The sequence below is a fragment of the Streptomyces sp. GLSS-08 genome (genome assembly GCF_056387915.1).
This window is the reverse complement of sequence record NZ_JBWJAQ010000020.1, coordinates 1-113192: the sequence shown is the minus strand read 5'-3', so window position 1 is coordinate 113192 and position 113192 is coordinate 1. Positions and strand designations below refer to the sequence as shown.

The window sequence follows — 113192 nt, the reverse complement described above, 5'->3', positions numbered from 1 at the left end:
GCCGGGCTTGCATCGGTGTGCTGCCCTGGCCGAGCGCGTCGGTGACGGACTCCTCGGTGGCGCCGCGCAGGGTGTCCACGCGTGTGTACAGGCCGTCGATGAATTCCTGCTCGTGCCGCAATTCATCGTCTGGAAATTCGGTGTTTGACAATTCCGCTCCCGGCCGGATATACTGTGCCCGTTGAACTGATTCGCGATCCGCATTACCGAAGTCGCGAATCATCGAATATACGCAAGGAAATCCCCCGAGCGCAATTGCTCGAGGGATTTTTTTCGTTCCCCGGGTCGTTCTTCGGGTCGTTCCCCGGGCGCCACTCCGGGTACTCCGGTGCGTGCCCCGGGGTCAGAGCACGTCGGACAGCTCCTCCCGCAGCCGCCGCTTGGCCCGGGCGCCGACCATGGAACGCACCGGCTCACCGCCCCGGAAGACGATGAAGGTGGGCATCGAGAGCACCCCGTAGGCGAGGGCGGTCCGCGGGTTGGTGTCCACGTCGAGCTGGACGACCTTGAGCCGGCCGTCCTCCTCCGCGGCCAGGGCGCTCAGCACCGGCCCCATCTGCCGGCACGGCGGGCACCAGTCGGCGGTGAACTCCACCAGCACGGGCAGCTCCGCCCCGATCACCTCCGCCTCGAAGTCCGCGTCCGTCACTTCCGCCACTCCTGCCGCCTTGATCACTGCGTCCGTCCTCCCAGTTCGCACACGGGTTCCGGGCCGCCCGGAACCTCCGCGTCGGCGGCCAGCTCGTCGCGCGCCCGCTCGGCCTTCGCCAGCTGGACGCCCACGTGTTCGCGCACCGCCCGCAACTCGCCGATCAGCGCATCGAGTTCGCCGAGCTTGCGGCGGTACACCGCGAGCGAGGCCGGGCAGGAGTCGCCCTCGGGATGTCCGGCCCGCAGACACTCCACGAAGGGCCGGGTCTCCTCCAGGCCGAACCCGAAGTCCTGCAACGTCCTGATCTGCCGCAGCAGCCGCAGGTCGTCCTCGTCGTAGGTCCGGTATCCGTTCTCGCCCCGCCGCGCGGGCAGCAGCCCGCGTGTCTCGTAGTAGCGCAGGGTCCGCGTACTCGTCCCGGCCCGCGCCGCCAGCTCGCCGATTCGCATGACCCCGACGGTACGGCTTGACGCCGACGTCAAGGCAAGCGGTTCACCGGGAGCCGGGCCGGGGCGGGAGCAGCGGTCTGCGTTCCACCGGGGACGACAGGACGATGGACGTCGTCGTGCGGCCGAGGGCGGAGGTCTGCTCCAGGATCTCCTCCAGGTGGATGGTGTCCTCCACCGCCACCTTGAGGATCCAGCAGTCCTCGCCGACGACGTGGTGCACCTCCACGACCTCCGGGCGGCCGAGGAGTTCCAGCGTCCTCGGGTGCTTGAGGGTGTAGCCGCCGTGCGGGTTCACGCGGACGAAGGCCTGGATGCCGTAGCCGAGGCGGGCGGGGGCGACGTGGGCGCCGTAGCCGGTGACGGCGCCGGCGGACTCCAGCCGGCGGACGCGTTCGGCGACGGCCGCCGGGCTCAGGCTGACCCGGCGGCCCAGCTCACTGAGCCTGATCCGGCCGTCGGTCTGCAGCAGCTCCAGGATCCGGCGGTCCACCTCGTCGAAGGCCGCCGACGTTTCGTGGGCGGCGGCCCGCTGGTGCCGTGGTTCCTTCGGTGCGACGGCCTGATCTCCCATGACTCCCCCTTCAGTCCCGCGCTTGTCGCCGGGAGAATTATGACCGCACGCCAGGCAGCGGCCGGGTGCGGAAACGGAATGCGGGAGGGCGTCGTGCGCGACGTGTGTGTCATCGGCGGAAACCGCTATTTCGGAAAGCGGCTCATGGCCCGGCTGCTCGCCGCCGGCGACCGGGTCACGGTCGTCAATCGCGGCTCCTCGCCGCCGCCCGCCGGAGCGGTCCACCTGGTCGCCGACCGTGACGACGAGAAGGCGCTGCGCGCGGCACTCGGTTCGCGCACCTTCGACGTCGTCGTCGACCAGGTCTGCTATTCGCCCCGGCAGGCGGCCGTCGCCCGGCGCGTCTTCACCGGCCGCACCCGGCGGTACGTCATGACCTCCACCGTCGAGGTGTACGAGGACGAGGACTCGGCGTCGCCGGTGCGCGAGGAGGCGGTCGACCCGCGGACGGTCGCCGTGGACCTGGGCCTGCCCTGGGAGGACCCCGGGTTCCTCGACGCCCACTACGGCGAGGGCAAGCGGCAGGCGGAGGCGGTGTTCGCGCGGGATCCCGCCTTTCCGTACGTCGCCGTGCGCGTCGCCCATGTGCTGGGCGGGGACGACGACTTCACCGGACGGCTCGACCACTATGTCCGGCGGATCGCGGCGGGCGAGCCGATCGCGGTGCCTGCGGTGAACCGTCCGGCGACCTACATCCACGTCGAGGAGGTCGCCGACTTCCTGGTGTGGGTGACCGGCCAGGACTGCACAGGCCCGGTGAACGCGGCCTCCCACGGGACGCTGACCACCGAGGAGTTGTGCCGGGCGGTGGCCGAGCGCGTCCCCGGCGGACGGACGGTCTTCCGGACCGTGGAGGCCGGTGAGGTCTCGCCGTTCGCGTTCACCCGCTCGTACGGAATGGACAACTCCCGTGCCTCCGGGCTGGGTTTCCGCTTCGGGCAGGCACGGGAGTGGCTGCCGCGCGCGGTCGCGGAGACCCTCGGAGCGGGGACTCGGGGTGGCGTGGCCCTCGGGGCCGGGGTTCCCGGTGCGGTGCCTGTGCCTGTGCCTGGGCAGGTGCCCGTGCCTGGGCAGGTGCCTGTGCCTGGGCAGGTGCCCGTGCCTGGGCAGGTGCCCTTGCCGGTCGCGCCGCTCGGGGAGGTCGACTGACGTGCGGCAGCGCACCCTTGGCGGTCTCCGGGTCGGGGCGGTCGGGCTCGGCGCGATGCCGCTGTCCGTCGAGGGCCGTCCCGACGAGGCCCGCGCCGTGGCCACCGTGCACGCCGCCCTCGACGCGGGTGTCACCCTCCTGGACACCGCCGACTCGTATCACCTGCCCGGGGAGGAACCGGGCCACAACGAACGGCTCGTCGCCCGCGCCCTCGCCACGTACGGCGGCGGCACGGCGGACGTGCTGGTCGCCACGAAGGGCGGCCGGGGCCGGCCGGCCGACGGCAGCTGGACGGTCACCGGCAGGCCGGCCCATCTGAAGGCGGCCGCCGAGGCCTCGCTGAAGCGGCTCGGCGTCGAGGCCATCGGCCTCTACCAGTTGCACAAACCCGACCCCGCGGTGCCCTTCGAGGAGTCCGTCGGCGCCCTGCGCGACCTGCTCGACGAGGGCAGCATCCGCCTGGCCGGCCTCAGCAACACGGATCCGGAACAAATACGCCGGGCCCACGCGATTCTCGGCGACCGCCTCGTCTCGGTCCAGAACCGGTACTCGCCCGCCGTGCGGGACAGCACCGCCGAGCTGCGGCTCTGCGCCGAGCTGGGCCTCGCGTTCCTTCCCTGGAGTCCCCTCGGCGGCATCTCCCGCAGCTCCCTGGACGGGCCGTCGCGGACGGCGTCCGGCGGTTTCGGCGCGTTCCACGAGGTGGCACGCGAGCGCGGGGTCAGCCCTCAGCGGGTCTGCCTCGCCTGGCTGCTGTCCCTGTCGCCCACCGTGATCCCGATACCGGGGGCGAGCCGCCCGGCGTCGGTCCGGGACTCCGCTGGGGCGGCGGACCTGGTCCTTCAGGCGGAGGAACTGGCCCGCCTGAACGCGGCGACGGCAGGGCGGCCCCCGGCCGACCCGGCGCGGGCCTGACCCGGAGGACACGAAAGGCCCGGGGCCCGGGGAGCGCCCCGGCTCCCCGGACCTCCGGGCCCGCCCTCGGTGAGGTCAGCGCGTCCCGCTCGGCCCGCCGGACGGGCCGGCCACGGACGCGGACTCCTCCTCGGGGGACGCGGCTGTGGCCTCGACCGCGACTTCGGCACCGGCGCCGGCGTCGGAGTCGGAGTCGGCGTCGGAGTCGGCGTCGGCGTCGGCGTCGGCGGCCGTGCCCTCCGTGGACCCGCCCTTCGTGGACTTGGCCTTCGTGGACTTGGCCTTCATGGCCCCGATCGCCGGAGTCCCGGCCTTCGTGGTCCCGCTCTCCGGGGTCCCGGTTTCCGGGTCGGTCGTGCGCGCCCTGCGCGGCAGCAGGAACGCCACCAGAACCGTGCCGACGCCGAGGACCACCGCACCGACGAGACTGGTGTGCGCGACCGCGTCCGAGAAGGACGAGCCGACCGCGTCCGCCATGTGGCGTGCGCCCTCGGCGAGCTGGTCGGCCTGGGCCTTCAACTGGGAGGCCTGCTCGGCGTTCTGCGCCTGGGCGGCCTGCTCGCCGGCCTGCCGGGCCTTCTCGCCGATGCCCTGGGCGACCGCGTAGCCCGCGCCCACCGAGTCCTGCGCCGTGGACAGGGCACCCGCGGGAAGTCCGCTGCCCGCGGTCGCGTCGGACAGCTGCGAGGAGTACGAACTCGCCAGTACGGAACCGAGGATGGCGATGCCCAGCGAGCCGCCGAGCTCCAGCGAGGTGTCGTTCACCGCGCCGCCGACGCCCAGTTCGGACTCGGGGAACGCGCCCATGATGGCGTCCGTGCAGGGCGACAGGGCGAGCCCGATGGCGAGGCCCAGGATGACCAGGGGCAGGACGAAGTCGCCGTACGACGACGTGGCGTCGATCCGGGTGAGCAGCGCGAGGGCTGCCGTGCCGGCCACCATGCCCGCGGTGACCGTGATCCTCATGCCGACGCGCGGGGTGAGGTAGCCGGTGAGGGCCGAGCCGACGAAGACGGCCCCGGCGAGCGGCAGCATGCGCACCCCGGTGTCCAGGGCGTCGTAGCCGAGGACGAACTGGAGGTGCTGGGTGAGGAAGTAGAAGGCGCCGAAGACGGCCAGGAAGAAGAGCGCGACGGCGAGGTTGGAACCGGCGAATCCGCGGTGTGCGAAGCGGCGTACGTCGACGACCGGGCGCGGGTGGCGCAGCTCCCACAGGACGAAGGCGAGCAGGCCGAGGCCGGCGACGACCGCGGCGGTGACGGCCTTCACGCCCCAGCCGAAGTGCGGCCCTTCGATGATCATGTAGACGAGGGCGCCGATCCACAGCACGGACAGCAGGCCGCCGACGTAGTCGATGCGGTCGTGGTGGGCGGCCGCGGAGGGCGGCACGAGGACGAGGGCGCCGGCGATGGCCAGGGCGGCGACGGGCACGTTGATCAGGAAGGTGGAGGACCAGCCGTGGTGCTCCAGGAGGGCACCAGCGACCAGCGGCCCGGCCGCGATGGCGAGTCCGGCGGTGGCGGTCCACAGGGTGATCGCCTTGGCTCGCTCGGCACGCGGGAAGGTCGCGGCGAGGAGGGAGAGCGTGGCGGGCATGATCAGCGCGGCGCCCACACCCATCACGGCGCGGGCCGCGATGACGCCCGCGGAGCTGTCGACGAGCGAGCCGGCGACGGCGCCCCCGCCGAAGACGACGAGTCCGAGGACCAGTGCGCCGCGGCGGCTGTACTTGTCGCCGATCGCGCCGAGCAGCAGCATCAGCGCGGCGTACGGGACGGTGTAGCCGTCGATGACCCACTGCAGGTCGGCACTGGACAGGCCGAGGTCCTGGGTCATGTCCGGGGCCGCGACCGTCAGGGCGGTGTTCGCCATCACGATGATCAGCAGGCTCAGGCAGAGCACCAGCAGGGCCCACCATCGCCGGGCGTAGGGCCGGTCCATCCTCTCGACCGGTTCGTTCATGACGAGACGCATGGGTTCGCTTCGCCCTTCCTCTGTCGGCTCGCACGGTGCCGGACGATCGGCCCGCACCGCGGGGTGGTCTGTACGGCGGCCGTCTCACCCGGCCACTTGCACAGCGACGTGCAATTGCACGACACTGTGCAACGTACGTCATTGCACAGAGCTGTGCAAATGGAGGAGGTGGAGGCCTGTGGACGCAGCGCCGGCCGCCAGGGCCTGCCCGGCCGTTCCCGCCTGCCCCGCGAGCCCGCCCAGCGGGCGACGGCGGCAGTGGCCGGACGGGCACAGGGAAAGGACGTGCAGAATGTCAGCCATGACCACGGGTAACGCCAGCCGCGCCGATGCGAACCGCCGCCGGATCCTCGATGTCGCGCTCGCCGAGCTGCTGCGCGACCCCGACGCCTCCATGGACCAGATCGCGCGCGCCGCGGGGGTCGTCCGGCGCACGGTGTACGGGCACTTCCCGAGCCGCGAGGCACTGATCGGCACGCTGTTCGAGGGCGCGGCGCAGGCGGTGGAGGCGGCGCACGCCGCGGGCCGTGAGGGCGTCGAGGATCCCGCGGAGTCGCTGGTCCGCTCGACGCTGGCGGTCTGGGAGATCGCCGACCGCTACCGGCTGCTGGTTGCGCTCGCCCAGCGCAGCGTCACGGTCCAGGGCATACGCGACCGCCTCACGCCCGTCCGGGAGTCCTGCGCACGGCTGCTCCGGCGCGGCCTTGAGGCGGGCGTGTTCACGTCCCCGCTGCCGCCGGACGCGCTGGCCTACGTGCACGAGCAGATGCTCTTCGCCCTGATGGAAGCGGTGAACGACGGCCTGCTGGCAGCGGAGGAGGCGGGCCGCTCCGCCGCGGTCACCATGCTGACCGCGGCGGGCGTACCCGCCTCGCGTGCCACCGCCCTGGTGGCGAGAATCGAGCGCCTGAGCGCCTGAGCGCCTGACGGCGGCGCGGCGGCGACTGACCGACGTCGGCGCACCGAGCGGCCGGGCCTACGGGGGGCGACCCGGCCGCTCGGCGTTCTGCCGGGCCCCTGTGTATGTCCGGCGCCTCACGGCGCCCCGGGGCCCGGCTCCGCCGGGCCCCATCAGGGCGGGGCCCGGCGAAGCGCTATGCCTTGACCAGCTGCTTCTCGCCGCCCTGCTCCGGGAGGCCGGCCGCCGGTGTGTCCTCGTCGTGGTCCAGCAGCGTCTCCTCGTCGAAGGGCAGCTGTCCCGCGAGCACCTGGTCGACCCGGCCCCGGTCGATCTCCTTGGTCCAGGTGCCGATCAGCACGGTGGCGACCGCGTTGCCCGCGAAGTTCGTGAGGGCGCGGGCCTCGCTCATGAAGCGGTCGATGCCGACGATCAGGCCGACGCCGTCGACCAGTGCGGGCTTGTGCGACTGGAGACCGCCGGCCAGCGTGGCGAGGCCGGCCCCGCTGACGCCCGCCGCGCCCTTCGAGGCGACCAGCAGGAAGAGCAGGAGCGGGATCTGCTCCCCGACCGACATCGGCTTGCCGAGCGCGTCGGCGATGTAGAGCGACGCCATCGTCATGTAGATCATGGTGCCGTCGAGGTTGAAGGAGTAGCCGGTCGGGACGGTGATGCCGACCACCGGCTTGCTCACGCCCAGGTGTTCCATCTTCGCGATGAGCCGCGGCAGCGCGGACTCGGAGGAGGAGGTGGAGAGGATCAGCAGGAACTCCCGGCCGAGGTACTTGAAGAGCGTCAGGATGTTGAGGCCCGCGACGATCCGCAGCAGCGCGCCGAGCACGACGAAGACGAAGAGGAAGCAGGTGACGTAGAAGCCCAGCATCAGCACCGCGAGGCTCTTGAGGGCGTCCAGTCCGGCGGAACCGGTGACCGCGGCGATCGCGCCGAAGGCACCGAGGGGCGCGGCCCACATCACCATGGCGAGGATGCGGAAGACGAGCCGCTGGATGTGCTCGATGCCGCGGAGCACCGGCCGGCCGGCCGGGCCCATGGCCTGCAGCGCGAACCCGGCGAGCAGGGCGACGAGGAGGGTCTGCAGGACCTGGCCCTCGGTGAACGCGGAGACCATCGTGGTCGGGATGATGGAGAGGACGAACTCGACCGGCGGCAGCGCTTCCGCGGACACCTGTCCCTGGCCGGCCTCCTTCACCGACTGGGTCACCGCGAGACCCGTGCCCGGCTCCAGGATGTTGCCGACCACCAGGCCGATGGCGAGGGCGACCAGCGACATGACCAGGAAGTAGCCGAGCGCGATACCGCCGACGGCGCCGACCTTGGCGGCCTTGCGCACCGAGCCGATGCCCAGCACGATCGTGCAGAAGATGATCGGCGAGATCATCATCTTGATCAGGTTCACGAAGCCGGTGCCGATGGGCTTCAGCTCGACCGCGAAGTCGGGGGCGAGCAGGCCCACGGCGATGCCGAGGATCACCGCCGCGATCACGGCGATGTACAGGTAGTGCGTGCGGTCCCGCTTGGCGGCGGGTGCGGCAGGTGCCGGTGCGGGTGTGCTGGTCACGGCTGCCCTCCTTGACGACGTCGTCGGCATCATCCGGCGTGCGGCTCACGTCCGGGCGGAACCGGGAGCGGGGGCTCCCGGACGGTGCCGGGAGCGGGGGCTCCCGGACGAGTGCCAGGAGCGGGGACTCCCGAGCGGTTGCCGGAAGCGGGGACTCCCGGACGAGTGCCAGGAGCGGGGACTCCCGGACGGTTGCCGGAAGCGGAGACTCCCGGACGGTTGCCGGAAGCGGGGGCTTCCGGACAGGCGCCGGGAACGCCGTCCCGGGCGGGCCGGGAAACCGCCCCGGCGCCGCCGGGGAACTGGCTCCCCGGATGCGGTGACTATCTCCCGGCCTGTGAGGGCGGTCACCCTTCCGTTCATTTAGTTCACGCTTACCGGGCGAGGCAGACTGACGGCATGCGCCTCCCCCGCGTCCCGACCCCCCGCAGCCTGGCCGGCCAGCTCTTCGCCATGCAGGCCGTGCTGATCGCGGTCCTGGTCGCCGGATACGCGCTCTTCACGTACATCAGCGACCGCAGCCAGGCCGAGGAGGCCGCGGGCCGCCACGCCATGGCGGTCGCCCGCTCGGTCGCGGACGCCCCGTCGGTCCGCTCGGCCATCCGCAGCCCGGACCCGACCCGGACCCTCCAGCCGTACGCGACCCGGGTGCAGCGGCACACCGGCGTGGACTTCGTGACGATCATGGATCCGCGGGGCATCCGCTGGACCCACCCGGACCGGAGGCTGATAGGCAAGCACTTCCTCGGCCACACGGCCCGCGCCCTGGGGGGCGAGTCGTTCACGGAGACGTACACCGGCACCCTCGGCCCGTCCGTCCGCGCGGTCACGCCGGTCACCGACGGGGGCCGCGTCGTCGGCCTGGTCAGCGCCGGCATCAAGGTCGAGGCCATCACGGCCCGGGTCCAGGACCAGGTCACGGCGCTGCTCGGGACCGCGGCCGGGGCACTCGCCCTCGGCGCCGTCGGCACGTACGTGATCAACGCCCGGCTGCGCCGCCACACCCACGGCATGAACGCCGCCGAGCTCAGCCGCATGCACGACTACCACCAGGCCGCCCTGCACGCCGTACGCGAGGGTCTGCTGATGCTGGACGGGCAGTACCGGGTGGCGCTGATCAACGACGGGGGCCGGGAACTGCTGGGGGTCACCGGCGAGGTCGTCGGCCAGTCGGTCGCCCGCCTCGGCCTGCCGGCGCCGCTGACCGGCGCCCTGCTGTCCTCCGAGCCCCGGATGGACGAGGTGCACCTGACAGCCACCCGGGTGCTGGTGCTGAACACCTCGCCGGTGTCGGGCGGCGAGCGCCGGGGCACCGTGGTGACCCTGCGCGACGTCACGGAACTGCAGTCCCTGATGGGCGAGCTGGACTCCGAGCGCGGGTTCACCCAGGCGCTGCGCTCCCAGGCGCACGAGGCGGCGAACCGGCTGCACACGGTGGTGTCCCTGATCGAGCTGGGACGTGCCGGGGAGGCCGTCGGCTTCGCCACGGCGGAGCTGGAACTGGCGCAGGCGTTGACGGACCGGGTGGTGGCCGCGGTCAGCGAGCCGGTGCTGGCGGCGCTGCTCCTGGGCAAGGCGGCGCAGGCCAACGAGCGGGGCGTCGAGCTGGTGGTGTCCGAGGAGAGTGGCCTCGACGACGGACTCCTGCCGCCCTCGCTCCCGGCCCGGGACCTGGTGACGATCCTGGGGAACCTGATCGACAACGCGGTGGACGCGGCCCAGGGGACGGTGGGCGCCCGGGTGACGGTGACGGCCCGCACGGACGAGGACGGCCTGGTCCTGCGGGTCGCGGACACCGGGGAGGGAGTGGCTCCCGCGCACGCGGAGGCCGTCTTCCAGCGGGGCTGGTCGACGAAACCGGCGGGGCCCGGCGGGCGGGGGCTGGGGCTGGCCCTCGTACGCCAGGCGGTGAGCCGTCACGGGGGTGCGCTCGGCGTGACGGAGGCGGCCGGGGGCGGGGCGGAGTTCGAGGTGCGGATGCCGTTGCCTACGGTGGGCTCCACCGCGAACCCCTCGATCCCCGCGAACCCTTCCACGCCGGACCCCACGAACCCGACCGGGAACGGGCCCGCCGGCCCACCCACGCCGGACCTCGCGGCCCCACCCACGCCGGCCCCCGCGCCCCCGCCCGCCCCGGACCCCGCCGGCCCACCCACGGAGGGGTCCGCCACCCCCGTCCGCCCCGGTGTCCGCGTGCCCGGGGCCGCCGGCACCGCCCTGCCTGGAGGCGACGCATGACCGAGCCGATCCGTGTACTCGTCGTGGAGGACGATCCGGTCGCCGCCGACGCGCACGTCATGTACGTCGGCCGCGTGCCCGGCTTCACGGCGGTCGGCAAGGCCCACACCGGCGCGGAGGCACGGCGCGCGCTGGACCGTACGCCGGTGGACCTGCTGTTGCTCGACCTGCACCTGCCGGACGGGCACGGGCTGCAGCTCGCCCGCTCGCTCAGGGCCGCCGGCTATCACGCGGACGTGATAGCCGTGACGTCCGCGCGGGATCTGGCCGTGGTGCGGGAGGGGGTCTCCCTCGGGGTGGTCCAGTACGTGCTGAAGCCGTTCACCTTCGGGACCCTGCGGGACCGGCTCGTGCGGTACGCGGAGTTCCGCGCGGCGGCGGGCGAGGCCAGCGGGCAGGACGAGGTGGACCGGGCGCTGGCGGCCCTGCGCGCTCCGGGTCCCGCGGCGCTGCCGAAGGGACTCAGCGCCCCCACGCTGGAGCGGGTGACGCGCACGCTGCGGGATTCCGGCGAGGGCCTGACCGCGGCGGGCGCCGCCGAGGCCGTGGGCATCTCCCGGATCACGGCACGCCGTTACCTGGAGCACCTGGTCGACGCGGGCTGGGCGGTGCGCAGTCCGCTGTACGGACAGGTCGGACGGCCGGAGCTGGTGTACCGGTGGGTGGAGGACCGGCCGAAGCAGCGACGCACGGACGCGTGACGACCACGCCCGCCCCATGCACGGACGCGATGAGCCGCCCGCCTCCCATCGCGCGGGCCCGGTGGTCCCCCTCCCCGCGCCGTCGCCAACCATCCGGCTGTGCAAGGTCATTGACCTGACTAGACCATTCCTCTTACGTTCACGGGGCAGACAGACTCGGCCGACGAAGGCCCGTAGGAGGTCGTGCCCGTGCGCCCCACCGCCGCCCGCCCCCGTAGCACCGCCCCGCCGCTCCTCGCCGCTCTGCTCACGCTCCCCGCCGCCCTGGCCCTGACCGCCTGCGGCGGCGGGTCCGGCAGCGACCCGGACACGGTGAAGGTGTCCTTCAAGCAGTCCACGGACAACTCGGTCAAGGTGATGGACACCTACCTGGCGGACATCAAGAGGCAGTTCGAGAAGGCGAACCCGGGCAAGAAGGTCGAGCTCGTCCCGATCAAGGCCCCGGACTCCGAGTACTACACGAAGCTCCAGCAGATGCTGCGGTCGCCGAAGACCGCTCCCGACCTGGTCTACGAGGACACCTTCCTCATCAACTCCGACATCACCAGCGGGTACTTGAAGCCGCTCGACGGCTACCTCGCCAAGTGGGACGACTGGGACCGCTTCGTCGGCACGGCCAAGGCGGCGGCGAAGGCGCAGGACGGAAAGACGTACGGCGTCCCGGACGGCACGGACACCCGCGGGCTCTGGTTCGACAAGGGGATCTTCGCGAAGGCGGGACTGCCCGCCCACTGGCGGCCGAAGACGTGGGACGACGTCCTCACCGCCGCGCGCACGATCAAGAGGAAGGTTCCCGGCGTCACCCCGCTCAACATCTACACGGGCAAGCCCGCGGGCGAGGCCGCCACCATGCAGGGCTTCGAGATGCTGCTGTACGGGACGGGCGACGGGACGTCGGACCCCCTGTACGACGAGGCGTCCAAGAAGTGGATCACCGGGAGCCGGGGGTTCAGGGACGCACTCAGCTTCGTGGAGACGGTCTACCGGGAGAAGCTCGGCCCGGAGGTCTCCGACGCCCTCGACCCGAACTTCGGCACCAGGGTCCGCGGCGAACTCCTCCCGGAGGGGAAGCTGGGCATCGACCTGGACGGCAGCTGGCTGCCGCAGGACTGGGGCAGGGGCGCCGGACACGAGTGGCCCGAGTGGTCGCGCGAGCTGGGTCTCGCCCCGATGCCGACGCAGGCCGGCCAGGCTCCCGGCAAGGTGAGCATGTCCGGCGGCTGGACGTGGTCGATCCCGGCGAAGTCGGCCAACCCCGACCTGGCGTTCGAGTTCATCGAGACGATGCAGACCAAGGCGAACGCCCAGAAGTGGTACATCGCCAACTCCGGCATCGCGGTGCGCGAGGACGTCGCCTCCGACCCCGCGTACGTGAAGGCGCAGCCCGGCATCGAGTTCTTCACGGACCTGGTCGCGAGCACGCACTACCGGCCCGCGTACCCGGCGTACCCGAAGGTCTCCACCGCGATCCAGGAGGCCATGGAGGGAGTGACGACGGGCGACAGGTCGGTCGAGGAGGCGGCGAGCGGCTACGACGAGGAACTGAAGTCCGCCACCGACGGACAAGTGACGTCGAAGTGAGCGCCGGCACCCGGGCGGACCGGCACCCGGGTCCGGGCGGGCAAGGCGCCCCGGTCCCGCCGGCCGGCCCGGGGACCGCGCCCCCGCGGCGGGGCGGTCCGGACCGCTCCCTGGTGCGGGTGCTCCCCCTCGCCCCCGCCGTCGTCCTCCTGCTCCTGTTCCTCGCCGGACCGATCGGCTACTGCGGCTACATCGCCTTCACCGATCTCCAGCTCACCGGCCAGGCCCACTCGTCCTTCACCGGCCTCGACAACTTCCGTACGGCCTTCCGGGACGAGGCGTTCCTGAACGCGGTCCGGCTCACCCTCGTCTTCACGGTGCTCTCCTCGCTCGTCGGCCAGAACACCCTGGGCCTGGCCCTCGCCGCGCTGATGCGGCGCGCGTCGAAGCCGGTGCGCACGCTGGTCGGCGGCATCGTCATCACGGCGTGGGTGCTGCCGGAGGTGGTGGCGGGTTTCCTGCTCTACGCCTTCTTCCGCCGCGAGGGCACGCTGAACGCGCTCCTGGACCGGCTCGGCCTGCCGTCCCAGAACTGGCTGTTCACGCTGCCGATCCTCGCGGTGTCCTTCGCGAACGTGTGGCGGGGCACGGCGTTCTCGATGCTGGTGTACTCGGCGGCGCTGAACGAGATCCCGAAGGAGATCACGGAGGCCGCGGAGGTGGACGGCGCGGGCGGCTGGCGCCGCATGTGGCACATCACGCTCCCGCTGATCCGCCGCTCCATCGGCACGAACCTGATGCTGAACACGCTGCAGACGCTGTCGGTGTTCGGGCTGATCTGGGTCATGACGCGGGGCGGCCCCGGCGGCAGGAGCCAGACGCTCCCCCTGTTCATGTACGAACAGGCCTTCCAGAAAAGCATGATCGGTTACGGGACGGCGGTGGCCCTGCTGCTCCTGGTGGTCGGCTCCCTGTTCTCCCTCGTGTACCTGCGCCTGCTGCGGACGGAGGTCTGAGATGGCGGCACCGGCCCGGGTCGCCAAGCGCGGCGCCAGGTCCCGTCGCGCGGGCCGGCGGCTGGCGGCGGACGCCGGCCTGCTCGCCGTGGCGGCCGCGTTCGGGCTGCCGCTGGCCTGGGTGGTCCTGTCCTCGCTGGACGCGCACGCGGACCTGCGGGTGAAGGCACCGGACGGGGTCACCCTCGCCAACTTCGACGCGGTCCTGACGCGGGACATCGTCTTCACCCCCCTGCTCAACAGTCTGATCCTGTGCGGCGGCGGCACGCTGCTGACGGTGGTGTGCGCGGCGCTGGCCGCCTATCCGCTGTCGCGGTTCCGCTCCCGCCTCAACCGCCCGTTCCTGCTGACCATCCTGTTCGCGACGAGCCTGCCGATCACGGCGATCATGGTCCCGGTCTACGCGCTGTTCGTCCGGGTGAACCTCATCGACACGGCGCAGGGCACGATCTTCTTCTTCGCCGCCTCCCAACTCCCCTTCGCCATCTGGCTGATGAAGAACTTCATGGACGGCGTGCCGAAGGAGCTGGAGGAGGCGGCCTGGACGGACGGGGCGTCCTCGTTCCAGTCGCTGCTCAGGATCGTGCTCCCGCTGATGGGGCCGGGCGTCGCGGTGGTGACGGTCTTCTCGTTCGTGATGATGTGGGGGAACTTCTTCGTCCCCTTCATGCTGCTGCTCACCCCGGACCAGATGCCCGCCTCCGTGAGCATCAACGAGTTCTTCGGGAACCGCGGAATGGTGGTGTACGGGCAGCTGGCGGCGTTCTCCGTGATCTACTCGACGCCCGTGCTCCTGCTGTACGTGCTGGTCGCGCGACGACTGGGCGGCGGGTTCGCGCTGGGCGGAGCCGTGAAGGGGTGAGCCTCTCCCGCCCCGGGCCACCGTGCGCGGCCACCCGTCCCCCGCTCCCACGAGCACCCGGAGCACTCGGAGCACCCGACGATCTCCGGCAACGGCACACCGGCGGCTGAAACCGTATGTTCCTACAATGCGTGTTTGTGGCCGAACAGCCCGTAGTCATCACAGCCACGCGCCCATAGCTTGTGCCCGTGCACCAACCGCCGGCCCCCCAGCCCACCCCGCCCTTCAACGCCCTCGCCGCCCGCCGACTGCGCGCCGGGCTCGGCAAGGGACCCGAACACGTCGCGTACGGACTGCGCGCCTCGTACGGGCTGCCCTATGTCACGCCCGATCTCGTCGTCGCCTGGGAGCGGGGCATCGCCGCACCGAGCAGTCCCGAACTCACCGCCCTCGCCGCCGTGCTGTGGTGTTCACCGGGTGAACTCATCGGCAGACCGCGGACCTTGCGCGAGCACCGCATCGCGCGCGGCCTCGCCCCGGAGGACGTCGCCCGCACCGTAGGCCTGGAACTCCTCGCGTACCAGCGGATGGAGGAGACCGACGAGTGGCGGGGCAGCGAGCGGCAGTCGACCGCGCTCGCCGAGCTGCTCGACCTCTCGCTGCCCGACTTCGTCACGGTGACCGGGCGAGACGGGAAGCTCGGGGAGCTGCTGCGCAGCGCGGTGACGACGCGCTGGCAGGCGTACGTGCGCCCGGTGGGCAAGACGGTGCCCCTGGACCGGCGGCTGCTGGAGGACGCGCTCCAGGAGCTGCACACGGAGTACCAGGGGCAGATGGCGGCCACCCTGAGCTGGGCCGGCGGCTCGGCGGCGGGCGACTCCAGCGACGCCGGCCAGGACTTCATGGACCGGATCGTCGACCACTTCTGGTCGACGATCCAGCGCAGCACGTACTGAGGGCGGGAAACACGCGACCGTGCTTCCCGGGCCTTCGCGAAGGCCTAGAAGACCGACTCCGCCTCGTCGATCCGGTCCTTGGGGACGGTCTTCAGCTCGACGACCGCCTCCGCGAGCGGCACCATCTCGACCTCCGTGCCGCGCAGCGCGGTCATGCGACCGAAGTCACCGCGGTGCGCGGCCTCGACCGCGTGCCAGCCGAAGCGGGTGGCCAGCACCCGGTCGTACGCGGTCGGCGTGCCGCCGCGCTGGATGTGGCCGAGGATGACCGGCTTGGCCTCCTTGCCGAGACGGCGCTCCAGCTCGTACGCGAGAGCCGTGCCGATGCCCTGGAAGCGCTCGTGGCCGAACTGGTCGATCGCGCCGTGCCCGTAGTCCATGGTGCCCTCGGCGGGGTGGGCGCCCTCGGCGACGCATATGACGGCGAACTTCTTGCCGCGCGCGAAGCGCTCCTCGACCATCGCGACGAGGTCGGAGGGGTCGAAGGGCCGCTCGGGAAGGCAGATGCCGTGGGCGCCGGCGGCCATGCCGGACTCGAGGGCGATCCAGCCGGCGTGCCGGCCCATGACCTCGACGACCATGACGCGCTGGTGCGACTCGGCGGTGGTCTTGAGGCGGTCCATCGCCTCGGTGGCGACGCCGACCGCCGTGTCGAAGCCGAAGGTGCGGTCCGTCGCCGAGATGTCGTTGTCGATCGTCTTCGGTACGCCGACGACCGGCAGGCCCGCGTCCGACAGCATCCGGGCGGCGGTCAGGGTGCCCTCGCCGCCGATCGGGATGAGCACGTCGATGCCGAACTCGCGGGCCATGTCCTGCGCGTTCTCGCAGGCCTCGCGGAGCCGGTCGCGCTGGAGCCGGGACGAGCCGAGAATGGTGCCGCCGCGGGCGAGGATGCCGCTGACCGCGTTGAGGTCGAGGGTGCGGTAGTGGCCGTCGAGCAGGCCGGCGTAGCCGTCCTCGAAGCCGATGACCTCGTCCCCGAAATTGGTGACCGCTCGGTGCACGACCGACCGGATCACTGCGTTCAGCCCCGGGCAGTCGCCGCCTGCGGTGAGAACTCCGATGCGCATCGTGCTGTGTCTCCTGCTCGCTGTTGGTACGTGTGAGCCAGACCGATTGTTTCACGCTCCCCGGGCGGCCGCCGCTCCCGTCCGCCGGGCACGCACCGCCCCCGCGCCCCGTCGCGCGGCCCCGGCGGAGCCCTTGTCCCGCCTCACCAGGACGTTCGGCCTGGCGGGCGCCTTAGCCAGCCGCGGAGGTATTGTCAAGAGGGTTCTGCTCACCATAGCGGGTATTTTTCCCGAGCCACGAGAAGCACCGAAGCCGGCCCAGTGATGAAACGGAGAGCACGCGTGACGCGCAGCGTGTACGTGACCGGGATCGACCGCGGCGACGGCCGCCAGGTCGTCGAGCTGGGAGTCATGGAACTCCTGACCCGCCAGGTGGACCGGGTGGGGGTGTTCCGTCCGCTCGTCCACGACGGTCCGGACCGGCTCTTCGAGCTGCTGCGCGCCCGCTACCGGCTCACGCAGGACCCGGCGACGGTGTACGGCATGGACTACTACGAGGCGTCCGCGCTCCAGGCCGAGCAGGGCACCGACGAACTGGTGTCGACCCTGGTGGACCGCTTCCACCTGGTCGCGCGCGCCTACGACGTGGTCCTCGTCCTCGGCACCGACTTCGCGGACACCCAGTTCCCCGACGAGCTGGCGGTCAACGCCCGGCTGGCCAACGAGTTCGGCGCCTCCGTGATACCGGTCGTGGGCGGCCGCGGGCAGCCGGCCGAGTCGGTGCTCGCCGAGACCCGCAACGCCTACCGGGCCTACGACGGGCTCGGCTGCGACGTCCTCGCGATGGTCACCAACCGGGTCGCCCCGGCCGACCGCGCGAAGATCCACGAGCGTCTCGCCGACCGGCTGCCCGTGCCCTGTTACGTGCTCCCGGACGAGCCCGCGCTGTCCGCCCCCACGGTCGCCCAGATCACCCACGCCCTCGGCGGCAAGGTGCTGCTCGGCGACGAGTCGGGGCTGGCGCGCGACGCGCTCGACTTCGTCTTCGGCGGCGCGATGCTGCCGAACTTCCTGAACGCGCTGACGCCCGGCTGCCTGGTGGTGACCCCCGGCGACCGCGCCGACCTGGTGGTGGGCTCGCTCGCCGCACACAGCGCCGGCACGCCCCCGATCGCGGGTGTCCTGCTCACCCTGAACGAGCGGCCGAGCGACGAGATCCTGACGCTGGCCGCGCGCCTCGCCCCCGGCACCCCGGTGGTCTCCGTGCCCGGCAACAGCTTCCCCACCGCCACCGAACTCTTCGGCCTGGAGGGCAAGCTGAACGCCGCCACCCCGCGCAAGGCGGAGACGGCGCTCGGTCTCTTCGAGCGGCACGTGGACACGAGCGAGCTGCTGAAGCGGGTGTCGGCGCCGAGCAGCACCCGCCTCACCCCGATGATGTTCGAGCACAAGCTCCTGGAGCAGGCCCGCTCCGACCTGCGCCGCGTCGTACTGCCCGAGGGCACCGAGGCCCGCGTCCTGCACGCCGCCGAGGTGCTGCTGCGCCGGGGCGTGTGCGACCTGACGCTGCTCGGCCCGGTCGACCAGATCCGCAAGAAGGCCGCCGACCTCGGTATCGACCTCGGCGGCGTGCAGCTCATCGACCCGCAGACCTCCGAGCTGCGGGACCGTTTCGCCGAGAAGTACGCCGGCCTGCGCGCCCACAAGGGCGTGACCGTGGAGCTGGCGTACGACGTCGTCGCGGACGTCAACTACTTCGGCACGCTGATGGTCGAGGAGGGGCTGGCCGACGGCATGGTGTCGGGGTCCGTGCACTCCACGGCGGCCACCATCCGCCCGGCCTTCGAGATCATCAAGACCAAGCCGGACGCGAAGATCGTCTCCTCCGTCTTCTTCATGTGCCTCGCCGACAAGGTCCTGGTCTACGGCGACTGCGCGGTGAACCCCGACCCGAACGCGCAGCAGCTCGCCGACATCGCCGTCCAGTCGGCCGCGACCGCCCGGCAGTTCGGCGTCGAGCCGCGGATCGCGATGCTGTCGTACTCGACCGGCACCTCCGGCTCGGGCGCGGACGTCGACAAGGTGCGCGAGGCGACCGAACTGGTCCGCACGCGCCGCCCCGACCTGAGCGTGGAGGGCCCGATCCAGTACGACGCGGCCGTGGAGCCGTCCGTCGCGGCCACCAAGCTGCCGGAGTCGGAGGTCGCGGGGCAGGCGTCCGTGCTGATCTTCCCGGACCTCAACACCGGCAACAACACCTACAAGGCCGTGCAGCGTTCGGCCGGCGCGATCGCCGTCGGCCCGGTGCTGCAGGGCCTGCGCAAGCCGGTCAACGACCTGTCCCGCGGCGCCCTCGTCCAGGACATCGTGAACACCGTCGCCATCACCGCGATCCAGTCCCAGACCCCGAGCGAGAAGGCCACCGCCCAGTGAGCTCCACCCGCGTCCTCGTCCTCAACTCCGGTTCCTCGTCGCTGAAGTACCAGCTGCTCGACATGCGCGACAGGACCCGGCTCGCCATGGGCCTGGTCGAGCGCATCGGCGAGCGCACCGGCCGGCTGAAGCACACCCCGCTCACCGGCGACGGCACCTCCCGGGAGACGACCGGTCCGATGGCCGACCACGAGGCCGCCCTGAAGGCCGTCGCGCAGGAGCTGGCGAGCGACGGACTCGGCCTGGACTCCCCCGAGCTGGCGGCGATCGGCCACCGCGTGGTGCACGGCGGCAAGCTCTTCACCCGCCCCACCCTGATCGACGACTCCGTGCTCGCGGAGATCCAGCGGCTGATCCCGGTCGCCCCGCTGCACAACCCGGCCAACCTGACCGGCATCCTCACCGCCCGGGCGCTGCGCCCGGACCTGCCCCAGGTCGCCGTCTTCGACACCGCGTTCCACACGACGATGCCGGAGGAGGCGGCGCGCTACGCGATCGACGTGCGGACCGCCGACGAGCACCGCATCCGCCGGTACGGCTTCCACGGCACCTCGCACGCCTTCGTGTCGCGCGCCACGGCGCGGCTCCTCGGCAAGGACCCGTCCGAGGTGAACGTCATCGTGCTGCACCTGGGCAACGGGGCGTCCGCGTCCGCGGTGCGGCAGGGCCGGTGCGTGGACACCTCCATGGGGCTGACGCCCTTGGAGGGCCTCGTCATGGGTACGCGCTCCGGTGACGTGGATCCGGCCGTCATCTTCCATTTGATGCGTGTTGGCGGGATGTCCACGGACGAGATCGACACTCTCCTCAACAAGAAGAGCGGTCTGGTCGGCCTGTGCGGCGACAACGACATGCGGGAGATCCGCCGCCGGGTCGACGAGGGCGACGAGCAGGCGCGGCTCGCCTTCGACATCTACATCCACCGCCTGAAGAAGTACATCGGCGCCTACTACGCGGTGCTCGGCCGGGTGGACGCGGTCGCCTTCACGGCCGGCGTCGGCGAGAACGCGGCGCCGGTGCGCGAGGCCGCGGTCGCGGGCCTGGAGGGGCTGGGCCTGGCAGTCGACGGCGAGCTGAACGCCGTACGGTCCGACGAGCCGCGGCTCATCTCCCCAGGGCACGCGCGGGTCGCGGTGGCCGTCGTACCGACCGACGAGGAACTGGAGATCGCCACGCAGACGTACGCACTCGTGGACGGGTCCGCCGACCGGTCCGACGGCCTCACCTGAGCGGCTTCCCGCCCCTTTGTATCTTCCGCCAGACGGAATATTCCGTAGCGAAACAAACCGATAGGATCGCCCTATGCGCCGTTCGAAAATCGTCTGTACCCTCGGCCCCGCGGTCGACTCCCACGAGCAGCTCGTCGCGCTGATCAAGGCCGGCATGAACGTTGCCCGTTTCAACTTCAGCCACGGCTCGCACTCCGAGCACGAGGGCCGCTACGAGCGGGTCCGGGCCGCCGCCGCCGAGACGGGCCGCGCCATCGGCGTGCTCGCCGACCTCCAGGGCCCGAAGATCCGTCTGGAGACCTTCGCCGAGGGCCCCGTCGAGCTGGTGCGCGGTGACGAGTTCACCATCACCACCGAGGACGTCCCCGGTGACAAGACGATCTGCGGCACGACCTACAAGGGTCTGCCCGGTGACGTCTCCAAGGGCGACCAGATCCTGATCAACGACGGCAACGTCGAGCTGCGGGTGGTCGAGGTCGACGGCGCCCGGGTCAAGACGGTCGTCATCGAGGGCGGTGTCATCTCCGACCACAAGGGCATCAACCTGCCCGGCACGGCGGTGAACGTGCCCGCGCTGTCCGAGAAGGACATCGACGACCTGCGCTTCGCCCTGAGGATGGGCTGCGACCTGGTCGCGCTCTCCTTCGTGCGGGACGCCCACGACGTGAACGACGTCCACAAGATCATGGACGAGGAGGGCCGCCGGGTCCCCGTCATCGCCAAGGTGGAGAAGCCGCAGGCGGTGGAGAACATGGAGGCCGTCGTGGCCGCCTTCGACGGTGTCATGGTCGCCCGCGGCGACCTGGCCGTCGAGTACCCGCTGGAGAAGGTCCCGATGGTGCAGAAGCGCCTGGTGGAGCTGTGCCGGCGCAACGCCAAGCCGGTGATCGTCGCGACCCAGATGATGGAGTCGATGATCACCAACTCCCGTCCGACGCGCGCCGAGGCCTCCGACGTCGCCAACGCGATCCTGGACGGCGCGGACGCGGTCATGCTGTCGGCCGAGTCCAGCGTCGGCGCGTATCCCCTCGAGACCGTGAAGACGATGTCGAAGATCGTCATCGCGGCCGAGCAGGAGCTGCTCTCCAAGGGCCTCCAGCCGCTCGTCCCCGGCAAGAAGCCGCGCACGCAGGGCGGTTCGGTGGCGCGCGCCGCCGCCGAGATCGCCGACTTCCTCGGCGGCAAGGGCCTGGTGGCCTTCACCGAGTCCGGCGACACGGCCCGCCGGCTGTCCCGCTACCGCGCCGCGCAGCCCATCCTGGCGTTCACCACGGAAGAGGGCACCCGCAACCAGCTGACGCTGAGCTGGGGCGTCGAGTCCCACGTCGTGCCGTTCGTGAACAGCACCGACGAGATGGTCGACCTCGTCGACTCCGAGCTGCGCAAGCTCAACGTCTTCGACGAGGGTGACGTCGTCGTGATGACCGCGGGTTCGCCCCCCGGTGTCCCCGGCACCACCAACATGGTCCGGGTGCACCACCTGGGCGGCACCGGCCGCGACTGATCCGGTCCCCGTACGCCGCCGAGGGCGCCGTCCCGTGACGGGGGGGCGCCCTCGGCGTCTGTGCGAGCTGCGGGACGGGCGCGGGGACCCGTGCGCACGGCGAAGACCGCGACCCGGCCCTCGCGTTGGCGAGGAACCGGGTCGCGGCCTGTGTGCGGCTCCCGAGCGGGTCCTTGGGCCGGCCTTCCGGCCGGCGGGTGCGGTGGTCAGCCGGTGGTGTACTGGTGCAGCCCGGGCACGGTCAGGTCCCCGCCGAACTGACCGGCCTGCACGACCTTCACCTTGGTGAAGTAGATCAGCGGGATGTTCAGCGGCGGCGGGTTGTCCGGGTCGAAGGTGACCGGGATCAGACCGAGCAGGTTGCCGGAGATGCTCTCCGTGTACATGACGGTCTTGCCGTTGCGGATGGTGGACGTCGAGCCCTTGGCCGCCTGGACGTGGTACGTCCTGCCGGTCTGCTTGTCGTCGACCGTCTGGTGCAGGTCGCCGATGTCGGTGCCGTCGGAGATCACGTACTTGAGGACCTTCTTGACGGTGCCGTTGGCGGTGCGCACCTTCACGATGCCCTGGTAGTCGGCGCCCTTGAGCAGCAGCGAGCTGGCGTTCAGGTACCACGGGTCGTCCGGCAGGGACACGGTCTTCTCGACCCCGCCCTCCTCGTCGGTGGCCGTCGGGCAGCCCTCGGCGTCCGCGCTCTCGCTCGCGGAGGGGCTCGGGGAGGCGCTCGGGGAGGCGGTGGCCTCGTCGGTGGCCTCCGCCGCCTTCTCCGTGGTGTCCTCGGCCGTCTTCGTCGCCGTGTCGGTGGTGTCCTTCACGGTGTCCTCGGCCGTCCCGGTGGCCTTGTCGGTCGTGTCCTCGGCGGGGTCGGACGCCTCCTTGCCGGGGGCGGCCGTGGCGGAGGCGGACGGCGTGGGGGTGGCGCTCGGCTTCTCGTCGGGCGTGAGGACGTCCTTGATGGCGTCGCCGATGCCCAGCGGGTCCAGCGGGTTCTTGCTGCTGCTCTCGGAGGGTGCCGCAGTCGCCTTCGGCGTGTCGTCGCCGCTCCGGGACGTCTTGCTCGGGGACGGCGTCGGCGTGGAGTCGGCCTTGTCGTCGGAACCTGAATCCGGCGAAGAGGTCTTGTCCGGGGTCGCCGTGGCCGAGGGAGCGGGCTCCGTCGCGTCGGCGCTCTCCGAGGCGGAGGCGGAAGCGGAGGCGGAAGCGGACGGCGACGGGGTGGCCGACGGCTTCTCGGACCCGTCCAGCGCCTCGACGCACTTCTGGTACTCGTCCGCCGTCAGGCTCTTGGACGACGGGTGGTCCTCGGCCTGCGCGAGCGTCGGCGTCAGTCCCATTCCCATCAGGACGGCCGTCGGCATGGCCGCCAGGGCTATCGCCTTGCCGGCCGGCACGTGGAACCTGGTGAACAGCGGCTTCCTGGGCGCCGCGTGGCGCGGCCCGGTTCTCACAGAGGACTCGTCCACGGCCGTCCCGTGGGTCAGCTCGTCAGCCGGCACTGTGCCTCCCGTTCGCCCCGTTGACCGGGTTCGTTCCTGACAGATCGTTCGGCTGGTTCGGCTGGACGGGCTTGCTCAGTCCGGGCACGGGCCCGGTGGCCACGCTGTCGGGGGCCTCGCTCGTGCGGGCCGCTTCGGCCGGCTCCCCGACCCTCGCTCCGGGCGCCCAGGAGACCGCCATCGCCCCGCCGATCAGGGCGAGCAGGAACCCGATCAGGAAGCCGCCGAGGTTCGACACCGGGATGGACACCAGAGCCAGGAGGATCGCCGCGACACCCGCGAAGGTGCGCACGTGCTTCTGGAACCAGAGGGTGAGCCCCAGCACCACGAGCAGCACGCCGATGATCAGGGACCCCGCGCCCGCGGTGGTGGCCATGGCCAGCGTCAGATGGCCGATCTGCAGATTCGCGTACGGGAAGTACGCGATGGGCAGCCCGCTGAGCAGGACGAACAGGCCGGCCCAGAACGGCCGGTCACCCCGCCAGGCACGGAATCGCAGCCTCTGCTGGGTGGACTGGCCGGGCGCGGCAGGAGTCTCGGCGCTCATGGAAAACAGCTCCCTGGAACGGCTTTGCTGTGAGAAGTACGCGTACTGCGGAAGGGACGGGGCGGACGGGGCAGCCGGCGGCTCCCCCGTCCGCCCCGGGGAGTGCCTAGTAGCACTCCTTGACGCCCTTGGACAGCGACATCTTCAGGCCGCTGAGCTTGAACGTTCCGGCGGTGGTCGCCCACGCCGTCTGCTTCACGCCGGTCAGCGTGGCCGAGTCGGCCTGCTGCGCGAAACCGTAGGGGTTCGCCTGGTCGCCCTTGGCGATACCCGGACCCTTGCTGGCGTCCTTGGCGGCAACACCGATGTCGATGTTGCGGAACGTCGCGTCGGCCTGCAGGTCCTCGACGTCGATGTACAGGTTCTCGGCCTGGACCGCGGTGTCGCCACCGCCGGCCTTCAGCATGAGACTCACGGAACCGAAGATGGGCACGTCCGGGGTGACAACGGACTGGCACATGTTCGTGATCGACGCGGACTTGAACGCCGAGACGGCGACGGGGTGTGCCGTCTTCTTGCCGTCCAGGGTGTAACCCGAGTCAATGGCTCCGTACTGCGAGAAGCCCGTACCGTCGAGCCGGTCCGCCGTCACCTTGAACGACTGACCGGAGACGCTGAACGACGCCGCGAGAGCGCCCTGCGCGAGGGCGACACCTATCACTGCCGTCGCGGCCACACTGGGCACCATCACGACGGCGAACCGCTTCCATCTGGTTCCGCCACGCACCTGGGACTCCATATTTCCTCCTTCTCGGACGTACATCTCCTGGCCCTGACTGCCCCAATGACGGCGGCTCAGCCGGGCAGGGATGGGAGAAGTGCTACGTCCTCGGGAAGGAGAGCGCCCGATCTCGACAGCGCGAACCGCGCCCGAATCACCGGCGATCACCCCCGAGCGACAACCACTGGTCGCGCCTGACGCACATCACGCACAACCTGCTGGACAGGCTCCGCCGGAGCAGAGACCCCCCTGTCCAAGAACCGGCACCACTGCTGCCGGCCCTACTCGGTGGGGACCCAGAGAACCCGGTTGCCCGATTGGCTGTCGGGGGTACGGAAATGGACCGAGCGTCGCCGATCGTGGTGCATTCTCGCCGTTGGCACAAGGGGGTTCGTTACTCGCTAGTAACGGGCGGATAACCGAACAACGACCCGTCGGTATCGGACGGCGACGCAGGGTGGCCCAGAGCGAGGGGGCAAAGTATTTGATTCACGGACGGAATCCGACAGATCAACGCCCGTGACTTACTCCAAGTAACAGCGGCCGCGATTACCAAGTTTTGGTAAAGCGCGGCCGCACGGTCACTTCGGGAGCGAACTTTTCACCCGGGCATCACACGTCCGGGCGTTTAGAGACTGGTCAGAAGAGGGCTCGCGCCAGTGCCCTGCGCGCCGCGGCCACCCGGGGGTCGTCGGCACCGACGACCTCGAACAGTTCGAGCAGCCGGAGCCGCGCCGCGTCCCGGTCGTCGCCGGCCGTACGCCGTACGGCCTCGATCAACCGCCCGAAGGCGTCCTCCACATGACCGCCCACCAGATCCAGGTCCGCGGCGGCGATCTGCGCCGGCACGTCACCCGGCTTCTCGGCCGCTTCCCTGCGCACCTGCTGCGGGTCCGCGTCCTGCACCCGCTGGAGCAGCTCCGCCTGTGCGAGCCCCAGCTTGGCCTCGCTGTTGGCCGGATCGTCGCTCAGCACGTTCTTGTACGCCTGTACGGCTCCGGCCAGGTCGCCCGCGTCCAGCGCCCGTACGGCGGCTTCGAGCAGCGCGTCGTAGGGGCCGACCGGGACCTGCGGCGCCGCCGGGGCGGCGGCCGGCCCGGCCTCCGCGTCGACGGTCAGGCCGGTGAGCCCGAAGCGCTCCTCCGCCACCTGGACGAGCTGGTCCAGCGTGCCGCGGATCTGCGTCTCGCTCGCGGCCCCCTGGAAGAGCGGGAGCGCCTGGCCGGCGACCACCGCGAAGACGGCCGGAATCCCCTGGATCCCGAACTGCTGCATCAGCATCTGGTTGGCGTCGACGTCGATCTTGGCCAGCACGAAGCGGCCGGCGTACTCGAGAGCCAGCCGCTCCAGGACCGGGCTCAGCTGCTTGCACGGCTCGCACCACTCGGCCCAGAAGTCGATGACGACCGGTACCTCGGTGGAGCGCTGCAGGACATCGCGCTCGAAACCCGCCTCGTCTACGTCGATGACGAGGCTGGCGGGGGATACGGCCCCGCCGCCGCCCTGCCTGGCCGCTTCGGCGCGCGCCTGCTCCGCCTTCGCCTTGGCCTCCTGGGCCGCCTTCACCGCGGCGAGGTCGACGACTCCGCTCATGGACATGTTCCGTGGCTGCATGAGTACATCCTCCCCCTTCCGCGCGCACGAGTGAAAAGCGTGCCCGAAGCCAGACCCGCGGCATGGTCGAAGCCCGGCCTGTTTGCGTACTGTTCGGCGCCGGGTCCCCACCTGGCGCCTGTGGTTGTCGCCCACGCGGCACGGCCGCACGGAGCTTTCGCTACGGGTCGTAGCGTAACTCCCCGGAGGCACCGCTGTCCGCCCGATCCCGGTGATCTCCCTCACGACTTCACACAACAGCCGGATATCGTCCCTGCCATGCCCGGATATGGTCGCTGACATGCACCGTCGCACTCCGGCCTCCCGTACGGGGCGCCCCCGCAGCGCCACCGCGGACGCCGCGATCCTGGACGCGACCCGCGCGGTCCTGGTCGAACTGGGCTGGTCCAAACTCACGTTGGGGGACGTCGCGACCCGCGCCGGGGTGGCCAAGACGACGCTCTACCGCCGCTGGGCGGGCAAGAACGAACTCGTCGTCGACGCCGTGGCCGTCCTCTTCGACGAACTGGAACTTCCCGACCGCGGCAGCCTCGCCGCCGACATCGAGGGCGTCGTCCTTCAGTTCGCGGCGATCCTCGGCCGCCCCGAGACGAAGACGGCCCTGATGGCCGTCGTAGCGGAGTCCACCCGCGACGAGCCCCTGCGCGAGCGCATCCGCACGTCGATCGTCGACCGCCAGAAGCGCCTCGTCGTGGAGGGCCGCTCCCGCGCCCAGGAGCGCGGCGAGCTGCCCCCCGAGGAGGACCCGGAGTCGGCCGCCCGCACTGCGGACCTGATCTTCGACGTGGTCGCGGGAGCGGTGGTGCACCGCACCCTGGTCAGCGCGGAGCCCGCGGACGAGGAGTGGGTCCGCAGCTTCACCCGTGTACTCCTCCTCGGCCTGACGGGCGCGGCGACCCAGGACTGAACCGGAGGTACGTCAGCCGTCCGGCGCTTGCGGACGAGCGCGTCAGCGCATGCGGGCGTCCGGGGGCGGCGCCCCCGGACGCCCGCCCGTCACACGGGGGCGACTCAGAATCCCGCCGGTTCCGTGTACACCCCCCACTCCTCCCGAAGCACCCCGCAGATCTCCCCGAGCGTCGCCTCGGCCCGGACCGCGTCGAGCATGGGCCCGATCATGTTCGACCCGCTCCGCGCCGCCGCGAGCATCGCGTCCAGCGCCCCCCGGACGGCCGCGTCGTCACGCCCGTCCCTGCGGGCGGCCAGCACCCGCACCTGCTCCCGTTCGACCTCGTGGCTGACCCGCAGGATCTCCAGGTCGCCGGTCACGGAACCGTGGTGCACGTTGACGCCCACCACCCGCTTGTCCCCCTTCTCCAGGGACTGCTGGTACTGGAAGGCGGACTCGGCGATCTCGCCGGTGAACCAGCCGTCCTCGATGCCCCGCAGGATGCCCGAGGTGATCGGCCCGATCGGGTGCCGCCCGTCGGGGTGCGCCCGCAGCCCCCGCTCCCTGATCTGCTCGAAGATCTTCTCGGCCTCGGCCTCGATCCGGTCGGTGAGCTGCTCGACGTACCAGGAACCACCCAGCGGGTCGGCGACGTTGGCGACGCCGGTCTCCTCCATCAGCACCTGCTGCGTGCGCAGCGCGATCTCCGCCGCCTGCTCCGAGGGCAGGGCGAGGGTCTCGTCCAGCGCGTTGGTGTGCAGCGAGTTGGTGCCGCCGAGGACCGCGGCCAGCGCCTCCACGGCCGTGCGCACCACGTTGTTGTACGGCTGCTGCGCGGTCAGCGAGACACCGGCCGTCTGCGTGTGGAAGCGCAGCCACTGCGCCTTCTCTGACGCCGCGCCGTACACGTCCCGCATCCAGCGGGCCCAGATCCGCCGCGCCGCGCGGAACTTGGCGATCTCCTCGAAGAAGTCGACGTGCGCGTCGAAGAAGAAGGACAGGCCGGGCGCGAACACGTCCACGTCCAGCCCGCGGCTCAGCCCGAGCTCGACGTACCCGAATCCGTCCGCGAGCGTGTACGCCAGCTCCTGCGCGGCCGTGGAGCCGGCCTCCCGGATGTGGTACCCGGAGACGGACAGCGGCTTGTACGCGGGGATCTTCGCCGCGCAGTGCTCCATCAGGTCACCGATGAGCCGCAGGTGCGGTTCGGGCTGGAAGAGCCACTCCTTCTGCGCGATGTACTCCTTGAAGATGTCCGTCTGGAGGGTGCCGTTCAGCACGGACGGGTCCACGCCCTGGCGCTCGGCGGCGACCAGGTACATGCAGAAGACCGGGACGGCCGGCCCGCTGATCGTCATCGACGTCGTGACGTCACCGAGCGGGATGTCCTGGAACAGGACCTCCATGTCGGCCGCCGAGTCGATGGCCACGCCGCAGTGCCCGACCTCGCCCAGCGAGCGCGGGTCGTCGGAGTCGCGGCCCATCAGTGTCGGCATGTCGAAGGCGACGGACAGGCCCCCGCCGCCGTTGGCCAGGATCTTCTTGTACCGCTCGTTCGTCTGCTCGGCGTTCCCGAACCCGGCGAACTGCCGGATGGTCCACGTCCGCCCCCGGTAGCCGGTCGCGTGGAGCCCGCGGGTGAACGGGTACTCCCCGGGCCAGCCGATCCGGTCGAAGCCCTCGTAGGTGTCTTTGGGCCGCGGCCCGTACACCGGCTCCACGGGATCGCCGGAGAGCGTGGTGAAATCGGCCTCGCGCTTGCGCGAAGCGTCGTACCGGGCCTGCCAGCGTCGGCGGCCCTCCTCGATGGCGTCAGCGTCCATGCCTTCGAATTTACTAGGACGTCCTAGTAAATGTCGATGGCTCACCGCCGTACACACCCGTACGGCAGTGGCGCGCTGCCCGGCCGGGCCCTGGTCCCGGAACCGCGGTCAGGCCTTGGCGACGGCGGGCGAGTCGTCCGCGACCCGCGTCTCGAGCTCCCGGCTGACCTTGCGCTCCACGAAGAACGCGGCCGTCGGGATCGTGCCCGCGACGAGCACCCACAGCTGCTTGCCGACCGGCCACTTCGCCTTGGAGCCCAGGTCGAAGGCGAAGACGAGATAGACGACGTAGAGCCAGCCGTGCGCGATACCGACCACCTTGGTGAAGTCCTCGGCGCCGTCGATGTGGAGCAGGTACTTGGCGATCACGCCGAGGGTCAGCAGGACCAGCAGCACACCGGTGACGTAGGCCATGACGCGGTAGCGGGTCAGCACGCTCTTTTTCATGCCTACGAGCGTAACCGCCGGTTTCGTACGGTCTTCGCGCGCCCCCGCGGCCGGCGGCGGCCCCTACTCCTCGTCGAAGTCCTGCGCCGCGAGGCGCAGCGGGCGGAGCATCGCGAAGATCTCCGCGCACTCCTCGGCGTCGTACGCCCCGAGGCCGAAGTCCATCGCCATCAGGTCGCGGGTGGCGGCGTCGACCACCTCGCGGCCCTTGTCCGTGATGGACGCGAGGGTGCCGCGCCCGTCGTTCGGGTTGGGGCGCTTGGCCACCAGTCCCGACCTGACCAGCCGGTCCACGGTGTTCGTGACGGACGTCGGGTGCACCATGAGCCGCTCGCCGATCTTCGACATGGGCAGCTCGCCCTCCTTGGAGAAGGTGAGCAGCACCAGCGCCTCGTACCGCGCGAAGGTCAGCCCGTACGGCTTGACGACCGCGTCGACCTCGGCGAGCAGGATCTGGTGTGCCCGCATGATCGAGGTGATCGCCGCCATGGACGGCACGGCACCCCAGCGCCGTTTCCACAGTTCGTCGGCGCGGGCGATGGGATCGAAGGCGAGAGCGAGGGGCTTCGGCACGGCAAGGACCCTACCGGCCGGTCATATCGTGGTCAGCCCCGTCTCGCCTTTCGGTCCCCGACCCCACGCCACCCGCGTCCTGCCGGGCCGTGGGGGCCTCTGCGCCCTCCGTGCGCCGGGCCTCGACGGCCAGCGGGGCGCAGCACCGGATGCCCAGCACCCCGGCACCGGCGACCGTGGCCGCCACCCCGGCGAACTCGGCGGCGACGCCCGCCGGCGCCACCGCGACGCCCTGGACGGTCATCAGGCCCGCCGTGTTGAGGGCCGTCGCCCGCCCGCGCAGGCCGTCCGGCAGCGCCCGCCCGAACCACTGGTCGAGGCCGAGCGTGTACGCCGACCCGGCACCGGCGAGCAGCAGCAGGAGCAGGAGCAGGAGCAGCGACCGGACGAGGCGGGGGTGCAGGGCGTAGCCGAGGCAGGACAGCGGGGAGAGGCAGACGAGCGGCAGCGTGATCCGGCCGCGGGTCGCCGGCCGCAGTCGTGGACCCGCGTACAACTCCCCGGCGACGGTGCCGACGGGCAACGCGCACATCAGCGGGCCGAGCCCCGCAGGACCGGCGCCGAGCCCTTCGGCGTGAGGGGCGGCAAGCGCCTCGGGGACGACGAGGAACAGTGGCGGCACCCCGCACAACAGGAGCAGCACCCGTACCCGCCGGTCGGCGAGGACCTGCCGGGCGCCGCGCAGGGAGTCCTTGGCCAGGGCCGCCCCGGAGCCGCCCCGGAGCCGCCCCGGAGCCGCCCCGGAGCCGCCCCGGGCGGGGCGCCCGGCGGTGCCGAGGCGCAGCAGCTCGCCGAAGGCGAATAAGGTGCCGGCGGTGATCACGAGCGCCCCGCGCGGCGGTACGGCGCTCAGCAGCAGTCCGCCGAGGCCGAACCCCGCGAGCAGCGCTCTCTGCGAGACGATACGCAGCAGGGAGCGCCCCGCGGACGCCGGGCTCGCCCGCCCACCCCGGCGCCGGCCGGGACGAAGGGTGCCGGGCGCACGTGGGACCGGGCCCGCCCGGGGGCCCCGAGGTCGCGGGACCGGGCCCGCCCGGGGCCCCGAGGTCGCGGGACTAGGCGGACAGGTGGCGTTCGATCGTCTCGACCTTGGACGTCAGACCGTCCGTCACCGACGGGCGGATGTCGGCCTTCAGGACGAGGGACACCCGGGGCGCCCGGCGCTCCACGGCGGCCACGGCGCGCCTGACGACGTCCATGACCTCGTCCCACTCCCCCTCGACGGAGGTGAACATGGCGTCGGTGCGGTGCGGCAGGCCCGACTCGCGGACCACGCGGACCGCGTCGGCGACGTACTCCCCGACGTCCTCGCCGACGCCCAGCGGCGTCACGGAGAAGGCGACGATCATGACGCCTTCACGACTCCCTCGCGGCGCGCACGGGACGCGATGACCGCGTCCTCGGCCTCGCGCCGCAGCCTGCGCTCGGCGAAGAACCCGCCGGTGGGCAGTACGGAGAGCACGAAGTAGAGCGCGGCGGTCCCCAGCGGCCACTTGGTCCGGTTCCAGGCGTCGGCCCAGAAGATCACGTACAGGATGAAGAGGACACCGTGGATCGCGCCCATGACGGGCACCGCGTTGAAGTCCGTCGTGCGCTTGAGCACCGAGCAGACGAGCAGCAGCAGGAAGGACACGGCCTCGGGGGCCGAGACCAGGCGGAGACGGCGGAGGGCGGTGGCGGTCTTCAGGTCCACGGGTCACCTTCGGGGGAGATTCGCGTCGGCGGGCAGGAGCGCTTTGTGAACGCACGCACAAGCGTCCGTTCATTGTGGCATCCGGGCCCGGATGCCACGGTCCGGGGGTGACGGCCGCCCCCGAGGGGTGCGATCAGGGACGTTCTCCACCCGTGGGACCTGTCGGCGGCCACGCCGGGCGGCTACCTTCACACCGTGGCGATGTTCCGACTCCAAGGCAGCAAGGTGCTGGCCGTAGACATGACCGGCGACGCCGTGAAGGCGAAGAACGGCTCGATGGTCGCGTACGACGGGCAGATGGCCTTCAAGAAGCTGAGCGGCGGCGGCGAGGGGATCCGGGGAATGGTGACCCGGCGCCTCACCGGCGAACAGATGATCACGATGGAGGTGAAGGGTCAGGGGACCTGCTGGTTCGCCGACCGGGCCTCCGAGATCAACCTCGTGAACCTCCAGGGGGACAAGCTGTACGTCGAGTCGAGCAACCTGCTCGCGACGGACGCCGGACTGCGGACGGGCACGTCCTTCACCGGCCTCCGCGGCGCCTCGCAGGGCAACGGCCTGTTCACGACGACGGTCGAGGGCCACGGCCAGGCGGCGATCATGTCCGACGGCCCGGCGGTGGTGCTGCGGGTCAGCTCCCAGTACCCGCTCACCGTCGACCCGGGCGCGTACATCGCGCACCAGGGCGACGTACGGCAGTCCTTCCAGTCCGGTGTGACGTTCCGCACGTTCATGGGCGAGGGCGGCGGCGAGGCCTTCCAGATCCGCTTCGAGGGTGACGGCCTGGTCTACGTACAGCCCAGTGAGCGCAACACGATCGCGGGGGATGTGTGAGATGCCCTTCCGTGAGATCAACTCGAAGATGGTCGAGGCGACCGTCCTCCCCGGCCAGCGGCTGTTCAGTCAGCGCGGCGCGATGCTCGCGTACAAGGGGGAGGTCTCCTTCACCCCGAACATGCAGGGCGGTCAGGGCGGTGTGATGTCGATGATCGGCCGCCGCCTGGCGAACGAGGCCACCCCCCTGATGACCGTCGAGGGCTCCGGCACCGTGTTCTTCGGGCACGGCGGCCATCACATCGAGGTCATCACCCTCACGGGCGACACCCTGTTCGTGGAGGCGGACCGCCTGCTCGCCTTCGACGGGACGCTGGAGCAGGGCACGATGTTCATGGGCTCGCAGGGCGGGGTCATGGGCATGGTGCGCGGCCAGGTGACGGGCCAGGGGCTGTTCACCACGACCCTGAAGGGCCACGGCTCGGTCGCGGTCATGGCGCACGGGGGCGTGATCCAGGTCCCGATCACCCCGCAGCGCCCGGTCCACGTCGACCCCCAGGCGTACGTGGCGCACCACGGCGACGTGCGCAACAAGCTGTCCACGGCGCTCGGCTGGCGCGACATGGTGGGCCGCGGCTCGGGCGAGGCGTTCCAGCTGGAGCTGAGCGGCAGTGGTGCGGTGTACGTCCAGGCCTCGGAGGAGAAGCTGTGAGCGCGTACGGAGCCTCGGGCCCGGTGGTCCTCGATCCGGCGACCCTGCCGGTCGACGACAACGTGAACAAGTACACCTTCTGCGTGGAGCTCAAGGGGAGCCAGTGGTTCCTGCAGAAGGGCAAGATGATCGCCTACTACGGATCGATGGAATTCAACGGCATCGGACACGGCCGGCTGGACCGTCTGGTGCGTACGTCGTTCCATTCGCCACTGCACGCGAGCGACTGGGTGGTGGCGGAGGGCTCGGGCAAGATGCTGCTCGCCGACCGGGCCTTCGACGTGAATTCGTACGACTTGACCGAGGGCAACCTGACCATTCGCTCGGGCAACCTCCTCGCTTTTCAGCCAACTCTCGCGCTGAAGCAGTCCATCGTCCCGGGCTTCCTGACGCTGATCGGAACGGGCAAGTTCGTGGCCGCCTCGAACGGCCCCGTGGTGTTCATGGAACCGCCGATCCGGGTGGACCCGCAGGCCCTCGTCGGATGGGCCGACTGCCCCTCCCCGTGCCACCACTACGACCACGGGTACCTGACGGGCGTCATGGGCGGTCTACGTGCGATGACGGGCATCGGCGGGGCTTCCGGGGAGGAGCACCAGTTCGAGTTCGTGGGGGCGGGCACGGTCCTGCTCCAGTCGTCCGAGGCGCTGATGGCGGAGCAGGCCACCGGAGCGGTACCGCAGCAGGCAGGGGTACCGGGCGGCGGCGGGGTACCGGGCCAGCAGGGAGGGCAAGCCGGCGCACCGCGTCTTCCCGGACAGCTGGGGGACCTCCAGCGTCGCTTCGGGCTGTGAGCGGTAGTCTGCGGAGTGTGACGTCGAACGCGTGCGCGTAGTCACACCGCCCTCACTAGTTCGCCTTTCAACCTTTTAGGTAGACTTCATTCATGGAGACCGAGACGGCCACGCGCTGGCTGACCGATGCGGAGCAGTGCGCCTGGCGCACCCACCTGGAGGTCAACATGCTGTTGACATACCAGCTCGAGAAGGACCTCCAGCCGTTCGGACTGACGATGAACGACTACGAGATCCTGGTGAATCTCTCCGAGTCGGAGGACGTACGGATGCGGATGAGCGACCTCGCGTCCGCCACCCTCCAGTCCAAGAGTCGCCTCTCTCACCAGATCACCCGCATGGAGAACGCGAACCTGGTACGTCGTGAGAACTGCGAATCCGACCGAAGAGGACTGTACGCGGTCCTCACCGACCACGGTCTGGAGACGATGCGGAAGGTCGCCCCGCACCATGTGGCGTCCGTGCGCAGGCACTTCATCGACCTGCTCTCCCCGGAGGCCCTGAACAGCCTCCACAAGTCACTGACCCCGATCGCGGAGCAGCTGCGGGGCCAGCGGGGCCGTCCCTGACCGTCACCCGATGCCGGCGCCCCGTGCCGGCCGGCCCACGGGCAGCCTGAGTTCGAAGGGCGCCCCACCTCCGGGCGCCGCGCGGACGGTGAGTGTGCCGCCGTGCCGCAGCGCGACGTCGCGGGCGATGGCGAGGCCGAGACCGGCCCCGCCGTCGTCCCGGCTGCGGGCGTCGTCGAGCCGGACGAACCGCTCGAAGATCCGCTCCCGCTCCTCCTCCGGCACGCCCGACCCGTCGTCCTCGACCCCGAGCAGGGCCCAGGCACCCTCCCGGCGCAGGATGACGGCGACCCGGTCGCGCGCATGGCGTCGCGCGCGTTGTCCAGCAGGTTGGCCAGCACCGGGCACCCGGCGCCGTGGCCGGGGCCGGGGTGGGACGGCGGACCCCGCGCCTACGGGGTGCGCCCGCGCCCGCACTCCCGTGCGGCTGCCCGAACCGCAGTCGGCACGACCCGCACCCGCCCTCCCGAAGGAGGGGCCGACCTGCCACGGGGGGCGAAGGCGCGCCCGGCCTCAGCCGGACGTCAGCCCCGCCACCAACTCGTCCGCCGCCCCGTAGGGATCCAGCTCCCCCGCCACGATCCGCTCCGCCAGCGCGCTCAGCCGCCGGTCCCCGTGCAGGTCACCGATCCGCTCCCGCAGCGCCGTGACCGCGATGGTCTCGACCTCGCGAGCGGCCCTGGACAGCCGCCGCTCGCCCAGCACCCCCCGCTCCTCCATCCACGCGCGGTGCTTCTCCAGGGCCTCGACGACCTCGTCGATCCCCTCCCCCCGCGCCGCCACCGTCTTGACGATCGGCGGCCGCCAGTCCCCCGGCCCCCGGGACTCCCCGAGCCCGAGCATGTGGTTCAGCTCGCGGGCCGTCGCGTCGGCCCCGTCCCGGTCGGCCTTGTTCACCACGTAGACGTCACCGATCTCCAGGATCCCGGCCTTCGCCGCCTGGATCCCGTCGCCCATCCCGGGCGCGAGCAGCACCACCGAGGTGTCGGCCTGCGAGGCGATCTCCACCTCGGACTGCCCGACACCGACGGTCTCGACGAGGATGACGTCGCAGCCCGCCGCGTCCAGGACGCGGATCGCCTGGGGGGCCGCCCAGGCGAGCCCGCCCAGATGCCCGCGGGTGGCCATCGAGCGGATGTACACCCCGGGGTCCGACGCGTGCTCGGACATCCGCACCCGGTCCCCGAGCAGCGCGCCCCCGGAGAACGGCGAGGACGGATCGACGGCGAGCACCCCGACCCGCCGGCCGAGTCGCCGGTAGGCGGTCACCAGCGCCGACGTGGAAGTCGACTTGCCGACACCCGGTGACCCGGTCAGCCCCACCACGTACGCGTTCCCGGCGAGCGGGGCCAGCGCCGCCATGACCTCACGGAGCTGCTCGGACGCCCCCTCCACCAGGGAGATCAGCCGGGCCACGGCCCGCGGCCGTCCTTCCCTGGCCTGGGCCACCAGTGAGGAGACGTCCTGCATCACAGCTCCGTTCAGTCGAGTCGGTCGGTAGTGGAGGAACCGCGGAGGAACCCCGCGGAGCCGTCAGGCCCTGGGCACCCGCACGATCAGCGCGTCACCCTGCCCGCCGCCACCGCACAGCGCGGCCGCGCCCACGCCACCGCCGCGCCGCCTGAGCTCAAGCGCGAGGTGCAGGACGAGCCGGGCGCCGGACATTCCGATCGGGTGACCCAGCGCGATGGCACCGCCGTTGACGTTCACCTTTTCCGAGGACACGCCGAGGTCCTTCATCGACTGCACGGCGACCGCGGCGAACGCTTCGTTGATCTCGATCAGATCAAGATCAGCGACGTCCAGGCCCTCCTTCTTCAGCGCGTGCCGGATGGCGTTGGACGGCTGCGACTGCAACGAGTTGTCCGGCCCGGCCACGTTGCCGTGCGCGCCGATCTCGGCGATCCACTCCAGGCCCAGCTCCTGCGCCTTGGCCTTGCTCATCACGACCACGGCCGCCGCACCGTCCGAGATCTGCGAGGAGGTACCGGCCGTGATCGTGCCGTCCCTGGTGAAGGCGGGGCGCAGCTTGCCGAGCGAGTCGGCGGTGGTCTCGCCGCGGATGCCCTCGTCCTGGCTGAAGACGACGGGCTCGCCCTTGCGCTGCGGGATCTCGACCGGCGTGATCTCCGCCTCGAAGATGCCGTTCTTCTGGGCGGCGGCGGCACGCTGGTGGGACAGCGCCGCGACCTCGTCCTGCTCGGGGCGGGCGATGCCGAGGCGGGCGTTGTGCTTCTCCGTCGACTCGCCCATGGCGATGTTCTCGAAGGCGTCCGTCAGACCGTCGTACGCCATGGCGTCGAGCATCTGGACGGCACCGTACTTGTAGCCCTCGCGGGACTTCGGGAGCAGGTGCGGGGCGTTCGTCATGGACTCCTGGCCGCCGGCGACCACCACGTCGAAGTCGCCGGCGCGAATGAGCTGGTCGGCGAGCGCGATGGCGTCGAGGCCCGACAGACACACCTTGTTGATGGTGAGCGCCGGCACGCTCATCGGGATGCCGGCCTTGACCGCGGCCTGCCGTGCCGGGATCTGCCCCGCCCCGGCCTGCAGAACCTGGCCCATGATGACGTACTGCACCTGGTCCCCGCCGATACCCGCACGGTCGAGGGCGGCCTTGATCGCGAATCCTCCGAGGTCGGCTCCGGAGAAGGACTTCAGCGAGCCGAGCAACCGTCCCATCGGGGTGCGGGCACCCGCGACGATCACGGAGGTCGTGCTGTTCGTTCCAGACATGAGGTGCGATCCCCTTCCAGCTTGCACAGCTGAGGAGTGAACGAGTGGGGGGTCTGGGGGGACTCCCCACAGATGAGGGTGTACTTGAATGTACTGAGCGGTAAGCCACCCGTCATCCGGCGGCGAGTGTGATCGCGCGCACGTTGCGTAACCACCCGAGGAGCGCTGCACTGACTCCATGCTGACGCGAATCGACCACATCGGGATCGCCTGTTTCGACCTGGACAGGACCGTCGAGTTCTACCGTGCGACGTACGGCTTCGAGGTCTTCCACTCCGAGGTCAACGAGGAGCAGGGCGTGCGAGAGGCCATGCTCAAGATCAACGAGACGTCCGACGGCGGCGCCTCCTACCTCCAGCTGCTCGAACCCACCCGCGAGGACTCCGCGGTCGGCAAGTGGCTGGCCAAGAACGGCGAGGGGGTGCACCACATCGCCTTCGGCACGGCGGACGTCGACGCCGACGCGGCGGACATCAGGGAGAAGGGCGTACGCGTCCTCTACGACGAGCCCCGGCGCGGCTCGATGGACTCCCGGATCACCTTCCTGCACCCCAAGGATTGTCATGGCGTGCTGACAGAACTGGTCACTTCGGCGGCTGTTGAGTCACCTGAGCACTGACCTCCGTATATCTGGGCCGGTAGGGTTGGGGACGGCCGCCGCCACATCGGGGCGGCCCGGGGCCTGCCGTTGGGTCGGCCCCGCGGTTCTGTCTGCGACAGGACCGAGGGCCGGGGTCCAGGTTTCGGGGGGCGAGCGTCGGGGCAGCAGCCCGTGCTCCGCCGTTGATCTGACACCATTCCCCGGGGGCCCCGTTCGGCGGACGGACGGAGCTCGTTCGGAAAGACTTGCGACCAGGGGACGGATGGGACCGCGCAGTGCGGGGCTACGAACGCCAGGAGCGAGAGCCGGCGGCTGACGTCGACCACCTCTCTCGGTTCGAGGCCGAGATGGAACGGCTGAAGACCGAGCGGGAGAAGGCCGTCCAGCACGCCGAGGACCTCGGCTATCAGGTCGAGGTGCTGCGCGCCAAGCTGCACGAGGCGCGCCGCAGTCTGGCGTCCCGTCCTGCCTACGACGGAGCCGACCTCGGCTATCAGGCCGAACAGCTGCTCCGCAACGCGCAGATCCAGGCCGAACAGCTGCGCGCGGACGCCGAGCGGGAGCTGAGCCAGGCCCGCGCGCAGACGCAGCGCATCCTCCAGGAGCACGCCGAACAGGCCGCCCGCCTCCAGGCGGAGTTGCACCAGGAGGCCGTCACCCGCCGCCAGCAGCTCGACCAGGAGCTGGCGGAGCGCCGGCAGACCGTCGAGTCCCATGTCAACGAGAACGTGGCCTGGGCCGAGCAGCTGCGGGCCCGCACCGAGCAGCAGGCCCGCCGGCTCCTGGAGGAGTCGCGTGCCGAGGCCGACCAGGCGCTGGCCGCGGCCCGCGCGGAGGCCGAGCGGATCGCCGCCGAGGCCCGCCAGCGGCTCACCACCGACGCCGAGACGGCCCGCGCGGAGGCCGAGCAGCTGCTGCGCCGGGCCCGTACGGACGCCGAGCGACTGCTGAACGCCGCGTCCACGCAGGCCCAGGAGGCCACCCAGCACGCCGAGCAGCTCCGCAGTTCCACCGCGACGGAGTCCGACGCCGCGCGGCGTCAGGCCACCGAGCTGAGCCGGACCGCCGAGCAGCGCATGGCGGAGGCCGAGAAGGCGCTGCGCGAGGCTCGCGCCGGGGCCGACAAGCTGGTCGCCGAGGCGAAGGAGGCCGCCGCCAAGGCCCTGTCCAGCGCGGAGTCGGCGAACGAGCAGCGCACGCGGACGGCGAAGGAGCAGGTCGCCCGGCTGGTCAGTGAGGCCACCAAGGAGGCCGAGACCACCAAGGCGGACGCCGAGCAGCTCGTCGCCGACGCCCGCGCGGCGGCCGAGAAGATCGTGGCGGAGGCCGAGGAGAACGCGCGCACCCTCACCGCCGAGGAGACCGCCTCGCAGCTCGCCGAGGCGGCGCGGACGGCCGAGGAGGTCCTCGACAAGGCGTCGGAGGACGCCAAGAAGACCACCAGGGCGGCGACCGAGGAGGCCGAGCGGATCCGCTCCGAGGCGGAGGCCGAGGCGGACCGGCTGCGGGCCCAGGCGCACGACATCGCCGAGGAGCTCAAGGGCGCGGCGAAGGACGACACCAAGGAGTACCGGGCCAAGACGGTCGAGCTGCAGGAGGAGGCGCGCCGACTGCGCGGCGAGGCCGAGCAGCTGCGGGCCGACGCGGTCTCCGAGGGCGAGCGGCTCCGCGGCGAGGCCCGGCGTGAGGCCGTCCAGCAGATCGAGGAGGCGGCGAAGACCGCCGAGGAGCTGCTGGCGAAGGCGAAGGCGGACGCGGACGCGCTGCGGACGACCGCCACCGCGGACAGCGAGCGGGTGCGCACCGAGGCCATCGAGCGCGCGACGACGCTGCGCCGGCAGGCCGAGGAGACGTTGGAGCGCACGCGCGCCGAGGCGGAGCGGCATCGTGCGGAGGCCGTCGAGCACTCCGAGGGCATCAAGGCGGACGCCGAGCGGGCGGCGCTGGAGCTGCGCGAGGAGACCGAGCGGGCGCTCACGGCCCGGCGGGCCGAGGCCGCGGAGGAACTGAACCGGCTGCGCACGGAGGCCGAGGAGCGTCTCGCCGCCGCCGAGCAGGCGCTGACGGACGCCCGTGCGGAGGCCGAGCGGATCCGCCGCGAGGCCGCCGACGAGGCGGAGCGGCTGCGCACGGAGGCCGCCGAGCGGATCCGTACGCTGCAGGGGCAGGCCGAGGCGGAGGCGGAGCGGCTGCGCACGGAGGCGGCGGCGGACGCGTCCGCGTCGCGGGCCGAGGGCGAGAACATCGCCGTACGGCTGCGTTCGGAGGCCGCGGCGGAGGCCGAGCGGCTGAAGTCGGAGGCTCAGGACACCGCGGACCGGGTGCGGGCGGAGGCGCAGGCCGCGGCGGAGCGGCTGGCGGCCGAGGGTGCCGAGACGCTGGCCGCCGCGCAGGAGGAGGCCGCCCGGCGCCGTCGCGAGGCCGAGGAGCTGCTCGGTGCGGCGCGCCAGGAGGCCGACCAGGAGCGCGAGCGGGCCCGCGAGCAGAGCGAGGAGCTGCTGGCGTCGGCGCGTACCCGCGTGGACGAGGCGCAGGCGGAGGCCGTACGGCTGGTCGAGGAGGCCGACCGGCGCGCGACGGAGATGGTCGCGAGCGCCGAGCAGACCGCTCAGCAGGTGCGCGACGCCGTGGCCGGGCTGCACGAGCAGGCGCAGGAGGAGATCACCGGGCTGCGTTCGGCCGCCGAGCACGCGGCGGACCGTACGCGGACCGAGGCGCAGGCGGAGGCGGACCGGGTCCGCGCCGACGCGTACGCCGAGCGGGAGCGCGCCGCCGAGGACGCGGCGCGGGTGCGGCGGGAGGCGTCCGAGGAGTCGGAGGCCGCCAAGTCCCTCGCGGAGCGCACGGTCGCGGACGCGATCGCCGAGTCCGAGCGGATGCGTTCGGATGCCGCGGAGCACGCCCAGCGGGCCCGTACGGAGGCGTCCGACACCATCGCGAACGCCGATCAGGACGCGTCGCGCACCCGCGCGGAGGCCAGGGAGGACGCGAACCGGATCCGTTCCGACGCGGCCACGCAGGCGGACGCCCTCATCAACGAGGCGCGGTCCGAGGCGGAGCGGCTGGCGAACGAGACGGCCGCGGAGGCCGAGCGGGTCCGTGCGGAGTCCGTCTCGAAGGCGGAGAAGCTCATCTCGGACGCGACGGGCGACGCGGAGCGGCTGCGCGCCGAGGCGGCGGAGACGGTCGGTTCCGCGCAGCAGCACGCGGAGCGGGTCCGCACGGAGGCGGAGCGGGTCGGGGCCGAGGCGGCCGCGGAGGCCGAGCGGGTCACGACAGCCGCGCGCGAGAAGGCCGAGCAGATGCTGGACGAGGCCCGCCAGGAGGCCAACAAGCGGCGTTCCGAGGCGGCCGAGCAGGTCGACACGCTCATCTCGGAGACGGCCGCCGAGGCCGACAAGCTGCTCTCCGAGGCGCAGCAGGCGGCGCAGAAGACCACGGCGGACGCCGAGGGGCAGGCCGACACGATGGTGGGCGCGGCCCGCAACGAGGCCGAGCGTCTGATGTCCGGGGCGACCGTTGAGGGCAACACGCTGGTGGAGCGGGCCCGTGCGGACGCCGACGAGCTGCTGGTCGGGGCGCGCCGGGACGCCACGGCGATAAGGGAGCGGGCGGAGGAGCTGCGGGACCGGATCACCTCGGAGATCGAGGAGCTGCACGACCGGGCCCGCCGGGAGTCCGCGGAGGCGATGAAGACGGCGGGCGAGCGCTGCGACGCGCTGGTGAAGGCCGCCGAGGACCAGCTCGCCGAGGCCGAGGCGAAGGCGAAGGATCTGGTCGCGGAGGCCAACTCCGAGGCGAGCAAGGTGCGGATCGCCGCCGTCAAGAAGGCCGAGGGGCTCCTCAAGGAGGCCGAGCAGAAGAAGTCCTCGCTCGTCGCCGAGGCCACGAGGATCAAGGCCGACGCCGAGCAGGAGGCGCGGCGCATGGTCGAGGAGGGCAGGCGCGATCTCGATGTGCTGGTGCGCCGGCGTGAGGACATCAATGCCGAGATCTCCCGTGTCCAGGACGTCCTGGAGGCGTTGGAGTCTTTCGAGGCCCCGGCTGCCGGCAAGGACGGTGGGGTCAAGGCGGGTGCTGCCGTCGGCGCGCCCCGTTCGGGTGGCAAGACGTCAGAGAGCTAGCGGACGGCGCCTGTTCCGTGCTTGGCCAGGACCTTCGGCACAGCCGCTGGCAAGCCCTGCGACAGGTAGCCACCCAAAAGGAGTGTCATTCTCCAGATCAAACACGTATCCGCTCGATGACTCACCGCTTTGGCCCCTAGGATTCCCTCTATCACCTCACCGGTCTCATTCGACAGGAACCCCATGAGCGACACTTCCCCCTACGGCTTCGAGCTTGTGCGGCGTGGGTACGACCGCGCTCAGGTGGACGAACGCATTTCGAAGCTCGTCTCCGACCGTGACAGCGCTCTGGCCCGTATCACTGCTCTTGAGAAGCGCATCGAGGAACTCCACCTCGAGACGCAGAATGCCCAGGCCCAGGTCAGCGACGCGGAGCCCTCGTACGCGGGTCTCGGCGCGCGCGTCGAGAAGATCCTCCGCCTCGCCGAGGAGGAGGCGAAGGACCTGCGCGAGGAGGCCCGCCGCGCGTCCGAGCAGCACCGTGAGCTCGCCGAGTCGGCGGCCCAGCAGGTGCGCAACGATGCAGAATCGTTCGCTGCGGACCGCAAGGCCAAGGCGGAGGACGAGGGCGTCCGGATCGTCGAGAAGGCCAAGAGCGAGGCTTCCCAGCTGCGTTCCGATGCGCAGAAGGACGCGCAGTCGAAGCGTGAGGAGGCGGACGCCCTCTTCGAGGAGACCCGCGCCAAGGCAGCCCAGGCGGCCGCGGACTTCGAGACCAACCTGGCGAAGCGCCGCGAGCAGTCGGAGCGCGACCTCGCGTCCCGTCAGGCCAAGGCGGAGAAGCGTCTCGCGGAGATCGAGCACCGCGCGGAGCAGCTGCGCCTGGAGGCCGAGAAGCTGCGTACGGACGCCGAGCGCCGGGCCCGTCAGACGGTGGAGACCGCGCAGCGCCAGGCCGAGGACATCGTGGCCGACGCGAACGCCAAGGCGGACCGGATCCGTTCGGAGTCCGAGCGCGAGCTGGCGGCGCTCACCAACCGCCGCGACTCCATCAACGCGCAGCTCACGAACGTCCGCGAGATGCTCGCGACGCTCACGGGTGCCGCGGTGGCCGCGACCGGCACTCCCGCCGAGGACGAGCCGGTCTCGCGTGGGGTTCCCGCGCAGCAGTCCCGCTAGCCGGTAGCGAGGAACAGCGACAGCACGGGCCCGCGCCTCCCCCGGAGGAGCGGGCCTTCGTCGTGCGGCCCTTTTCCTGCGGTGGCAGGCCCCCGGGGCCCGTTCTAACGTGGCCGCATGATCGAGCTCGAGGGGCTGACCAAGCGGTACGGCGAGAAGGTGGCGGTCGACAACCTCACGTTCGCCGTCCGGCCCGGCATCGTCACCGGTTTCCTCGGCCCCAACGGCGCGGGGAAGTCGACCACGATGCGGATGATGCTCGGGCTCGACCGTCCCACCTCGGGCGACGTCCGGATCGACGGCAGGCACTACGACCGGTTGAAGGATCCGCTGACGTACATCGGCGCCCTGCTGGACGCCAAGGCCATGCACGGCGGCCGCAGCGCGTTCAACCACCTGCTGTGCCTGGCCCAGAGCAACGGCATTCCGCGGGCGCGGGTGCACGAGGTCCTCGACACGGTGGGGCTCACCTCGGTCGCCCGGAAGAAGGCGAAGGGGTTCTCGCTCGGCATGGGCCAGCGGCTCGGGATCGCGGGTGCGCTGCTGGGCGATCCGCGGATCCTGATGTTCGACGAGCCGGTGAACGGCCTGGACCCCGAGGGCATCCACTGGATCCGCACGCTGATGAAGTCCCTTGCCGCGCAGGGCCGTACGGTCTTCGTCTCGTCCCACCTGATGAGCGAGATGGCGCTCACGGCCGACCACCTCGTCGTCATCGGCCAGGGCCGGCTGCTGGCGGACACGTCGATGGCGGACTTCATCGCGCAGAACTCGCGGTCGTACGTCCGGCTGCGCTCGCCCCAGCACGAGCGGCTGCTCGACGTGCTGCACCGGGCGGGGATCACGGCCCTTCAGGTGGGCGACGGCACGCTGGAAGTGGACGGCGTGCGGTCGGAGGAGATCGGTGAGCTGGCCGCGCGGCACCAGCTCGTGCTGCACGAGCTGAGCCCCCAACGCGCTTCGCTGGAGGAGGCGTTCATGCAGCTGACCGCGGAGTCGGTGGAGTACCACGCGCACACCGGGCCGTCGCTCGCCGGGGCCGGGGCGGCACCGCCCGCTCCGGCTGCCGGGCACCAGGGGTGGGGCAACGACCGGCCGGGGGGCCGGTCATGACGGCCACGCAGGTCGTCAGGTCCGAGTGGACGAAGATCCGTTCCGTGGCGTCCACGGTCTGGACGCTCGGTCTCGCGGCGGTCGTCACGGTCGCGCTCGGCATCCTGATCTCGCTGCTGTCTAAGAACGAGTTCGACAACATGAGCGAGCGGGACCGGCTGTCGTTCGACCCGACGTTCATCAGCTTCGCCGGGATGAGCCTCGGTCAGCTGGCGATGATCGTGTTCGGCGTGCTGGTCGTCTCGAACGAGTACAGCACCGGCATGATCCGCACCTCGCTCGCCGCGGTGCCGCAGCGCGGCACGTTCCTCTTCAGCAAGATCACCGTGGCGACCGCGCTCGCCCTGCTGGTCGGGCTGCTCACCAGCTTCGTCGCCTTCTTCCTCGGCCAGGCGGCGCTCGGCCCGCACCGGACGTCGATCGGCGACCCGGGCGTGCTGCGCGCCGTGATCGGCGGCGGGCTCTACATGACGCTCATCGCGGTGTTCTCGATGGGGGTCGCGACGATGCTCCGCAGCCCGATGCTCTCCCTCGGCATCCTGATGCCGTTCTTCTTCCTGATCTCCGCGATCCTCGGCAACGTCTCCGCGACCAAGAAGGTCGGCCGCTTCCTCCCCGACCAGGCGGGCAGCAGGATCATGCGGGTGGTGAACCCGCTGGACGACGACACCCCGTACGGCCCGTGGGGCGGCCTCGGCATCATGGTGCTGTGGGTGGTCGCGGCGCTGGTCGGCGGGTATGTGCTGCTCCGGAAGCGGGACGCCTAGGCGTTTTGGAGAAGGGGGCGCGCACGAGGTCGCAGCGCGGGAGTGGACGGACTGCTTCCGGATCCCTTCCCGCCAGACAGGACACGTACCTGACAAAGAAGACCACGCCCCGCTGACCGATCACGCTCGTGACCTGCGTGGTTTTACTTTCTCTTGAGTGGAACCGTCAGCGCCCGGATATCCTCCTAACCCTTACGGGGGCGTGTGCCCCGTCGTCCTGAACCTTTCGATGGGTGCGGAGCATGATCGAGGCAGTCGGCCTGACGAAGCGCTACGGCGCCAAGACGGCCGTGTACAACCTTTCCTTCCAGGTGCGGCCGGGTGCCGTCACCGGCTTCCTCGGGCCCAACGGCTCGGGCAAGTCGACGACGATGCGCATGATCCTCGGCCTGGACAACCCCACCTCGGGGCAGGTGACGATCGGCGGCTACCCGTACCGCAAGCTGCCGAACGCCCCCCGCCAGGTCGGCGCCCTCCTCGACGCCAAGGCCGTGCACGGCGGCCGGCACGCCCGCAACCACCTGCTCTGCCTCGCGCAGCTGTCGGGCATCCCGGCCCGCCGCGTCGACGAGGTCCTCGGCGTGGTCGGCCTCCAGGACGTGGCCAGGAAGCGGTCCAAGGGGTTCTCGCTCGGCATGGGCCAGCGGCTCGGCATCGCCGCCGCGCTCCTCGGCGACCCCCAGGTGCTGCTCTTCGACGAGCCGGTCAACGGCCTCGACCCCGAGGGCATCCTCTGGGTGCGCAACCTGATGAAGTCCCTCGCCGCGGAGGGCCGCACGGTCTTCGTCTCGTCCCACCTGATGAGCGAGATGGCGCTCACCGCCGACCACCTCATCGTGATCGGGCGCGGCCAGCTCCTCGCCGACTCCAGCATCCGCGACTTCATCTCCCACAACTCGGCCGACTTCGCCCGGGTCCGCACCCCGGACACCGAGCCCCAGCTGCGCGAGAAGCTGACCGCCGCGCTCACCGAGGCCGGCGGCCAGGTGCTGCCCGAGCAGGACGGCGCGCTGCGCGTCATGGGGCTGCCGCTGCCCCGCATCAGCGACCTCGCGCACTCCGCCGACGTACGTCTGTGGGAGCTGTCGCCGCACCAGGCCTCGCTGGAGGAGGCGTACATGCGGATGACGCAGGGCGCCGTCGACTACCGCTCGACCATCGACCAGAAGGCGGGGCTCCAGCAGGAGCTGCCGCCGGGTGCCGTGCCCCCGGGCGCCGTGCCGCAGATGCCGGTGCCGGGCCAGGGCCAGCCGGGCTGGTACGCCCCGCCGCCGCCCCAGCACGGCGGACAGCCGTTCGCGATGCCGCAGGGAGCGCCTCCCGCGGGCCCGTACGGCGCCCCCGCGGCCCCCGGCGCCGGCCCGGCCGGTCAGCCCAACCCTTACGCCCAGGCCGCGCCCCAGGCCCCCGGGCAGCCTTCCGCACAGCCCTCCGCGGCGCCCGCCGCGCCCTCTGCCGCTCCCGACCTGAACAAGCGCGACAGCGAGGACCCCCGATGAGCACGCCCCAGCCCCCGATGCCGCAGCAGACCGCGCCCGCCCCCGACTGGCAGGCGGGGCCGGGCGGTTCGTACACCTCGCCGATCCCGGTCACCCGCACCCACCTCGGACACGCGCTCACCTCCGAGTGGACGAAGATCAAGTCGGTGCGCTCCACGATGTGGACGCTCGGCGTGTTCCTACTCCTGGTCGTCGGGATCGGCTTCCTGGTGGCCGCGCAGACGGAGGACGTGGACTACAGCGACGTCCCGTACACGATCCCGGCCTTCTTCGGCCTGATCCTCGGCCAGATCTGCCTGATCACGCTGGGCGTCCTGGTCGTCTCCTCCGAGTACGGCACGGGCATGATCCGTACGACCTTCACGGCCTCGCCGCAGCGCCACCGGGTGCTCACCGCCAAGCTGCTGATCTTCTTCGCGGTCGCGTTCGTCGTCTCGGCCTTCGCCATCGGACTGGTCGGCCTGATCACGTCGGGTCTGCACGGCGGTTCGTCGGACACCGAATGGGGCGGCACGGTCCTCAAGGGCGCGCTGTACGTCTCGCTGCTCGGGGTGCTGGCGCTCGCCGTCGGTTCGATGCTGCGGCACTCGGCCGGTGCGATCACCACGATGCTGGGTGTCGTGCTGGTGCCCGCGATCATGCCCGCGTTCCTGATGATGTCCGAGAGCATGCGCTCCATCGGCGAGAAGATGATGGACTACAACGCGCCCAACGCCCTCGCCAAGATCTTCGAGCTGGACAGCGAGACCGGCGGTGGCAACGCGCAGCTCGGCCTGCTCGTCGGGGTGACCATCGCGGCGATCGCCGGCGCCTTCGTCCTGCTGGAACGACGCGACGTCTGAGCCGTCCGGCGCCCGCCCCGGCCGGCCCGGCGTCCGGCCGGCGGAGAGGTACGGAGCCTCAGAACCGCGGCGCGTTACGGGACCGCTGCACCCGCGAGGTGCGGCGGTCCTTCGCGTTCCAGCAGGCCTTGTGCCAGTGGCGCCGCTCGTCCACCCCGGAGTGCTCGGGCCAGGCCACCACGTGCGGGACGCCGGAGGGAATCAGCTGGTCGCAGCCGGGGCAGCGGTAGAACTTGCCCTGGGCGCCGGCACCCGCCACGTGGCGTACGCTCCATTCCTCGCCCCGCCAGCTCTCCGTGGACTGCCAGCCGCCGTAGCGGCCGGACCGCTCGTCCTGGTTCGCGGACCCGCTCGAACCGGACGAGCCGGCGCCCTTCGGACGGTTGCGACGCGGGGACACGGGACACCTCACGGAGCTGTACGGGGAGCAGGAGCCGCGTCCAGCCTACGCGGCTGCCGCCCGGGGCAGGCGTACTTCGCCGTCCCCTCCGACCCCCGCTGACCGGCCTATTCTCCAGACAATCCGCAAATCCCCCCGGCAGGCCGTGTCTTCGGCACGTGTCAGGGGGTTATGCCGGTGGGGAAGCTCCGCGTCGGTGCCAAGGAGGCAGGAGTGCGATGCGCGTAGGAAGTTTTGTACTGGCGGCCCAGTTCCCGGGTCAGGGCCCGGGAGAGGCGCTGCACCGCGCGGTGCGATCGGCCGAGGTCGCCGAGGAGGCGGGACTCGACTCGGTATGGCTGGCCGAGCACCACTTCGTGCCGTACGGGACGTGCCCCTCGGCCGTCACCCTGGCCGCGCTGCTGCTCGGCCGCACCCGGCGGATCCGGGTCGGCACGGCGGTGAGCGTGCTGCCCACCGCGCATCCCGTGGCCCTCGGCGAGCAGGCCGCGCTGCTGCACGTGACGTCCGGCGGCCGCTTCTCGCTGGGGGTGGGCCGCGGCGGTCCCTGGGTGGACCTTGAGGTCTTCGGCCCGGGCCTCGAGGCGTACGAGAAGGGGTTCCCGGAATCACTCGATCTGCTGGTGCGCTGGCTGCGTGAACCGTCCGTCGCCGGCACCGGGGAGCGCTTCAACTTCCGCGAGGTCCCCGTCGTGCCGAGGCCCTCGGAGAATCTGAGCGGCGCGGCGGGCCCCGAGGTCGTCGTCGCCTGCACCTCCCCGGCCAGTGTCCGGCTCGCCGCGGAGCGCGGACTGCCGATGCTTCTGGGGATGCATGCCGACGACGAGGAGAAGGCCGAAATGGTCGCGTTCTGGCGGCGGCAGGCGCGCGCCGCGGGGCGTCCGGCCGACGAGATCGTCACCGCCGGTCATGTCTCGGCGGGCGTCTGCCAGATCGCCGACCGCCGCGGGGACGCGGCGGAGACCCTGCTGAAGTCGATGCCGGGCTGGCTGAAGCAGGGGCTCGAGGCCCATGTGACGGTCGACGGGCGCGCCCGCAGCATGCGGGACCCGTGGGCGTACACGGAACTGCTCTGCGGGCTGCACCCGGTGGGGACGCCGAGGCTGTGCGCCGACCGGCTCGCGGCGACGTCGGAGCGCACCGGCATCTCGCGCTTCGCCCTGCTGGTCGAGGGCTCGGGAGACCTGGCGACGACCGAGGAGAACGTACGACGGCTCGGCGCCGAGGTGCTTCCTCACCTCGGCTGAGCGGACCGGTCGTGCGGGGAACTTGCCGCCCCGGTACAGATGCACCTCCCGCGTACGGAGCGGCAAGCAGTGCGGCCGGCCGCGTCAGCAGTCCCGGAACTCCGGTGACTGGTTCAGTAGCTGGCTGCGGACCGACGTGAAGCGTGCCAGCGTGTCGTCCACCGTGGCGTCCAACGGGAACACCGCGACCCGGTGGCAGTTCTGGAAGGCCAGCCGCACTCCGAAGTGCCGCTGGAGCGCGCCGCGTATCGCGTCACTCGCGAGCGCACGCAGCAGCTGGCCGCGTGCCTGCTCGTCCGGCGGCGGCGTCTGGTTGTCGGCGAAGTTGCCTCCGTCCACCTTCAGCTGGGCCACCAGGGAGCTGATCATCTCCCACGCGTAGGGCAGGGAGGTCCGGACGCAGTCGACGAAGTCAGCTTCGTCGACCTCGCCTCGCTCGGCCTTTTCGAGTAGGGCCGGTGAGACGTCGAGCGACATGGGTTCTCCTCTCGCACCCCCGGGAAAGCGGGGGTTGACGGACAGGGCGGAAGACCGCGACATCCAACACGCTGCGTACACGCATCGCGACCTCCCGTTTATACGGTAGGCAACGGAGGATGGCGGCACCAGGAGAATGCCCACACAGCGAGCAACCCGTAGGCACACAATCGGCCAGTACCGAACAGGGGAGTTCCAGGGCAAACAGGCGTGTTCGAAACGCCTCGCGGTGCGCCCGGGGACGGGGGGACGCGGGCGAATCGCGTGCAGCGGTGCCGGTCGAGTAGCGTTGCCGACCATGCGTCTCGTCATCGCCCGGTGTTCCGTCGACTATGCGGGCCGGCTCACCGCCCATCTCCCGTCCGCCCCCCGCCTCATCCTCGTGAAGGCGGACGGCAGCGTCTCCATCCACGCGGACGACCGGGCCTACAAGCCCCTCAACTGGATGTCGCCGCCCTGCACGCTGAAGGAGGGTTCCGGCGACGAGGAAGGCGTGTGGACCGTCATCAACAAGGCGGGCGAGAAGCTCATCATCACGATGGAGGAGGTCCTCCACGACTCCTCGCACGAACTGGGCGTGGATCCCGGCCTGATCAAGGACGGCGTGGAAGCGCACCTCCAGGAGCTGCTGGCGGACCGCATCGAGACGCTCGGCGAGGGTTACACGCTCATCCGCCGCGAGTACATGACGGCCATCGGCCCCGTCGACATCCTCTGCCGCGACGCCGAGGGCCGGACGGTCGCCATCGAGATCAAGCGGCGCGGCGAGATCGACGGCGTGGAGCAACTCACGCGCTATCTGGAGCTGTTGAACCGCGACCCGCATCTCGCGCCGGTGCGCGGCATCTTCGCCGCCCAGGAGATCAAGCCGCAGGCCCGTGTCCTCGCCACGGACCGCGGCATCGGCTGCACGGTGCTGGACTACAACGCGCTGCGCGGCATCGAGGACGACAAGCTGCGGCTGTTCTGAGCCCGGGCGCGACGCGGGGGGCCGGATCCTCTCCCGGATCCGGCCCCCCGCGTCGTACGGCCCGGCTCACATCACCGGGGCACCGCTCGTCCCCGCGGGCGGGCCGGCCGGCCCGCTCGCGGAACTGGTCGTCGCCGGGCCACTGGCGGAGTTCGAGGTGGCCGGCGCGGAGGGCGTTCCGCTAGTCGTCGGGGGCGTCGACGGCGACGGCGGCTGGCTCGTCGACGGCTTGCTCGTCGAAGGCTTCGGCGACGTCGACGGTTTCGGCGACGACGGCTTGGACGTGGGCGACTTCGACGGCGACTTCGAGGGACTCGGCCCCTTCGTCCCGCTCGGGTCGTCCGACGGCGTCCCGCCCGCGGTCGGTGTCGGGTCGTCCGACGTGCCGTAGGTGCCGTCCGGCCCCGGATCCGTCGGCCTGCTCGGCGCCCCCGCGTCCCCGGCGCCCGTGTCGCCCTCGTCCGCGCCGAGGCTGTCGTCGTCGGCGTCCTGGCCGGCCGAGGGGCTGACGCCGACCCTGTCGGACGGGTCCTCGTTGTTGTCGGAGGTCATGCCGAGCGTGACCACCGTGCCCAGCACCGCGGCCAGGAGCGCCCCCGAGCCCGCGGCGACCAGGTTGCGGCGCGTACCGGTCACCAGGCCCTTGATGCCGCCGGGCCGCCGTACGGAGGCGGGTACCGCGGTCGTCCGCCGGGCGACGAGCGTCGCGGGCTCGGGCGGCGCGGGCAGGGCGAACGCGGCCGGTATGCCGCCGGGAGGCGTCAGGGGTTCCGCACTGCGCATGTCGGGCGTCTCCCCGCCCGCCTCGACGCGCCCGACGGGCAGTACGGCCCCGGAGCGGTCGGCGACCAGCGCGAGGGCGCGGCGGCCGGCGACGGTGCCGCGCTTGTCGGCGAGGGCGCCGCGCAGCCCGATGGAGGCCTCCAGTTCGGCGCGGGCCCGGTCCAGCTGGCCGGCGCAGAGCGCGAGGATGCCCAACTCGTGGTGGAAGTAGGCCTGGTCCGGGACCTCGCCGGCTAGCTGGGAGGCCTCGGCGCCGGCGCGCAGCGCCCGTTCCCAGGCGCTCCAGTGCAGACCGGCGGCGAAGGCGGGCGCGGCGGTGCGGGCCAGCTGGACGCAGGCGCTCTCCTCGTCGTCGAGCGGGACCGTGGTGAGCGGCACCAGGAGGGTCAGCGCCGCGAGGACGGCGTCCGCCTCCGCGCAGACCCGCTCGGGGGTGACGGAGGGGTGTCCGGTCCACCAGGTGTAGTGCCGGGCGGCGGTGAGCGCGTGGTCCTCGATGTCGTCCGCGTACCCGGAGGCCTCCAGCTGGGCCTGTACGCCCGCCGCGAGCCGGTAGCGGGAGCCGACCGGGGTGACCAGCGCGCAGTTGGCGAGTTCGGCGAGGGCCGCGTCGGCGTGGGTGTCACCCACGAGGGCCGGCAGATGCGCCTGGTGGGGCACCTCGCCGCCGAGCGCGACCGCGAACCGCAGGGTGGCGCGGGCCGACTCGCTGAGCCGCGAGGCGAGCAGCGCGGCGGGGGCGGCGCCCTCGGCGAGTGAGGGCAGCGGGACGGCGGGGGTGTCGTCGGTGTCGTTCGGCGCGTCGGGGTGTGCGTCCTCGCGGTACTCGAAACCGTCGGCCGGCTCGGGGTGGGCGTGCAGCCGGTCACGCTGCCGCAGCAGGGCGCCGGCCTGCACGAAGCGCAGCGGGAGGCCTTCGGACTCGAACCAGAGGTCGCCCGCCCAGTTCGACTCGTCCTCGGTCAGTTCCCGGCCGACGGCGCGCTCCAGGAGCTCGATGCCGCCACTGCGGTCGAGACCGCCGAGGAACACCTCTTCGAGGAGGGAGTCGCCGGACGGCGCGGGGACGTCGGGTGTGGTGCCGATCAGGAAGGCGCACTCGGGGGTGGCGTCGAGCAGTTCGTCGAGGGCGCTGCCGCCGAACTCCAGGTCGTCGAGGACGACGACCGCGCCGATCTCACGGACGAGCCCGAGCAGCTCATCCCGTTCGGGGCGGTGCCGGGGCGCGTCGTAGACGGCGGCGAACAGGTCGTGCAGCAGGTCGCCGGCCGTGCGCCGGTAGCCGCTGAGGCGTACGACGCCGTCGGGCGCGAGGTCCGCGCAGTCGTCGGCGACGGCGTCCAGGAGGGTGGTGCGGCCCGAACCGGCGGGGCCGGTGAGGCGTACGGAGCGGCCGCGGGCCAGCAGCCGGACGAGGCGCTCGCGCTCGTCCTGGCGCTCGAGGAGGGGGAGCCGGGCCTGTGCGGGTCCCGGCGGCACGGGCGGGTGGGCCGAGCGGGCCTGTTCGGCGCGGCCGGCGGCGGTGGTCTTGGCCGGCCGGCGGGGCCGCTGCCCCGGCGGGCAGTTCTCTATCTCGCTGCCGTCGACGGGGTTGACGGTGAGCAGGAAGTCGCCCGAGAAGAGCTGGACGGTGCGGGCGAGTGCCGGCGTGGGCTGGCCGAAGTCGGAGGCGAGTGCTTCGCGCGGCGGACGCTGCCGAGGCGTCCGGCCGTCGTCGTCATGACCGTACTCCGCGGGTTCCCGGTGATTCGGGTCCATGATGTCCTGCCCCCCAAAAGCGTCGGGTGCCGAGCCCCTCCCGGCCTTGCTGCACACCGCGCTGTCGCTTCTGGTCCGGTGCCCGCTCCAGGGGTTCAGACTGCGGGCAGGCGAACCCTAAACCTTCGCTCAGTATCCGGGAACAGGCGGGGTACCGCGTCGCCCGAGACGTCACAGCTTCGTGAGGATTGCGTGCGAGGGTACGTTTCGTGCGGCGGGTCAGACCCGGGGCAGTGACTCGACCCCGAGGCCGCCCTCGATCGCCAGGATCCGGTGCAGCCGGGTGGCAACCAGCAGGCGCTGCATCTGCGTGGGTACGCGGCGCAGGACGAGCCGTCGGCCGCACCGCCCGGCCCGTCGGTGGGCTCCCATGATGACGCCGAGTCCGGTGGCGTCCCAGGAGTCCAGCTCGGACAGGTCGAGCACCAGGTCGCCGACTCCGTCGTCGACGGCCGAGTGCAGGACCGTACGGGCGTCCGCCGCGCTGCGGACGTCGAGGCGGCCCCCGACGACCAGCTCGGCGTGGTCGCCCCTGATGTACATATGCGCTCCCCGAGAGTGCGTTTCGTACTCCGCGTCTGTCTGTCTGCGTGTGACTGTGTGCACCGTCTGACTGCCCTGGGGCCGCAGAGGTTGCCGTCTGTGAGCGAACCGATACCGAATTCACCCGTGAGGGTGACGGCCGGGAGGACCGTACGGATTCGGTGCCTGGATTCAGTGCTTGTAGAAGCCCTGCCCGCTCTTGCGCCCGATGTCACCGGCGTCAACCATCCGGCGCATCAGCTCCGGCGGTGCGAACTTCTCGTCCTGGGACTCCGTGTAGATGTTGCCGGTCGCGTGAAGCAGGATGTCGACGCCCGTCAGGTCGGCCGTGGCCAGGGGGCCCATGGCGTGCCCGAAGCCCAGCTTGCAGGCGAGGTCGATGTCCTCGGCGGAGGCCACGCCCGACTCGTACAGCTTGGCCGCCTCGACGACGAGCGCCGAGATGAGACGGGTGGTCACGAAGCCGGCGACGTCGCGGTTGACGACGATGCAGGTCTTGCCGACGGACTCGGCGAACTCCCGCGTGGCGGCGAGGGTTTCGTCGCTCGTCTTGTAGCCGCGCACCAGCTCGCACAGCTGCATCATCGGGACCGGTGAGAAGAAGTGCGCACCGACCACGCGCTCCGGGCGCTCCGTCACGGCCGCGATCTTGGTGATCGGGATGGCGGAGGTGTTGGAGGCGAGGACGGTGTCGTCGCGGACGAGCCTGTCGAGCGCGCGGAAGATCTCGTGCTTGACCTCGAGCTTCTCGAACACGGCCTCGACGACGATGTCGGCGTCGGCGGCCGCGTCGAGGTCGGTGCTGGTGGTGATGCGCCCGAGCGCGGCCCCGGCGTCCTCGGCGGACAGTCTGCCCTTGCTGACGAACTTGTCGTAGGACGCCTTGATGCCGTCGGTGCCGCGGGTCAGGGCTTCGTCGGTGACGTCACGCAGAACGACGTCCCAGCCCGCTTGCGCGGAGACCTGGGCGATACCGGATCCCATGAGACCGGCTCCGATGACGGCGAGCTTCCGTGCCACTCCGACTCCCCTTAACACGCTGTTTATGTAGCCTCTCCGGCGGACCCTAGCGCTCGTGAGGGCCGCTGTGACCGGTAAGTAATGCGCGTCACGTCTCATCTGACGGACATCACACCGGCCCGGGTCATCGCGGCGCCCGGACGGCGTAGTTGAGGACCCGGTCGCTCAGCAGGTCCTCCATCTCGTCGAGGAGCACCAGCGTTTCGCGGGACACTTCGCCCGGATTGCGTCCCTGGACCATCTCGCGCCCGATGGAGCCCATGACCGTGTGGTGGATCCAGTTGACCTGACCGGCCATCAGGGCCGGGACGGGATCGCCGGCGGCGGCGCCCGTCTCCTCGCGCAGGGTCGCCTCCAGGTCGTCCTGCACCTCCTGCTGGATGCTCCACAGGCGGGAGCGCAGGGGCGGCGCCTCGTCGATCACCTTCATGAAGCGGGCGTAGCCCTCCATCAGGCCGACCCGGGGCGAGACCGCCTCGACCTCCTCGCGCAGCTCCCGCAGCACAGCCGCGGCGGCCGACTCCCCGACGGCCCGGCCGCGCACCCAGCGCGAGAGGCGGTCGACGACGCCCTTGCTGCGGTCGAGGAAGAGGTCCTCCTTGGTCGCGAAGTAGTTGTAGACGGTGTTCACGGAGACGTCGGCCGCCTCCGCGACGTCCGCGATCGTGACCGCCAGGAAGCCGCGCTCCAGGAACAATCCCGTGGCGATGTCCGAGATCCGCTGCCTGGTCTCGCGCTTCTTGCGCTCCCTGAGTCCCTCAGCCATACCCGCATCGTAGCGTCGACTGGACTCGCTGTAAGTTTGGGGGCATTGAAAAATTATAGCGACTCTGTTTTTCTGGGGTCATGGCAATCATCAGTACCGCCGGACTGGCCCGTACCTTCCGGACGAGGCACGGCCCCGTGGCGGCCGTGCGCGGCATCGACCTGACCGTCCGCGCGGGTGAGATCCTCGGCTTCCTCGGCCCGAACGGCGCCGGCAAGACGACCACCCTGCGCATGCTGACCACCCTGCTGAGCCCCACCGGCGGCGCGGCCACCGTCGCCGGTCACGACCTGGTCGCCGACCCGGCCTCAGTGCGGCGGGCCTGCGGCTACGTGGCCCAGTCCGGCGGGGTCGACCCGCAGATCAGCGTGCGGGAGGAGCTGGTCACCCAGGGCCGTCTGTACCGGCTGACGAAGACGCGGGCGGCGGCCCGTGCCGAGGAGCTCGCCGAGGACCTCGGTCTCACCGGGCTGCTCGACCGCAGGGCGGGCGCGCTCTCCGGCGGGCAGCGGCGCCGCCTGGACATCGCGATGGCGCTCACCCACCGCCCGAAGCTGCTCTTCCTGGACGAGCCGACGACGGGCCTCGACCCCGGCAGCCGGGCCGACCTGTGGAACCTGATCCGCCGCCTGCGCGACGAGCACGGCACGACCGTGTTCCTGACCACCCACTACCTCGACGAGGCCGACGCCCTGTCCGACCGGCTGGTGATCGTGGACGAGGGCGTCGTCGTGGCCGAGGGCACTCCGGGCGCACTGAAGCTGCGCTACGGAGGCGCACCCGACGCGACCCTCCAGGACACGTTCCTCGCCATCACCGGCCGCGTCCCGGCACCGGCAGACGCCGCCCCCGCCGCACTGTAGGAGTCACCCGAAGATGCTGCTCCACGACACGGCCCTCATCTACGGCCGCTACCTCCGCCAGTCCCTCCGCTCCCGGTTCGCCCTGCTCTTCGGCGTGCTGATGCCGCTGCTGTACCTCCTTTTCTTCGGCCCGCTGCTGACGAACCTTCCGCTCGGCGGGCGCGGCAGCTCCTGGCAGGTGCTGGTCCCCGGCCTGCTCATGCAACTCGGTCTGTTCGGCGCCCTGTTCGCGGGTTTCGCGATCATCATCGAGAGCGGTCAGGGCGTGGTCGAGCGGATGCGGGTGACCCCGGTGAGCCGCCTCGCCCTGCTCCTCGGCCGGGTCCTGCGCGAGGCCACGGTCTTCGTCTTCCAGGCGGTGCTGCTGGTGCTGGCCGCGCTGGCGATGGGCCTGCGCGCACCGCTCGCCGGCATCCTGATCGGCTTCGCGTTCGTGGGGCTGCTCACGGTGTCGCTGGCCTCGCTGTCGTACGCGGTGGCGCTGCGGGTCCGCACCCCGCAGCAGTTCGGCCCGCTGATCAACGCCGTGTCCATGCCGTCGATGCTGTTGTCCGGCCTGATGCTCCCGATGACCCTCGCGCCGGGCTGGCTGGACGTCCTCTCGCACTTCATGCCGTTCCGCTACCTGGTGGACGCGGTACGGGACGCGTACGTCGGCTCGTACACGACGGCGCACATGCTGTACGGCGTCCTGGTGGCCCTCGGCCTCACCGTGCTCGCCGTGACGGTGGGCACACGCGGCTTCCGCGGGGCCGAAGCATAACTACGCTGGCCGCATGGTCAATCTGACGCGCATCTACACCAGGACCGGCGACCGGGGCACCACCGCCCTCGGCGACATGAGCCGGGTCGCCAAGACCGATCTGCGGATCTCCGCCTACGCGGACGCCAACGAGGCGAACGCGGCCCTCGGCACGGCGATCGCGCTCGGCGGGCTCGACGAGGAGACCGTCAAGGTCCTCACCCGCGTCCAGAACGACCTGTTCGACGTGGGCGCGGACCTGTCGACGCCGGTCGTCGAGAACCCCGGGTTCCCGCCGCTGCGCGTCGAGCAGTTCTACATCGACCGCCTGGAGGCCGACTGCGACCGTTTCAACGAACGGCTGGAGAAGCTCCGCTCCTTCATCCTGCCCGGCGGCACGCCCGGCGCGGCGCTGCTGCACCAGGCGTGCACGGTCGTCCGCCGGGCCGAGCGGTCCACCTGGGCCGCCATGGAGGTGCACGGCGAGGTGATGAACCCACTGACGGCGACCTACCTCAACCGGCTATCGGACCTGCTGTTCATCCTCGCCCGCACGGCCAACAAGGGGGCCGGGGACGTGCTGTGGGTCCCGGGCGGGGAGCGCTGACGCCGGGCGGCGCTTCGGCCGGATCAGGTAGGTGAGCGCGATCAGGCCGTGGATCCCGGCCGCCCGCAGCGCCACTTTCTGGTAGGACCGCAGGGACTCGGTGCCGCCGCCCTCGCCGACGTAGGTGATCGCGCCCTGGAGGAGGGCGCAGGCGACGGCGGCCGCCAGCAGCGTACGGAGCCAGAGCCCGCCCTCGTGCCGGGCCCGGGCCAGGCCGTAGCGGGGCGGCGGCACAGGGGGCGGTCCGCCGGCGAGGCGGTGGGCCGCGTGACCGTCGAGCCACCGCACCGTGTGGTGCCCGTAGGCGACGGTGAACCCGATGTAGAGGGCGGCCAGGCCGTGCTCCCAGCCCGGCTCGGCGCCCCGCTCCAGGTCGAGGGCCGTCACCGCGAACAGGACGAGTTCCAGCAGCGGCTCGCACAGCAGCAGGGCCAGACCGGTACGGCGCAGCCCCAGCAGGTAGCGGGCCGTGAGACCGGCCGCCAGCAGCACCCAGAAGCCCACTTCACAGGCGATGGTCAGTCCGATGATCACGATCACTCCTCTCGCTCACCTCCTCAAGGCTCCCCGCCGCGGCCGGCCGGGGCGTCGTCGGCTGTGACGAGGCGCGACTGCATCCTTCGATGTAGCCGGGGACCGTCCGCGGGAAGCACGCGCCCCGGCCGCCCGCCGTGTTGGATGGAGCCATGGCCGCCCCGCTCCCCCGCCCGCACCGCTTCGACGTGTACATCGCGGCCGCCGGCCTGCTCAGCGGCGTACTCGTGTGGGCGTTCGGCCTGTATTCGAACCCCGCCCGGCTGCTCGCCGAACCGTGGGTGCTGGTCCCCCTCGCCGCGATGGCGGCCCTCGAGCTGCTGCGCCGGAGCAGGCCGCAGGCCGCCGTCGTGGCCGGCACGCTGGCGCTGGTCGCGGACCAGTTCACGCGGGGCAGCATCGTGACGGTCCTGATGTACACCGACCTCATGTACGCGGCCGCCCTGTACGGCAGCCCGGCCGCCGCCCGCCGTCTCCCCGTCACCACCGGGCTGGTCACCGTCGGGATGACGATCGGCTTCCTGGCCTGGTGGCGAACGCCCGACGCGCTGCTGATCGGCTTCGCGACCGGCATCGTGGCGTTCGCCCCGGCCGTCACCGGCGTGGTGGTCCGCGACCACCGGGACGCAGCCGACTCCGCCAGATTGCGGGCCGAGCAGACCGCACTGCTCGCCGAGATGGACCGGGTGCAGGCGGTCACCGCCGAGCGGGCCCGGATGGCACGCGAACTGCACGACATGGTCGCCAACCACCTGTCCGCGATCGCCATCCACTCCACGGCCGCGCTCTCCCTCGACGACCCGCGCACCACACGGGACGCCCTCACCGTCATCCGCGAGAACAGCGTCGACGGCCTCGCCGAGATGCGCCGGCTCATCGGCATCCTGCGGCACGACAGCGACGACGTGGAGCCGGCCGCGGCACCGACGCTGGAGGGGGTCGGCGCGCTCGTGGCGGCCGCCCGCACCAACGGTCTCGACGTCGTCCTGGAGTCCGCGCACGAGGACGGGCTCCCCGCGCCGCTGGAACTCGCCGCCTACCGCATCGTCCAGGAGTCCCTCACCAACGCCCTCAAGCACGCCGCCGCGGGCCGGGTCACCGTCACCCTCGCCCAGCGGGACGGGCTGCTCACCGTGCGGGTGACCAGCCCCTACGGCGACCGGGACGGGCCGCGGGCACCCGGTTCCGGGGCCGGCCTGACCGGCATGCGGGAGCGGGTCGTCCTGCTCCGCGGCACCTTCGACGCGGGCCCCGAGGAGCCGCCGGGCTCCCCCGGCGGCACGCTCTGGACCGTGCGTGCCACGCTGCCCCTGAGCCACGGAGGAACCGGATGATCCGCGTGCTCGTCGCCGAGGACCAGGCCGCGGTACGGGCCGGACTCGTCCTCATCCTGCGCAGCGCGCCCGACATCGAGGTGGTCGGCGAGGCTGCGGACGGCGAGCGGGCGGTGTCGCTCGCCCGTGAACTGCGCCCGGACCTGGTCCTGATGGACATCCAGATGCCCCTGCTCGACGGGGTCGCGGCCACCCGCCGGGTCGTCGCCGAAGAGCTGGCCGACGTGCTCGTGCTCACCACCTTCGACCTCGACGAGTACGTCTTCGGGGCGCTGCGCGCGGGTGCCGCCGGCTTCCTGCTGAAGAACACGGAAGCCCGGGATCTGCTGGTGGCCGTGCGGACGGTGGCGCGCGGCGAGGGACTGATCGCCCCGGCCGTGACCCGGCGTCTGATCGCCGAGTTCGGCGCCCGGCCCGTGCGGGAGCCGTCGGCCGATCCGGCCGTCCTCGAAGCCCTCACCCGCCGGGAACGGGAGGTGCTGTCCTGTCTCGGCCGGGGACTGTCCAACGCGGAGATCGCGGTCCGCCTCCACATGGCGGAGGCCACGGTGAAGACGCACGTCAGCCGCCTGCTCGGGAAGCTGGGGCTGCGCAGCCGGGTCCAAGCGGCCGTGCTCGCACAAGAGTTGGGCGTGTGATCCGCCCCCACCTCACTGGTCCAGACCTATTGACCGATGGTCCAGACCTTTCTATTCTCGCCGCACTGCGCTGGAACATGCCCACGTCATCCCCGCCACCGGTCAGCAGCCCCCGGAGGCGACCAGAAGAAGAGGAGAGGCATCATGCGCTTCCGGCAGAGAGCCAGAAACAGAGCGATCGCGGGGCTCACCACCCTGCTGCTCCCGTTCGCCGCGATGGTCGGGCTCGCGAGCCCCGCCTCGGCGGCCACCTCCGTCACCGCCACGTACGCCAAGACCCAGGACTGGGGCTCGGGCTTCGAGGGCAAGTGGACCGTCAAGAACACCGGCACCACCAGCATCAGTTCGTGGACGGTGGAGTGGGACTTCCCCTCCGGCACCTCCGTCACCTCGTCCTGGGACGCGGACGTCACCGGCTCCGGCACCCACTGGACCGCCAAGAACAAGTCCTGGAACGGCACCCTCGCCGCCGGCGCCACCGTCTCCTTCGGCTTCAACGGCTCCGGCTCGGGCTCGCCCGCCAACTGCAAACTCAACGGCGACAGCTGCGACGGCACCACCGTCCCCGGTGACGCGTCCCCCTCGGCCCCCGGCACCCCGACCGCGTCCGGCGTCACCGACACCTCGGTGAAGCTCTCCTGGAGCGCCGCCACGGACGACAAGGGTGTCAAGAACTACGACGTCCTTCGCGACGGCGCCAAGGTCGCCACCGTCACCACCACCTCGTACTCGGACACCGGCCTGACCGCCGGCACCGACTACTCCTACACCGTCCAGGCCCGCGACACCGCCGACCAGACCGGCCCGGTGAGCGGCGCGGTCAAGGTCCACACCACCGGCGGCGGCGGAACGGACCCGGGCACCGGCGGCAAGGTCAAGCTCGGCTACTTCACCGAGTGGGGCGTCTACGGCCGCAACTACCACGTGAAGAACCTGGTCACCTCCGGCTCCGCCGCGAAGATCACGCACATCAACTACGCCTTCGGCAACGTGCAGGGCGGCAAGTGCACGATCGGTGACGCCTACGCCGACTACGACAAGGCGTACACCGCCGACCAGTCGGTCAGCGGCGTCGCGGACACCTGGGACCAGCCGCTGCGCGGCAACTTCAACCAGCTGCGCCAGCTGAAGGCCAAGTACCCGAACATCAAGGTCCTGTGGTCCTTCGGCGGCTGGACCTGGTCCGGCGGCTTCACCGACGCCGCGAAGAACCCGGCCGCCTTCGCCCAGTCCTGCTACGACCTGATCGAGGACCCGCGCTGGGCCGACGTCTTCGACGGCATCGACATCGACTGGGAGTACCCGAACGCCTGCGGTCTGACCTGTGACACCAGCGGCCCGGCAGCGATCAAGAACCTCACCTCCGCGCTGCGTGCGAAGTTCGGGTCCAAGAACCTGGTCACCGCCGCGATCACCGCGGACGGCAGCGACGGCGGAAAGATCGACGCGGCCGACTACGGCGGCGCGGCCACCTCGCTGGACTGGTACAACGTGATGACGTACGACTACTTCGGCGCCTGGGACAAGACGGGCCCGACCGCCCCGCACTCGCCGCTAACCTCCTACTCGGGCATCCCGAAGGAGGGCTTCACCTCGGCCGCGGCGATCGCCAAGCTCAAGGCCAAGGGCGTCCCGGCGAGCAAGCTCCTGCTCGGCATCGGCTTCTACGGCCGCGGCTGGACCGGCGTCACGCAGTCCGCGCCCGGCGGCACCGCGACCGGCCCGGCGGCCGGCACCTACGAGCAGGGCATCGAGGACTACAAGGTGCTCAAGACGGCCTGCCCGGCCACCGGAACCGTCGCCGGCACGGCGTACGCGCACTGCGGCACCAACTGGTGGAGCTACGACACCCCGGCGACCATCGGCTCGAAGATGACCTGGGCCAAGAGCCAGGGCCTGGGTGGAGCGTTCTTCTGGGAGTTCAGCGGTGACACCAGCAACGGAGAGCTGGTGGGCGCGATCAACAGCGGCCTGCAGTAGACGGCACGCCGCGAGGCACCAGGCAGCAAGCACTAAGCACTAAGCACTAAGCACTAAGCGACATTGACGCGCTGACCGGGCGGGGCTGCTTCCAGCCACGCGAGAAATCCGGTCAGCGCGTCTTCGCTCATCGCCAGCTCCAGCCGCGTACCCCGGTGCAGACAGGTGAGGATGATCGCGTCGGACAGGAGCGCCAGCTCCTCCTCCCCCTCGGGGGCGCGGCGGCCGGCCACCTCGATCGCCGAGCGCTCCAGGGTGCGGCGCGGCCGGGGGGCGTAGGAGAAGACGCGGTACCACTCGATGCGGTCGCCGTTGTACCGGGCGACCCCGTAGCTCCAGCCCTTGCCGTTGGTGTCGCTCTTCTCGGGGACGTCCCAGCGCAAGCTGCAGTCGAACGTTCCGCCGGAGCGCTGGATCAGCCGGCGGCGGAGGCCGAAGACGAACAGCCCCACCACCACGAGGGCCACTACCAACCCGCACACAGTCAGAGCGAGGACCATCGACACCGACCTCCTCGTCTCCTAGGTAAAGCAGGTAATGGAACGGAAAAAAGCACCCGCATCGCCTCAGCCGCGACCCGGTCTGGATTGCTCCAGTCCCGGCCGCGGCTGAGTCACGTCATTACGTGCGTGCTGGGGTCAGCGAGCCGACACCGCACGCAGTCGGACATCCGCGCGACGCTCGGCGGACGCGTCCGCGTCCGACTTCGCGCGCTCGAGCGCCCGCTCCGCACGCTGGACATCGATCTCGTCCGACAGCTCGGCGATCTCGGCCAGCAGGGAGAGCTTGTTGTCCGCGAACGACAGGAAACCGCCGTGCACAGCGGCGACGACCGTCGCACCGTCGTTCGTACGGATGGTCACCGGGCCCGACTCCAGCACACCGAGCAGCGGCTGGTGACCGGGCATGACGCCGATGTCGCCGGACGTGGTACGCGCGACGACCAGGGTGGCCTCGCCGGACCAGACACTGCGGTCCGCGGCGACGAGCTCGACGTGCAGCTCAGCAGCCAAGGTGGGCTCCTCGGGTCACCACCCGGCGTTGCTGCCGGGTGTTGGGTCAAAGTCTAGTGGGCGTACGAGAGGGGGCGGGACGCGCCCGCCCCCTCTCGCCGTGAATGCGGGGCCGACGTCAGGAGACGCCGAGCTCCTTGGCGTTGGCCTTGAGGTCCTCGATGCCACCGCACATGAAGAACGCCTGCTCCGGGAAGTGGTCGTACTCGCCGTCGATGATCGAGTTGAAGGCCGCGATCGACTCGTCCAGCGGGACGTCCGACCCGTCGACGCCGGTGAACTGCTTGGCGACGTGGGTGTTCTGGGACAGGAAGCGCTCCACGCGACGGGCGCGGTGGACGACGAGCTTGTCCTCTTCGCCCAGCTCGTCGATACCGAGGATCGCGATGATGTCCTGGAGGTCCTTGTACTTCTGGAGGACCGTCTTGACGCGCATCGCGGCCTCGTAGTGGTCCTGCGCGATGTAGCGCGGGTCCAGGATCCGGGACGTGGAGTCCAGCGGGTCCACGGCCGGGTAGATGCCCTTCTCGGAGATCGGACGGGAGAGAACCGTCGTCGCGTCGAGGTGGGCGAAGGTGGTCGCCGGGGCCGGGTCGGTCAGGTCGTCCGCGGGGACGTAGATCGCCTGCATCGAGGTGATCGAGTGGCCACGCGTCGAGGTGATGCGCTCCTGGAGGAGGCCCATCTCGTCGGCCAGGTTCGGCTGGTAGCCCACCGCGGAGGGCATGCGGCCGAGCAGGGTCGAGACCTCGGAACCGGCCTGCGTGAAGCGGAAGATGTTGTCGATGAAGAACAGCACGTCCTGCTTCTGCACATCGCGGAAGTACTCCGCCATGGTCAGACCGGCCAGGGCCACGCGCAGACGGGTGCCCGGGGGCTCGTCCATCTGGCCGAAGACCAGCGCGGTCTTGTCGATGACGCCCGACTCGGACATCTCCTCGATGAGGTCGTTGCCCTCACGGGTGCGCTCGCCGACACCGGCGAACACGGAGACACCGTCGTGGTTGTTGGCGACGCGGTAGATCATCTCCTGGATGAGCACCGTCTTGCCGACACCGGCACCACCGAACAGACCGATCTTTCCACCCTTGACGTACGGGGTGAGAAGGTCGATGACCTTGACGCCGGTCTCGAACATCTCGGTCTTCGACTCGAGCTCGTCGAAGTTCGGCGCCTTGCGGTGGATGGACCAGCGCTCGCCGTCGTAGGTCTCGTCGACGTTCAGCACCTCACCGAGGGTGTTGAACACCTTGCCCTTGGTGAAGTCGCCGACCGGGACGGTGATGCCCGTACCGGTGTTGGTCACCGGGGCCTGGCGGACCAGACCGTCGGTGGGCTGCATCGAGATCGTGCGGACCAGGCCGTCACCCAGGTGCTGGGCGACCTCGAGGGTCAGCGTCTTGAGCGCGCCCTCCAGAGCCGGGTCGGCCACCTCGACGTGCAGAGCGTTGTAGATCTCCGGCATCGCGTCGACGGGGAACTCCACGTCGACGACCGGGCCGATGACCCGGGCGACGCGGCCCGTGGCAACGGCCGTCTCAACAGTGGTCGTCATTACTTGTCACTCCCCGCGGTCGCGTCGGCGAGGGCTGCGGAGCCACCGACGATCTCGCTGATTTCCTGGGTGATTTCGGCCTGGCGGGCCGCGTTGGCAAGTCGGGAGAGCGTGGTGATCAGGTCTCCCGCGTTGTCGGTGGCCGACTTCATCGCGCGGCGCGTGGCGGCGTGCTTGGAGGCAGCCGACTGGAGCAGTGCGTTGTAGATACGGCTTTCGACGTACCGCGGCAGCAGGGCGTCGAGGACGTCCTCAGCCGACGGCTCGAAGTCGTACAGCGGAAGGATCTCGCCCTTGGTGGACGTCTCCTCCGCGACCTCTTCGAGGCGGAGCGGAAGCAGCCGGCTGTCGATCGCCGACTGCGTCATCATCGAGACGAACTCGGTGTAGACGATGTGGATCTCGTCCACGCCGCCCTCGGCCGTCTCCGTCTCGATGGCCTCGATCAGCGGACCCGCGACCTTCTTCGCGTCCGCGTACGTGGGCTCGTCGGTGAAGCCCGACCACGACTCCGCGACCTTGCGCTCGCGGAAGTTGTAGTGGGCCAGACCGCGGCGGCCGACGATGAACGTGTCGACCTCCTTGCCCTCCGCCTCGAGACGCGCGGTGAGCTGCTCCGCCGCCTTGATGGCGTTGGAGTTGAAGGCGCCGGCCAGTCCGCGGTCGCTCGTGAGGAGCAGCACCGCGGAACGGGTCGCCGTCTCCGCCTCCGTGGTCAGCGGGTGCTTGGTGTTCGACCCGGTCCCCACCGCCGTGACCGCGCGGGTGAGCTCGGTCGCGTACGGCGCGGAGGCCGCCACCTTGCGCTGCGCCTTGACGACACGCGAGGCGGCGATCATCTCCATCGCCTTGGTGATCTTCTTGGTCGCGGTGACGGATCGGATGCGACGCTTGTAGACCCGGAGCTGGGCTCCCATGAGTCAGGTCCCTTCCTTACGTCACTTGGCGGCGGCCGGAGCGTCCTCGCCGAGAAGCTTCCCGTCCGAGGTCTCGAACTGCTTCTTGAACTCCGTGATGGCGTCCGCCACGGCGGTCAGCGTGTCGTCCGACATCTTCCCGCCCTCCTTGATGGAGGTCATGAGGCCCTGCTCCTTGCGGTGCAGGTACTCCAGGAGCTCCTTCTCGAAGCGGCGGATGTCGTTGACCGGGACGTCGTCCATCTTGCCGGTGGTACCGGCCCACACGGAGACGACCTGGTCCTCGGTCGACATCGGCTGGTACTGAGCCTGCTTGAGCAGCTCGACCATCCGCTGACCGCGCTCCAGCTGCGCCTTCGACGCGGCGTCCAGGTCGGAACCGAAGGCGGCGAACGCCTCCAGCTCACGGAACTGGGCGAGGTCCACGCGCAGTCGGCCGGAGACCTGCTTCATCGCCTTGTGCTGCGCGGAACCACCGACTCGGGAGACGGAGATACCGACGTTCAGCGCGGGGCGCTGACCGGCGTTGAACAGGTCCGACTCCAGGAAGCACTGGCCGTCGGTGATGGAGATGACGTTGGTCGGGATGAACGCCGAGACGTCGTTGGCCTTCGTCTCGACGATCGGCAGACCGGTCATCGAGCCCGCGCCCATGTCGTCGGAGAGCTTCGCGCAGCGCTCCAGCAGACGGGAGTGCAGGTAGAAGACGTCACCCGGGTAGGCCTCGCGCCCCGGCGGACGGCGGAGCAGCAGGGACACGGCGCGGTAGGCGTCGGCCTGCTTCGAGAGGTCGTCGAAGATGATGAGGACGTGCTTGCCCTCGTACATCCACTGCTGGCCGATGGCCGAGCCGGTGTACGGCGCCAGGTACTTGAAGCCGGCCGGGTCGGACGCCGGGGCGGCGACGATGGTCGTGTACTCCAGCGCGCCGGCGTCCTCGAGGGCGCCACGCACGGAGGCGATGGTCGAGCCCTTCTGGCCGATGGCGACGTAGACGCAGCGGACCTGCTTCTTCGGGTCACCGGTGCGCCAGTTGTCGCGCTGGTTGATGATCGTGTCGACGGCCAGGGCGGTCTTGCCGGTCTGGCGGTCACCGATGATCAGCTGACGCTGACCACGGCCGATCGGGGTCATCGCGTCGACGGCCTTGTAGCCCGTCTCCATCGGCTCGTGCACCGACTTGCGGGCCATGACGCCCGGGGCCTGCAGCTCGAGGGCGCGGCGACCACTGGTCTCGATCTCGCCGAGGCCGTCGATCGGGTTGCCGAGCGGGTCGACCACGCGGCCGAGGTAACCCTCGCCCACGGCGACCGACAGGACCTCGCCGGTACGGGTGACCGGCTGACCCTCCTCGATGCCGCTGAACTCGCCGAGGACGACGCAGCCGATCTCGCGCTCCTCGAGGTTGAGGGCGAGACCGAGGGTGCCGTCCTCGAACTTCAGCAGTTCGTTGGCCATGGCCGAGGGGAGGCCCTCGACCTTCGCGATGCCGTCGCCGGCAAGGCTGACCGTACCGACCTCCTCGCGCGAGGCCGCGTCCGGCTTGTACGACTGGACAAAGTTCTCCAGCGCGTCCCGGATCTCCTCCGGCCGGATCGTGAGCTCCGCCATCTGGGTTCCCTGCTCTCCTTGTTGGGCCCGAAGTTTCAACTTGGGGGTCTGGGGGCGACCCCCAGGAATCCTCTGCAACGGCCCAACCAGGGCCGTAAGTACTGCGTTCTTGTTTGTGAAGTTGCTGCTAGCTCGCCATGCGGCGGGTGGCCTCTTCGAGCCGGTCCGCGATGGAGCCGTTGATGACCTCGTCACCGACCTGCACCCGGATCCCGCCGAGGACGTCGGGGTCCACGTCGAGGTTGAGGTGCATCCGGCGCCCGTAGAGCTTGGCCAGAGCGTCGCCGAGGCGTCGCTTCTGTCCGTCGCTCAGCGGGACCGCCGAGGTGACGACGGCGACCATACGGTCCCGGCGCGCGGCGGCGAGCTTGGACAGGGACTCCAGTCCCGCCTCCAGGCTACGTCCACGCGGCACGGTCACGAGGCGCGTCACCAGTCGCTCGGTCACCGCGTTGGCCCGGCCGCCGAGCAGGCTGCCCAGCAGCTCGCCCTTGGCCGCCTTGCCGGCGGCGCGGTTGGTCAGCGCGGCACGCAGCTCGGTGTTCGAGGCGACGATCCGGCCGAAGCGGAACAGCTCGTCCTCGACGTCGTCCAGCAGACCGGCCCGCTGCGCCACGGTGAGCTCGGCGGTGTTCGCCAGCTCCTCCAGCGCGTCCACCAGGTCACGCGGCTGTGACCAGCGGGAACGCACCAGACCTGACACCAGGTCGGTGGTCGCGCCGCCCACCTGGCCGCCGAACAGGCGCTGGGCCAGCACGGCCTTCGCCTCACCGGGCTGCGCCGGGTCGGTCAGGACCCGACGCAGCGACACCTCGCGGTGGAGCAGCGCGGTGACGGCGGCCAGCTCGTCGGCGAGCTGCGCCGCGTCCACGGACGTGGAGTCCGTCAGCGCGTCGAGACGCTCACGTGCGGCTGCCAGGGCATCGCGGCTCGCTCCGTTCATCGCGCGGCCTCGGCCTTCTCCTCGAGCTCGTCGAGGAAACGGTCGATCGTGCGGCTCTGCCGGGCGTGGTCCTCGAGGGACTCGCCGACGAGCTTGCCGGCCAGGTCGGTGGCGAGCTTGCCCACGTCCTGGCGCAGCGCCTGCGAAGCGGCCTTGCGGTCTGCCTCGATCTGGGAGTGACCTGCGGCGATGATTTCCTCACGCTGCCGCTGGCCTTCCGCGCGCATCTCGGCGATGAGCGTGGCGCCCTGCTCCTGCGCCTCCTGGCGCAGACGCGCGGCCTCGTGCCGAGCCTCGGCGAGCTGAGCCTTGTACTGCTCGAGCACGCTCTGGGCTTCGACCTTCATGGCGTCGGCCTCTTCGATACCGCCTTCGATCGCCGCGCGGCGCTCTTCCAGAACCTTGTTGATGTTCGGGAGGAGCTTCTTCCAGAAGAAGAAGAACACGATGGCGAAGGCGATGGCGCCGACGAGCAGCTCGGGGCCGGGCGGGATGAGGGGATTCTGCTTCTCCTCAGCCGCCAGCTGAACCAGGTTGGCGATCACATCAGTGCCTTTCGTCGATACGTGTCGGTAAGTAGGTCTTACTGACCGAACACGAACGGCATGACGATGCCGATGAGGGCGAGCGCCTCACAGAACGCGAAGCCGAGGATCTGGTTGGCGCGGATCAGACCGGCCGCCTCGGGCTGGCGGGCCAGGGCCTGGGTGCCGTTGCCGAAGATGATGCCGATGCCGATGCCGGGGCCGATCGCAGCGAGACCGTAGCCGATGGAACCGAGGGAGCCGGAGACGCCAGCGGCGAGTTCGATGGTCGCGGACATGCCGTTACTTCCTTGTCTGTTACGAACCGGTGGGGGTTGGCCACCGGACGACTGGGGATTTGCGGGTGGGCGGATCAGTGGTGCTCGGCGAGAGCGCCCTGCACGTAGGAGCAGGCCAGCAGCACGAACACGTACGCCTGAACGGCCTGGACGAAGAGCTCGAACAGGACCATCACGATCGTCATCACGAAGGAGACGGCCGCGCCGGGGATCATGTAGCTGTTCAGCAGGTACCAGCTGGCGACGGTGAACATCACGAGCAGCAGGTGGCCGGCGAACATGTTGGCGAACAGTCGGACCGCGTGGGTGAAGGGCCGGACGAGGACGTTCGAGAAGAACTCGATGACCACGACGAGCGGCAGTACCGCGCCGAGCGACTTGTCGTAACCGGTGAGGTTCTTGAACCCGCCGACGAAGCCGTGCTTCTTGAACGTCAGCGACAGCCACACCACGTACACGATCGCCGCGAGGACGGCGGGGAACGCGATGATCGACGACACCGGGAACTGTGCCACCGGGATCACGGACCAGACGTTCATGATCCAGATGAAGAAGAAGAGCGAGACCATCAGCGGGACGTACTTCTCGCCCTCCCGCTTCCCGAGGGTCTCGTAGACGATGCCTCGGCGGACGAAGTCATAGCCGGCCTCGCCGACCATCTGCAGCTTGCCCGGCACCAGCTTGGCCTTGCCGAAGGCGGCCCAGAAGAAGCCGACGACAAGGACGGTGGTGATGAGCGAGAGCAGCATCACCTTGTTGAAGTCGAACCCTCCGACCGTGGCGATCGGCTCGAACAGGAACGAGTGCAGGCCCGGAGCCGGAAAGCCACACCCGTTGTCGGACATGATCCGACAGCTCCAGTCAAAGGCGAGCTGGGTCTGGTCAGCACTCACCACGGGCTCCTTCGGCGTGACGCATGGGTACGGCAACCTCGTTGTGTCGGCGCGGCATACAGCCGCGGGTCGGCACCGGACTGGTGTGACGGATGTGGGGGCGGCTGGGGGGCATAGAGCCTCGCGATTGAGCGGGCTCCACTTCAGATGCCCACGCCCGCGATGCCGCAGTTGGCACCGGACGATAGCAGTAGATCTCCCCTGCCTTTATCCCGGCCCTACCCCTCACGACGAGGACCCCGACTTCTCGGGTCGCTCGCTCTTCTCGGGTTCCGGGTCGACATAGAAGATCTTGGACTTCATGTGCGCACGAGCCTGGGCAGCCATCCACACGACGGTCGCCACGACCAGCGAGAGCGCGAACGCCTTCGGGTTGAAGAGAGAGGTGTCCTTGAAGATGGCCACGAAGATCATGAGCAGCAGGAGCTGTGCGACGTAGAGCATCAGGCCCATGGCCTGGAAGAGCTGCGGGAGCTTTTTCGCCGTCCACTGCAGGGCGTACAGACCGAGGCCCATGAAGAGCATGGCCAACAGCACGCCGACCGCCGCGCCGACCGCCCCCTTACCGCCTGCGACCGCGCCGCTGACGGCGACGGCGACCACGCCGGCGGCCGCTGTGGGCACAGCGATCAGCAGTAGATTCCGGGCGTCATTGGACGGCATGGCGGCAACTCCGCTTGCTAAGGGGGGCGTGTCGTCATGGACGAGCGTAGTCCCGGGACGAGTGAGGACCTCACGCCAAGAGACCGTCGCATCACGGCCCTTCGGCTCTATCCCGGGTTCTCGTGAACCGTATCACAAACTATTTGATGAGGTCTTTACCTGGTTGGTGTGCTCGCTGTCACACATGAGAGTTACTCCGCGCGTCTGTGCGGAATCAGGAGCAACTTGTCTGGTAATGGGCCGCTTTGCGAGCAGCGCTCTCGCGGGATTCCTACCTCGCGTCAGCGGGAGGACCCCGCCCCGCGGCGGTCCAGCCGGTGCTCCCGGACCCCAACTGCCGTGGCCCCGTTGACTCCTGAGACGCCTGTGACGACCGGGGTGCGGGGCTCCTCCTCACCCGGCGCGTACGCGGCGGACGGGTCTCCCTCGCCGTCCGGGACGGCGACGGCCCCCCGGCGGCGGTAGCGCGGCGGCACGAAGCGCTCCGCCCAGCGTGGGATGCGCGGAGTGAACCGCGGCAGCAGGAGCAGCACCAGCCCGACCGCGCTGAACAGCATGACACCGAGCACGATCCACATGGACGCCGAGTTGACGGAATAGGCGAGAGCGCCGAAGGCGATCACCGCCGACCAGAAGTACATGATCAGGACGGCCCGGCTGTGCGAGTGCCCGACCTCCAGCAGCCGGTGGTGCAGGTGCCCGCGGTCGGCGGCGAAGGGCGACTGACCGCGCCAGGTGCGCCGCACGATGGCGAGCACGAGGTCGGCGGCCGGTACCGCGATGATCGTCAGCGGCAGCAGCAGCGGGATGTACACGGGCACCGTCTGGTGGACGGTGTTGCGCTCCGACCCGGAGAAGAGGTTCATCGCGTCGGGGTCGATCTGCCCGGTGATGGAGATCGCTCCGGCGGCCAGCACCAGCCCGATGAGCATCGAGCCGGAGTCGCCCATGAAGATCCGCGCGGGATGCATGTTGTGCGGCAGGAAGCCGAGGCACATGCCCATCAGGATCGCCGCGAAGAGGGTCGCCGGGGCGGCGGCCTCGATGCCGTAGCTGTACCAGATGCGGTACGCGTACAGGAAGAACGCGGCGGAGGCGATGCACACCATGCCGGCGGCGAGACCGTCGAGGCCGTCCACGAAGTTGACCGCGTTGATGGTGATGACGACGAGCGCGACGGTCAGCAGGGTGCCCTGCCACTGGGTCAGCGCGACGAGGCCGACACCCGGGATGGGCAGCCACAGGATCGTCAGACCCTGCATGACCATGACGCCCGCGGCGATCATCTGGCCGCCCAGCTTGATCAGGGCGTCGATCTCGAACTTGTCGTCCAGGACACCGATCAGCCAGATCAGCGCCGCCCCGGACAGCAGCGCCCGCGGTTCGTTCGAGCTGGCGAAGACCCCGTTGAGGTTCTCCAGGTGGTCCGCGACCAGCAGACCCGCGCACAGTCCGAAGAACATCGCGATCCCGCCGAGCCGCGGAGTGGGTTCCCGGTGCACGTCGCGCGCCCGGATCTCCGGCATGGCTCCGGCCACGATCGCGAATTTCCGTACCGGCCCTGTCAGCAGATACGTCACCGCGGCCGTGATGCAGAGCGTCAGCAGGTATTCACGCACGGGCTTCCCCACAGGTCTCGCTGGCCATCACAGCCCCACACCCTAGCTTCGCGCGCATATGAGTGAGGACTTCCGGGTAGCGACGATGGTTGCACGAATGGCTGTGCACCCTGCGCCGCCCGCCCCTCCCTAGCCGGGACAGGGCGGAAATCTTCCGGTCAGCTCCCGCACTTCTTCACGTACGGCCCGGCTCGCGGTCTCGTCCCGCAGCACCCGCGCGAACAGTACGGCGATCCGCTCCATCTCCGCCTCGCCCATGCCCTGCGTGGTGGTCGCCGCCGTGCCGAACCGCAGTCCGCGCGCGTCCCCGTGCGGCAGCGCGCAGGTGTCGAGGACCATGCCCGCGGCGGCGAGGCGGCCCCGCGCGGTGCGTCCCTCGACGCCGAGCGGCGTCGGGTCCGCGACCACCAGATGCGTGTCGGTGCCCCCGGTCGTCACCGCGAGCCCCTGCGCCGCCAGCGCAGCGGCCAGCACGCGCGCGTTGGCGACCACCTGATGGGCGTACGCGCCGAAGGCCGGTGTCGCCGCCTCGCCGAACGCGACGGCCTTGGCGGCGATGGTGTGCATCTGCGCACCGCCCTGCGTGAACGGGAAGACCGCCCGGTCCACGCGCTCGGCCAGTTCGCTCCCGCACAGCAGCATCCCGCCGCGCGGACCGCGCAGCACCTTGTGGGTGGTGGCGCACACGACGTCGGCGTACGGCACCGGACTGGGCGCCGCCCGCCCGGCGACGAGACCCATGGGGTGCGCGGCGTCGGCGATCAGATACGCGCCCACCTCGTCGGCGATCTCCCGGAAGGCGGCGTAGTCGACATGCCGCGGATAGGAGATGGACCCGCACACGATCGCCTTCGGGCGGTGCGTACGGGCCAGGGCGCGCACCTGCTCGTAGTCGATGAGGCCGCTCTCCGCGTCCACGCCGTAGCCGACGAAGTCGAACCAGCGGCCGGAGAAGTTCGCGGGCGAGCCGTGGGTGAGGTGGCCGCCGAAGGGCAGGCCCATCGCCAGCACGGTGTCGCCGGGGCGCAGCAGCGCGGCGTACGCGGCGAGCACCGCGGAGGAACCGGAGTGGGACTGCACGTTGGCGTGCTCGGCGCCGAACAGGGCCTTGGCGCGTTCGACGGCGACGCGCTCGGCGACGTCGACGATCTCGCAGCCGCCGTGGTGCCGGGCGCCGGGGTAGCCCTCGGCGTACTTGTTGGCGAGCGGCGACCCGAGCGCCGCGAGCACGGCCGGGGAGGTGAAGTTCTCGGCGGCGATGAGCTGCAGGGTGGTCGACTGCCGGTCCAGCTCCCCGAGCAGGATGTCGGCGAGCTCCGGGTCCTGCCGGCGCAGGACGTCCGCTTCGAGCGTGGGTGTGACCGGCATGGTGGACTCCGGACCTCGGCGGGGCGTGGCTTGTGTCCAATGTAGAACCGGGACCGGTGGTACGCCCGGTGTCAGGTCCGCGCGGGCACGCCCGGTGTCAGGTCCGCGCGGGCACGCCCGTCAGCGCCGTGACGACCGGATCCAGCGCCTCGTTGATCTCGTCGCCGATCGAACGGAAGAACGGCAGGGGGGCGCCGTACGGGTCGTAGACCTCGTCCGCCTCCGCGGTCGGGGCGAGGAGCCATCCGCGCAGCGCCGCGGCGGCCCGCACGAGGGCGCGGGCGCGGGTGACCGCACCGTCGTCGAGGGGCGGCAGCGTCGCCGGGTCTATGGCGCGGACCAGCCGGGTGAACTCCTTGAGGGTGAAGGTGCGCAGGCCCGCCGAGTGGCCCATGGAGATGACCTGGGCGCGGTGGTCGCGGGTGGCCGTCAGCACCAGGTCCGCCCGGATGACGTGCTCGTCGAGGAGTTCCCGGCCGACGAAGCCGGAGGCGTCCGCGCCGAAGTCCGCGAGGACGGCCTCGGCGTTGGCCTCCATGGGCGCGCCCTCGTGGCCCCAGGTGCCCGCGCTCTCCACGATCAGGCCGCCCCACCGGGGGTCGCCGAGGCGGTCCGCGAGGGCATGGCGGGTCAGCCGCTCGGTGATCGGTGAGCGGCACACGTTGCCGGTGCTGACGTGGAGGATGCGGAAGGACCCCTGGGGGGACCCGTTGGCCCCCGTGATCCCCGTGCCTATGCCACGCATGGGGGTGCCCCCTGGTCGAGCGGAGTCGAGAGCTGGGGGGAGTCAGGGGCTGTCAATTCGCCACCTCGAGGTCGGGTACGACCTTGCGCAGCTCTCCGGCGGACAGTGCCCCCTCGCGCAGCAGCACGGGCACCTTGCCGGTCACGTCGACGATCGAGGAGGGGACGATGCCCGGGGTCGGGCCGCCGTCCAGGTAGACCGAGACGGAGTCGCCGAGCATCTGCTGCGCGGCGTCGCAGTCCTCGGGCGAGGGGTGGCCCGTGAGGTTCGCGGAGGAGACGGCCATCGGGCCGGCGTCGGTGAGCAGCTCGATGGCGACCGGGTGCAGCGGCATGCGCACGGCGACGGTGCCCCGGGTGTCCCCCAGGTCCCACTGGAGGGACGGCTGGTGCCGCGCGACGAGCGTGAGGGCGCCAGGCCAGAACGCGTCGACGAGCTCCCAGGCCATCTCGGAGAAGTCCGTGACGAGGCCGTGCAGCGTGTTCGGGGAGCCGATGAGGACGGGGGTGGGCATGTTGCGGCCCCGGCCCTTGGCCGCCAGGAGGTCGGCGACGGCCTCGGAGCTGAACGCGTCGGCACCGACGCCGTACACGGTGTCGGTCGGCAGCACCACGAGCTCGCCACGGCGGACTGCGGACGCGGCCTCGCGCAGCCCGGTCGCGCGGTCGGTCGCGTCGTTGGTGTCGTATCGCCGTGCCATTTAGCGGGCCTCCTCGTACACGTACTGCTGGCTTGGAGAGACGGTGGGCGCGGTCACGGCATCGCCCTGCGGGCAGTCGCGAACCGCGGCCGTTTGTTGAGGTCCGGGTGGTCGGCCGCGTCGGCCCAGCCCCGCTCCTCGGTGAAGATCCACGGCACCTGTCCGCCCTGGGTGTCGGCGTGCTCGACGACGACGACCCCGCCGGGCCGCAGCAGCCGGTGCGCGGTGCGTTCGATGCCGCGGATGAGGTCGAGTCCGTCCTCGCCGGAGAACAGGGCGAGTTCGGGATCGTGGTCGCGGGCCTCCGGAGCGACGTACTCCCATTCCGTGAGGGGGATGTACGGCGGGTTGGAGATGACCAGGTCGACCTGGCCGTCGAGGTCGGGGAAGGCCTCCAGGGCGTCTCCCTGGCGCAGGTCGACCCTGGACCCCTCGACGTTCTTGCGCGTCCACCTGAGGGCGTCCTCGGACAGCTCCACGGCGTGCACGCGCGAGCGCGGGACCTCCTGGGCGAGGGCGAGCGCGATGGCGCCGGAGCCGGTGCACAGGTCGACGATGAGCGGTTCCACCACGTCCATGGCGCGCACGGCGTCTATCGCCCAGCCGACGACCGACTCGGTCTCGGGCCGGGGCACGAAGACGCCGGGGCCGACCTGGAGCTCCAGGTAGCGGAAGTAGGCGTGGCCCGTGATGTGCTGGAGCGGCTCGCGCGCCTCGCGGCGCGCGATCATCTCCCAGTACCGGGCGTCGAAGTCGATGTCCTTGACGGAGTGCAGCTCGCCCCGCTTCACGCCGTGCACGAAGGCGGCGAGCTCCTCCGCGTCGTTGCGCGGCGAGGGCACGCCGGCGTCGGCCAGCCGCTGGGTGGCCTGGGCCACTTCAGCGAGCAGCACGCTGCGGGGGTTCGGGGGTCGCCCCCCAAAATGTTGCTGCACGCTGGTCCTCCGGGGCTGAGCTGTTGTCGTACGGTCTGGCTGGTACGTGTCCTTACGCGGCGGCGAGCTTGGCCGCCGAGTCCGCGTCGACGCACGCCTGGATCACGGCGTCGAGGTCACCGTCGAGCACCTGGTCCAAGTTGTACGCCTTGAAGCCGACGCGGTGGTCCGAGATGCGATTCTCCGGATAGTTGTACGTGCGGATCTTCTCGGAGCGGTCGACGGTGCGGACCTGGCTGCGGCGGGCGTCCGCGGCCTCCTTCTCCGCTTCCTCCTGGGCCGCCGCGAGGAGCCTGGAGCGCAGGATACGCATTGCCTGCTCCTTGTTCTGCAGCTGGCTCTTCTCGTTCTGGCAGGAGGCGACCACTCCGGTGGGAAGGTGCGTGATGCGTACCGCGGAGTCGGTGGTGTTGACGGACTGACCGCCGGGGCCGGAGGAGCGGTAGACGTCGATGCGCAGGTCGTTCGCGTGGATCTCGACGTCGACCTCCTCGGCCTCGGGCGTGACGAGCACGCCGGCGGCGGAGGTGTGGATGCGGCCCTGCGACTCGGTGGAGGGCACGCGCTGCACGCGGTGCACGCCGCCCTCGTACTTCATGCGGGCCCAGACGCCCTGGCCGGGCTCGGTCGCGCCGTTGCCGCCCTTGGTCTTCACGGCGACCTGGACGTCCTTGTAACCGCCGAGCTCGGACTCGGTGGCGTCGATGATCTCGGTCTTCCAGCCGACGCGCTCGGCGTAGCGCAGGTACATGCGCAGCAGGTCGCCGGCGAACAGGGCCGACTCGTCGCCGCCCGCGCCCGCCTTGATCTCGAGGATGACGTCCTTGTCGTCGCTGGGGTCGCGCGGGACCAGCAGCAGGCGGAGCTTCTCGGTGAGCTCCTCGCGCTGCTTCTCCAGCTCCTTGACCTCGGCGGCGAAGTCGGGGTCGTCGAGGGCGAACTCCTTCGCCGTCCCGACGTCGTCCCCGGTCTGCTTCCAGGAGCGGTAGGTCGCGACGATCGGGGTCAGCTCGGCGTAGCGCTTGTTGAGCTTGCGCGCGTTGGCCTGGTCGGCGTGGACCGACGGGTCAGCGAGCTTCTTCTCCAGATCGGCGTGCTCGCCGATGAGTTCCTCGACCGCCTCGAACATCTCCGGCTCCAATGGACTGTCCCCGGCTCCGGTACGAGCGTGAGGACGTTGGTACTACGACGAATGGGGGCTGCACCGCAAAGCGCCGGTCCCGGCGTCCCCTGCTCGGGGACACCGGAGACCGGCGCTGTGGGCTCGCTACTTCTTGGCAGCGGCAGCCTTGCCGAAGCGGGCCTCGAAGCGGGCCACACGGCCACCGGTGTCGAGGATCTTCTGCTTGCCCGTGTAGAACGGGTGGCACTCGGAGCAGACCTCGGCGCGGACGGTGCCGCTGGAGATCGTGCTGCGGGTGGTGAACGACGCGCCACAGGTGCAGCTGACCTGCGTCTCGACGTACTCGGGGTGGATGTCGCGCTTCAAGGGTGTCTCCTAGTTTCGGGAGGGCGCCGGGTCGCCGCCGCGGGATGCGGGTGCGTGAACCGGGACCGACGTACCAGTCTGCCAGGACTGGGCGCATCCCCCAAAACCGGGGTGGGGGACGATCTATTCCCCGGGGCTTCCCGGGGAGGCCCCGGGGACCGCCCCCGGCCGGTCAGCCGGAGCTGACGACGCCCTTGGCGTCACCGGTCGCCGTGCCCTCGGTGGCCGACTCCGGGATCGCGCGGTCGCCCTTCAGCGCCGTCCAGACCTGCTCGGCCTTGGTCTTCTCGACCAGGACGCGGTTGGCGTTCGCGCTGTCGTACCGGACCGGCATCGTCACCATGGTCATCTTCGAGGCGCTGATGCCCTTGAGGCCGCCGGCGAAGGAGGCGAGGGCCTTGACGGAGGCCAGCTCCGAGTCGGTGGTGACGGTCTTCGTGGCGGTGTCGGCGACGTCGTACAGCTTCTTCGGGCTGGTCAGCACGCCGAGGTCCCTGACCTGGCCGACCAGGGCCCTGATGAACGCCTGCTGGAGCTGGATGCGGCCGAGGTCGGAGCCGTCGCCGACGCCGTGCCGGGTGCGGACCAGGCCGAGCGCCTGCTCCCCGTCGAGGGTGTGGCTGCCGGCCTTCAGCTCCAGGTGGCTGTCCGGGTCGGAGATGTCCTTGGTGGTGGTGATGTCCACCCCGCCCAGGTCGTCGACGAGCTTCTGGAAGCCGCTGAAGTCGACCTCGACGTAGTGGTCCATGCGGATGCCGCTCAGCGACTCGACGGTCTTGACCGCGCAGGCGGCGCCGCCGGTGGAGTACGCGGAGTTGAACATGACGTCCCGCGCGGCGTCGTGGCCGACGCCCTCGGCGTCGGTGCAGGACGGCCGGTCGATGAGGGTGTCCCGCGGTATCGACACGACACTGGCTCTCTTGTGGCCCTTGTAGACGTGCACGACCATCGCCGTGTCCGAGCGGGCCGTGCCGTCGTCGGTGCCGCCGCCGAGCTTCTTGTTGGTGCCCGAGCGGGTGTCGGAGCCGAGGACGAGGATGTCCTGCGAGCCGTTGTCGACGTCCAGGGGGCGGTCGCCGCCGAGGGCCTGGTTGATGTCGACGCTCTTGATGTTGCCGTTGAGCTTGACGTACAGGTACCCGACGCCGGTGCCGCCCAGGACGAGGACGCCCGCCGCGGTCCAGGCCGCGACGAGCACGCCCCTGCGCCGCTTGCCGCCGGTGTCGCGGCGGCCCGGGGCACGGTGACGCGGGCCGCTCGGCTCGCGCTCCGGAGGTGTACCGGGTACCGGCGTGCTCTCGGCAGACATGTGCTCCTCAGTCCTCGTGCGCTCGGTCACCCCCTGCTTTCAGGGCTGGGCCCGGTCTGTCGTGACTCGTACCGGTCCATGGTCACTCCGTACGGTCAGACGGGGAAACCCGGGAAAGGGTTGCACAACGCACTGTGCCCACCGCGTGGAGCGGTGGGCACGGTGCGTGACCGGTGAGCCGCGGCAAATCCGCGCTCACCTGGGCTTCAGGCGAAGATGTCGTACTTCTCGTAACCGGTGCCGACCGTGATCCTTGTGGCGAAGATCTCCGACGTGGCCTTGCCGGTGCCCTTGTACAGGTAGAGCGTGCCGCCGGGGGTGCGGGCCAGGAAGTCGGCCTTGCCGTCGCCGGTCACGTCCCCCGGGGCGTCGAAGGCGTTGTAGCCGCTCCAGGTGCGCACCTTGACGCGGGCGGAGAACGCTCCGGAGCCCGCCTTGCCGGTGCCCTTGTAGAGGTAGACGTACGAGCCGCTCTTGCTGCGGGTGATCAGGTCGGCCTTGCCGTCGCCGGTGAAGTCGCCGTGTCCGCGGACCGAGTTGTACTGGTTCCAGCCCGAGCTCACCTGGACGCGGGCCGAGAAGGAGCCGTTGCCCTTGCCCGGGTAGATCCACAGGTAGCCGGCGGAGTCGACGGAGAGCAGGTCGGGCAGGGCGTCCCCGGTGACGTCGCCGGGGGCCAGGGTGCGGGTGCGGGTCTTCCAGTTGTCGAAGATCTGCTGGGTCGCCCAGGTGCCGCTGGCGGGCACGTAGTGCTGCCAGAACACGTCGCCGTCCGCGCTGCGCCGGATCACCATGTCCTGGTAGCCGTCACGGTCGAGGTCGGTCTGCAGGATGACGTTGACGCCGCTCCAGCTCCCCCAGGACTCGCGCGCGGCGAACGTGGTGCCCTTGGAGTCCTTCTCGAACCCCTCGCCGTCGGAGGCCTGGCGCAGGAACAGGTCGGCCTTGTGGTCGCCGCTGAGGTTGCTGTCCTCGACGCGCGGGTACGCGGCCCCGGCGTACGTGCTGACCTTCGAGAAGACGCTGTACGCCCCCTCCCGCACGCAGTCCTTCACGCCCCAGGAGACGACACCGACGATGCGGCCCCCGACGATGAGCGGGCCGCCGGAGTCGCCGTTGCACGCGGAGGTGGTGCCGGCGTCGCTGCCGGTCGCCTGCTCACCCGCACAGACCATGTGGCCCTTGACGAAGTCGCTGCCGTAGTAGCCGGCGCAGGTGCTGTCCGACTGGATCGGCAGCGTCGCGGTCTTCAGCGTCTCGGAGATGTCCTCGGTGGTGGAGGTGGTGCGCCCCCAGCCGAAGAGGGTGGCCTTGGTGCCGGCCGTGTACGACGCGGTGTCGTCCGACGTCGTCATGCGGATCGGCTTGGCGCTGACGGGGTGCGGCAGCGTCAGGACCGCGATGTCGTTGTCGATCGTCGACTCGCTGTACGACGGGTGGTCCCACTGGCGCCAGACGTCGGAGACGGTGCCGCCGTGCAGGTCGGTGACGTTCGACTCGCCGGTGGTCGGCAGCTGCGACGTGCCGGTGATGACGGCGCCGTTGGCGTGCCAGTCGTAGCCGTCGACGCAGTGCGCGGCGGTGAGGACCTTCGTCGGCGAGATGACGGCACCGCCGCAGAAGAAGCCGAGGTCGTCGCTCTCGTCGGAGGTGCCCTGGTCGTCGCGGTACCAGAGCTGCGCCATCCACGGAGCGGAGGTGATGGTGGTCTCTTTGCCGCCGATGATCTTCGGGTCGATCCGCGCGGCGCTCGTCCCGGCGCTGAGCGACGACTTCTTCGGCGTCTCACCCGCCGTGTCGTCAGCGGCGACGGCGCCCGCCACCCGCTCCGTCAGCTCGGCGAGCGTCGCCGAACTGGTGGCGGGCTTGACGGTCGGCTTCGGCAGCCCGGTGGCGGCGTCCGCGGACGAGATCAGGAGCGCACCGGCGACGGCGGCCGCGAGAGAGGCCGCCGCGAGCGGGACGGCTATGCGGATCCGGCGTCTGTGCCGTCCGGCTCCGGACGTGGTTGTGCCCACTCAAGTCCCCCCACAGAGTCAAGAGTTGAGAGCGAAGCGCCGTCGAACAACAATCGAAGACTTCTTCGACTCAAGATGAAGTCGCGATCGTACACCGGCCCCGAGCAGCACAAAGGGCCGCCCCCGTCACCTGCGTGACGGGGGCGGCCCTCGGCGGTTCGTGCGGTCCGACGTCAGTCGTTGCCGTTGCCGGGCGACGGCGTCGTCTTCTGGATCTGCAGCAGGAACTCGCCGTTCGACTTCGTCTGCTTCATCTTGTCGAGAAGCAGCTCGATCGCCTGCTGCTGGTCGAGTGCGTGCAGCACCCGGCGCAGCTTCCAGGTGACGGCGAGCTCGTCGCTGCCGAGCAGGATCTCTTCCTTACGGGTGCCGGACGCGTCGACGTCCACCGCCGGGAAGATGCGCTTGTCGGCGAGCTTGCGGTCGAGCTTGAGCTCGGCGTTGCCGGTGCCCTTGAACTCCTCGAAGATGACCTCGTCCATGCGGGACCCGGTGTCCACCAGCGCGGTGGCGAGGATGGTCAGCGAGCCGCCGTCCTCGATGTTGCGGGCCGCACCGAAGAAGCGCTTCGGCGGGTACAGCGCGGTCGAGTCGACACCACCGGACAGGATGCGGCCGGAGGCGGGCGCGGCGAGGTTGTACGCACGGCCCAGACGCGTGATCGAGTCGAGCAGCACGACGACGTCGTGGCCCAGCTCCACCAGGCGCTTGGCGCGCTCGATCGCCAGCTCGGCGACCGTGGTGTGGTCCTCGGCCGGACGGTCGAAGGTCGAGGAGATGACCTCGCCCTTGACCGACCGCTGCATGTCGGTGACCTCTTCCGGACGCTCGTCGACCAGGACGACCATCAGGTGGCACTCGGGGTTGTTGTGCGTGATCGCGTTGGCGATCGCCTGCATGATCATGGTCTTGCCGGTCTTCGGCGGGGCCACGATCAGACCGCGCTGGCCCTTGCCGATCGGCGCGACGAGGTCGATGATGCGGGTCGTCAGCACCCCCGGGTCCGTCTCAAGGCGGAGGCGGTCCTGCGGGTACAGCGGCGTCAGCTTGTTGAACTCCGGCCGCCCGCGGCCGTGTTCGGGCGCCATGCCGTTGACGGAGTCGAGGCGGACGAGCGCGTTGAACTTCTCGCGGCGCTCCCCCTCCTTGGGCTGGCGGACCGCACCGGTGACGTGGTCGCCCTTGCGCAGGCCGTTCTTGCGGACCTGGGCGAGGGAGACGTACACGTCGTTCGGACCGGGCAGGTAGCCGGACGTGCGGATGAACGCGTAGTTGTCGAGGATGTCGAGGATGCCCGCGACGGGGATCAGCACGTCGTCGTCGGCGACCTGCGGCTCGTTGGCGCCGAACTCCTCGCGGCCACGACGGCCACGGCGGTCGCGGTAACGCCCGCGGCGGCCGCGGCGGCCACCCTCGAAGTCGTCGTCGTCCTGGGGGCCGTTGTCGCGCTGCTGCCGGTCCTGGCGGTCCTGGCGGCCGCCGCCCTGCTGCTGGCGGTCCTGCCGGTCCTGCCGGTCCTGTCGGTCCTGGCGCTGCTGACCGCCGCCACCCTGGCCGGCCTGGCCGCCCTGCTGCTGGTCGTCGCCCTTGCCCCGGCGGTCACGGTCACGCTCACGGCCACCGCGCTCGGCACGGTCACCGCGCTCGCCACGGTCCCGGTCGCGGCGGCCCTGGCGGCCCTGTCGGCCCTCGGCGGCGCCGTCACCGGCGTCGACGGAGGCCTCGGCCTTGGGCTCGCTCTTCGCCTCGGCGACGACCGTCTCGGGGCTGCCCGCCTCGGCGGTGGCCCGGCGCCGGCGGCGCTCGCCCGCGGGGGCGTCGTCTCCCCCGTCGCGGGAGGGGCCGCCGGCCGGCTGGCCGGGGATCTCGATCTGCTGCTGGGCCACGGCCGGCTCGGCGGCCCTGCCGGCCTTCTCCGCCGGCTTGTCGGCGGACTTCGCGGCGGGCGCGGCCTCGTCACCCGTACGGGCCTTGGAGGTGGCGCGGCGCTTCGGCTTGGTCTCGGCGGCGTCGGCGGTCTTCGCCGGCGCGCCTCCCCCGGCCTGCGCCTCCTTGATGACCTCGATCAGCTGGCTCTTGCGCATGCGCGCGGTGCCCCTGATGCCGAGGCCGGATGCGACCTGCTGCAGCTCGGCCAGCACCATGCCGTCGAGGCCGGTGCCGCGGCGCCGCCGGGAGCCGGCACCGGCGGCAGGCGCGGAGGCGTCCGTGGCGGGCGCGGCAGCGGTCTCCTCGACACGCGCGCCCATCAGATCGGTGGTGTCGCTCACGAAGGGTCCTTCCCTGGAGCGGACGTCGGCCTGTCTGGCTCGGCGACCGGTTGTGCTGTCCGGATTTGGTCCTGTGTCTGTGGACCGTGCCGGGGCGGTGGTCCGCCTAAGCGGCGGAAGAGATATCTGGTGATGGCGATTCCCGGAGCCGTGGCACTCGGTGCCTGTGTCACGCGGCTCGGTCACGCCGGTTCCGGAGCGTGCTCGGCAAACCGCTCAGCATTGTCGTACGAGGTACGAAACACCGTGCGGCTTGGGAGGCTCCCGGAAGAATGGTTGTCCCGGACGGGGACACGAAGCACCTCGCCGTGGCGGGGTCGGGTGCAGACTTGAGGTTAACACTACCGGATCCAACAAACATTCCCCCTCTCGAAATCCGGCAACCGTGGCTCCTAGTGGGTGCCGGTGGGCGCCAGCGGCAGCACGCTCGCCCCCTGTGCGTCGAGGTCCAGCCGGTTGGCGGCCCAGCCCTCGCCCGCCAAGTGGGCGACCTTGTCCGCGGTCGCGTCGTCGGCCAGCGCCAGGACCGTGGGCCCCGCGCCGGAGATCACCGCGGGCACGCCGTCGGCCCGCAGCCGCTCCACCAGAGCGGCGCTCTCCGGCATGGCCGGGGCGCGGTACTCCTGGTGCAGCCGGTCCTCGGTGGCGGGCAGCAGCAGCTCGGGGCGCCTGGTCAGGGCCTCGACGAGCAGCGCGGCGCGGCCCGCGTTGGTGGCGGCGTCGACGTGCGGGACGGTGCGCGGCAGCAGTCCCCGCGCGGTCTCGGTGAGCACGGCCCTGCCGGGCACGAAGACCACCGGAACGACGGACCGGGCGGGGTCCATCCGGATCGCCCGCGCGGCGCCGCTCTCCATCCAGGAGAGCGTGAACCCGCCGAGGAGACACGCCGCGACGTTGTCGGGGTGGCCCTCGATCTCGGTGGCGAGCTCCAGCAGGGCCGTGTCGTCGAGCCGGGCGTCTCCTCCTATGGTCACGGCACGCGCGGCGACGATGCCCGCGCAGATGGCGGCCGACGAGGAGCCGAGGCCGCGGCCGTGCGGAATGCGGTTGGCGCAGACGATCTCGAGGCCGCGGGGCTGTCCGCCCAGCAGGTCGAAGGCGGTGCGCAGGGAGCGTACGAGCAGGTGGCTCTCGTCGCGCGGGAGCGTCTCGCTGCCCTCGCCGGCGATGTCGACGTGCAGCCCGGAGTCGGCCACCCGGACGACCACGTCGTCGTAGAGCCCCAGTGACAGGCCGAGGGCGTCGAAGCCGGGGCCGAGGTTGGCACTGGTGGCGGGGACGCGCACCCGGACGGCGGCGGCGCGGAAGGCTGGACCGGCCATCGCTCGATGACTCTCCTTGAGCTGCGTGATGTACGAGATGTCGATGAACTGCGATACGTGCGAAGGACCCGTGGGCCGCTGACGCGGCGCGGCTCCGCGGCATATGCGGCGGGCGGGTTCGGTACAGCCTATCGAAGGAAGGTTCTGTGGCGACATAGGGCGCACGGGAGGCGCACGATGCGTGTCGTGAGCCCCTCGTGCATCCGCCGCCGGGTACGCCCGAACCGGGGCCGCGGGCGGCCGTGTCCGTTGCCTTCGGGCGCCGTTGGCGGTGCTTGCGGGCGCGCGGGGGCAGGCGGCTCGGGCGTCCGGGGCGCAGGCGCCGCGGGTGCCCGCCGTCCGGCCCTGCGGGGAGGCGTCGGCGGTGCTCGCGGGTGTCCCGGGCGGTGCAGGCGCCGCCGGGTGTGCGCGCTGGATGCCCCCAGGTACAGCCGTCGACGGAGCCCGCCGCGTGCCGCCTGAAGCAGCCACGGTCAGCTGACCGGTCCTCCGGGAAGCCGTCGGCGGTGCCGCCCCGGAGCCCGCAGGGTTACGGGGAACCCGTCGGCGGTGCCGCCCCGAACCCGCAGGGTCGCCCTGCGTGCACCGTCGCCGAGTGTTCGCCAGGAGCCCCGCGAGGAGAGCGGCGGCCTGCGTCGGTCTCCCCGAGGGCCCGGGGCCGTGCCCCGGACCCGAGGGTCCGGGGCACGGCTCCGTCGCGCTCTACGCGAGGCCGAGCCGCTCGGCCGCGGTCACCGCGTCCACCGGGACAGTCACCGGCTGCGGCGCGCCCGCGACGGCCCAGTCCGGGTCCTTGAGCCCGTTCCCGGTCACCGTGCAGACGATCCGCTGCCCGGGGTCGACCAGGCCCTGCTCGGCGGCCTTCAGCAGACCGGCGACGGACGCGGCGGAGGCGGGCTCGACGAACACGCCCTCCTGCGCGGCCAACAGCCGGTAGGCGCGCAGGATCTCACGGTCCGTCACCTCGTCGATGAGCCCGCCCGACTCGTCCCGCGCGGCGAGCGCGAACTGCCACGAGGCCGGGTTGCCGATACGGATCGCGGTGGCGATGGTCGACGGGTCCTTGACGACCTCGCCGCGCACGATGGGCGCGGAGCCGGAGGCCTGGAAGCCCCACATACGGGGAGTCCGCGAGGCGATCGAGTCCGCGGCGTACTCGCGATAACCCTTCCAGTACGCCGTGATGTTGCCCGCGTTGCCGACCGGCAGGACGTGGATGTCGGGCGCGTCGCCGAGCATGTCGACGATCTCGAACGCCGCGGTCTTCTGGCCCTCGATCCGCACCGGGTTGACCGAATTGACCAGCGCCACCGGGTAGTTGTCGGACAGCGCGCGGGCCAGCGTCAGGCAGTCGTCGAAGTTCCCGTCGACCTGGAGGATCTTCGCCCCGTGCACGAGGGCCTGGCCCATCTTGCCGAGCGCGATCTTGCCCTGCGGCACCAGGACGGCGGAGACCATCCCGGCCCGTACGGCGTAGGCGGCCGCGGACGCCGACGTGTTGCCGGTGGAGGCGCAGATGACGGCCTTCGCGCCCTCCTCCTTGGCCCGCGTGATGGCCATGGTCATACCGCGGTCCTTGAAGGACCCGGTCGGGTTCGCGCCCTCCACCTTGAGGTGGACCTCGCAGCCCGTGCGCTCGGAGAGCACCTGCGCCGGCACGAGCGGCGTACCGCCCTCCCGGAGCGTCACGACCTCAGTGCTGTCGGAAACCGGCAGCCGGTCCCGGTACTCCTCGATGATTCCGCGCCACTGGTGGGTCATTGCTGGTTACTCTCCTTCAACCCGCATGATGCTGGCGACACCCCGCACGGTGTCGAGGCTGCGCAGCGCCTCGACGGTCCCGTTCAGGGACGCGTCGGACGCTCGGTGGGTGACCACGACGAGGGAGGCGTCGCCGCCTCCGTCCTGTCGGCCTTGCTGGCGCACGGTGTCGATGGAGACCCCGTGCTCGGCGAAGACGGTCGCGACCTGGGCGAGTACGCCCGGTTTGTCCGCCACGTCGAGACTGATGTGGTAGCGCGTGACGACCTCGCCCATCGGCGAGACCGGCAGCTGGGTGTACGCGGAGTCGCCGGGCCCGGTCGCACCGTTCAGCCGGTTGCGGCACACGGCCACCAGGTCACCGAGCACGGCGGACGCGGTCGGCGCGCCGCCGGCACCCGGCCCGTAGAACATGAGCTGGCCCGCGGCGTCCGACTCCACGAACACGGCGTTGTACGCGCCGCGCACCGAGGCCAGCGGATGGCTGAGGGGAATCATCGCGGGATGCACGCGCGCGGTGACCGACCCGCCGTCGGCAGCCCGCTCGCAGATGGCGAGCAGTTTGATGGTGCAGCCCATCCGCCGCGCCGAGGCGAAGTCGGCGGAGGTGACCTCGGTCATGCCCTCGCGGTAGACGTCGTCGAGACGCACACGCGTGTGGAAGGCGATCCCGGCGAGGATCGCGGCCTTCGCGGCGGCGTCGAAGCCCTCGACGTCGGCGGTCGGGTCGGCCTCGGCGTACCCGAGGGCGGTGGCCTCGTCGAGGGCCTCCTGGTAGCCGGCGCCCGTCGAGTCCATCTTGTCGAGGATGAAGTTGGTCGTCCCGTTGACGATGCCGAGCACGCGGTTGACCTTGTCACCGGCGAGCGACTCGCGCAGCGGCCGGATGAGCGGGATGGCACCCGCGACGGCGGCCTCGTAGTAGAGGTCCCGCCCCTGCTGCTCGGCCGCGGCGTGCAGGGCGGCGCCGTCCTGGGCGAGCAGGGCCTTGTTGGCCGAGACGACCGACGCGCCGTGCTCGAAGGCGGTGGTGATGAGCGTACGGGCCGGCTCGATACCGCCGATGACCTCGACGACGACGTCGATGTCCCCGCGTTTGACCAGCGCGGTGGCGTCCGTGGTGACCAGCGCCGGGTCGATGCCCTCGCGCACCTTGGAGGGCCGGCGCACGGCGACGCCGGCCAGTTCCACCGGGGCGCCGATCCGCGCCGCGAGGTCGTCGGCGTGCGTCGTCATGATGCGCGCCACCTCTGAGCCGACAACCCCACAGCCCAGCAGCGCCACCTTCAGCGGACGCGTACGCATCATCCGACCTCGTTTCCTCATACCGTCACGGTGGGACCAGTCTCACTCACCGGACGGGAGTTTCTATCCTTCGTCCGGATCGTGAGATGTCTATTTCATTTTCCTGAGCGGCGGACACCGGAGATCTTGCGCCCGCCCGCAGGTGTCCCCGGAGGCGCTCGCGGGCCTCCGGGCAGATGTCATCCGACGTCGAGCCGCAGGAGGTCCTCCTCGGTCTCCCGGCGGACGATCACCCGCGCCTCGCCGTCCTGGACCGCGACGACCGGCGGCCGCAGCGCGTGGTTGTAGTTGCTGGCCATCGAGCGGCAGTACGCGCCGGTGGCCGGCACGGCGATGAGGTCCCCCGGCGCGAGATCGGCGGGCAGGAACGCGTCACGGACGACGATGTCACCGCTCTCGCAGTGCTTGCCCACGACCCGGACGAGCATCGGCTCGGCGTCACTCGCGCGCGACACGAGGGAGACGCTGTACTCGGCGTCGTACAGCGCGGTCCGGATGTTGTCGGACATGCCCCCGTCGACGGAGACGTATGTGCGCAGGCCGTCCAGCTCCTTGATGGTGCCGACCTCGTACAGCGTGAAAGCGGTCGGCCCGGCGATGGCGCGCCCCGGCTCGACCGAGATGCGCGGCGTCCGCAGCCCCGCCGCGTCGCACTCGCGCGTGACGATCTCGCCCAGCGCCTTGGCGATCTCGTGCGGTTCGCGAGGGTCGTCGTCGCTGGTGTACGCGATGCCGAGACCGCCGCCGAGGTCGATCTCGGGCAGCTCGATCCCGTGCTCGTCGCGCACGGCGGCCAGCAGCGCGACCACCCGTCGGGCGGCGACCTCGAACCCGGCCATGTCGAAGATCTGCGACCCGATGTGCGAGTGGATCCCGATCAGTTCGAGCCCGTCGAGGGCCAGCGCGCGCCGTACGGCCTCGGCGGCCTGCCCGTCGGCGAGCGCGATGCCGAACTTCTGGTCCTCGTGCGCGGTGGCGATGAACTCGTGCGTGTGGGCCTCGACGCCGACCGTGACCCGGATCTGCACCCGCTGCCGCCTGCCGAGGCTGTCGGCGATGTGCGCGACCCGGACGATCTCCTGGAAGGAGTCGAGCACGATGCGCCCGACCCCGCTCTCGATGGCCTCGGTGATCTCGCGGGTCGACTTGTTGTTGCCGTGGAAGGCGATCCGGTCGGCGGGCATCCCGGCGGACAGCGCGGTGGCGAGCTCTCCACCGGAGCAGACGTCGAGGTTCAGCCCCTCCTCGTGCAGCCAGCGGACCACGGCGCGCGACAGGAAGGCCTTGCCGGCGTAGAAGACGTCGGCGTCGTGCCCGAAGGCGGAGCGCCATGCTCGCGCCCGCGACCGGAAGTCGGCCTCGTCGAGGACGTAGGCGGGGGTGCCGAACTCCTCGGCCAGCCGCTTCACGTCGATACCGCCGACGCTGACGACACCGTCCTCGGTACGCGTGACGGTCTGGGCCCACACCTTGGGGTCGAGGGCGTTCAGGTCCGTGGGAGGTGCGCTGTAGTGCCCCTCGGGCAGCACATCGGCGTGACGGGGCCCGGCGGGGTGTGCGGAACGGCTCATTCTTCTCTCACAGGTAGTCAGGGGCACTGATGCCGAGCAGGGACAGGCCGCCGGCCAGCACCGCCCCGGCGGCTTCGGCGAGCGCGAGCCGGGCACGGTGGGCGGCCGAGGGTTTCTCGTCCCCGAGCGGCAGCACGGTGTGCTGGAAGCCGAGGACCCCGTCGGCGACAACGACGAGGTGCCGGGCGAGCCGGTCGGGCGCGTACTGGGTGGCGGCGGCACGCAGGGCCGGGGGGTGGTCGGCGAGGGCGCGCAGGAGAGCGGCGGCGGCGTCCGGCGCCTGCGGATCACCCGGGACGCCGGTGAAGCCCAGGTGGGCGGCGTTACGGGTGAGCGCCCGGGTGCGGGCGTGGGCGTAGCGCACGCGGAACAGCGGATTGGCCGCGCGCTGCACGAGGTGGTCGGCGGTGACGCGGGGCCGGTCATGGGCGGCGGGGTGGAGCAGGGCCCACCGGGCGGCGTCGGGTCCGAGGGGGGTGGGGTCCTCGGGGGCGGGGACGGGCCGGAGGTCGACGGGGCGGGGACCCACGTGGTTGTCGGGGGCGGGGGCGGCCGTGCGGTGCTCGACCTCGGCACGGCTGCCCCGGGGGGCGACGGGCCCCACCGGGGCGGGGCCGCGGGCGGAGGCGAGGGCGGCTCCGGCGGTGCGGTGCTCGACCTCGGCACGACCGCCCTGGGTGGCGACGATCCGTACGAGGGTGTCGGCGACGACTTCGGCCCGGATGTCGTACGGAATACGGAACCGCAGGACCTGCCCGGCGAGGGCGTCGCTGTGACCGTACACACCGGCCTGGATCTCCCGTACGAGGGAGGCGACGGGGCCGGCGGCCGGGTCGAGGCGGATGTTCAGGAAGCCGGGCCCGGTGATCTCGACGCCGGCGACACCGTCGGCACGGGTGAGGTGGGGCCGCAGGATCTGCGCCACACGCAGGGGCGGCTGTCCGGCGGGACGCGCCAGCTGCAACGCGATGGTGGTGGCGTAATCCCCGCAGCCTCCGGCCCCGGGCACGGTCACCACGGCCCGTGCGGGCACGGCCACGGTCAGCTCCCCCTCGTCCACAGCACGACGCACCGCGCGCAGCACGGTACGGGAGAGCTCGACGGGGGTCACGGGACAAGCGTAGGGGAGGAGGGGGGTGGGGAGGCGAGTCGGTTTCCCGGGGGTCCGGGATGTGGACGGGGGTGGGGGTGGGGAGGAGGTGGAGCGAAGCAGGGCGGGGTGCGCTCAGGTGGTCGACTGACCGCATCGCAGCCATGCGCCGACCGTCGGGCTGCCTGCCTGCCAGTCCGTCCATCCCGACGTCGGTCTGCCTGACCGTGGGTCTGCCCGACCGTCGTCCGCTTGCCCGCCCGCCTGCCTGTCTGGACGCCTGTCCGTTCAATGACCGGTACGGCTGGCGCGCTCGGGGTCGCCGGGGCCGTGGGCGCTGCCGTAGGGGCGGGAGGCGGGTTCGGCCCCACTACCGGTCCCGGCCGCCCGTCCGATCAACTGCCGTACGACTCGGACGAGTTCGGCGGGCTCGAAGGGCTTGGCGAGGAAGGCGTCGATACCGACGTCGAGTCCGCTGTCGACCTCGTGCTCGGTACAGGCGCTGACGATGGCGAGGGGAAGGTCCCGGGTGCGCGGGTCGGCGCGGAGGCGCGCGGCGGTCCGCAGCCCGTCGAGGCGGGGCATGACCACGTCGAGGGTGACGACATCGGGCCGGACCTGATGAACGATGTCCAGACATTCGGCACCGTCGGCAGCGGTCACGACCTCGATGCCCTCCAGCTCGAGGTTGACCCTGATCAGCTGCCGGATGACCTTGTTGTCGTCCACGACAAGGACCCGGCCGGACGCGCCTGGCACAACTCGAGAGTAGGTCGGCACCCGGCGCCGCGTCCGGGTTTTCCCGACTTCCACCCCCTGCGGGTATGGCGCCCAGTTCAGGGCGCCGACTCCCCACGGAAACCTGTTCATGGCACCCCCTACTGAGCTGGTAGGGTTCTACCCGTCGCCGCACACCACGGCCGACACGCCCCCGTAGCTCAGGGGATAGAGCAACGGCCTCCGGAGCCGTGTGCGCAGGTTCGAATCCTGCCGGGGGCACCCCATATGAGGTGCCCAAAGACCCCGTCACCAGCGGAAACGCTGAGGCCGGGGTCTTCGCGTATGTGCAGCCAGATGCCAGCCGAAGCGGCCGTATGTCGGGGTCCGTGGACGAGGCGTGGACGGGATCTTGGAGCATTCCCGCAGGTGATGAGGCTCATTGGAGCCAAGCGGGCCCACTCCTCGTTATCGTCGTCCCCGTCTTGGACCGTGCCGCGGGTGGGGAGCCTGCGCATTGCTGGGGGCTGTCGTGCCGTCTTCAGCCGCTGCCCACGGCAGATGAATGGACGAGTTGGGGGATCTCGTGGATGTGACCACGCTTGCCGTCGCGCTCATCGGCGTCGGAGGAACGCTGGGCGGAACTCTGGGTGGGGCAGTGCTCAGCCAGCGCGTCACCCGGGAGCAGAACCAGCGGGCCGATCGTGAACGGGCGGAGGACCGCCACGACCGAGCACAGGAAGCCAGACGGGATCTCTACGCCCGTCTGAACACCACGGCTCGCGCTTACCGGGTCGCTGCCCGAGACGCAGTCCGAGCAGCGGAACGGGGTGAAAGCGTCGACCCAGCAGTCCTCGACACCGCCAGGGACGCTTGGTTGGAGCAATACTCTTCGGCGCAGATGGCACTGCCGAAGGATGTCCATCAGATTGCCTCAGCCCTCAACAGAGCCCTCGGAGTCGGGTACTCCGTCGTCAAGCAGTTGCCAAGCAGTCCTGCCCCAGGCGCGTCGTACGACCGGGCCAAAGCTTGGTTCAGCAGCCCGCTGTCCGACGGGGTGTATCTGCTGCGGGTCACTCTCCGCCATGACCTCGGCGTCGAGGTCGAGCCCGACTTCGAGCACACACGTACGCGGATGCTCACTGTGCTCTCTACGGAGCGCAGGAGTCTTGAGCGGATACTCGCCTCCGAACAGGCTCAGGCCACCAGGCCAGTTTGACTGGCCTGGCAATGACGAGGCTGCTGGGCATCACGCCACAGACCTCAGACACGAGCAAACGTCATGTCGCCGTCGGCGGGACCTGGCTCCAAGCCTGGCGATGGCGTGCGACGCCGTACACCTGCTCGACCTGCTCGGCCGTCAGCATTCCTGAGAGCGGCGCCAGTGCCGATACCTCTCGCTCCTGGTACACGCGCACGCTGAGCTGCGTGGCGACCACCTTCAAATCGGTCACGCCGACGAAGACGAGCACCGGCTCCACCGGTACGGGAAAGCCGCAATAACGCTCAAGCACTCGAGCTACTCGCTTGGCTTCCGCTCGGCTCTTGCGCGCGTAAGGCGCCGGCTTTCCGTGATCAACCTTTACGGAGTCGTTGCCGACCCATACAGCCCTTTTGTGGTGGTGCTTTGTATTGATGCTGAACACTCCACCGGGTCCAATCAGCAAGTGATCGACATCCACCTTGTCGGCCAAAGGGATGGAGTGCAGGACGCGCCAGCCGTGCCGTGCCAAGCGGTTCAGCTCGGCTCCCACCCTCTTCTCCCCCGCCAGGCCCTTCCGCCAGGAGTCCCATTCGGTGGGGCGCCGCAGAAGCTGTGAGACGACTCGCTTGATCAGGCCTGGCCCAGACTTGTCGAGCAGAGACTCGCCGGGACGGTTGGCGGACAGGTCGTCGGCCGCCGTCAGAGGCGGCAGTAGCGGGGGCGCCTCAGCCTCGGGCGTCCTGGGCGTCTTGCGTGGCGGGACCGGTTCGGGGTTGTTCTGTAAGTGGTCTGTCAGCACAGCGATCACGTCGTCGCGATACTCGGCGACCAGAACCGTGATGTCCCCCGTCTTCACATCCGCCCAGCCGACCGCCATGCCATCAGGCAGGTTCGCGTACAGGCGATCATGTCCGTACCGCTTCCAGCGCGTGACCTTCAGCTCCACGAGTCCCCCCTCGTCCGCTCTCGGCTCGAAGCGTCGCAGCAGGTAGGGCTCATGACGAGAGAGGCCCCGGACAAGTTGCCCGGGGCCTCGGTGGGGTGCAGGGTGTCTCACTCGTATTCGCGGAGCAGATCCTCGATACGTCGGTTGGCAACGTCCTGCCGTCCGTCCAGGCACTTCGCGTAGCGAGTCAGCAGGACCTCGACACTGTTGCCGGCACGCTCAGCCACCTCGGTGGGGTCGACACCCGCGTTGAGCCACGTGGACAGCGCCGAGTGCCGCAGGTCGTACGGCCGACTGGCGAGCGGTGAGGCCGCGACGGCCGTCGGCAACGCGAGGAGGCGAGCCTCCTGCCAGACCCGATAGTAGGTGGAGGACGGGACGACCGAACCCTTTTCGCTGAAGAAGAGCCGCCCGTCCTCCGCCGTGCCGAAGGTCGCCAGGTGCTCGCGAAGTGCTGCGACGAGGTGGGGCGGGATAGGCACCCGCCTGACGTCCTCGGCCGGCCGGTTCTTCAGACCGCGGTCGTCGTGGGTCTCCCCAGAGTCGGTCCACTGCTTGCCCACTGACGGACGGGTCCGGTGAAGCAGCGCCGATCCCCAGCCCTGTTCGGGAAGGTTCAGGTCCGTCTCGACGAGGCCGACCGCTTCAGCCGGCCGGAGACCGCCGAAGTACATCGAGGCGAAGAGACCCACTAGGCGCCGACCGCGGGCCCGCCTGTAGCCGCCCACGTAGGAGACGGCTGCTAGGAGGTTCCGAGCCTGCTCGGGGTTTGCGACGACGCGAGGGTCGACCTGGTTGGAGACCTTCGGTTTCTGCCAGCGGACGGCCGTGATCGGGTTTTCGCGCAGCTCCCCCAGGTCGACCGCATAGTTGGCAGCGTTGACGAGGGTCCGCCGCTTACGCCGCACGGTTTCGGCCGCCGCGGCCGTGCCGTCGAGCTTGAGCTTCAGCGAGTCCAGTACCGCACGGGCCGTAGCCGGTTCAGCGAGATCGGCCAGCGGTCGCGATGCCTTCGACACCCAGTGAAGGACGTTCCGCACGTCGTCCGGGACGTCTCGGTCATCAGGCCCTGGCAGGACGAAGGCCCAATTGCGGAGCGCCTGGCGGATGGCCTGATCGGACGACCGTCCAGCCCGCTCGTCGAGGAGCTCCACGGTCACGCTGGTGAGCGATTCGTTGATGCCGTTGCGCGTATTGGGAGCGGCATGGGGCCACTTCATGGCGAGGTACCGAAGAGCGAAGTCGTACCAGGACACAGCCGACTTCTTCGGTTCCATCGAGTCCGGAAGCCCGGATGCCTTGTCGAACTCCTCGCCGTCGCGCATCGCCCGCATCAGCTTCGAGCGGTAGTGATCAGCGAGTGCCTTCGTTCGGAACGAGTCGGAGAAGACGTTGCCCGCCACGGACCACCGCACGCCGTACGAGGGCGTCTTCGTATCGCGCTTCCGAACGGCCCAGACCTTCACGTCGAGAGACTTCACGCCGCGGCCTCCAGCTCTCGCAGCCACGTGGAGAAGTCACTCCGCCACACCCGAAGCTCCCCGTTGGGCAGCTTGAATGCGGTCGGCCCGTGCCCCAACTCACGCCAGCGGTAGAACGTCCGGCGAGAGACCCCGCCCAGCTCGTCCAATACCTGGCGCACGGTCATCAGCTCGTCGCGCTGTGGGCTCACGTCAACTCTCCTTCCATATCGGGGGCAGGTCGTCGCGATGCGGCGAGCCACGACTCAGCGTCGGTCAGGCCGGTACCAGCGAAGCGCCAGTGGGAAAGGACCAGCACGGTGTCCGGGTCGGGCAACGGGTGGCCTGCCTCGGCGGCGCGTTCGCGGGTGCGTGCTTCGTTGTGGTCCGCGCGTTCTTGGCGGATGGCGCCGAGGGTGACGGAGTAGGCGCGGGATTTGGTGGAGAAGTGGCCGCGGAAGCCGAGCATGTGGGCCCACTTGCGCAGGCGGAGTTCTTCGAGCTCGGGCAGGGCTCCGAGACGCCAGCAGGTGAGGATCATCTGCCGTGCGTGGTCGGTGACTTCGACACCGATGAGGTCGGTGATGGGGTTGCGGATGGGGCGGTCGAGTGTGCCTGTGGCGCTTTCGGCGCCTTTCGTCGCGTACTTGGCGATGTACGCGGCGACGGCACGGCTGCTCAGGTTGGTGGCGCCGGTGAAGTCGGCGGACCGGATGGGGCGTACGTCGAGCTGTTCGCCGAAGCGAAAGCTGTGGGCACAGCCGTCCAGGACCGGGCCGGGCGTCTCGGCGAGAGCCGCGGCCGAGCGGATAGCGTCGGTGAGGAGTTCGGTGGTGGCCCAGGCCGGCGGGACGTCCTCGGCTCCGTCCGGCCCGTCGAGGCGGATCACGGCGTGAAAGTGGACGGCGCCCCGTCGCTGGTACTCGGCGACCTTGGCGTACGACACCTTGAGGCAGTCGCGGAGCTCCGAACGGCCGATGCCCGCGCGGGATGCGAGCTGTTGGCGGAGGTAGGTGACGAAGCGGGCCCATAAGGCACCGGCGTGGGCGTTCCACAGGACGGCGGCGCGGTAGTCGTAGCGGTCCGGGTTCAGCGGGGTGCCGAGTTCGGCGTCTCCGTCCGCGTGTAGGCGTCCGCAGCGGCAGCGGCCGCCACCGGGTCGGTTGTGGACGGGGCCGAAGGAGGGTGCGGTGAAGGTGGCGAAGACGCGGGGGTGTTCGGCGACCGCGGGGCCGATGCCCTTGCCGCCGCTCAGGCCGGCGGTGACGAGGTGGAAGGTGTCCTTTCGGTAGACCTCGGCGCAGGCGGCACAGCGGGTTGCGCGGCGGTTGTTGCAGCGGATGAGGAGTTGCCCGGCGGGAAGGTTGCGGTCGGTGATCTCTCGGACGATTTCGCCGGTGGCGGCGAGGACGTCCAGGCGGCTGCCCTCCATCCGCACGGGCCGCTCACAGCCGCCGAGTCGTTGGATCTGGTGTGCGTAGGTGCTGAGGTCGCCGTGCTGGGCGAGGGCCGCCAGTTGGCGGACGGCTCCGGTCGGAGCCTCGGGGGGCATGTGCGGGTTCCTCCTTGAGGGAACAGTTCGAGACGGACAACTGGCTTGTCCAGGGGGCTAGACACCGTGGGCATGCCAGTGCGCGGAAGAGATGGAAGTCAGCGGCGGTCGCTCTTGAGGATCGAGCGGACGGTGACCGCGCAGACAGCCACGGAGGCGGCGGTGATCGCGACGGCGAGGAGCATGGAGACCAGGACGGCGCCCACGACCAGGACGACGGCGGAGCCGCCCACCACGAGGGACAGCGCGCTCCCCGGGGTGAGCTGCACGGCAGGACGGTTCGAAGCTCCCGCCGCTGTGGGAGCAGGCGCCGCAGCGCTCTGGAAGGGAACCGGGCCGTGGGCGGTCGAGGGCGGCGCGGCGGGTACCGGGGCGATGTCCTGGGGCGGGTACTTGGGCTTGAACATGGCGCGGATTCCCTTCCGTTCGGTTGCGCTACTTGAGGGCGGGGTCGATGGCGGGGGCGAGGAAGCTCCCGGCGGCGAGGTAGCCGCCGAGGAGGAGCACGACGACGAGCCACCACGGCGGGCGGGCGAGACGGACCCCGAGGGCCCCGACGGCAAGGAGGGCGAGCCAGAGCGGAACGTGCATGTCAGTCGTCTCCTGTCAGGCGCGGCAACGGTGGATGCGGGCGGCGAGTTCGGCGGCGGCGCGGCTGTCGTACTCGGCGGAGAAGTCGCAGCGCGGAGCGGTGCAGGCGGCGACGTGCCGGTTTCGGCCGCGGGAGAGGTACGAGGCGACCTGGACGGGGCCGATACGACGGACGTCGCGAAAGCGCGGGGTCATGGCGGGTATCTCCCTGCTCAGAGGTGCGCGGCGACAGCGGGCGTCATGGACGCGGGCAGGCCGAGCCGGGCACGGACGGTGTCGGGATCGGCGGGTTCGCCCGTACTGGAGTGGAGCTCTCGGGCGAGCGCCTGGGCACGGTCGACGAGGGCGGGCGGGAGCTGGGCGGTCGAGGCGGATACCGGTGCCGGGCTCGGGTCGGCCGCGGGCACCAGGACCGGGATGGGGTCCGGGTCGGTCGTGCCGCTTGCTGTCGGTTCGGAGAGCGCGGGAGTCGGGGCCAACGCCGCCGAGTCCCCCACCTCAGATACAGCCGACGCGTCACGGTCGACGGAATCCGAGGAGCGGGGCGTGTGGGCCAGCAGGGTGCCACCGAAGAAAGCGACGGCCGGCCAGCCCGCGACGACCACGCGAAGCGAGGCGGGGACGCGGTCCAGGTCGAGGAGTCCGGCGGTGGCGATGTTCGCGCCGAGGGACGCGGCAAGGGCGACGAGGAACCACAGCCGCGGCCCACCGGATGGAAGCCCCGAGCGCTGCTGTTCGCGCATTCGCCGCCAGGCGGCGACCAAGAGCAGGTCGACGGAAACCGGATAGGCCCACGCCTTCCAGCCGCCCTGTCCGGCCGCTTCGGCCAGGTCGTGCAGGTGGGAGAAGGACAGGGCGCCCGCGATGACGGCTTGGATGATCACGGCGTCCACACGGGCAGGGAAGGCACGCATCGGCACGGACTCCTTCCGGATCGAGACATGGGAGGGGTAGGGACACGGCGCGAGGCGGTCACGCCGACCGGGGTGGGAAGGGTTGTTACTCGGTCACCGGGCGCACGGCAGACACAGCAGCGGTCGAGGGCGACGGCTTGTCGGTGGCCAGGGCGGCGTGCGGCCGGAAGGCGGCGAGGCGGGGCAGGGCCGGGACCAGGTCGACGGTGGCGCGGCAGACGGCCGCGGCGTCATCCAGGGTGAGGTGCGGTGAGCGGGCACGGGACCAGCCGCCCGAGGAGTCCCCGACGACAGCCACACCCGGACGGTCCGCGGGAATGCCGGTCGCGGCGAGCGCGGCCTCCGGGGAGATGTCGGCAAGGGCCATGTTCGCGGAAGACTCGTCGTTGACGCGGTGGCAGACGCGGCCGGTGAGCTGGGCCCGCAGCATGGTGGCACCCTTGCCGAGTTCGGAGCCGAAGCGCTGTCCGCACACCTCCAGATAGATGCCCGCGGCACGGCCGAGCTGGGCGATACGGATCAGCTTAGTGACCATGGCGTCCCGGCGCTTCTCGTCATCGCGGCTCGTGGCGAGGAAGAGTTCCGCCACCTCGTCGACGACGACCACGATCGGTACGGGCCGCACCGCATCGGGCAGGCCCCACACGTCGGACGTGAGCACGGCATCCGGGCCTGCTCCCGAGGTGATGCCGATCAGCCGGAACCGTTCCTCCATCTCCTCCAGGAGCACGTCCAGGAGCTCGTTCGCACGGTCCGAGGTATCGGCCAGTGCAGACAACCGGGGCGCGAACGGGGCCAGTTCAACGCCCCACTTGCAGTCGATGCCGACGAGGACGACCCGTTGCCGGGCCAGACCACACAGCAGGTTGCGCAGGTAAACGGACTTGCCGGACTGGGTGGCGCCGAGGATGAGTTCGTGCGGCACGGTGCGGAAGTCCCGTACGTGCCAACTCCCGTCGTCCCGTAGGGCAAGAGGCAGGGCCAGCGGTCCGCCGGAGAACCGGCGCCGAGCGGGACGCACGTTGGCGAGTACGTCCCAGCCGATGAGTCGCAGTTCGAGACGTCCCGGCTTGGTCAGACGGATATGGACGGCATGTGCCGCCCAGGCATGGCGCAATCGGTCGGCGGAGGCGGCGAAGTCCTCCGGAGCCTGCCCGGTCGCCATGCGCAGTCGCATCACGAGCCCCGAACCGGTGGGCAGAGGAAGCGACCGGCGCGGCGGAACGGGCGAAGCCTCCCGCCCCATCATCCGGGCCGTCGCTCGCCGCACAGCCGAGGCCGGGACGGTCAAACCGCACGCGTCCATGGTGGCGCGGTAGGTGGCGAGCACGCGCAGCGCGACGACCGGATAGCCGATGAGCCACCAGAAGACGACCGGTAACCGGCGCCGCAACACCTGCAAGATCACGCCCAGCGCCACCAGCGCCAAGAGCAGCGTCCATACGGAGTCGGTCATGGCGTTCAGCCCTGCACCGGGGCAGGGACGTTGGCCATGACGGCATCGGCCCGGTAGGCGATCCCGTGCCGGGCCCGGCCGCCGAACTCGCTCTCCCACGGCCGTGCGACCAGGCCGGAGAGGATCACCGGCGTACCCATGACCAGGCCCTCGCCGATGCCCTTGGCGGGCACGGTCACCTTGACCATGTCCGAGCCGCCCTGAGCGATGAACACCACCTCCAGCACCATCATCCGGTCATTCGTCACCGGGTCCACGGCGATCTCGCCCGTCTGCCGGTCCTTCACCTTCACCTCGGGCAGCTTGGTGACGAGGAGCGTCGCGGCCGAAGTGTCCACGGGGATGACGCGCATTCTGTTGACCTCACTGAGTCGGTGGCGCCGCTTCCGACGCCATCTCGATTGGATACCCCCCTAGACAGCAAAGGGGGGAGCCACCCCAACTGTCTAGGGGGGTTGACGACAACAGTAAGCCGACGATCCATCAACTGTCTAGGGGGGTACACAAGACGTGGCCGACCGCAGCAACTACGGCAGCACCCAGTGCAGCACCGTGGCATCGTCACGGGCCTTGCCCCGAGGCCATCGCCGGCCGTCAGGGTCACCAGCTTCCGCGTTGCGCACCTGGCGGATCACCTCAGCAGGACCGGACGCGGCGACGAGCGCGAACAGCTCATCCCATGTGGCGAGTTCGAACCGGTCTACGAGGCGGGTGGCCCCGTCGCTCATCAGGGCCGCGGCCGCCACGGAGTCCAACGGGACAGAACCGGTGAGCGCATGTTGAGCCGCTTCCGGGTCGGGCCCGGCAATCCAGAAGCCCTCGGGCCGGTTGCGCAGCCGGGTAAGGGCAGTCCTGTACTCGGCGAGAGCGGCAGCGTGTTCGGGCGAACCTGTGGGCAAGGCGTCGACAGGCCCGCGTAGTTGCTTGCCCACTTCGTCCAACCGTCGGTCCGTAACGACGTCGACCCTGCCGTCACGAGCGGCCAAGAGGAGCGCCGAGTCCCCCAGGACTAGGTATTCCAGAGCGCCCGCCCTGGCCCTCGCGGCGACGACGGTACTGGTGGGACTGGCCGGGTGGCGGAGGTCGCAGTCAACCTCATGCAGCGACCCGACAGTGCGGATCGCATGACTCAGACACTCGACCAGCGGGAGGCCCGACTGCGCGACGAGCGTGCCGAGCAGGATCCCGCCCAGCGTCGCGGAGAACCAAGTGACACCGTGCTTACAGCCGGTCTCACCCCCGGCCACCCCCGCACCATCGAGGAGGACCGCCGCCCTGGAAGAGGCGGCGGCGAAATCCTCGTTCGGCACGTCGGATGCCGCGGGGAGCGAGACCAACGCGACCGTCACGCCGCTGGCTCCTCGTCGTGACGGTAGAGCGGGCAGAGCAGTTCGACGCTGCGAGGTTCGCCGGTTTCGGGGTCGTACTCGACGCCAACGAGAGTGGAGAAGCGATGCTCACCGACTTGTCCCCACAGGCTGTTCAGGTCGGAGGAGAGCAACTGGACAACGCCGAGGGAGCCTTGAGTGTGAATTCCGGCGATGGCCAACAGCGAGCCTGCCCCATCCGGCCGGCGCAGCCTGCCGAGGTACCCGACGTCGTACGGGCGAGCCGGGTCGCTGTCCTGACCCGACCGGTACACGGCGCCCGTGCATTCGTCGACGACCGTCCACGGCCCGTCGTCCGCCTGCTTCCAGCGAAGCACCGGATCTTGGCCGTAGGTGTCCCACATCTGCTGGGACATCCGGGGGCCGCAGACTACGACCAGGCCGTCGCGGTCGAGGTCGATCTCGCCGCTCACCGACACATGCTCGGACTGGACATCGAGCCCATACGACCGCGCCAGGTCCTCCAGTCGCTTGCCCGAACTGACGTCGTCCACAGCGACCACCGTGCGCCCACGCTCGTCATCGCGACGCAGAGGAGTGGCCACGGTGACGGCGCCTCGCCCGAGAAAGGCCCCTTCGGGAGCGGGCCCGGTATGCCGGATCTGATGAATGCGCCCGCGGCTCAGGCCGGCCTTCGCTGCGATCTGCGCGTATGACAGTCCCTGAGCATGAAGGTCTTGCACAACGCGCCGGCGCAGCCGAGCGAGCTCCGTAACTTCCTGCTGCGCGTCGGCCAACCTGGTCGTGACCTCACGCAGCAGCAAGTACGGATCATCGATGGCCGTGATCCGTTGCAGCTCGTCCGACATGCCCACACCTCCTAGATACATCCAGGAGTCTAGGGCCCTAGACGATTCGGGCGGGAGACGCCGTCCCGTACGAACTTCAACCACGTAGAAGCCGGACCGATAGCCAGGGACCCCGCGAGGGCTCACCCCCCGCCGCCGGCGAGGCATGCGACGCGGCTGGCCCGGACAACGGGGATCATGCGCCAGCTCGGGCGAGCTCGGCCCAGACAGACCGGCCGTGCATCCGCTCCTTCACTCCCCAATCCTTGGCGCAGGTCGCCATCAGGAGTAGCCCGCGCCCACCCTCCTCCTCCCAGTCATTGGCGGCGAGCAGTTGCGGTCTGCCGTCGCCTCCCTCATCGATCACCTCGATGCGCACCCGGTCGTCGTCGAGTACGACGATCACGAGGAACCAGCCGCCCTTGCGGCCACTCCGGGAGTGCCGGACGGCATTGGACGCCAGCTCACTGACGATGAGGACGGCGTTCTCCACCATGCGGGGGCCCTCGGCCTCCATCAGGGCGGCGACGAAGTATCGGGCTTCAGCGACCTGTTGCGGCAGGCCAGGGAACGGACGGCACCACTTCGCAAGCAAGAGGAACACTCCTCGTCTAGAGGGCTAGACAGCACGCAGGCAGAGTATTCCCAGGGATGGCCAAGCTTCTAGGCATTCAGAGGAATTATTCCTCTATGGAGTGGCGTCCTCGGGCAGGACTCGCAGTTCACCCATGATCCGCGTCAGCAGCTCGCGCGCCTCATCACCGAAGACGGCCGCACGCTCGAACTGGCCGAACGACTCCTCGTACGACGCGAACACGTCCGGGTCGTTCTCCGCCCGCTCATCCCGGAAGGTCTCCACGACCACCGTTTCCTGATCGCACAGCGTGAAACCGTGCCGCGGCATGACCGGCACCGGTCGATCCCACGGGAGCACCCCGAACCGCACGGTGGTCAGGCTCTCCACCGTGAGCAGTCGGTCGAGCTGGGCAAGCATCAGCGCCGGGCTACCAGGCCTCGTCCGCAACGCACCCTCCGTCACCACGAAGACGGCCTCTCGCCCTGGTTCGTACAAAACGCTCTGCCGCTCCACCCGAGCCGCAACAGCCTTCCCAACTTCAGCCGCATCCGCACCGGGCGTACTCCCGAAGACGTGCCGCGCGTACTCCGCACTCTGAAGCATGGCCGGCAGAACCACGCACTGGAACGACCGAACGAGCCGGGCCCCGCTCACCGCCAGGTCGACAACGGCATCCGCGGAAGCAGTCGAACCCGACAGGTTCTCTTCGGCGCCCGCGGAAGGAGCCGCCTCGACTTCGGCGAGAGTCGCCCGCAACTCCGAGACGACAGAGGCATCCATGCCGAGAGCTCCGGACAGGCGGTCGAGGACGTCCCGGCTGGGAACCATCCGCCCGTTCTCCACCTTGGAAACCGTCGGCTGACCCACCCCAGCCCTCTGCGCCAACACGGCACCCGTCAGGCCGGCATCCACGCGCAGAGCCCGAAGACGTGCACCCAGCGTCCGCATTCGTTCCTGCCGCTCACTCCCCATACCCAGCGTTCTACACCAACGCCTGGCGAGCACCCAGCGCAATGATCACACCAGCCCCACGAGGACGACGTGATTCAAACTTTCTCTACTGGTTCAAGGCGGCTCGCTCCGCTCCCCGAGCGCGGCCCGGGTGCCGGCCGGGCCTGCGCTCCTGTCTCCGCCCCGCTCCAGCCCGGCCGGCACCCGTGCCGCGCTCGGAGCAATCAGCCGCCTGATGTTAGAGAGGGGGTTCGTCGTGGCTGGGGCGGTCGGCTCCGCGGCTTTAGGCAGCCACTTTGGCGCGAGCCTCGAAGATCATGGCCCCAACGTCGTGCTTTACCGGGCAGGTCCACAGACTGCCCGACGCGCCGGAAGCTTACGGGGCCATGATCACTCGCGCCAAAGCAGCTCCAGCCCAAAGCCGCTCCGCCGACCCACTTGATCACCGCGGTGCCGAGTCTAGGCCGCCAAGGTAGTGGGCCTGGCTGTCCGCTCCAGTTGGTTGAAGATGACCTGGAGGTGTTCGAGTTCACCACCTGTGAACAGGTCGTCCGGACCGCCGGGAGTGAGGTCGGCGAACGAATCCTCGTAAAGGTCTCCCAGGCTCAGGATTCCGCGCCTGACGACCGTGTCGATGATCAGCGTCAGGAAGTCGAGCTGGCGGGAGCTGAGCTGCTTGCCGGTGCAGAAGACCTCAAACGCCTTCTGCGCCGCCTGCCGGTCCAGCCCGCACAACCCGCGGACGAACAAGCCGAGGCCGCCGGAGGACCGCACCTCGTCGAGGTCCTCCGGGGAGGCGATGGCCTCTGTGAGGAAGATCTCCTCCAGGTCCAAGAGATCGAGCTCGGTGATCTGCTCGTTGAGACGCAGTTTGCGCACCACCGGCTGATCCTCATGACGCAGGAGGTAGGCCCGGGCCTTCTGCTTGAAGCGCTGCTCGTCCGTGCCCTGGGGCATCCCTTGGATCTCTGCCTCGGTGATGTCGCCGAGCGTGTCGGCAAAGTCGGTGTAGACGATGTTCCGCTTGACCTTGGGGTCGGTGAGACGGGCCAGTCGGCGCATACGGCGCCGCATGTCCTCCAGCAGCGGGAGTGTGATGCCGTCCCACCATTCGTCGCCGGCTACCGTCTCCAGCAGCTCGGCCTGTTCGCCGACCGCCGGGATGTTGGTCTTGGTGAGCAGGTTGGAAGCGATGTCCTGGATCTTCACGCGCAGCTTGGCGAACTCCTTGCCGCCTTCCAGCGCGGCAAGCTGGAGACCGTACGCCATCAGGTCGAACCGCTTGGCCTCCTCACCCGTCTCCTCGTCGTCCGGGCGGAACTCGCTGGGCAGTCCGAGCAGGTGGTCACGGATCGCGGTGTCCGCGTCGTCGTCCACCCGGTGCCAGCTGCCGAAGTCACTGAAGACCTCGATCTTCCGGCGGTGCGGGCGAACCAGGAAGTTGTCCAGGTTCATGCCGGTGACGGTGTGGTGCAGCCGGTGGGCCAGCGACCAGCGAATCTCTGCCTCGGTGCCGATCGCGTCGAGGCCCGCGTCCCGTGCCGGATCGGGCTGTTGCCGCTTGTCCAGTACCCGTACGAGGTCGAGCTGGCGCTGGAGGAGCTTTTCAGTGAGGGTGACGGCCCTGCGCCCCTCCGACCGATCGAGCTGGCTGTTGAAGAAGTCGATGTTGCCGCAGAAGTCGAAGACGTAGAAATTCTGCTTGCTGTGCTCGGGGTTGTCGGGGTCGGGGCCGTAGAGGGCGGGACGCAGACGGGTACCGCGGCCAATCATCTGCCAGAACTTGGTCTTGGAGAAGACGGGCTTGGCGAAGACCAGGTTCACCACCTCGGGCACATCGATGCCAGTGTCGAGCATGTCGACGGAGATGGCGATGTCGGGGGCGTTCGGCGGGTTCTTCGGGTTGGAGAAGTCGTCGATGAGGGACTGAGCGTACGTTTCCTTGTACGTGATCACGCGCGCCGTGTGGCCGGCACCCTGCGGGTAGTTCGCATTGTAGCGCTCCTCGATGTACCGGGCGTGGTCGTTGTTCTTCGCGAAGATGATCGTCTTGCCGAGCCGGTCGCCGCCCTCGACGCGGTGGCCGCGCGTCATCAGCGTCTCCAGCATCTTGTCCACGGTGTCCTCGTTGAAGAGGAACTTGTTCATCTCGTGCCGGCCCACCGCGTCTGGGATGTCACCGTCCTCGGTCCACTCCTTGGCGTCCCACTCGGCCTTCTCCTCCTCCGAGAGGTCGTCGTACCGAATGCCCTGCTCCATGAACTTCAGCGGCACTTTCACCGCCTTGGGGAGGACGAGGTAGCCCTCGGCGGCGGCTTCCTGCAGGTCGTAGGAGTCGGTCGGCACCCCGTCCTCCATGGCGAACAGCTTGTACGTGTTGTGGTCGATCTCGTCCTTGGGCGTGGCGGTCAGGCCGAGCAGCAGCGAGTCGAAGTAACGGAACAGTTCGCCATACTTCGCGTACACAGAGCGGTGGGCCTCGTCGATGATGATCAGGTCGAAGTAGCCGGGCCCGAAGCGGCGGCGGCCGGCGCCGTCGGTGACGTCGATTTGCTTCATCATCGTCTGGTACGTAGAGAGGTAGACGCGGGCCGAGGCGGCCTTGTCGTCGAGGAGGCTGGCCGCGGGGGTGTTCGGCAGGTTTTCCTTGAACGCCTTCATCGCCTGGGTGACCAGCGCCTGCCGGTCGGCGAGGAACAACACCCGCTGCGCCCAGCCCGCCTTCATCAGCTGGTCCACGAGGGCCACGGTGGTACGGGTCTTACCGGTGCCGGTCGCCATGACGAGCAGCGCCTGACGGCACCGGTCCCGCTCGAAGGTCTCGCCCACCCGCTTGATCGCGCGGAGCTGGTAAGGGCGGCCGGCGATCTTCTCGTTCACCGGCGTGGCCGTGAGGGAGAGGCGTCCGGCACGCTGGCGGATATGCCAGTGCAGCTCGTCCTTCGTGAAGAAGCCCTGCACCTGGCGGGGCGGGTAGCCGAGGCCGTCGTCCCAGAGATAGGTCTCATAGCCATTGGTATAGAAGATCACGGGGCGGCGGTTGAACTGTGCCTCGAGCGCGTCGGCGTACAGCTTCGCTTGCTGCTGCCCGTCTCGGGCGTCCCGCTGGGTCCGCTTGGCCTCGACAACGGCGAGGGGCTTGCCGTCGTCGCCCCAGAGCACGTAGTCGACGAACCCCTTGCCCGTCTTGGTGGGCATCCCGGTCGCTATCGGGTACTCGGTGTCCTTGCCCCGAGTGAGGAGGTCCCAGCCGGTTTCCTTGAGGAGCAGGTCGATGAAGGCGTCCCGGGTCGCCTGCTCGTCGTAGTCGTGGGTGTCCCGCACGGCCTGGTTGGCGGCCTTCGCGGCGGCGATCTGCGCCTTTAGCTCTTCGAGCTGCCGGGCGAGGTCCGCGTTCTGGGCCCGCTCAGCCGCGAGCTGCTCGGCCTGCGCCTTGAAGCGTGCCTCGTCCTCCGCCTCCTTGGCCTTGAGCTCGGCCTGCTTCAGCGCCCTGGCCTGGGGAGAGAGGGGGCGCGGTACGGCGCTGGTGTCGAAATCAAGCCCGGCGGGCGGCAGTGCGGCGGCCTGGCGGGTGTAGGTACGGGCGAACCAGTAGAGGGAGTGGAACAACTCCTTGACGCTGGCCTCGGCGACGGTCTTCGGGACCGGGGCGGCCTTGTGCACGGCGTTGTTGCCGTGCCGGCGGATGAGGTCCATCTTGGCGTTGACCGTCGGCCCGACGAGCTGCCGGAAGCTCGGCTCGTGGAGCATCGCCGCGAGGTCCTTCTTGTAGGGCTCGCTAAGGCTGCTGTCCTTGTCGTACATCCAGCGCGCTGTGATCTCGATGGCGCGGCGAGCGTAGAAGCAGGCGGCACGGGGGTCGTGGTGGATCAGCCGCTCGGCGCGGATCGCCTCGTCGTAGAGGGCAGGCCACTCGGCGCAGAGGAAGGCGAAGTTGCCGCTTGTGGTACGGCCGATGTTGTCGGCTGCGGCTCGGTCGCCGGTCTGCTTGCCCTGCTGGGCCTGCCCCTGGTCGTCAGGATTTCGCTCGTTACCCATGCCGGTGTCCCTCCCCTGTTGCACGCCCTCTTGTACGGGTCCGGGGCGTCCCGGCCCCTATGAGGCCGACTGCTTTTTGTCCTTCTCCTACGGCAAAACCACCCCTGTGCCGGACTCCCCTGCCCGGCCACATGGGCGGCATGTGACGTGGTCGGTGCCGCGCACCGTGTACGACGAGAGCGGCTTACGCCGCTTCGCCGGTCGCTTCATGATCCCAGAGGGTGCCGGAGAAGGCACGATGCTGCAGCGAGGTAAAGAGCTCGTCGAGGGTGGCGAGATGGGTCAGGTGACGCTGTTTGACCTCCTGCAAGCGGTTCAGACGGCTCAAGAACGCGTGCTGCCGACCCATATCTGGCACTGCGATCGGGTTTTCCTTTACAGCGCCTGTACTGATGGTATTGAGTCCGGAAGTCGTGTTCGCCGAGCTCAGCAAGTGACGTCTACCTACCGCAGAGTTCAGGTACATCTCTACATACTCGGGAACAAGATACTGGCGATCCACTCGAATCCGGATCAAGTGATTCTGATGCGTGCAGACATCGATGGACCCATCCCATAGCGCAGCACGACCGATCTCGTTGGGATTTCCATGCCCCTCCACAACGAGCAGATCGCCTTTCACAAGGCGGGTACGTTCGATTTCTTGCGGAGTTGCCTTGAGCGTCTTGATCTCATCCAACCGAAGATGCCCTCTGTAAACGTTCGCCACGCGAAGGTAGGACACCTCGATAGGTTTCGAATCCCGGGCACCTGAAAGCTGAAGCCCTCCCTGTACTTCAGCGAAGTCAGCCAATCTCGCCGACTCCGGCAGGTCGCCGAACATGTCGAGGAAGATGGACTGGGTCAGAGCTTCGAGGAGGGCGATAGCCTCTCGATGCTTAGCGCGGAGGGTGTCGACCTGGTCGAGGACGGCGGCAATGCGCTTCTGCTCGGCCAGGGACGGTAGAGGAATCTCCATTTCCCCAATGTCATTGCGATTGACTTGCAGAAATGTAGCCCCTCGCCCTTTCGCCGCCAGCTTGCTTTTACTGAAATCGAGCCACTGCCACAAATAGTTGCGATCCAACCCGTTCAGAGGCCTCAGCCCGGCTACACCTCGGCCGAGACAGTAGCGACCGTTGGACAGGACCTTGACACCGATCGACGCTCGAATCCCAAGGATCACATCCCCTTCCTCCGAAATTTTCCCCGCCGCCGTTGTGTACTTCTTCGCTGATATTTTTCCTTCACTGAAATCACCCGCCCCCGCGACAAGCGGATACCCATATCCGTCCGTGTTGTACGAGTCACCGGGAGGCGCTTGTCCCATTGTGATTAGGCAAACCGAGTCGAGCCGCTGTGGCCTCACGCCAACATCCCCTTCAGCTCCGCCGTACCCTTGGCGATCTCCTCGTTCAGTTGCTCCAGATCCGCGAGGATCTCCGTGGGCGTCCGCGTCACAATCTCCTCGTGGACGATCTCCTTGTAGCGGTTCAGGGACAGGTCGTAGCCCTGGGCGGCGAGGTCCGCCTTAGGTACGCAGAAACTCTGCTCGGTCCTCGCCCGGTCCCTCTCCGTGCCGTCCCGTTCCTGCCAGCGGGCCAGGACGTCCGGGAGGTTGTTCTTCAGGAGTTCGTCCGACGTCAGCGGGTCGCCCTGCGGGCGGACGCCCAGGCGCTCCTCCGCAAGCAGCGCATTGCGCTTGTCATCCAAGCTCAGACCGTCCGCCTGCACGTCGTAGAACCAGACGTGGTCCGTGCCGCCCGAGTCCGTCTTCGTGAAGAACAGGATCGCCGTCGAGACACCGGCGTACGGCTTGAACACTCCGCTCGGGAGCTTGACCACCGCCTGGAGTTGCTGTTCCTCCACCAGGATGCGGCGCAGCTCCTTGTGCGCCTTGGTCGAACCGAACAGCACCCCATCGGGGACGATGACGGCGGCCCGGCCACCAGGCTTCAGGAGCCGCAAGAACAGGGCAAGAAAAAGCAGTTCCGTCTTCTTCGTCTTGACGATGCGCTGGAGGTCCACCGCCGTGGACTCGTAGTCCAAACTCCCTGCGAAAGGCGGGTTCGCAAGGATCAGGGAGTAACGCTCGGCCTCGCTGGCCGCGCTCTCCGCGAGCGAGTCACGGTACCGGATGTCCGGATTCTCCACGCCGTGGAGCAGCATGTTCATGGAGCCGATGCGGAGCATCGTGTTGTCGAAGTCGAAGCCGTGGAACGTCTTCTCGTTAAAGCGTTTGCGCTGCTCGACACCCAGCAGCGCCTCACGGTGCACCCGCTGCATGTACGACGCCGCCTGCACCAGGAAGCCAGCCGTGCCGCACGCCGGATCACAGATCTGGTCACGCGGCCCCGGCTGGGTCATCTCGACCATCAGGTCGATGATGTGGCGCGGCGTGCGGAACTGGCCGTTCTGGCCGGCCGTCGCGATCTTCGCAAGAAGGTACTCGTAGATGTCGCCCTTGGTGTCGCTGCTGTCCATGGAGATGTCGTCGAGCAGGTCGACAACCTTCGCCAGCAGGTTGGGTCCCGGAATCGTGAACCGGGCGTCCTTCATGTGGTGGGAGTATGTCGATTCGTCCCCTCCCATGCGACGCAGGTACGGGAAGACACCGTCGGCAACGAGCCCGTACATGATCTCGGGGTCCTTGACCTTGAAGTTCTGCCAGCGCAGATCCTGCTGGTCGTCCGAGAAGAAGGGGGCCGGGTCGGGCTTGCCCGTTGCGGCCGCCTTGCGGTCCCTACGGGTCTGGATCTCGTCCAGCCGCTTGATGAAGAGCAGGTACGTGATCTGCTCCATCACCTCCAGCGGATTGGAGATGCCGCCCGACCAGAACGCGTCCCAGACGCGCCCCACCTTGCTCTTCAGTTCGCCCGTAATCACACAGAGGATCCTACGGCCCCGGACGCGCAGGGCAGGTCGACTTGCGGTTTCTGGGACATCCCGACCTGCGCCCCAGACGTCTACCTCCGCACGGACCGCCTTGCCCAACCCTCCGTCCGAACGCTGTACCACAGCCCGACGGCCCGCCATGGCCGAGACAACGTAAAAGCCACGGCTCGACTCCGCCTTCGGCTCGGGACTGGGCGACTCCGGCGGCGTGCGGTCGTCCCGAGAACAGTTGCTATGAGGAGGAGACCCATGAACGTCAAGCAGTCTGAGGGCCCCGCGACTTCAACAGTTCAAGAGCAGCTGCAGCGGCGGCGAGGACGGCGATTCTATCGAGGTAGCCCTCGCGCTCCCTCCGCCATGCACGTCCGGGACTCACAAGGTGACCAGGCTAGTGGGGCATTCCGTCACGCCAACCGCTTGGTCCGCTTTCCTCGACCGAGCCCACCGCAGCTGACCGAAACCCAACTCGCCGAGCAACAGTATGTGACGCCTCACTTGACCGTCCGTAGCCGCCTTGGCAAGATCTGGCTCAGTAAGCAAAACACCGCGCATATGGCTGCGCAGACCCTGTGGCCGCCCCTTCGGGGGCGGCCACAGACGTGTTTCCGGGAGGTTCGGTGCATCTGTGCTATATCGACGAGGCGGGCAACGGGCAGACACTCGACCCTGCAAGACCCGACGCTCCTCCAGTACTCGTCGTCGGCGGATTCACGGTGCCCCGAGCCCAGGTTAGGCCCCTCACCTGGGCTTTCCTTGAGGTCAAGAAGCACTACAGGCCGCAGTTACGGAACGCGGAACAGCTTTCTGAGGTGATCCAGCACGAGATCAAGGGCGCGGACGTCCGTAAGAATCTCCGGGCTGGCAATCACAACTGGCGGCGCGCCGCCATGGAGCTGATCGCTTCACTGCTCTACATCCTCGAGGCGCACGAGACCCGTGTCCTTGCCCGCGTATGGATCAAGGAGGAGGGGCTGGCGTTCGACGAGTCCGGGGTCTACCCCGCCTCGGTCGCCGCACTGAACGAGACCTTCCAAGCCCAGCTCGCCCACGAGCACTCACGCGGCATGATGGTTCTCGACAGCCGTACGAAGGTGAAGAACGCGCCCAATGTGCACTGTGTGACCACACGCAAGTACCGTGCGGGCGGCGATAGTCTGCGCGGGATCATCGAGTCACCGGTTTTCGGACACAGTGACACGCATGCCCTTCTTCAGCTCGCGGATCTCTTGGTCTCCTCGTTGCTGTTTCCCATCGCCTGTCACGCCTACCTCAACGACGTGAGGTGGAACGTGCACTGCGACGATGCCTACGAGCCACTTCGCGAGGAGTTCGGCGCACGGCTCAGAAAGTTGCAGTTCCGCTACCAAGACGCCGCAGGCAAGTGGCGCGGCGGAATCGTCGTGTCGGACCGGAGGACTCAGCAGTCATCCAGTCTGATGTTCAGACCTGGGAAGACGGTCGCCGTACCGACTACTGCGATCCCGGGACAGTCGGGAGCTCCGGCTCCCGAGCGGCCCGAGGCCAAGCCGGACGGCGGTCTGCCCCTACTCCCGTAGAGGGCCGACATACGCGCGGCTGTGGACTATCTGTGGACTATCTGTGGACTCGACACTCTTGACTTGCAGCAGACACGACTGTGACCTGCTGCGTTGCCCAGGTCTCAAGCGCCCTCCGGAGCCGTGTGCGCAGGTTCGAATCCTGCCGGGGGCACCTTGTATGAGGTGCCCAAAGACCCCGTCACCAGCGGAAACGCTGAGGCCGGGGTCTTCGCGTATGTGCAGCCGTATGTCGGGTGCTGTGGACTATGCGTGGACTGACCGCCGCCCAGGAATCAGCAGGTCAACCCCGGAAAACGACGAGACCCCCGGACCGTGGTCCAGGGGCCATCATGCCGCAGGTGTGCGTGAGGGGCGTGTGGGTCAGGGCCCGTCGCCGGGCTCGTCTCCCTACTGCTGTTGTGTAAGAGGTCAGGGGTAGTCGATCGCAGTTTGGGATGATCGAGCGGTGAGTGATGCAAGGCTGCCGGCCGCGGAGGCCGTTGAGTCACACGTCCGGGCGTTCTTCGTAGGGCATGCCGTGGAGGCCGTCGACTACGACCTCGGCCCAGAACGGCGAGCGGCACTGCCCGCTCTGCGAGTTCTCGTGGTGAAGCCCGGCCCTCGCAGCGACACTTGGGCCTATGTGACCGCCGGGTGCTAGGCCTCGATGGAGCAGCACGGTAACGGCCTTGAGTTCGTCATGACCGCACACGTCCGCGACCAGCGGTTCATCGAGCTCATGGCGATGATCGCCTACTACTACTGCGGAGGGCATCAACTCGAACTGCAGCACAGCATGCCGATCGGTGACCCGTGGGTACCGGGGTCGACCTGCGACCACCTGCTGATTAGCCTGCCCTACCTCCACGGCCCCGACCTTGAACACTGCCCGCTACCTGGAGGACACGTCCGCATCCTGTGGACCCTCCCGGTGACCATCGCCGAAATCGAATTCCGTCGGCAACATGGACACGAGGCGTTGGAACAGCTCTTCAACAAGGCAGAGATCATCCTTCAGAGCATCGGTCGCCTGAGCTCCGCATTTCCGGCGGTGACCGCTCGGGATGTGACCTGTTTCCCCGCGGGTGGCTGCCTCAGCAGCTCCCTCAGCGCACCAGCGATCATACGGGACAGCCCTGAGCAGTGGGACGCCCTGCCACCTGCCGAGAGCCGGCACAGGCATTGGTCTGCGCGCCTTCACTCGGGACGCAGAGAAGCCCAACCTACTCACCGCTCTCCCCCATCATCCCCAACGCGGCAGCCGCGACGCCCTGACGGGGCTCCGCAACCGGCCGGGTGGCTTCTGGATCGCCGGGCCCAACCAAGAGCGCGCTCTGGGGGCAAGTGAGTGTGAGGTCGGAGGCGAGCAAGTGCAGACACCGAGATAGGCACAGCCCAGCCCCATCACTGCCTGAGTCCACGCCCGACAGCGCGTCCTAGAAGCTCACCGCCGAGTTGCCAGCCGAACTGCGCGCCACCGGACTGCTTTGCGAGTACGACGCAATCGTTTTCGAGGTCACTCCCGGACCGGGGACGGCCATCGTGCGGGCGGTCACTGAGCAGGGCGTGGCCACCGGCGAGCACGTCCACAGAGCGACCGCGATGGGATGCACTATCACGGCGGCGAACCGGAATGGTCCACGCCAACGGGCAGATGGAGAGCGGTGATTACTCTGCCTGGAGCTTCACCATTTGGGTCGACTAAGCCGTTGTTGGGATCCCCGCAGCAGAACTGGCTCACGAGATGCAGAGCGCACATCGGGATGCTTCACTGGAGGTGGCTTTCTCGCCTTGACGCTCAAGCTCGAAGAAGGTGTCGATATGGCAACCATCCAGTTCACTCACTTCACGTGGTCCGGAGGTTCAAGCCTACTGATGCCGGGCGAAAGTCGAATCTTTAGCAGCCCGATCATCGCGGGCGAAGATTCGGACGTATCACTTTCCGTCACAGCCCAAGCACGGCGGACTTTGGGGCCCAACGTCACTTACTCGGTTGGAGTGCGGGATGTTTCCGTGGTACTGAACACCCCACCAGGTGGCTTGAATCTGAACTACCGAGTGGAAAATACCCACTCCACTCAGCCCGTGGACTCCATACGCATAACCCGATGCGTGATTTCCTAGCCGAGGGAGATGACGATGAGGCTCTTTGCCGTACATGACGAAGAGGGGAACATTCATGAGGTGGTAACGTGCCCCTCGGATGCCCCGCCGTTGGTGATGACACCGCCCCAGGGATTGTCCTACACGGAATGTGATCCACCGGAGGGACTGGAAGAGGACGACGTTGTGGCCCTTCAGAAGTTCATGAAGACGCATCGCCTAGACCTCTCTTCTGCCCGGGCAGCAGCCGTCCCACGGAAAGATGGGGACCCGACAGGCGGCCAGGCCTGAACCGCACGGTGCGCCCAAGATTTAGGCCTGCCTTTCTTTACTGTCTAGAGGTTGTCCCGTATGGGGGCATGAGTTATCCAGTGAGGGCCAGGTTGTGGAGTCGGGCGATGCCGAGCATGGCTTGGTGAACGCCGTTGCCCTTGAGTCGGCAGTCGCGCAGGATCTTCCAGT

General features: G+C 70.1%; 103 protein-coding genes, 1 tRNA gene and 3 pseudogenes (1 of these 107 running past the window's edge). 36 read left to right on the top strand and 71 right to left on the bottom strand.

The window, feature by feature from the left end:
- From AC0ZLC_RS28540 to AC0ZLC_RS28525, 4 genes are all read right to left on the bottom strand, one after another.
- Window positions 1-169: the 5' portion of a HelD family protein gene (locus AC0ZLC_RS28540; RefSeq protein ID WP_476754837.1), read on the bottom strand. The gene continues 2096 nt to the left of window position 1, outside the view; only the first 169 of its 2265 coding nucleotides appear in the window; it begins with the start codon at window positions 167-169; the stop codon falls past the left edge of the window.
- A 174-nt stretch (window positions 170-343) separates the two neighbouring features.
- Complete coding sequence (locus tag AC0ZLC_RS28535; RefSeq protein ID WP_476754829.1) at window positions 344-676, bottom strand: thioredoxin family protein; 333 nt, start codon at window positions 674-676, stop codon at window positions 344-346.
- Entirely contained in the window at window positions 673-1101 is a 429-nt protein-coding gene (locus tag AC0ZLC_RS28530; protein WP_476754828.1) for a MerR family transcriptional regulator, read from the bottom strand. The genes AC0ZLC_RS28535 and AC0ZLC_RS28530 overlap by 4 nt, the downstream gene beginning before the upstream one ends.
- A 43-nt stretch (window positions 1102-1144) precedes the next feature.
- Complete coding sequence (locus tag AC0ZLC_RS28525; RefSeq protein WP_476754827.1) at window positions 1145-1672, bottom strand: Lrp/AsnC family transcriptional regulator; 528 nt, start codon at window positions 1670-1672, stop codon at window positions 1145-1147.
- 78 nt (window positions 1673-1750) lie between these two features.
- On the opposite strand from AC0ZLC_RS28525, the pseudogene AC0ZLC_RS28520 reads away from it, so the two are divergent.
- Window positions 1751-2656 (top strand): annotated as a pseudogene (locus AC0ZLC_RS28520) (NAD-dependent epimerase/dehydratase family protein); the annotation flags it as partial.
- Between the two features lie 166 nt (window positions 2657-2822).
- A complete protein-coding gene (locus tag AC0ZLC_RS28515) occupies window positions 2823-3737 on the top strand; it encodes an aldo/keto reductase (protein WP_476754826.1) in 915 nt (304 codons plus the stop codon).
- Between the two features lie 75 nt (window positions 3738-3812).
- Here the strand turns inward: AC0ZLC_RS28515 and AC0ZLC_RS28510 are convergent, their stop codons facing one another.
- The gene (locus AC0ZLC_RS28510) at window positions 3813-5711 is read right to left on the bottom strand and encodes an MFS transporter (RefSeq protein ID WP_476754825.1); all 1899 of its coding nucleotides are present in this window, start codon (window positions 5709-5711) and stop codon (window positions 3813-3815) included.
- A gap of 292 nt (window positions 5712-6003) precedes the next feature.
- Between AC0ZLC_RS28510 and AC0ZLC_RS28505 the strand changes: the two genes are divergently transcribed.
- Window positions 6004-6630 (top strand): TetR/AcrR family transcriptional regulator, encoded by a 627-nt coding sequence (locus AC0ZLC_RS28505; RefSeq protein ID WP_476754824.1) that lies wholly within the window; start codon window positions 6004-6006, stop codon window positions 6628-6630.
- A gap of 175 nt (window positions 6631-6805) precedes the next feature.
- Here AC0ZLC_RS28505 and AC0ZLC_RS28500 read toward each other — a convergent pair whose 3' ends face one another.
- On the bottom strand, window positions 6806-8218 hold the full coding sequence (locus AC0ZLC_RS28500; protein ID WP_476754836.1) for a cation:dicarboxylate symporter family transporter: 1413 nt from the start codon (window positions 8216-8218) through the stop codon (window positions 6806-6808).
- A 369-nt stretch (window positions 8219-8587) separates the two neighbouring features.
- Here AC0ZLC_RS28500 and AC0ZLC_RS28495 point away from each other — a divergent pair, with 369 nt between their 5' ends.
- The 6 genes from AC0ZLC_RS28495 (at window position 8588) to AC0ZLC_RS28470 (ending at window position 15422) form a co-directional block, all read left to right on the top strand.
- The gene (locus AC0ZLC_RS28495) at window positions 8588-10426 is read left to right on the top strand and encodes a sensor histidine kinase (protein ID WP_476754823.1); all 1839 of its coding nucleotides are present in this window, start codon (window positions 8588-8590) and stop codon (window positions 10424-10426) included.
- On the top strand, window positions 10423-11127 hold the full coding sequence (locus AC0ZLC_RS28490; protein WP_476754822.1) for a response regulator: 705 nt from the start codon (window positions 10423-10425) through the stop codon (window positions 11125-11127). Before AC0ZLC_RS28495 ends, AC0ZLC_RS28490 begins: the two co-directional genes overlap by 4 nt.
- Before the next feature lie 189 nt (window positions 11128-11316).
- Window positions 11317-12708: an ABC transporter substrate-binding protein gene (locus tag AC0ZLC_RS28485; protein ID WP_476754821.1), complete on the top strand. Its 1392-nt coding sequence runs from the start codon at window positions 11317-11319 to the stop codon at window positions 12706-12708.
- Window positions 12705-13664 (top strand): carbohydrate ABC transporter permease, encoded by a 960-nt coding sequence (locus AC0ZLC_RS28480; RefSeq protein WP_476754820.1) that lies wholly within the window; start codon window positions 12705-12707, stop codon window positions 13662-13664. The genes AC0ZLC_RS28485 and AC0ZLC_RS28480 overlap by 4 nt, the downstream gene beginning before the upstream one ends.
- 1 nt (window position 13665) lies before the next feature.
- Window positions 13666-14526, top strand: a complete 861-nt coding sequence (locus tag AC0ZLC_RS28475) for a carbohydrate ABC transporter permease (protein WP_476754819.1) — start codon at window positions 13666-13668, stop codon at window positions 14524-14526.
- A gap of 182 nt (window positions 14527-14708) precedes the next feature.
- Complete coding sequence (locus tag AC0ZLC_RS28470; RefSeq protein WP_476754818.1) at window positions 14709-15422, top strand: helix-turn-helix domain-containing protein; 714 nt, start codon at window positions 14709-14711, stop codon at window positions 15420-15422.
- A gap of 44 nt (window positions 15423-15466) precedes the next feature.
- On the opposite strand, the gene AC0ZLC_RS28465 is transcribed toward AC0ZLC_RS28470, so the two are convergent.
- A complete protein-coding gene (locus AC0ZLC_RS28465; protein ID WP_476754817.1) occupies window positions 15467-16492 on the bottom strand; it encodes an ATP-dependent 6-phosphofructokinase in 1026 nt (341 codons plus the stop codon).
- Window positions 16493-16774: 282 nt separating this feature from the next.
- On the opposite strand from AC0ZLC_RS28465, the gene pta reads away from it, so the two are divergent.
- The 3 genes from pta to pyk all read left to right on the top strand — a co-directional run bounded on the left by pta (window position 16775) and on the right by pyk (window position 21598).
- Window positions 16775-18865: a phosphate acetyltransferase gene (pta, locus tag AC0ZLC_RS28460; protein ID WP_476754816.1), complete on the top strand. Its 2091-nt coding sequence runs from the start codon at window positions 16775-16777 to the stop codon at window positions 18863-18865.
- Entirely contained in the window at window positions 18862-20094 is a 1233-nt protein-coding gene (locus AC0ZLC_RS28455; protein ID WP_476754815.1) for an acetate kinase, read from the top strand. The genes pta and AC0ZLC_RS28455 overlap by 4 nt, the downstream gene beginning before the upstream one ends.
- A gap of 73 nt (window positions 20095-20167) precedes the next feature.
- Window positions 20168-21598 (top strand): pyruvate kinase, encoded by a 1431-nt coding sequence (gene pyk / locus AC0ZLC_RS28450; RefSeq protein ID WP_476754814.1) that lies wholly within the window; start codon window positions 20168-20170, stop codon window positions 21596-21598.
- A gap of 206 nt (window positions 21599-21804) precedes the next feature.
- Here the strand turns inward: pyk and AC0ZLC_RS28445 are convergent, their stop codons facing one another.
- The 4 genes from AC0ZLC_RS28445 to AC0ZLC_RS28430 form a co-directional block, all read right to left on the bottom strand.
- A complete protein-coding gene (locus tag AC0ZLC_RS28445) occupies window positions 21805-23094 on the bottom strand; it encodes a hypothetical protein (protein ID WP_476754813.1) in 1290 nt (429 codons plus the stop codon).
- Entirely contained in the window at window positions 23084-23641 is a 558-nt protein-coding gene (locus tag AC0ZLC_RS28440) for a DUF6114 domain-containing protein (protein ID WP_476754812.1), read from the bottom strand. Before AC0ZLC_RS28440 ends, AC0ZLC_RS28445 begins: the two co-directional genes overlap by 11 nt.
- Before the next feature lie 106 nt (window positions 23642-23747).
- Window positions 23748-24380 (bottom strand): DUF6230 family protein, encoded by a 633-nt coding sequence (locus tag AC0ZLC_RS28435; protein ID WP_476754811.1) that lies wholly within the window; start codon window positions 24378-24380, stop codon window positions 23748-23750.
- A 621-nt stretch (window positions 24381-25001) separates the two neighbouring features.
- Window positions 25002-25976, bottom strand: coding sequence for a tetratricopeptide repeat protein (locus AC0ZLC_RS28430; RefSeq protein WP_476754810.1), 975 nt, complete (start codon window positions 25974-25976; stop codon window positions 25002-25004).
- A 280-nt stretch (window positions 25977-26256) separates the two neighbouring features.
- Here AC0ZLC_RS28430 and AC0ZLC_RS28425 point away from each other — a divergent pair, with 280 nt between their 5' ends.
- Window positions 26257-26883, top strand: coding sequence for a TetR/AcrR family transcriptional regulator (locus tag AC0ZLC_RS28425; protein WP_476754809.1), 627 nt, complete (start codon window positions 26257-26259; stop codon window positions 26881-26883).
- A 104-nt stretch (window positions 26884-26987) separates the two neighbouring features.
- Here the strand turns inward: AC0ZLC_RS28425 and AC0ZLC_RS28420 are convergent, their stop codons facing one another.
- From AC0ZLC_RS28420 to AC0ZLC_RS28395, 6 genes are all read right to left on the bottom strand, one after another.
- Window positions 26988-28688, bottom strand: a complete 1701-nt coding sequence (locus AC0ZLC_RS28420; RefSeq protein ID WP_476754808.1) for an acyl-CoA mutase large subunit family protein — start codon at window positions 28686-28688, stop codon at window positions 26988-26990.
- A 108-nt stretch (window positions 28689-28796) separates the two neighbouring features.
- Complete coding sequence (locus tag AC0ZLC_RS28415) at window positions 28797-29135, bottom strand: DUF3817 domain-containing protein (RefSeq protein ID WP_476754807.1); 339 nt, start codon at window positions 29133-29135, stop codon at window positions 28797-28799.
- 63 nt (window positions 29136-29198) lie between these two features.
- Complete coding sequence (locus AC0ZLC_RS28410) at window positions 29199-29708, bottom strand: MarR family winged helix-turn-helix transcriptional regulator (RefSeq protein WP_476754806.1); 510 nt, start codon at window positions 29706-29708, stop codon at window positions 29199-29201.
- Window positions 29709-29718: 10 nt separating this feature from the next.
- Window positions 29719-30531: a hypothetical protein gene (locus tag AC0ZLC_RS28405; RefSeq protein ID WP_476754805.1), complete on the bottom strand. Its 813-nt coding sequence runs from the start codon at window positions 30529-30531 to the stop codon at window positions 29719-29721.
- Between the two features lie 232 nt (window positions 30532-30763).
- Window positions 30764-31057, bottom strand: a complete 294-nt coding sequence (locus AC0ZLC_RS28400) for an MTH1187 family thiamine-binding protein (RefSeq protein ID WP_358854230.1) — start codon at window positions 31055-31057, stop codon at window positions 30764-30766.
- Entirely contained in the window at window positions 31054-31401 is a 348-nt protein-coding gene (locus AC0ZLC_RS28395; protein ID WP_476754804.1) for a DUF3817 domain-containing protein, read from the bottom strand. The genes AC0ZLC_RS28400 and AC0ZLC_RS28395 overlap by 4 nt, the downstream gene beginning before the upstream one ends.
- A gap of 201 nt (window positions 31402-31602) precedes the next feature.
- Between AC0ZLC_RS28395 and AC0ZLC_RS28390 the strand changes: the two genes are divergently transcribed.
- From AC0ZLC_RS28390 to AC0ZLC_RS28375, 4 genes are all read left to right on the top strand, one after another.
- Complete coding sequence (locus AC0ZLC_RS28390; protein WP_476754835.1) at window positions 31603-32235, top strand: AIM24 family protein; 633 nt, start codon at window positions 31603-31605, stop codon at window positions 32233-32235.
- A 1-nt stretch (window position 32236) separates the two neighbouring features.
- Complete coding sequence (locus AC0ZLC_RS28385; protein WP_476754834.1) at window positions 32237-32887, top strand: AIM24 family protein; 651 nt, start codon at window positions 32237-32239, stop codon at window positions 32885-32887.
- Window positions 32884-33681, top strand: coding sequence for an AIM24 family protein (locus tag AC0ZLC_RS28380; protein ID WP_476754803.1), 798 nt, complete (start codon window positions 32884-32886; stop codon window positions 33679-33681). Before AC0ZLC_RS28385 ends, AC0ZLC_RS28380 begins: the two co-directional genes overlap by 4 nt.
- Before the next feature lie 92 nt (window positions 33682-33773).
- Window positions 33774-34250 carry a MarR family winged helix-turn-helix transcriptional regulator gene (locus AC0ZLC_RS28375; RefSeq protein WP_476754802.1) on the top strand — a complete coding sequence of 159 codons (477 nt, stop codon included), beginning with the start codon at window positions 33774-33776 and terminating at the stop codon, window positions 34248-34250.
- Window positions 34251-34253: 3 nt separating this feature from the next.
- On the opposite strand, the pseudogene AC0ZLC_RS28370 reads toward AC0ZLC_RS28375, so the two are convergent.
- The 3 genes and pseudogenes from AC0ZLC_RS28370 to AC0ZLC_RS28360 form a co-directional block, all read right to left on the bottom strand.
- Window positions 34254-34591, bottom strand: a pseudogene (locus tag AC0ZLC_RS28370) (ATP-binding protein); the annotation flags it as partial.
- 172 nt (window positions 34592-34763) lie between these two features.
- On the bottom strand, window positions 34764-35720 hold the full coding sequence (meaB, locus tag AC0ZLC_RS28365) for a methylmalonyl Co-A mutase-associated GTPase MeaB (RefSeq protein WP_358854223.1): 957 nt from the start codon (window positions 35718-35720) through the stop codon (window positions 34764-34766).
- 63 nt (window positions 35721-35783) lie between these two features.
- Window positions 35784-36986 (bottom strand): acetyl-CoA C-acetyltransferase, encoded by a 1203-nt coding sequence (locus AC0ZLC_RS28360; protein ID WP_476754801.1) that lies wholly within the window; start codon window positions 36984-36986, stop codon window positions 35784-35786.
- Window positions 36987-37164: 178 nt separating this feature from the next.
- On the opposite strand from AC0ZLC_RS28360, the gene mce reads away from it, so the two are divergent.
- The 7 genes from mce to AC0ZLC_RS28325 all read left to right on the top strand — a co-directional run bounded on the left by mce (window position 37165) and on the right by AC0ZLC_RS28325 (window position 47051).
- Window positions 37165-37605 carry a methylmalonyl-CoA epimerase gene (gene mce, locus AC0ZLC_RS28355; RefSeq protein ID WP_358854221.1) on the top strand — a complete coding sequence of 147 codons (441 nt, stop codon included), beginning with the start codon at window positions 37165-37167 and terminating at the stop codon, window positions 37603-37605.
- A gap of 257 nt (window positions 37606-37862) precedes the next feature.
- On the top strand, window positions 37863-41711 hold the full coding sequence (gene scy / locus AC0ZLC_RS28350; protein ID WP_476754800.1) for a polarized growth protein Scy: 3849 nt from the start codon (window positions 37863-37865) through the stop codon (window positions 41709-41711).
- 183 nt (window positions 41712-41894) lie between these two features.
- Entirely contained in the window at window positions 41895-42830 is a 936-nt protein-coding gene (locus AC0ZLC_RS28345) for a cellulose-binding protein (RefSeq protein ID WP_476754799.1), read from the top strand.
- A gap of 117 nt (window positions 42831-42947) precedes the next feature.
- Window positions 42948-43943 carry an ATP-binding cassette domain-containing protein gene (locus AC0ZLC_RS28340; RefSeq protein ID WP_476754798.1) on the top strand — a complete coding sequence of 332 codons (996 nt, stop codon included), beginning with the start codon at window positions 42948-42950 and terminating at the stop codon, window positions 43941-43943.
- Window positions 43940-44710, top strand: coding sequence for an ABC transporter permease (locus AC0ZLC_RS28335; RefSeq protein WP_476754797.1), 771 nt, complete (start codon window positions 43940-43942; stop codon window positions 44708-44710). Before AC0ZLC_RS28340 ends, AC0ZLC_RS28335 begins: the two co-directional genes overlap by 4 nt.
- A gap of 242 nt (window positions 44711-44952) precedes the next feature.
- Window positions 44953-46209, top strand: coding sequence for an ABC transporter ATP-binding protein (locus AC0ZLC_RS28330; RefSeq protein WP_358854216.1), 1257 nt, complete (start codon window positions 44953-44955; stop codon window positions 46207-46209).
- Window positions 46206-47051 carry an ABC transporter permease gene (locus AC0ZLC_RS28325; protein WP_476754796.1) on the top strand — a complete coding sequence of 282 codons (846 nt, stop codon included), beginning with the start codon at window positions 46206-46208 and terminating at the stop codon, window positions 47049-47051. The genes AC0ZLC_RS28330 and AC0ZLC_RS28325 overlap by 4 nt, the downstream gene beginning before the upstream one ends.
- 58 nt (window positions 47052-47109) lie before the next feature.
- Here AC0ZLC_RS28325 and AC0ZLC_RS28320 read toward each other — a convergent pair whose 3' ends face one another.
- Window positions 47110-47451, bottom strand: coding sequence for an ATP/GTP-binding protein (locus AC0ZLC_RS28320; RefSeq protein ID WP_476754795.1), 342 nt, complete (start codon window positions 47449-47451; stop codon window positions 47110-47112).
- A gap of 218 nt (window positions 47452-47669) precedes the next feature.
- On the opposite strand from AC0ZLC_RS28320, the gene AC0ZLC_RS28315 reads away from it, so the two are divergent.
- Window positions 47670-48698 (top strand): LLM class flavin-dependent oxidoreductase, encoded by a 1029-nt coding sequence (locus AC0ZLC_RS28315; protein ID WP_476754794.1) that lies wholly within the window; start codon window positions 47670-47672, stop codon window positions 48696-48698.
- A gap of 84 nt (window positions 48699-48782) precedes the next feature.
- Here the strand turns inward: AC0ZLC_RS28315 and AC0ZLC_RS28310 are convergent, their stop codons facing one another.
- The gene (locus tag AC0ZLC_RS28310; protein ID WP_358854212.1) at window positions 48783-49175 is read right to left on the bottom strand and encodes an SCO5389 family protein; all 393 of its coding nucleotides are present in this window, start codon (window positions 49173-49175) and stop codon (window positions 48783-48785) included.
- A gap of 298 nt (window positions 49176-49473) precedes the next feature.
- On the opposite strand from AC0ZLC_RS28310, the gene nucS reads away from it, so the two are divergent.
- Window positions 49474-50145, top strand: coding sequence for an endonuclease NucS (nucS, locus tag AC0ZLC_RS28305; RefSeq protein ID WP_358854211.1), 672 nt, complete (start codon window positions 49474-49476; stop codon window positions 50143-50145).
- 66 nt (window positions 50146-50211) lie between these two features.
- On the opposite strand, the gene AC0ZLC_RS28300 is transcribed toward nucS, so the two are convergent.
- From AC0ZLC_RS28300 to AC0ZLC_RS28285, 4 genes are all read right to left on the bottom strand, one after another.
- Window positions 50212-52686 carry an ATP-binding protein gene (locus tag AC0ZLC_RS28300; protein ID WP_476754793.1) on the bottom strand — a complete coding sequence of 825 codons (2475 nt, stop codon included), beginning with the start codon at window positions 52684-52686 and terminating at the stop codon, window positions 50212-50214.
- Between the two features lie 219 nt (window positions 52687-52905).
- The gene (locus AC0ZLC_RS28295; protein ID WP_358854209.1) at window positions 52906-53229 is read right to left on the bottom strand and encodes an STAS domain-containing protein; all 324 of its coding nucleotides are present in this window, start codon (window positions 53227-53229) and stop codon (window positions 52906-52908) included.
- Window positions 53230-53400: 171 nt separating this feature from the next.
- Window positions 53401-54249 (bottom strand): 3-hydroxyacyl-CoA dehydrogenase family protein, encoded by an 849-nt coding sequence (locus AC0ZLC_RS28290; RefSeq protein ID WP_476754792.1) that lies wholly within the window; start codon window positions 54247-54249, stop codon window positions 53401-53403.
- A 124-nt stretch (window positions 54250-54373) separates the two neighbouring features.
- On the bottom strand, window positions 54374-55015 hold the full coding sequence (locus tag AC0ZLC_RS28285; RefSeq protein WP_476754791.1) for a TetR/AcrR family transcriptional regulator: 642 nt from the start codon (window positions 55013-55015) through the stop codon (window positions 54374-54376).
- 80 nt (window positions 55016-55095) lie between these two features.
- Between AC0ZLC_RS28285 and AC0ZLC_RS28280 the strand changes: the two genes are divergently transcribed.
- Genes AC0ZLC_RS28280 through AC0ZLC_RS28270 form a run of 3 tightly spaced genes read left to right on the top strand, consistent with a single transcriptional unit; the run spans window position 55096 to window position 57227 of the window.
- Window positions 55096-55878 carry an ABC transporter ATP-binding protein gene (locus tag AC0ZLC_RS28280; RefSeq protein ID WP_476754790.1) on the top strand — a complete coding sequence of 261 codons (783 nt, stop codon included), beginning with the start codon at window positions 55096-55098 and terminating at the stop codon, window positions 55876-55878.
- Between the two features lie 13 nt (window positions 55879-55891).
- Entirely contained in the window at window positions 55892-56641 is a 750-nt protein-coding gene (locus tag AC0ZLC_RS28275) for an ABC transporter permease (RefSeq protein WP_476754789.1), read from the top strand.
- Window positions 56642-56654: 13 nt separating this feature from the next.
- Window positions 56655-57227, top strand: coding sequence for a cob(I)yrinic acid a,c-diamide adenosyltransferase (locus AC0ZLC_RS28270; RefSeq protein WP_476754788.1), 573 nt, complete (start codon window positions 56655-56657; stop codon window positions 57225-57227).
- On the opposite strand, the gene AC0ZLC_RS28265 is transcribed toward AC0ZLC_RS28270, so the two are convergent.
- On the bottom strand, window positions 57144-57761 hold the full coding sequence (locus AC0ZLC_RS28265) for a hypothetical protein (RefSeq protein ID WP_476754787.1): 618 nt from the start codon (window positions 57759-57761) through the stop codon (window positions 57144-57146). The two genes, AC0ZLC_RS28270 and AC0ZLC_RS28265, sit on opposite strands and share 84 nt — an antisense overlap.
- Window positions 57762-57913: 152 nt before the next feature.
- On the opposite strand from AC0ZLC_RS28265, the gene AC0ZLC_RS28260 reads away from it, so the two are divergent.
- The 3 genes from AC0ZLC_RS28260 (at window position 57914) to AC0ZLC_RS28250 (ending at window position 61713) form a co-directional block, all read left to right on the top strand.
- A complete protein-coding gene (locus tag AC0ZLC_RS28260; protein WP_476754786.1) occupies window positions 57914-59095 on the top strand; it encodes a sensor histidine kinase in 1182 nt (393 codons plus the stop codon).
- On the top strand, window positions 59092-59733 hold the full coding sequence (locus AC0ZLC_RS28255; RefSeq protein ID WP_476754785.1) for a response regulator: 642 nt from the start codon (window positions 59092-59094) through the stop codon (window positions 59731-59733). The genes AC0ZLC_RS28260 and AC0ZLC_RS28255 overlap by 4 nt, the downstream gene beginning before the upstream one ends.
- A gap of 144 nt (window positions 59734-59877) precedes the next feature.
- A complete protein-coding gene (locus AC0ZLC_RS28250) occupies window positions 59878-61713 on the top strand; it encodes a glycosyl hydrolase family 18 protein (protein ID WP_476754784.1) in 1836 nt (611 codons plus the stop codon).
- 53 nt (window positions 61714-61766) lie between these two features.
- Here the strand turns inward: AC0ZLC_RS28250 and AC0ZLC_RS28245 are convergent, their stop codons facing one another.
- From AC0ZLC_RS28245 to AC0ZLC_RS28120, 26 genes are all read right to left on the bottom strand, one after another.
- A complete protein-coding gene (locus tag AC0ZLC_RS28245; RefSeq protein WP_358854199.1) occupies window positions 61767-62213 on the bottom strand; it encodes a DUF2550 domain-containing protein in 447 nt (148 codons plus the stop codon).
- A 138-nt stretch (window positions 62214-62351) separates the two neighbouring features.
- Entirely contained in the window at window positions 62352-62726 is a 375-nt protein-coding gene (locus AC0ZLC_RS28240; RefSeq protein ID WP_358854198.1) for a F0F1 ATP synthase subunit epsilon, read from the bottom strand.
- A 118-nt stretch (window positions 62727-62844) separates the two neighbouring features.
- On the bottom strand, window positions 62845-64281 hold the full coding sequence (gene atpD, locus AC0ZLC_RS28235; protein WP_358854197.1) for a F0F1 ATP synthase subunit beta: 1437 nt from the start codon (window positions 64279-64281) through the stop codon (window positions 62845-62847).
- Window positions 64281-65198, bottom strand: a complete 918-nt coding sequence (locus AC0ZLC_RS28230) for a F0F1 ATP synthase subunit gamma (RefSeq protein WP_358854196.1) — start codon at window positions 65196-65198, stop codon at window positions 64281-64283. Before AC0ZLC_RS28230 ends, atpD begins: the two co-directional genes overlap by 1 nt.
- Before the next feature lie 21 nt (window positions 65199-65219).
- The gene (gene atpA, locus AC0ZLC_RS28225; protein WP_476754783.1) at window positions 65220-66809 is read right to left on the bottom strand and encodes a F0F1 ATP synthase subunit alpha; all 1590 of its coding nucleotides are present in this window, start codon (window positions 66807-66809) and stop codon (window positions 65220-65222) included.
- Between the two features lie 127 nt (window positions 66810-66936).
- Window positions 66937-67752 (bottom strand): F0F1 ATP synthase subunit delta, encoded by an 816-nt coding sequence (locus AC0ZLC_RS28220; RefSeq protein ID WP_476754782.1) that lies wholly within the window; start codon window positions 67750-67752, stop codon window positions 66937-66939.
- Window positions 67749-68297, bottom strand: a complete 549-nt coding sequence (locus tag AC0ZLC_RS28215) for a F0F1 ATP synthase subunit B (RefSeq protein WP_476754781.1) — start codon at window positions 68295-68297, stop codon at window positions 67749-67751. The genes AC0ZLC_RS28220 and AC0ZLC_RS28215 overlap by 4 nt, the downstream gene beginning before the upstream one ends.
- A 38-nt stretch (window positions 68298-68335) precedes the next feature.
- Complete coding sequence (gene atpE / locus AC0ZLC_RS28210; RefSeq protein WP_476754780.1) at window positions 68336-68575, bottom strand: ATP synthase F0 subunit C; 240 nt, start codon at window positions 68573-68575, stop codon at window positions 68336-68338.
- 74 nt (window positions 68576-68649) lie between these two features.
- Entirely contained in the window at window positions 68650-69420 is a 771-nt protein-coding gene (gene atpB / locus AC0ZLC_RS28205) for a F0F1 ATP synthase subunit A (RefSeq protein ID WP_358854191.1), read from the bottom strand.
- 273 nt (window positions 69421-69693) lie between these two features.
- Window positions 69694-70131, bottom strand: coding sequence for a hypothetical protein (locus tag AC0ZLC_RS28200; RefSeq protein WP_476754779.1), 438 nt, complete (start codon window positions 70129-70131; stop codon window positions 69694-69696).
- A gap of 281 nt (window positions 70132-70412) precedes the next feature.
- Window positions 70413-71750, bottom strand: coding sequence for an MraY family glycosyltransferase (locus AC0ZLC_RS28195; protein ID WP_476754778.1), 1338 nt, complete (start codon window positions 71748-71750; stop codon window positions 70413-70415).
- Window positions 71751-71879: 129 nt separating this feature from the next.
- Complete coding sequence (locus tag AC0ZLC_RS28190) at window positions 71880-73118, bottom strand: serine hydroxymethyltransferase (RefSeq protein WP_476754777.1); 1239 nt, start codon at window positions 73116-73118, stop codon at window positions 71880-71882.
- Between the two features lie 97 nt (window positions 73119-73215).
- Window positions 73216-73863 carry an arsenate reductase/protein-tyrosine-phosphatase family protein gene (locus tag AC0ZLC_RS28185; protein ID WP_476754776.1) on the bottom strand — a complete coding sequence of 216 codons (648 nt, stop codon included), beginning with the start codon at window positions 73861-73863 and terminating at the stop codon, window positions 73216-73218.
- Window positions 73864-73915: 52 nt separating this feature from the next.
- On the bottom strand, window positions 73916-74563 hold the full coding sequence (locus AC0ZLC_RS28180) for an L-threonylcarbamoyladenylate synthase (protein WP_476754775.1): 648 nt from the start codon (window positions 74561-74563) through the stop codon (window positions 73916-73918).
- Window positions 74564-74616: 53 nt separating this feature from the next.
- Entirely contained in the window at window positions 74617-75456 is an 840-nt protein-coding gene (gene prmC, locus AC0ZLC_RS28175) for a peptide chain release factor N(5)-glutamine methyltransferase (RefSeq protein ID WP_476754774.1), read from the bottom strand.
- A gap of 94 nt (window positions 75457-75550) precedes the next feature.
- Window positions 75551-76627: a peptide chain release factor 1 gene (gene prfA / locus AC0ZLC_RS28170; protein ID WP_476754773.1), complete on the bottom strand. Its 1077-nt coding sequence runs from the start codon at window positions 76625-76627 to the stop codon at window positions 75551-75553.
- A gap of 138 nt (window positions 76628-76765) precedes the next feature.
- Window positions 76766-76987 carry a 50S ribosomal protein L31 gene (gene rpmE, locus AC0ZLC_RS28165; protein WP_010984345.1) on the bottom strand — a complete coding sequence of 74 codons (222 nt, stop codon included), beginning with the start codon at window positions 76985-76987 and terminating at the stop codon, window positions 76766-76768.
- A 172-nt stretch (window positions 76988-77159) separates the two neighbouring features.
- A complete protein-coding gene (locus AC0ZLC_RS28160; RefSeq protein WP_476754772.1) occupies window positions 77160-78296 on the bottom strand; it encodes an LCP family protein in 1137 nt (378 codons plus the stop codon).
- A gap of 206 nt (window positions 78297-78502) precedes the next feature.
- A complete protein-coding gene (locus tag AC0ZLC_RS28155; RefSeq protein ID WP_476754771.1) occupies window positions 78503-80314 on the bottom strand; it encodes a trypsin-like serine protease in 1812 nt (603 codons plus the stop codon).
- 173 nt (window positions 80315-80487) lie between these two features.
- A complete protein-coding gene (rho, locus tag AC0ZLC_RS28150) occupies window positions 80488-82584 on the bottom strand; it encodes a transcription termination factor Rho (protein ID WP_476754770.1) in 2097 nt (698 codons plus the stop codon).
- 392 nt (window positions 82585-82976) lie between these two features.
- Window positions 82977-83906, bottom strand: coding sequence for a homoserine kinase (gene thrB / locus AC0ZLC_RS28145; RefSeq protein WP_358854056.1), 930 nt, complete (start codon window positions 83904-83906; stop codon window positions 82977-82979).
- A gap of 702 nt (window positions 83907-84608) precedes the next feature.
- Complete coding sequence (gene thrC, locus AC0ZLC_RS28140) at window positions 84609-85667, bottom strand: threonine synthase (protein ID WP_358854055.1); 1059 nt, start codon at window positions 85665-85667, stop codon at window positions 84609-84611.
- Window positions 85668-85673: 6 nt separating this feature from the next.
- A complete protein-coding gene (locus AC0ZLC_RS28135) occupies window positions 85674-86972 on the bottom strand; it encodes a homoserine dehydrogenase (RefSeq protein ID WP_476754833.1) in 1299 nt (432 codons plus the stop codon).
- Window positions 86973-87151: 179 nt separating this feature from the next.
- A complete protein-coding gene (lysA, locus tag AC0ZLC_RS28130) occupies window positions 87152-88543 on the bottom strand; it encodes a diaminopimelate decarboxylase (RefSeq protein WP_476754769.1) in 1392 nt (463 codons plus the stop codon).
- A 7-nt stretch (window positions 88544-88550) separates the two neighbouring features.
- On the bottom strand, window positions 88551-89654 hold the full coding sequence (gene nrtL, locus AC0ZLC_RS28125; protein ID WP_476754768.1) for an ArgS-related anticodon-binding protein NrtL: 1104 nt from the start codon (window positions 89652-89654) through the stop codon (window positions 88551-88553).
- 267 nt (window positions 89655-89921) lie between these two features.
- On the bottom strand, window positions 89922-90503 hold the full coding sequence (locus AC0ZLC_RS28120; RefSeq protein WP_476754767.1) for a response regulator: 582 nt from the start codon (window positions 90501-90503) through the stop codon (window positions 89922-89924).
- A gap of 57 nt (window positions 90504-90560) precedes the next feature.
- Here AC0ZLC_RS28120 and AC0ZLC_RS28115 point away from each other — a divergent pair.
- Both AC0ZLC_RS28115 and AC0ZLC_RS28110 read left to right on the top strand, forming a co-directional pair.
- Window positions 90561-90632, top strand: a tRNA-Arg gene (locus tag AC0ZLC_RS28115).
- A gap of 283 nt (window positions 90633-90915) precedes the next feature.
- On the top strand, window positions 90916-91569 hold the full coding sequence (locus tag AC0ZLC_RS28110; RefSeq protein ID WP_476754766.1) for a hypothetical protein: 654 nt from the start codon (window positions 90916-90918) through the stop codon (window positions 91567-91569).
- 61 nt (window positions 91570-91630) lie between these two features.
- On the opposite strand, the gene AC0ZLC_RS28105 is transcribed toward AC0ZLC_RS28110, so the two are convergent.
- From AC0ZLC_RS28105 to AC0ZLC_RS28025, 17 genes are all read right to left on the bottom strand, one after another.
- Window positions 91631-92500 carry a nuclease-related domain-containing protein gene (locus AC0ZLC_RS28105; protein WP_476754765.1) on the bottom strand — a complete coding sequence of 290 codons (870 nt, stop codon included), beginning with the start codon at window positions 92498-92500 and terminating at the stop codon, window positions 91631-91633.
- Window positions 92501-92607: 107 nt separating this feature from the next.
- On the bottom strand, window positions 92608-93981 hold the full coding sequence (locus AC0ZLC_RS28100; RefSeq protein WP_476754764.1) for a tyrosine-type recombinase/integrase: 1374 nt from the start codon (window positions 93979-93981) through the stop codon (window positions 92608-92610).
- Window positions 93978-94172, bottom strand: a complete 195-nt coding sequence (locus tag AC0ZLC_RS28095; protein ID WP_476754763.1) for a helix-turn-helix transcriptional regulator — start codon at window positions 94170-94172, stop codon at window positions 93978-93980. The genes AC0ZLC_RS28100 and AC0ZLC_RS28095 overlap by 4 nt, the downstream gene beginning before the upstream one ends.
- On the bottom strand, window positions 94169-95512 hold the full coding sequence (locus AC0ZLC_RS28090) for a replication initiator (protein ID WP_476754762.1): 1344 nt from the start codon (window positions 95510-95512) through the stop codon (window positions 94169-94171). The genes AC0ZLC_RS28095 and AC0ZLC_RS28090 overlap by 4 nt, the downstream gene beginning before the upstream one ends.
- A 98-nt stretch (window positions 95513-95610) precedes the next feature.
- On the bottom strand, window positions 95611-95919 hold the full coding sequence (locus AC0ZLC_RS28085; protein WP_476754761.1) for a SpdD protein: 309 nt from the start codon (window positions 95917-95919) through the stop codon (window positions 95611-95613).
- Window positions 95920-95947: 28 nt separating this feature from the next.
- On the bottom strand, window positions 95948-96103 hold the full coding sequence (locus AC0ZLC_RS28080) for a hypothetical protein (protein ID WP_183117007.1): 156 nt from the start codon (window positions 96101-96103) through the stop codon (window positions 95948-95950).
- 15 nt (window positions 96104-96118) lie between these two features.
- Window positions 96119-96298 (bottom strand): mobile element transfer protein, encoded by a 180-nt coding sequence (locus AC0ZLC_RS28075; RefSeq protein ID WP_398459316.1) that lies wholly within the window; start codon window positions 96296-96298, stop codon window positions 96119-96121.
- A gap of 17 nt (window positions 96299-96315) precedes the next feature.
- Window positions 96316-97017 (bottom strand): DUF2637 domain-containing protein, encoded by a 702-nt coding sequence (locus AC0ZLC_RS28070; RefSeq protein ID WP_476754760.1) that lies wholly within the window; start codon window positions 97015-97017, stop codon window positions 96316-96318.
- A gap of 85 nt (window positions 97018-97102) precedes the next feature.
- The gene (locus AC0ZLC_RS28065) at window positions 97103-98473 is read right to left on the bottom strand and encodes an FtsK/SpoIIIE domain-containing protein (protein ID WP_476754759.1); all 1371 of its coding nucleotides are present in this window, start codon (window positions 98471-98473) and stop codon (window positions 97103-97105) included.
- Between the two features lie 5 nt (window positions 98474-98478).
- Window positions 98479-98826, bottom strand: coding sequence for an SCO3933 family regulatory protein (locus tag AC0ZLC_RS28060; RefSeq protein ID WP_476754758.1), 348 nt, complete (start codon window positions 98824-98826; stop codon window positions 98479-98481).
- 174 nt (window positions 98827-99000) lie between these two features.
- Entirely contained in the window at window positions 99001-99822 is an 822-nt protein-coding gene (locus AC0ZLC_RS28055) for a protein phosphatase 2C domain-containing protein (RefSeq protein WP_476754757.1), read from the bottom strand.
- The gene (locus tag AC0ZLC_RS28050; protein ID WP_476754756.1) at window positions 99819-100670 is read right to left on the bottom strand and encodes a sigma factor-like helix-turn-helix DNA-binding protein; all 852 of its coding nucleotides are present in this window, start codon (window positions 100668-100670) and stop codon (window positions 99819-99821) included. The genes AC0ZLC_RS28055 and AC0ZLC_RS28050 overlap by 4 nt, the downstream gene beginning before the upstream one ends.
- 175 nt (window positions 100671-100845) lie before the next feature.
- Window positions 100846-101244, bottom strand: a complete 399-nt coding sequence (locus tag AC0ZLC_RS28045; protein WP_476754755.1) for an ATP-binding protein — start codon at window positions 101242-101244, stop codon at window positions 100846-100848.
- Between the two features lie 93 nt (window positions 101245-101337).
- Complete coding sequence (locus AC0ZLC_RS28040; protein ID WP_476754754.1) at window positions 101338-102138, bottom strand: helix-turn-helix domain-containing protein; 801 nt, start codon at window positions 102136-102138, stop codon at window positions 101338-101340.
- Window positions 102139-102636: 498 nt separating this feature from the next.
- Window positions 102637-106215, bottom strand: a complete 3579-nt coding sequence (locus AC0ZLC_RS28035) for a DEAD/DEAH box helicase family protein (protein WP_476754753.1) — start codon at window positions 106213-106215, stop codon at window positions 102637-102639.
- Between the two features lie 184 nt (window positions 106216-106399).
- Entirely contained in the window at window positions 106400-107563 is a 1164-nt protein-coding gene (locus AC0ZLC_RS28030) for a restriction endonuclease subunit S (protein ID WP_476754752.1), read from the bottom strand.
- Window positions 107560-109080, bottom strand: a complete 1521-nt coding sequence (locus tag AC0ZLC_RS28025) for a type I restriction-modification system subunit M (RefSeq protein WP_476754751.1) — start codon at window positions 109078-109080, stop codon at window positions 107560-107562. Before AC0ZLC_RS28025 ends, AC0ZLC_RS28030 begins: the two co-directional genes overlap by 4 nt.
- A gap of 626 nt (window positions 109081-109706) precedes the next feature.
- On the opposite strand from AC0ZLC_RS28025, the gene AC0ZLC_RS28020 reads away from it, so the two are divergent.
- Together AC0ZLC_RS28020 and AC0ZLC_RS28015 are read left to right on the top strand one after the other, a co-directional pair.
- On the top strand, window positions 109707-110645 hold the full coding sequence (locus AC0ZLC_RS28020; RefSeq protein WP_476754750.1) for a DUF3800 domain-containing protein: 939 nt from the start codon (window positions 109707-109709) through the stop codon (window positions 110643-110645).
- A 649-nt stretch (window positions 110646-111294) separates the two neighbouring features.
- Window positions 111295-111975 carry a suppressor of fused domain protein gene (locus AC0ZLC_RS28015; protein ID WP_476754749.1) on the top strand — a complete coding sequence of 227 codons (681 nt, stop codon included), beginning with the start codon at window positions 111295-111297 and terminating at the stop codon, window positions 111973-111975.
- 1119 nt (window positions 111976-113094) lie between these two features.
- On the opposite strand, the pseudogene AC0ZLC_RS28010 reads toward AC0ZLC_RS28015, so the two are convergent.
- A pseudogene (locus AC0ZLC_RS28010) lies at window positions 113095-113192 on the bottom strand (IS5/IS1182 family transposase); the annotation flags it as partial.

What these genes read in the sequence shown, in the direction of transcription:
- AC0ZLC_RS28335 (WP_476754797.1), top strand. Translation starts at nt 43,940, where the DNA reads ATGACGGCCACGCAGGTCGTCAGGTCCGAGTGGACGAAGATCCGTTCC.
- AC0ZLC_RS28270 (WP_476754788.1), top strand. Translation starts at nt 56,655, where the DNA reads ATGGTCAATCTGACGCGCATCTACACCAGGACCGGCGACCGGGGCACC.
- AC0ZLC_RS28525 (WP_476754827.1), bottom strand. Translation starts at nt 1,672, where the DNA reads ATGGGAGATCAGGCCGTCGCACCGAAGGAACCACGGCACCAGCGGGCC.
- mce (WP_358854221.1), top strand. Translation starts at nt 37,165, where the DNA reads ATGCTGACGCGAATCGACCACATCGGGATCGCCTGTTTCGACCTGGAC.
- AC0ZLC_RS28035 (WP_476754753.1), bottom strand. Translation starts at nt 106,215, where the DNA reads ATGGGTAACGAGCGAAATCCTGACGACCAGGGGCAGGCCCAGCAGGGC.
- AC0ZLC_RS28285 (WP_476754791.1), bottom strand. Translation starts at nt 55,015, where the DNA reads ATGGCTGAGGGACTCAGGGAGCGCAAGAAGCGCGAGACCAGGCAGCGG.
- AC0ZLC_RS28250 (WP_476754784.1), top strand. Translation starts at nt 59,878, where the DNA reads ATGCGCTTCCGGCAGAGAGCCAGAAACAGAGCGATCGCGGGGCTCACC.
- AC0ZLC_RS28345 (WP_476754799.1), top strand. Translation starts at nt 41,895, where the DNA reads ATGAGCGACACTTCCCCCTACGGCTTCGAGCTTGTGCGGCGTGGGTAC.
- thrB (WP_358854056.1), bottom strand. Translation starts at nt 83,906, where the DNA reads ATGGCCGGTCCAGCCTTCCGCGCCGCCGCCGTCCGGGTGCGCGTCCCC.
- AC0ZLC_RS28200 (WP_476754779.1), bottom strand. Translation starts at nt 70,131, where the DNA reads ATGCCGTCCAATGACGCCCGGAATCTACTGCTGATCGCTGTGCCCACA.
- AC0ZLC_RS28530 (WP_476754828.1), bottom strand. Translation starts at nt 1,101, where the DNA reads ATGCGAATCGGCGAGCTGGCGGCGCGGGCCGGGACGAGTACGCGGACC.
- AC0ZLC_RS28430 (WP_476754810.1), bottom strand. Translation starts at nt 25,976, where the DNA reads ATGCAGCCACGGAACATGTCCATGAGCGGAGTCGTCGACCTCGCCGCG.
- AC0ZLC_RS28230 (WP_358854196.1), bottom strand. Translation starts at nt 65,198, where the DNA reads ATGGGAGCCCAGCTCCGGGTCTACAAGCGTCGCATCCGATCCGTCACC.
- AC0ZLC_RS28160 (WP_476754772.1), bottom strand. Translation starts at nt 78,296, where the DNA reads ATGTCTGCCGAGAGCACGCCGGTACCCGGTACACCTCCGGAGCGCGAG.
- AC0ZLC_RS28300 (WP_476754793.1), bottom strand. Translation starts at nt 52,686, where the DNA reads ATGGACCCGAATCACCGGGAACCCGCGGAGTACGGTCATGACGACGAC.
- AC0ZLC_RS28425 (WP_476754809.1), top strand. Translation starts at nt 26,257, where the DNA reads ATGCACCGTCGCACTCCGGCCTCCCGTACGGGGCGCCCCCGCAGCGCC.
- AC0ZLC_RS28275 (WP_476754789.1), top strand. Translation starts at nt 55,892, where the DNA reads ATGCTGCTCCACGACACGGCCCTCATCTACGGCCGCTACCTCCGCCAG.
- AC0ZLC_RS28375 (WP_476754802.1), top strand. Translation starts at nt 33,774, where the DNA reads ATGGAGACCGAGACGGCCACGCGCTGGCTGACCGATGCGGAGCAGTGC.
- AC0ZLC_RS28360 (WP_476754801.1), bottom strand. Translation starts at nt 36,986, where the DNA reads ATGTCTGGAACGAACAGCACGACCTCCGTGATCGTCGCGGGTGCCCGC.
- AC0ZLC_RS28075 (WP_398459316.1), bottom strand. Translation starts at nt 96,298, where the DNA reads ATGACCCCGCGCTTTCGCGACGTCCGTCGTATCGGCCCCGTCCAGGTC.
- AC0ZLC_RS28390 (WP_476754835.1), top strand. Translation starts at nt 31,603, where the DNA reads ATGTTCCGACTCCAAGGCAGCAAGGTGCTGGCCGTAGACATGACCGGC.
- AC0ZLC_RS28490 (WP_476754822.1), top strand. Translation starts at nt 10,423, where the DNA reads ATGACCGAGCCGATCCGTGTACTCGTCGTGGAGGACGATCCGGTCGCC.
- AC0ZLC_RS28385 (WP_476754834.1), top strand. Translation starts at nt 32,237, where the DNA reads ATGCCCTTCCGTGAGATCAACTCGAAGATGGTCGAGGCGACCGTCCTC.
- lysA (WP_476754769.1), bottom strand. Translation starts at nt 88,543, where the DNA reads ATGAGCCGTTCCGCACACCCCGCCGGGCCCCGTCACGCCGATGTGCTG.
- nucS (WP_358854211.1), top strand. Translation starts at nt 49,474, where the DNA reads ATGCGTCTCGTCATCGCCCGGTGTTCCGTCGACTATGCGGGCCGGCTC.
- AC0ZLC_RS28245 (WP_358854199.1), bottom strand. Translation starts at nt 62,213, where the DNA reads ATGGTCCTCGCTCTGACTGTGTGCGGGTTGGTAGTGGCCCTCGTGGTG.
- AC0ZLC_RS28280 (WP_476754790.1), top strand. Translation starts at nt 55,096, where the DNA reads ATGGCAATCATCAGTACCGCCGGACTGGCCCGTACCTTCCGGACGAGG.
- atpE (WP_476754780.1), bottom strand. Translation starts at nt 68,575, where the DNA reads ATGTCCGCGACCATCGAACTCGCCGCTGGCGTCTCCGGCTCCCTCGGT.
- AC0ZLC_RS28315 (WP_476754794.1), top strand. Translation starts at nt 47,670, where the DNA reads ATGCGCGTAGGAAGTTTTGTACTGGCGGCCCAGTTCCCGGGTCAGGGC.
- AC0ZLC_RS28510 (WP_476754825.1), bottom strand. Translation starts at nt 5,711, where the DNA reads ATGCGTCTCGTCATGAACGAACCGGTCGAGAGGATGGACCGGCCCTAC.
- AC0ZLC_RS28180 (WP_476754775.1), bottom strand. Translation starts at nt 74,563, where the DNA reads ATGGCACGGCGATACGACACCAACGACGCGACCGACCGCGCGACCGGG.
- AC0ZLC_RS28310 (WP_358854212.1), bottom strand. Translation starts at nt 49,175, where the DNA reads ATGTCGCTCGACGTCTCACCGGCCCTACTCGAAAAGGCCGAGCGAGGC.
- AC0ZLC_RS28260 (WP_476754786.1), top strand. Translation starts at nt 57,914, where the DNA reads ATGGCCGCCCCGCTCCCCCGCCCGCACCGCTTCGACGTGTACATCGCG.
- atpB (WP_358854191.1), bottom strand. Translation starts at nt 69,420, where the DNA reads ATGTCCGACAACGGGTGTGGCTTTCCGGCTCCGGGCCTGCACTCGTTC.
- AC0ZLC_RS28060 (WP_476754758.1), bottom strand. Translation starts at nt 98,826, where the DNA reads ATGCGCGTCATCCCCGTGGACACTTCGGCCGCGACGCTCCTCGTCACC.
- AC0ZLC_RS28295 (WP_358854209.1), bottom strand. Translation starts at nt 53,229, where the DNA reads ATGTACATCAGGGGCGACCACGCCGAGCTGGTCGTCGGGGGCCGCCTC.
- AC0ZLC_RS28220 (WP_476754782.1), bottom strand. Translation starts at nt 67,752, where the DNA reads ATGAACGGAGCGAGCCGCGATGCCCTGGCAGCCGCACGTGAGCGTCTC.
- atpA (WP_476754783.1), bottom strand. Translation starts at nt 66,809, where the DNA reads ATGGCGGAGCTCACGATCCGGCCGGAGGAGATCCGGGACGCGCTGGAG.
- AC0ZLC_RS28475 (WP_476754819.1), top strand. Translation starts at nt 13,666, where the DNA reads ATGGCGGCACCGGCCCGGGTCGCCAAGCGCGGCGCCAGGTCCCGTCGC.
- AC0ZLC_RS28080 (WP_183117007.1), bottom strand. Translation starts at nt 96,103, where the DNA reads ATGCACGTTCCGCTCTGGCTCGCCCTCCTTGCCGTCGGGGCCCTCGGG.
- thrC (WP_358854055.1), bottom strand. Translation starts at nt 85,667, where the DNA reads ATGACCCACCAGTGGCGCGGAATCATCGAGGAGTACCGGGACCGGCTG.
- AC0ZLC_RS28330 (WP_358854216.1), top strand. Translation starts at nt 44,953, where the DNA reads ATGATCGAGGCAGTCGGCCTGACGAAGCGCTACGGCGCCAAGACGGCC.
- AC0ZLC_RS28190 (WP_476754777.1), bottom strand. Translation starts at nt 73,118, where the DNA reads ATGCCGGTCACACCCACGCTCGAAGCGGACGTCCTGCGCCGGCAGGAC.
- AC0ZLC_RS28185 (WP_476754776.1), bottom strand. Translation starts at nt 73,863, where the DNA reads ATGCGTGGCATAGGCACGGGGATCACGGGGGCCAACGGGTCCCCCCAG.
- AC0ZLC_RS28255 (WP_476754785.1), top strand. Translation starts at nt 59,092, where the DNA reads ATGATCCGCGTGCTCGTCGCCGAGGACCAGGCCGCGGTACGGGCCGGA.
- meaB (WP_358854223.1), bottom strand. Translation starts at nt 35,720, where the DNA reads ATGCAGGACGTCTCCTCACTGGTGGCCCAGGCCAGGGAAGGACGGCCG.
- AC0ZLC_RS28050 (WP_476754756.1), bottom strand. Translation starts at nt 100,670, where the DNA reads ATGTCGGACGAGCTGCAACGGATCACGGCCATCGATGATCCGTACTTG.
- AC0ZLC_RS28505 (WP_476754824.1), top strand. Translation starts at nt 6,004, where the DNA reads ATGTCAGCCATGACCACGGGTAACGCCAGCCGCGCCGATGCGAACCGC.
- AC0ZLC_RS28440 (WP_476754812.1), bottom strand. Translation starts at nt 23,641, where the DNA reads ATGAGCGCCGAGACTCCTGCCGCGCCCGGCCAGTCCACCCAGCAGAGG.
- AC0ZLC_RS28015 (WP_476754749.1), top strand. Translation starts at nt 111,295, where the DNA reads ATGGAGCAGCACGGTAACGGCCTTGAGTTCGTCATGACCGCACACGTC.
- AC0ZLC_RS28110 (WP_476754766.1), top strand. Translation starts at nt 90,916, where the DNA reads ATGGACGAGTTGGGGGATCTCGTGGATGTGACCACGCTTGCCGTCGCG.
- AC0ZLC_RS28090 (WP_476754762.1), bottom strand. Translation starts at nt 95,512, where the DNA reads ATGCCCCCCGAGGCTCCGACCGGAGCCGTCCGCCAACTGGCGGCCCTC.
- AC0ZLC_RS28495 (WP_476754823.1), top strand. Translation starts at nt 8,588, where the DNA reads ATGCGCCTCCCCCGCGTCCCGACCCCCCGCAGCCTGGCCGGCCAGCTC.
- AC0ZLC_RS28420 (WP_476754808.1), bottom strand. Translation starts at nt 28,688, where the DNA reads ATGGACGCTGACGCCATCGAGGAGGGCCGCCGACGCTGGCAGGCCCGG.
- AC0ZLC_RS28070 (WP_476754760.1), bottom strand. Translation starts at nt 97,017, where the DNA reads ATGCGTGCCTTCCCTGCCCGTGTGGACGCCGTGATCATCCAAGCCGTC.
- atpD (WP_358854197.1), bottom strand. Translation starts at nt 64,281, where the DNA reads ATGACGACCACTGTTGAGACGGCCGTTGCCACGGGCCGCGTCGCCCGG.
- AC0ZLC_RS28325 (WP_476754796.1), top strand. Translation starts at nt 46,206, where the DNA reads ATGAGCACGCCCCAGCCCCCGATGCCGCAGCAGACCGCGCCCGCCCCC.
- AC0ZLC_RS28400 (WP_358854230.1), bottom strand. Translation starts at nt 31,057, where the DNA reads ATGATCGTCGCCTTCTCCGTGACGCCGCTGGGCGTCGGCGAGGACGTC.
- AC0ZLC_RS28435 (WP_476754811.1), bottom strand. Translation starts at nt 24,380, where the DNA reads ATGGAGTCCCAGGTGCGTGGCGGAACCAGATGGAAGCGGTTCGCCGTC.
- AC0ZLC_RS28465 (WP_476754817.1), bottom strand. Translation starts at nt 16,492, where the DNA reads ATGCGCATCGGAGTTCTCACCGCAGGCGGCGACTGCCCGGGGCTGAAC.
- prfA (WP_476754773.1), bottom strand. Translation starts at nt 76,627, where the DNA reads ATGTTCGAGGCGGTCGAGGAACTCATCGGCGAGCACGCCGATCTGGAG.
- AC0ZLC_RS28085 (WP_476754761.1), bottom strand. Translation starts at nt 95,919, where the DNA reads ATGTTCAAGCCCAAGTACCCGCCCCAGGACATCGCCCCGGTACCCGCC.
- AC0ZLC_RS28340 (WP_476754798.1), top strand. Translation starts at nt 42,948, where the DNA reads ATGATCGAGCTCGAGGGGCTGACCAAGCGGTACGGCGAGAAGGTGGCG.
- AC0ZLC_RS28135 (WP_476754833.1), bottom strand. Translation starts at nt 86,972, where the DNA reads ATGCGTACGCGTCCGCTGAAGGTGGCGCTGCTGGGCTGTGGGGTTGTC.
- AC0ZLC_RS28065 (WP_476754759.1), bottom strand. Translation starts at nt 98,473, where the DNA reads ATGACCGACTCCGTATGGACGCTGCTCTTGGCGCTGGTGGCGCTGGGC.
- AC0ZLC_RS28500 (WP_476754836.1), bottom strand. Translation starts at nt 8,218, where the DNA reads ATGCCGACGACGTCGTCAAGGAGGGCAGCCGTGACCAGCACACCCGCA.
- pyk (WP_476754814.1), top strand. Translation starts at nt 20,168, where the DNA reads ATGCGCCGTTCGAAAATCGTCTGTACCCTCGGCCCCGCGGTCGACTCC.
- AC0ZLC_RS28415 (WP_476754807.1), bottom strand. Translation starts at nt 29,135, where the DNA reads ATGAAAAAGAGCGTGCTGACCCGCTACCGCGTCATGGCCTACGTCACC.
- AC0ZLC_RS28120 (WP_476754767.1), bottom strand. Translation starts at nt 90,503, where the DNA reads ATGAACAGGTTTCCGTGGGGAGTCGGCGCCCTGAACTGGGCGCCATAC.